The sequence below is a fragment of the Streptomyces sp. NPDC107562 genome (genome assembly GCF_055657325.1).
The window spans coordinates 1-112,360 of the sequence record NZ_JBVKBE010000017.1 but is presented as its reverse complement, the minus strand read 5'-3'; the positions used below and the strand labels follow the sequence as shown (position 1 = coordinate 112,360).

The following is a 112,360-nucleotide window of genomic DNA, read 5'->3' as shown; positions in this document are numbered from 1 at the left end:
CGTGAGCGTGCCGAAGTCCGTACCGGAGCCGAGGAGCAGCCCGGCGCCCAGCAGCAGCATGGTCGCCGGGACCATGAACGTCGTGATCATCATCGTGGCCTTCGGCACCGCCCGCGCTGCCTTGCGCCGGGCGTTCTGCGCATCCGTGCGCCGCATGTCCTTGGCCAGCGACACCAGCGTGTCCACGATCGGCGCGCCCAGCTCCTCGCCCTGCTGCAACGCCGTCACGAACATCGCGACCTGCTCCGAGTCGTTGCGTCGCCGCAGTTCCGCGAAGGCCTGGCGGCGGCTCATGCCGAGGTCCATCTGGTGCAGCGTGATGCGGAGCTCGTCGGCCCAGGGGCCCTCGTAGCGCGAGGCGACCCGGTCGAGGGCCTGGCGGAAGCCGAGGCCGGCGCTGACCACGACGGCGAGGACGTCGAGGAAGTCGGGCAGGGTCCGGTCGATCACGTCCTTGCGGACCCGGATCGCCGACCAGATGCCCACCTCCGTCCAGAACGCGCCGAAGGCGAGCAGCAGCACGGTCATCAGCACGTTGCCCTGGAGCAGGAACACCAGTCCGCCGACGCCGCCGAGGAAGCCGTAGACCGCGCGGCGCGCGGCGTAGCGGTCGATGGTGAGGCCGCCGGGGTTGCCCGCCAGGTCGATCCTCCTGCGGTACCGGGCGACCCGCGCCGGGCCCATCAGGCGCAGGACGGCGGGCGCGTACCGCATGCCCATCCGGTCGACCAGCGAGTCCACCGCGCCCGTGCGGGTCGAGCCCACCTCCAGGGCGAGGACGAGGTCGGCGGGGAGCTTCGCCTCCGCGCGGTACATCCGGATCCCGGCGAAGACGCCCCACACGCTCAGACCCATGACGAGTGCCAGTACCAGTGCCATGCCGATCCCCTCCCTTCCTCAGACGTCGATACGGGACAGCCGGCGGATCATGACGAAGCCGACGGCGTACAGCGCGAACGCGATGACCACGCAGGCCTGGCCGACCGGGGAGCCCGTCATCCGGTCCAGGGCGCCGTCCTTGACGCCGTTCATCAGGAACAGCGAGCCCACGCCCATCACCGGGACCGCGTACGACGTCATGCTGACCTGCGAGAGCTGGGTGCGGATCTCACGGCGGGTCTCCTTGCGCTCCTCCAGCGTCTCGGTGAGGTTGCGAAGCGCGCTGACCAGCTGGCCGCCCGCCCGGTTGGACAGCACCAGGGTGGTCACCAGGACCACCAGCTCACGGGACGGCAGCCGTTCGGCCATCTCCCCCAGGGCCTCGTCCATCGACGCGCCCACCGCGAGCTGGTTGGCCACCTTGGCGAGTTCCTCCCCCGCCGGGGCCTCCAGCTCCTCCGCCGCCATGCCGATCGCGGTGCGCAGGGCGAGGCCGGCCTGGGTGGCGTTGGCCAGGATGCGGGCGAGTTCGGGGAGTTGGTTGATGAACTTCTCGATGCGTTTCTGCCGTTGCCAGTTGAGGAACTGCACGGCCGCCCAGACGCCCAGCAGTCCGGCGATCGGGCCGAAGAAGGGGGCGAGGGCGGCCTGCCCGATCAGCCACAGTCCGGCGACGGCGGCGAGCAGCGCGACGAAGAACTCCCCGGGGGACACGTCCAGGCCCGTCGCCGCCAGCCGCAGCTCCAGTCGCCGGCCCGGCCGGGTGCGGCGCAGCCGGCGGTCCAGGTCGCGGAACCGGCGCCGGCGGCCGGTGACCTGGACCTGGCCGGTGGACGACAGGCGCTCCACGAGGGCCTGTCGCTGGGCCCTGCCCATGGCGTAGGCGTGCAGTCCGGCAACGGCGAGGACGCAGGTCAGCAGGGCGACGCCGGTGGTGAGGGAGACGAGGGTCGTCAGTTCCATGGTCGGCTCCTGCCTACCGGGCTTCTCGGGTGGCGAGCTGGTCTGCGGACTGGGCGACGCCGAAGGCCTGCGGGATCGGCTGGCTCGCCATGTAGAGGCGGTCGGCGGTGCGGCGGGTGAGCGGGAAGTACTGGAAGCCGCCGTGGATACGGCCGTCCGCGGTCATGGGCCGGGCGTTGAAGCGGGCGATCGTGGCCAGCCGGTACGGCTCCCCGCCGTGGCTGTCGAGCAACGCGACCTCGGTGACCCGGCGCAGCCCGTCGGCGAACCGGGTGAGCTGCACGATGACGTCGACCGCGCTGTTGATCTGGTCGTGCAGCGCGGCGAAGGGGACCTCGACGTCGGACATGGAGGCCAGGGTCTGCAGCCGCATCAGCGCGTCCTCGGCGCTGTTGGCGTGGACGGTGGCGAGCGACCCGTCGTGGCCGGTCGACATCGCCTGGAGCATGTCCAGCGACTCGCCGCCACGGACCTCGCCGACGACGATCCGGTCGGGCCGCATGCGAAGCGAGTTGCGGACCAGGTCGCGGATGGTGACCTGGCCCTGGCCCTCGACGTTCGGCGGCCGGGACTCCAGGCGGACCACGTGCTGCTGCTGGAGCTGGAGTTCCGCGGAGTCCTCGATGGTGATGATCCGCTCGCTCTCGGGGATCAGTCCCGACAGCGCGTTCAGCAGGGTCGTCTTGCCGGTGCCCGTCGCGCCCGACACGATGATGTTGAACCGCGCCTGCACCAGCCCCGCCAGCAGGTACACCATCGGCTCCTCCAGCGAGCCGAACTGGACCAGTTCCGGGAGCGTGAAGGAGCGTGGGAAGCGGCGGATGGTGAGCGTGGCGCCGGTCAGGGACAGCGGCGGGATGATGACGTTGACGCGCTCGCCGGACGGCAGGCGGGCGTCGACCATCGGGTTCGACTCGTCCACGCGGCGGTTGACGGTCGACACGATCCGTTCGATGGTCTGCATGAGCTGGTCGTTCGAGGCGAACCGCAGCGGCAGCTGCTCCACCCGGCCGGCCCGCTCGACGAAGATCGCGTCGGGGCCGTTCACCATGATCTCGGTGATCGAGGCGTCCTCCAGCAGCGGCTCCAGGATGCCGAGGCCGAGCGCCTCGTCGACCACCCGCCGGATCAGCTGCGAGCGTTCGACCGTCGACAGGACGGGGCCTTCGCGGCTGATGATGTGCCCGAGCACCCGCTCCAGCCGTGCCCTGCGCTCGGCCGTCGCGAGCGCGCTCATCTCCGCGAGATCGATCTCCTCCAGGAGCTTGGCCCGGTACGTGGCGACCAGGTGTCCGTCCTCGCCCCGGCTGCCGTTCTCCTCGGGGGAGTTGATCCGTGCCCGCAGACTCATCGCCGTACTCCCCGCTCAGTGGTCCATCGGCATGGTGGCGGTCTTGGTGGCCGGGCCGAAGTCCCAGCCGGGCACGATCGACGGGATGTCGATCGTGGCGGTGACCTCGACCTCCTCGCCCAGGTACGAGGCCGCGCAGCCGGCGTCCAGCCAGGAGCTGACCGCGTTCTGGCAGTCCTGCGCGTACGGACCGTCGAGGGAGGCGCTGCGCGCGCCGGTGCGGGCGGCCGTGCCGGCCTGCTGCGCGGTGTAGGCGATCAGGCCGATCTGCACGGCGGCCATCGCCACGAGGATCAGGACCGGGAGGAACCCCAGATACTCCAGGGCCACCTGGCCCCGGTCGCGGACGCGCTCGCTGTGCCGGTACGTCATCTCAGTCCGTCTCCTCCACCACGGCACCCGCGTGGCCGGCGACGCCGGGGAAGGGGAAGCCGATCGAGCCGGGGAAGAGGACGGGTACGTCGAGCCGCACGTCGGCCGTGACGAGGCCACCGCTCTCGCCGCAGGACACCTCGGCGCCCCCCTCCCACGCGGACGGCAGATGCCGGAGGCCCGCCTCCTGACAGGCCGCTTGGCGGTCCTCGGCCGCCGTGCCCGCCCGTGCGGCCTCGTCGGCAGCGTTCCCCGCGAGCGAGTAGGTGTACCCCACGAGCACGAACTGCCACAGCAGCACCAGTGTCAGGACGATCAGCGGGGTCATGCCGAGGAACTCGACGGTGACCTGCCCCCGGTCGCCGCCCCGGCGGCCGGGATTCATCCGTCCCTCCGCCGTCGGAAGCCCGCCGATCCGCGGTCCGCCCGCGACCGGCCGCCCTTCCGTTCGCCCGCGGGCGCCTTGACCAGCCCCAGTTCGCCCGCGAGCGCCCACAGTGCCTGTTTGACGGTGCTCCTGCTGTCCAGTTCGTGGACGCGGCCGGCGTCCACGACGCCCTGGAGTTCCTTGAAGTGGGCGGGCACGGCCGTCGCGGCGACCGCCGTGCCGGTGATCCGCTGGATGAGGGCGGGCTGGATCTCCGTACCGCGGGTGTGCCGGTTGACGACGACCGTGGTCTCCTCCGCCTTGCGGATCTGCAGCCGGTCCCACATCCGTACCGTCCGCTTGGCGCCCCGGACGGCGACCACGTCCGGCGTGGTCACCAGCAGGGCGGTGTCGGCCATCTCGACCGCGGCCGCGCCGGCGCCGCTCAACTGGGCGCCGCAGTCGATGACGACGGCCTCGTAGCGGGAACGCAGGGCGCTGACGATCTGCCGGGCGGCGCGGTCGGTGACCTCCTCGCCGCGTTCGCCCTCGCCGGGGGCGAGCAGCAGGGCGAGTCCGGTGTCGTGCCGGAAGACGGCGTCGGCGAGGACCCGCGGGGAGATGTCGTTGATCGCGGCGAGGTCGGCGACGCTGCGCCGGAACTGGACGTCCAGGTAGGACGCGACGTCCCCGGTCTGGAGGTCCATGTCGACCAGCACGGTGGAGCGGCCCGACGCCTGGGAGGCGAGCGCCAGCTGGATGGCGGCCAGTGTCGCCCCGACGCCGCCCTTGGCGCCGCTGACCGTGACGACGGTGCCGCCGACGCCGGTGAAGACGTCACCGCCGTGACCGAGGTGCCGGCGTACGCCCACCGACCACTGGGCGACCGCCTGCACGCGGTTGGCCAGTTCCTCGTACGACAGCGGCAGGGCGACCAGGCCGCGGGCGCCGGAGTCCATGGCGGCCTGGAAGAGGGCGGGGCCGGCGTCGGAGGTGACGAGGATGACGCCGACGGCGGGGAAGCGGAGCGCCACCTCGCGGATGAGTTCCAGGGCCGGGACGGGCCCGATGCGCTCGTGTACGACGACGACCTCGGGCAGTTCGTCCACGGACTCGGCGGCCAGCCGGGCGAGGGTGTCGATGAGCTGGGTGGAGTCGACGACCGGGGTGACGGGCTCGGCGTCCGGGAGCTGGCTGAGCAGGGTCGTGACGGAGCGGATCGCGTCCGCGTCGCCGACGGCCGGCAGGATCCTCGTGGGCATCCGGGCCTCACTTGTCCTTCGCGAGTTCGTAGGTGCGGTCCGCGTCGGGGACGGTGGTGCCGCCGCCGGGCGCCACCAGGGCCAGCCGGACGCGCTCGGCGAACGACTCGGCGTAGGTGAGGCGCTGGGCGTCGAGGGTGGACAGCGCGAAGGTGATGGGCACGGCGTCGGTGGAGCGCCGGGTGCGGTCGTCGCTGTCGGGCTCCAGCGAGGTGAGCTTGCCGACGTCGATCACCTGGGCGTTGGTGACGATGATCTTCGATTGGGCGGGGGCGCCCTCCCGCTCACCGGCGAAGGTGGCGTACACGTTGACCTTGGATCCCGGCGTGATCTTGCCGGCCACCCCGGTCGCCGCGTCGATCATGATGGCGACCTCCTGCTGTCCCGGCCGCAGCGCGGGCTGGTCGACGATCATGTCGCTCTGCAGCAGGGAGCCCTCGCGCAGGGTGGTGACGGCGATCTTGCCCCGGACCTGCCGCAGATCGGTCACCGCGTTCTCCGACAACCAGCGCTCGGGCATCTCGATCCGCTCGAACCGGTCGGCGGTCAGGGCGGTGTAGGGCGCGACGTCCTCCTTGAGCCGGTACGCCGCGGCCTCGGGGCCGACCTTGGACTGCACGTCGTCGATGACGGAGAGCACGCCCGCGAACGCGCCGAGGGCGCAGAGTACGGACAGGAGCAGGAGTATCACGCCGCGGCGCTGACGGGAGTTCATGAAGCGTGCAACCTCGTTGGGGGTGGGGTCGAACGGGTCGGGGGTCTCGTCGGGCGGCGGGTCACCCCGCCGGGAGCTGGAGCTGGGTGTCGTACGCCGGTGCCGTCGCGGAGCAGAACACGCACCGGTCGCCGATGACGTCGATGCCGCACCAGTGGCAGCTGTTGCGGCGCACCGAGCCGACCAGCTGGTAGAGCACGGACAGGTCGGGCAGATAGGTGCAGAACTCGATCAGCTTGCCGGTCCCCCACCACGCGGCGGACTCGGCGGGCAGCCGGGTCTCGCGCAGGCCCTGCACACGCCAGGACGGGGCGAGCGTGGCGTTGATCCAGTCGGACTGGAGCTGTCCCCGGGCCAGCAGCATCCAGGTGCCGAACTCCGGTCCCGCGAGCCGCGCTTCGGGGACGATCCGCACGAGCTGCGGCTCGGGGTGGGCGAGGACGCCGAACTGGCTGCCCGGCACCCAGGACTTGGCGTGCGACGTGAGTCCGACGGGGACGCGGTCGAGCCGGGCCACGGTGGCGAGCACCGCTCCGGCGTGGATGTAGTGGGTGAGCAGCCGGCCCGCCGAGGCGAGGACGCCCGGGCCGAGGTCGCAGGAGGCCAGCTGCCTCAACTGCCGGGCCAGGACGGCGAGTCCCAACGGGGGCAGTTCGGGCCGGAAGAGGGCGATCCGGTCGCTCTCCAGGAGGGACCGGACGGTGTGCAGCCGCCGCGCCACCGCCGCCGGAACGGCCTGCGAGCACACCACGATCACATGGCCGTGCGCCTCGACCAGGGCCTGCATCTCGGCCAGAGCGTGGTCCAGCGGGCGTTTGTCCAGGTCGCGCAGGACGACGGCGGGCAGGGTCCGCTCGTCCTGCGCCGGCAGCGCCATGTCGGCGCTGGTCACGGCAATGACTGTTGGCACGCGCAGCTCCCCGTCTCCCACCCAAGTCCGGCCCGCCGGCGCAACTCTCGTGCACCTGGTCGACTTCATTGCGTGACTACCTCAGCACTGTATCCACGCCTCCGTGACCGGAGAACAGCGTTTCCGTAGCCGAGCGGCAACTCCTCTTGCACAAGGGGCGCCAAATCGGGACAGGGGGAGCATCCCGACCGAACCCCCAGGAGTGGCCGGGCACTTACCCCTTGACAGCGGAATTGGTCTGGACCAACTTGTAGCTCCAACGGTGGCCACCGTTCGTTCCCTCGCGCTCCTCCTTCGTCGTTCCCCCGTCATGGAAGTCCCCACTCCCCCACCGGAGGCCCCAGTGGACCGCGCACGCAGACGTACCCGCATGTGGTCGGGAGCGGTGGTCGCCGCCCTGGCCCTGACCGTGCCCGCGATCGGCCAGGCATCCGCCGCGGACATCAACAACGCCAAGAACGCCGGCTTCGAGTCGGGCCTGACCAACTGGACCTGCTCGGCGGGCAGCGGTACGACGGTCTCCTCGCCGGTGCACGGCGGCTCGTCCGCGCTGAAGGCGACACCGGCCGGCCAGGACAACGCCCGCTGCACGCAGACGGTCGCGGTCCAGCCCAACTCCCGGTACACGCTGAGCGCGTGGGTGCAGGGCGGATACGCCTACCTGGGCGCCACCGGCACGGGCACCACGGACGTGTCCACGTGGACCCCCGACTCGTCCTCCTGGAAGCAGCTGTCGACCACCTTCACCACGGGTTCCTCGACCCGCTCGGTGACGATCTACACGCACGGCTGGTACGGCCAGGCCGCCTACCACGCGGACGACGTCTCGGTGTTCGGCCCCGACGGCGGCGGGGGCGGCGACCCGACCCCGACGATCCCGGGCGCCCCCGCGGGCGTGACCGTCTCCGGCACGACCTCGTCCTCCGTCTCCCTGTCCTGGAACGCGGTCTCGGGCGCGACGGGCTACACCATCTACCGCAACGGCACCCGGGTCACGGCCGTGACCGGCACGTCGGCGACGGTGACCGGCCTCGCGGCGTCGACGTCGTACAGCTTCCAGGTCACGGCGACCAACGCCGCCGGCGAGTCGCCGAGGTCGGCGACCGTGACGGGCACGACGGCACCCACGGGCGGCGGCCCCGGCGTCCCCCGGCACGCGGTGACCGGCTACTGGCAGAACTTCAACAACGGCGCGGCCGTGCAGCGGCTGTCGGACGTGCCGTCCCACTACGACATCATCGCGGTGGCGTTCGCGGACGCGACGGCGACGCCGGGGGCCGTGACCTTCAACCTGGACTCGGCGGGGCTCGGCGGCTACACGGTCGACCAGTTCAAGGCCGACCTCCGGGCGAAGCAGGCCGCCGGGAAGAAGGTCATCATCTCGGTGGGCGGTGAGCTCGGCCGGGTCGCGGTCAACGACGCGGCGTCGGCGGCGAACTTCGCGAACTCGGTCCACTCGCTGATGCAGACGTACGGCTTCGACGGCGTGGACATCGACCTGGAGAACGGTCTCAACGCGACGTACATGTCGCAGGCCCTGCGCTCGCTGTCGGCCAAGGCGGGGCCGTCGATGGTGCTCACGATGGCGCCGCAGACGATCGACATGCAGTCCACGTCGAACTCGTACTTCCAGACGGCGCTGAACGTGAAGGACATCCTCACGGTCGTCAACATGCAGTACTACAACAGCGGTTCGATGCTCGGCTGCGACGGCAAGGTGTACAGCCAGGGCTCGGTCGACTTCCTCACGGCTCTGGCCTGCATCCAGTTGGAGAACGGCCTGTCCCCGTCCCAGGTGGGCCTCGGTGTCCCGGCCTCGACCCGGGCGGCGGGCAGCGGCTACGTCGCCCCGTCGGTCGTGATCAACGCGCTCAGCTGCCTGACCCGCGCGACGAACTGCGGCACCTTCAAGCCGCCGCGGACCTATCCCGACCTGCGCGGCGCGATGACCTGGTCGACGAACTGGGACGCGACGAGCGGCAACGCCTGGTCCAACGCGGTGGGCCCCCACATGGACGCCCTGCCGTAACCCCGCCCCGACAGGCGCCGGCCACGTCACATCCGACGCGGCCGGCGCCGCCTCGTGGGTCAGTACGCCGGCCGGTAGTGGCCCAGCACCCAGGCCAGTTGGGTGAACCACTCGTTCAGGCGGGGCCTCGGCCTCGCCTGCACCAGCGCCTCGTAGACCCTGCCGTCGAGGTGGACGACGGCCACCATGAGCGCCTTGCCGTCGGGGCTCGCCTTGTAGTGGACACCGCGGATCTCGGGCCAGTCGAACTCGACCGACGTGCCGTACATCTCCAGCGCCACGCCCGAGGCGTCGACGACGACCGAGTTCTGCTTGTCGATCGCCAGGAACTCCGGTCCGGGCGGCGCGGTTCCGTACTGCGGCGGCGGCGCGGTGCCGTACTGCGGTGCCGGGGCGGTGCCGTACTGCGGTGGCGGGCCGAAGCCGGGAGGCGGTGGGCCGAAGCCGGGGGGCGGTGGGCCGAAGCCGGGAGGCGGTGGCTGCTGGGTCATCCGGTGGTACCTCATGCGTCGCGGGGCTGACGGAGACGCCGCACATTCTTTCGCCCCCCGCGGCACCTTGTCCCCGCCCGCTCCCGGCGTCAGGGCCGGGAGGCCCCGTCCCCCGCCGTCAGCACCGCAGGTGTCGCGGTCCGGCGGGGACCGGCCGTCATCAGGGGGACCAGGGAGATCGCTGCTGCGCCGAGGACCGCTGTCAGGGCGAACGTCGTGAAGCCCAGGCCCGCGTTGCCGCCCGCGAGGACCACTCCGCCGACCGTGGGACCGACCACCGCGCCGGTGCGGCCGATGCCGGTGACCCAGCCGAGGCCGGTGGCGCGCTCGCTCGGGGCGTAGACGCGGGACGTGGCGGCGTAGACCATGACCTGCGCGCTGAACAGGAAGATGCCGGTGAGGAAGACGACCGTGTAGGCCGCGCCGAGCGGCATCTCCGTCCTCAGCAGGAACGTGCCGCAGGCCGTCAGGACGAACCACAGCGCCGAGACCTTCACCGGCCCGAACCGGTCCGCGGTGCGCCCCGCGATCAGCATGCCGACGACGCCGCCCGCGTTGATGACCATCAGGAAGGTGACCGAGGAGGAGAGCGAGTAGCCCGAGGCCCGCATCAGTTCGGGGAGCCAGGTCGAGACGCCGTAGACCAGGAGCAGTCCCGCGAAGGAGGCCACCCACAGCAGCGGGGTCGCCCAGCGGGTGCCGGGCGCGAACAGGGCCCGTATCGCGGAGAGTCGGCCCTTCGCGCCGGCCTCCGGCGCCTCCGTCACCCCGGGGCGGCTCAGGCCGTGCCGGTCGGCGACGGCGTACGCCTCCTGCGTGCGCCCCTTCGCGAACAGCACTCCCGGTGACTCCGGCAGCCACTTGAGGACCAGCGGCACCGCGATCACCGCGGGCAGCACCCCCGCCCAGAAGACCCAGCGCCAGCCGTGCTCGGGTGCCACGGCGAGGCCGATGCCCGTGGCCGCCATGCCGCCCGCGTGGTACGAGGTCATCATCAGGCCCGTCGCCAGGGCCGCCCGGCGCGGCGGCGCGAACTCCGCGACGATCGCCAGGCCGATCGGCATCAGGCCGCCGAGGCCGAGGCCGGAGACGAAGCGGCCCGCGCCGAAGACCGCCGCGCCCGGCGCGACCGCGCACACTGCCGAACCCAGCGAGAAGAGCACCACGCTCGCCGTGACCAGCGGCTTGCGGCCCAGCCAGTCGGTCAGGGTGCCCGCCGCCAGCGCGCCGATCAGCATGCCGAACGTGGTCCAGCTGCCGATCGTCCCGGCGAGCGCGGTGCTGAAGCCGAGGCTCTCGTCGGCGAGCAGGTGCGGCATGGTGGCGCCGTAGATGTTGACGTCCATGCCGTCGAAGAAGACGGCGAGCCAGCACAGGGCGATGACCACACCGACGGACCGGAAGGAGCGTTCGGGAGGGGACGGGGTCGATGCCACGGGTCACTCACTTTCTGCCACGGCGGTGTGGGAGAGCACGTCGCGTGCGCGCTTGTTCGCCTGGTGAAAAGTGCTTCACTTGCGGGTCCGTGAGAGTGTGCTCGTGCGCCCAGGCCGTGTCAACGGTTCCGGCGCGCTCCCGGCGACCCGTCGCGAGAACGCCGTGAAACATTTCCCCCTGCCCACCGCATCAATGAGGTGACGGCACCGACGACGGGGGAGCGCACATGCAGGTCCGCGGGGACGAGTACGCGGAGTTCGCCGCCGCGCGCGCGGGGCACCTCTACCGGGCCGCCTGCCTGCTCACCGCCGGCGACACGCATCTCGCCGAGGACCTGGTGCAGGAGACCCTCGGGCGGCTCTACCTGAGATGGGGGCGGGTCTCCCGCGCCGAGAACCCCGCCGCCTACGCACAGACCGTCCTGACCCGCACCTTCCTCGCGCAGCGGCGCCGGCGCAGCAGTACCGAGCGCGCCACCGACGTCCTCCCGGAGACGGCGGGCCCCGACGGCGACACCACCTTGCGGCTGACCCTGCTGGAGGCGCTCGCGCGGCTGCCCGCCAAGGACCGGGCCGTCGTCGTGCTGCGCTACTGGGAGGACCGCAGCGTGCAGGAGACCGCCGACGCCATGCACACCAGCTCCGCCGCCGTACGGACCCGCTGCTCCCGCGCCCTCGCCCGGCTGCGGGAACTGCTCGGCGAGGACCTCGCCGAGTACGCGGCCACCTGACCGCAGCCCCACCCCGCCCGACGTCACCTCACCACCCCTTCGAGAGACGGTGATTCGCCATGTCCACGGACCGCACGGACCGCAACGAACACGACGACCCCTTCGAGGACCGGCTCGGCGCCGCGCTGCGGCAGACCGGGGACACCTTCGACACCGACCGCCCCGTCCTGATCGCCGCGGGCCGGGCCCGCGGACGCGGGCTGCGGCTGCGCCGCCGTGCCGCGGTCGCCGGGGGCGCGGCGGGCATCGCTCTCGTGGGTGTCGCGGGAGCACTGACCCTGCCGGGGACCGGCGACGGCACGGGCACCGGTGAGCGGCGCTCCGTCGGCGCCGGGCCCGTGACGCCGCCGCCCGCCACCTCGCTCGCGCCGGGGACCGCCACGGCGTCCGTCTCGGCCGAGGAGATGATCGCCACGCTGCGGGAGTTGCTCCCGGAGGGCGAGATCCGTGACGCGCAGGCCGAGGGCGGCGGCGAGCGGCGGATGCCGTCCGTACGGCTCGTCCACGACGACGGCGGGGGCGGCGGTGCCGTCGGCGTCGGCCTGTACCGGGTCGAGCCCGGCAGTCAGGCCGCCCGCGACGCCGTCACCTGCCCGGACAAGGCCTTCGTCCCGCACGACAGTTGCCACCGCAGCTGGCTGTCCGACGGGTCGGTGCTGATGCTCTTCCAGGGGTACGAGTATCCGGACCGCCGCGTGGACACCAAACTGTGGCGCGCCGAACTGGTCACCCCTGAGGGCGAGCAGGTCAGCGTGAGTGAGTGGAACGCCGAGGCCGAGAAGGACGCGCCGATCACCCGCCCGGAACCACCGCTTACTCTCGCGCAGTTGAAGGCGGTGGCCACGTCCTCACGGTGGCTGCCCCTCGTCCCCGCCGCCCCGGAGGGCTCGGGGCAGCCGGGGCACGACGCCGGGCCCGTCGACCCGCCGGCGACGCTCACCGGCTCGGCGGCGGACACGCTCGTCACGCTGCTCCCCGAGGGCGCGAAGGTGGTGGACAAGGGCGGCGAGGGCGACTTCGGCTACGTCGTCGTCGACGACGGCAAGGGGCGCAGCCTCGTCCAGATCAACGTGCAGCCGGGCATGGGCGACGTCGTGGGCGACCTCTTCGGCGGGGCCGAGATCCTGCCGGACGGCACGCTGGTGGCGCAGCGGCAGGGGCCCGGCGAGAAGGGCGGCGAGGGCGTCGTGATGTGGACCGCCGACACCCTGCGCGAGGACGGCCTGCGTGTGGTGATCAGTGCCTTCAACTCCGGCGCCCAGCACACCCCGGCGACCCGCGAGACCCCCGCCCTCACCGCCCGGCAGCTCCGTGAGATCGCCCTCGACCCGACGTGGCCCGCACTGCTGCGGTGAGCGCGCCCGCTAGAAGAACTCCGCCCACGGCTGGTCGGAGATCTGCTTCACGCACAGCACCAGGAACAGCAGGCCCGCGATCACCAGCATCCCGTTGCTGACCCAGCCGTTGCGCCACTCGCGCGGCGTGCGGTCGGTGTTGAGCAGCCAGAGCAGGGTGCCGGCGAGGAACGGCAGGAACGCCGCGCCCAGCACGCCGTAGAGGATGACCAGCCGGAACGGCTGGCCCTCGAAGAGCAGGACCATGGGCGGGAAGGTCAGCCACAGCAGGTAGGCGCGGAACGGCCAGGACCGTTCCCGCTCGCCGGAGGCGATCTCCTCGCCCTTGGTCTGCGCCCGCTTGCGGTAGCGCGCCACGAAGTCGGCGAACATCAGACTCACGCCGTGCCAGACGCCGATCAGGGAGGTGAAGGAGGTGGCGAAGAAGCCGATCAGGAAGAACTTCGCCGTCGCCGTGCCGTACTCGGCCTCCAGGATGCCGGTCAGCTGGATCAGGCCCTTGTCGCCGCTCTCGATGGCGACGTTGCGGGTGTGCAGGAGTTCGGCGCCGACGAAGAGCATCGCGATGACGAAGATGCCGGTGGTGGCGTAGGCGACCCGGTTGTCGAGGCGCATGACCTTCATCCAGCCGGTGTTGGTCCAGCCCTTGGCGTTGACCCAGTAGCCGTACGCGGCCAGCGTGATGGTGCCGCCGACGCCGCCGATCAGACCGAGGGTGTTGAGGACGGAGTCCTTCTCGTCGGGCAGTACGGGCAGCAGGCCGGCGAAGGCGTCCGGGATGTTCGGGGTGACCCGGATCGCCAGGTACACGGTCACCACGAACATGACGCCGACGAGGACCGTCATGACCTTCTCGAAGACGGCGTACTTGTTGAACCAGACGAAGACGAGGCCGACCAGACCGCAGGCGATCCCCCACCACTTCAGGTCCATGACGTCGGGGAAGAGCGCCTGCAGCGGCAGCGCGCTCGACGACATCGCCGCCGCCCCGTACACGAAGCCCCAGACGACGACGTAGACGACGAAGAAGTACGTCGTCCAGCGGCCGAGGCTCGCCCAGCCGTCGAACAGGGTGCGGCCGGTGGACAGATGCCAGCGGCCGGCCGCCTCCGCGAGGGAGATCTTCACCAGACAGCCGATGACGGCGGCCCACAGCAGGGTGTAGCCGAAGTTGCTGCCCGCGATCAGCGTCGCCACCAGGTCGCCGGCCCCGACGCCGGTCGCGGCGACCACGATTCCGGGGCCGATGTACTTCCAACTGGACTTGCGCGGGGTCGGTTCGGAGTTCGGGCCGGGTGCCGCCCCGGTGTCACTGGTGTTTCCCGTGGTGTCCGCCATGCACGTCAAGAAAGCCGATGGACGGTCCCGGGACAAGAGGTCGTGCCGGATCTTCACCCGATGTGTGCGCCGGTTCGAGGAGCGCCCGTGGACGGGGACGGGCCCCGGCGGCCGGGAGTGCCGCCGAGGCCCGTCGCGGGCGCGTCACGGCTGTCGCCGACCGCAGCCGTCGCACGCGCAGGTGCCGAGTTCGAACCAGACGGTCTTGCCCGGGCCGTCCTGGTGGCAGCCCCAGCGCCGGGCGAGCGCCTCCACCAGGAACATCCCCCGGCCGCTCTCCGAGGCGCCCGGGTCGAGCAGTTGGGGGACCCGCCGGCCGCCGTCGGCGACCTCGCAGCGCAGGACGCCGTGGGCGGCGGTCAGGGTGAGCCGGAAGCGGCTCGCGGCATGCAGCAGGGCGTTGGTGGCCAGCTCGCTGACCAGCAGCTCGGCCGTCTCCACGAGCTCGGTGCCATGGCCGTCCCCGTCGGCGAGCCCCCAGCGCTCCAGCTGCCGCCGCACCTCCGCCCGGGCCTCCCGCACGGCGGAAGGGCGCGGGGGGAGCTCGACGCTCAGGTGGCCCGCTCCTATGGGCGGTTGAGGATAGGCGCCGTAACGGGGTTCAGGATCCGGGCGGCCGGTCCCGGAGAGGTGCAGCATGCCTTCAGGGTGAGGTGTGCCGGGTCTGAGGCGCACGGGGAGGACTACCCGCTTCCCTACCTGCCTGGGGGTGCGCATACGGCCCGGGCTACGCGTACTGCAGGCGCACGACCGCGCCCGCCTCGTCGTCGCGCACGTCGACGTACGCGCACACCTGCCGCGCGAACCACAGTCCCTGCCCGGGTGCCGGACCGGCCGTGGGCGGGGGCACGAAGCCGGCCAAGGGGTCGTCGACGCGGTGCGGTGAGCGCAGCTCGCAGACGCAGCCGGGCGCCTCGCCCCACAGCAGGACCTGGCTGACCGGGCCGAGGGGGTCCGCCGCCTCGCAGACGGCCGCGGCGAACAACTCCGCGTCGGCGGCGGGCAGTCCGCGTCCGGCGGCCCAGGTGCGCACGGCGTGCGGTTCGGGCGCGGGCAGCGGGCGCGCGTCGTGCGGGACGGGCGAGAGCGGTACGGCGTCCAGCTCGGCGGCGATACGCAGCGGGTCCTCGTAGACGCCGGTGCCGGGGTGGGCACGGCGGGCGGCGGCCACCACCGCCGGCCCCGCGGTGCGGGTGTCGTACGCGCACAGGACGGTGGTCGCGAGCGGGGCGAAGAGGAGGTTGGCGAAGGCCTCGTAGCGGATCCACTCGGTGCTCTCGCGGACGGAGCGTCCGGCACGGCCGCCCCAGTCGGGCTCCATCAGCAGGTGGACACGGCCCCGGGGGCCGGCGTGCTCGGCGAGGTAACCGGCGCCCTGCGCCACGGCGTTGGCGGCGGATCCGCTGTACCACTCGGTGTGGGGCACGAAACCGACGCGCCCCGCGTCCCCGCCGAGGGCGTCCCGCAGCAGGTCGAGCTTGTCGGGGGCGGCGATGGCGACGGGCGGGGGCTCGTCGGCGGCGGCGAGCCCCTCGGCGAGGAAGGGCAGCGCGGCGGCGACGAACTCCTCGCCGGAGGAGAAGACGGCCATGCGGTGGTCGAAGGTGCCTTGGGCATGTGCTGAGGGGGTGGGCATGGAGTTCCTGTCGGTCGGTGGGCTGGTGGCGGGTCGCTCGGTGCTGGGTGTGCTGGATGTGGTGCGTGCGGTGCGGACGTCCTGGTGGCCGGCGGGCGGGTGAACGCCGTGGGCCGGGTGGGGCGGCGGTGCGTCGACCGGGTCGGCCGGTGGTGCCTGTGTGCCTGTGCTGTCTGTGTGCCTGTGCTGTCTGTGGTGCGGGCGGGGGCGGTCAGCGTCGGGCGGTGACCCAGGACGCGATCTGGCTGCGGTTGCTGAATCCGAGCTTGCTGAGGATGCGTTCGACATGGCCCTCCGCGGTGCGGCGGGCGATCACGAGGCGGTCGGCGATCTGCTGGTTGGCGAGACCCTCGGCGACCAGTTCGGCGACCTGCGTCTCGCGGCGGGTGAGCCGGACCCCGGGATGGCCGCGTCCGGCGGTGGGGTGCTGTCCGGAGCCCCGCGGCTCGCGGCGCCGCTCGTCCAGCGCGTAGCCCACGATGCCGGTGAGGCCGAGGGCGGCGCCCTGCGCGTAGGACCGCTCGTAGGCGGCCGTGTCGAGGGCCTCCCGGCAGCGGGTCTCGGTGCCCCGCCGGGTGGTGCCGAGGGCGGCGGAACCCCACCGGTCCCGGTCGACGTCGGCCCAGACCCGGTCCGCGCCGCCCAGCAGCACGGCCGCGCGCTCGTGGGCGCCGCCCCGGCCCGCGATCTGGGCCAGCAGGTCGAGGGTCAGGCCGATGCCGGTGACGTCGTGGACGGCGAGCTTGAGGCGCAGGGCCTCGCGGGCGTGCCGTTCGGCCCGGCGGTGGTCCTTCTTCACGGTGTGGGCGAGGGCGAGCATGCGGTGCACGTACGAGAGCACCCACTCCTCGCCGTGCCGCTCGCACAGCCGTCGGGTCTCCTCGCTGATCGCGATGGCCTGGTCGGCCTCGCCCAGGAAGCCCAGCGCGCAGGCGAGTTCGACGCGGTCGAGCCCGGCGAGGCTGAGATGCTGGCCGGGCAGGCGGCCGCGTGCGACACCGGCGCGGAAATGGGCGAGGGCGGCCCGCAGGTCGTCGCTGAACAGCAGGATGACACCGAGCACGTACTCGGCGTGCGCCGCCTCGGCCTCGTCCCCGAGGCGCAGGGCCAGCGTCCGCGCCTCCTCCGCGCGCCGGCGGCCCCGGGTGAGGTCCTCGGGGCAGCCGGCGAGCAGTCCGGCGACCCACAGGGCACGGGCCCGTTCTGGCGTGGGCTCGGGGGCGGCGTCGAGCGCCCGGTCGAGCCAGTACCGGCCCTCCCGAGGCGCGCCGCAGGCGTGCCAGTAGAACCAGAGGGTGCCCGCCAGCCGCAGGGCGGCGAGGGCGTCGTCGGGGGTGGTGGGCTCGTCCAGGCCGAAGGCCAGGGCGGCGCGCAGATTGTCCTGGTCGGCGTGGAGCCGGGCCACGATCTCGCGCTGGCCCGGCCCGAACCAGGCCTCCTCGCAGTCCGTGGCCCGCCGCTGCATCCAGTCCCGCTGCCGCCGCCGGGTGACGGGCTCGTCGCCGGGCAGTTCCGTCAGCCGCTCCCTGCCGTAGTGGCGCAGGGTGTCCAGAAGGCGGTAGCGCACGCCGTCGGGGCCGGGTTCACGGCACAGCACGGACTTGTCGACCAGGCCGGCCACGGCCTCCATGACGTCGTACGACCGGATCCGCTCGCCGTCCGCGCACACCGCCTCCGCCGTCTCCAGGTCGAAGCTCCCGGCGAGCACCGACAGCCGTGCCCACACCAGCTGTTCGGGACCGGTGCACAGGTCGTGGCTCCAGTCCACGGCGGCGCGCAGTGTCCGGTGCCGGGGCAGGACGGCGGGGCTGCCCGCGGACAGCAGCCGGTAGCGGTCGTCGAGGCGTTCGAGGAGCTGCTCGACGGAGAGGACCCGCATCCGGACGGCGGCCAGCTCGATGGCGAGCGGCAGACCGTCCAGGCGCCGGCACAGACGCGCCACGGCGGACCGGTTGGCGGGCGTGAGGCGGAAGCCGGGGACGACGGCGGCGGCCCGGTCGGCGAACAGGGCGAGCGCCGGGCCGGGTCCGGCGCCGGACGGGTCGCCGTCCGGGTCCGGCACGGGCAGCGGCCGGACCTCCAGGAGGTGTTCCTCGGTGAGCCCGAGCCGGTGCCTGCTGGTGGCGAGCACCCGGACGCCGGCGGTGCCGCGCAGCAGCGCCGCCGCCAGGTCGGCGCAGGCGCCGAGCAGATGCTCGCAGTTGTCGACGACGAGCAGCAGCCGGCGGTCCCGTACCTGTGCCACCAGCGCGTCCAGCGGGGGCTGCGCGGAATGGTCGTGCAGGCCGAGGGCGTCCGCGGCGGCGACCGGAACGAGTGCCGGGTCGTGCAGCCCGCAGAGGTGCACGACGTGCACGCCGTCGGGGAAGGCGCGGGCCACGCGGGCCGCGATGCGTCCGGCGAGCCGGGTCTTGCCGACGCCGCCGGGTCCGGTGAGCGTGACCAGACGGGCCCTGGCCAGCAGTTCGCGGCCTTCGGCCAGTTCGGCCCGGCGGTCGACGAAGCTGGTCGTCTCCACCGGTGGCCGGCCGTCCCGTCGAGGCGCTGATCCGCCCATGATCAGCCAGTCCTTGGATGGTGGGTGGGGTCGTGTGCGCGCCCCTCACTCTTCCGCCGTGTGTACATATATGCACGCGCTCCTCACACCGGCGGGTGGAATTTGCCGGGGACCCATTCCGCCGTGGCCGGTCCGCGTACACTGCGCGGCCCGCCGCCGGGCGCGGCCGTTTTCCGCCGGTTTCCGGGCGCCACTTCAGGGGCTGCTCTTGACCTGGTCATGCCATGACCGCACGATGAGCGCCACACGCGCACCAGCACCCCGTACGTCGCACCGAAGAACCACCCCCACAGCTCCACTCCCCCACTTCCGGAGAACCCGGAATCCCTGGAGATCCAAGGAGACTTCATGCGACTTCGCATCCGCGGCTCAGGCGTCCGCGGCGGCAGACGCGCCGCCGCGCTCGCCACCCTGCTCGCCCTCGCCCTCGCGGCCCCGCTCTCGGCGACGGTCACCGACGCCACCGCCGACAGCGCGGGCCGGGCTGCGGTCTCGGCGGACGACGTCCGCCAGTACGAGATCCACACGCACTCGACCGCCGAGGACCGCACCGCGATCCAGCGCACGGGGGTCACCGTGGACGAGGCCGACGACCACACCGTCGTCGTCTCCGGCCGCGCGGACCAGATCAGGAAACTGCGCGCGCTCGGCTACGAGATCACTCCGCTCGGCGCGGTCCCCGACCGGTCCGCCGGCGAGGGCGACGTCCGGCTCTTCGACTTCCCGTCCGCCGACTCCCGCTACCACAACTACGCGGAGATGACGAGCGCGATCAACTCCGCCGTCGCGGCGAACCCCGGCATCGTGAGTCAGCGGGTGATCGGGACGTCGTACCAGGGCCGGAACATCGTCGCCGTCAAGATCAGCGACAACGTCGGCACGGACGAGGCCGAGCCCGAGGTGCTGTTCACCCACCACCAGCACGCCCGCGAGCACCTCACCGTCGAGATGGCGCTGTACCTGCTGCGCGAGCTGACGTCCGACTACGGCACGGACTCCCGGGTGACGAACCTCGTGAACAACCGCGAGATCTGGATCGTCCCCGACCTCAACCCGGACGGCGGCGAGTACGACATCGCCTCCGGTTCGTACCGCTCGTGGCGCAAGAACCGGCAGCCCAACTCCGGCTCGTCGGCGATCGGTACGGACCTGAACCGGAACTGGAACTACCGGTGGGGCTGCTGCGGCGGCTCGTCCGGCTCGCCGTCCTCCGAGACGTACCGCGGCCCGGCGGCCGAGTCGGCGCCCGAGGTGAAGGTCGTCGCCAACTTCGTGCGCAGCCGTGTGGTCGGCGGCACGCAGCAGATCCGAGCGGGGATCGACTTCCACACGTACAGCGAGCTGGTGCTCTGGCCGTTCGGGTACACCTACTCCGACACGACCACGGGCATGACGGCGGACGACCGGAACGCCTTCGCCGCGGTGGGGCAGAAGATGGCCGCGAGCAACGGCTACACCCCGGAGCAGTCCAGCGACCTGTACATCACGGACGGGTCGATCGACGACTGGCTGTGGGGCTCTCAGAAGATCTTCGGGTACACCTTCGAGATGTATCCGCGGGGCGCCTCCGGAGGAGGGTTCTACCCGCCCGACGAGGTGATCGAGCGGGAGACCTCACGCAACCGGGACGCGGTGCTGCAACTGCTGGAGAACGCGGACTGCATGTACCGGTCGATCGGCAAGGAAGCCCAGTACTGCTAGTCCCGGTCCTGCTGGTCGGCGTCCTCGGCGTCCGCGACGACCTCGGCGTCCTCGGCGTCCGCCTCGAAGTAGGCGTCGAGGACGGCGTCCAGCTCCTCGTCCCACTGCTGGTGCTGGGACTTCGCCCTGGCCTCGATCTCGATCGGGTACCAGCGGCGCTCCGGCGTGTGCACGGTCACCGTGAACCGCTTGCCGAAGCGCGGGGACTCCGTCTCGATCGCGGCGATCTCGTCCCAGCGGAACTCGCAGCTCTCGTCGTCGAGGCTGAGGCGTACGCCCTTGGCGTCGGCGACGACACGGGCGCGACGGTCGGCGGCCTCGAACACGGGGCCGTCGGTCACCGCGGTGTCGTCGGTGTCGTCGGCGTCTCCGGCGGCATCGTCGTCGGAGGCGTCCTCGTCGGCTTCCTCGTCGACGGCGTCGTCGACCGCGGCGGCGGCCTCGGGCTCGTCCGGCTCCGCGGAGGCGGAGGCGTCCTCGACCGGCGCCGCGTCCTCGGGCTCGGCGGCCTTCTCCGGGCCGGTGAGCCCGGGGATGTGGGCCGGGTTGATCCCGGCGTCCAGGGGCTGACTGCTCGTACCTATGCGCTGCTCCACAGCGGGCAGTATGGCGGACATCGCTGTGCTGTGGGGCGCCGGGGGCGGATGAGGGTCACTCGTCCATGAAGACGATCCTGCGGGACGGAGTGGCCGCGCCCGCCGCCGCGGTCGTCACCGCGCGGCCGGCCGGCACCGCCCGCTCCCGGCCCCACGCGCGGATCTCCTCGATCTGCTCGGGGTTGACCCGGCTCAGCGGCACCGTGTTGGCGAAGGTGTCCAGCACGAACGACGGCTTCAGCCGGTCGGGCCCGCCCAGGCGGTACGCCTCCTCCCCCACGTCGTGCAGGGTGGACTCGATGTCGGAGCCCGCGAAGCCCTCGGAGAGGTCGACCAGCCGGTCCACCTGCTCGGGCTCGGGATCGACCCGCAGATAGCGGCGGTAGTACATGTCGATGATCTCCCGCCGGTCCTGGCTGTCCGGCAGATCCACGAAGAAGAGCTCGTCGAACCGGCCCTTGCGCAGCAGCTCGGGCGGCAGGCTGCGGATGTCGTTGGCCGTGGCCACGACGAAGGCACGCGAGCGCGACTCCTGGAGCCAGAACAGGAACTGACCGATGATGCGCTGCGGGACGCCGGACATGTCGTCCTTGCCCGCGAGGCCCTTCTCGATCTCGTCGATCCACAGGACGCAGGGCGCCACCCGGTCCGCCATCGCCAGCGCCTCCCGGAACCGGCCCTCCGACTCGCCCAGGTACTTGCCGTGGATGCTGGCCATGTCGAGCCGGTACAACGGCAGTTGCCACTCGTGGGCGATGGCCTTGGCGGACAGCGACTTGCCACAGCCGGGTACGCCGACGAGCAGTACGCCCCGGGGCGGGCGCAGCGCGGAGTCGCGCAGGTCGGCGTGGAGCATGTCGTGCTTGCGCCGGAGCCACTCCCGCAGGCTGCTCAGGCCACCGACGGTGTAGTTGCCCTCCTTGAGCTGGACGCGTTCCAGGCCGGTGAGATTGCTGAAGATGCGGTCCTTGGCCTGGGCGAGACCGAGGACGTCGCCTTTGAGGATCGAACCCTTGGCGGCGATGGTCGCCATCAGGTTGATGCACTCGGCCTCGGTGACACCGCTGAGGAACTCGGCGGCGCGCCGGGTGTCGTCCTCGTCCCACTCGATCGGGATATGACCCCGGTGGTCGCCGAGGAACCCGGCGAGGGTGCCGTACATCTCGTCGGCGTCCGGCAGGTCCAGGTGCAGGCTCATGCCGAGGCGCTGGAGGCCGCTCCATATGGGGGCGTCCGTGATCAGGACGATGCTGCCCATGTTGTTGTCGGCGAGCCGGGCCAGTTCGGCGATGTGCCGGGTGACAGGGGTGTCGGACTCCAGGTGGTCGGGGTCGACGAGGACGATCGTGGCGTTTGCCCGGCTGCTGAACTGGGCGGCGGCGAAGTCCATGGCGCCGGTGAGGGAGCGGTCGTCCTGGACGGCGGCGTTGGTGCGCAGGTCGCGCAGGCCGGTGGCCCGGGTGTAGATCCAGAACGGCATGCTGCTGCGGCGGGGCTGGAGGGCGGCGTCCCGCAGGAGGCGAAGGGCGCGTTGCTGTTCGATGGTCCGCATGCCGATCACCGGGACACGGGCGGAGATGTAGCTGTCGAGGTGGTGGAGGCTTTCGGTGTAGTTCGACATGGGGGCCTTCGGATCGTGGGCGGCTGCGGGTCCGTCGGGGGCGTGCGCGCTTTTCCCCGCGCCCCTGAAGCGGGGACGGTCGCGTACGTCTAGTCCGTGACGACTCTTCGGCGCGGGCGGTCGGACGTGTGCGCCTGTGCCCAGGGATCCGTCGTGGGGGTGGCCGGACGTGCCGTCAGGGCGTTGTCCCGGACGGTGCGCCGGCGCCCCTCGATCCAGCGCGGGTCCGAGCCGTTGGTCGCCGCGAGGTGGTCGAGGTTGCGCTCGATCTGGTGCTGGAGGTCGGTGATCTGGGACTCGACGAGTTCCGTGAACCTCGTACGCAGCGTCTCGGGCAGGCCGGGGTGGCCCGCGACCGCGCGTACCTCCGTCAGGCCCACCCGCGCCTGGGCCAGGGCGCGGCCCGCCGAGAACTCGTCGCCGGCCGCGAGCAGCGCCCGGGCGAGACGCTCGCCCCAGTACTTCAGGCGTCCGTCGAGGGCGTCGCCGAGATGGCGGGCGAAGCGCTCCCAGGTCTCGCCGGGGTAGTCGTCCTGGGACAGCGGGGGCAGGGCCGCGGGGTCGGCGGGCTCGGCGGCCGCCCAGCGGCGCAGGAAGTCCACCCACGTCTCGTAGGGGCCGCCGTGGCCCCAGTAGGAGTGCGTGTTCACAGGGTGCCGCCAGGCCTGCGCACGACGGTCTCGCCGGGTGGCAGCGGCTCCCAGTCGGGCAGGCCCTCGGCGATCTTGCGGACCCGGCTGGTGGCGCGCTCCCCGGCGGGCCTGCGGCTGGCTCCCCAGGGGGACGTGCCGGGCGCGGCGTACTGGGGGTCGGCGGCGGGCCTGCGGGGCGGGGGCGGGGCCGCCGGGACGTCGTCGGGCGCGGTGCTCATGACGCGGTGTCCTCCTTGGCTACGGTGCGGCCCTCGAAGGGGGAGCCGCCACGGGTCGCGGTCGCGAGGGAGGTGATGAACTCCCGGCACTGCGGCTCGACGGCGTCCGCTGCGCGGAACTTGGCGTTCCAGTCGGTGAGTTCGGCGGAGGCGGCACGCAGGTGGTGCACGGACTCCTGCTGGGCATGCCGCAGGATCTGCCGGGCGTTCTCCTGAAGGCGGGTCGCGGCCTGGGCGCCGTTGTACAGGACGAGTCCCCAGACGCCGCCGACGACCAGCGCGATCACCAGGGCGGCCGGGAAGGAGAAGGAGCCGACGATCACCAGGATGCCGAACAGGACGAGTGCGAGCGGCGTCGCCTTCCTGCCCCACGGGTAGGCGTAGGCCGCGATGAACGGCTCCATGTGCTGGTCCCAGTGCGCGGACAGCGAGGCCTCCAGCTCGGGCAGCGGCCGGGTGAACGAGCCCTGCCAGGGCGGCAGCTGGAAGGACTGGGAGGCCACGGTGTACGCGGTGCCGAACCGCGCCTGGACGTCCTGCGGCACGGCGGAGCGGTAGTCGCGGGTGAAGCCGGCGTGTGCCTGGAGGAACCACTCCTGGCAGGCGGCCACCGAGAGCCGCTGGGTGGCGGGCGAGGCGCCGATCGCCGTCGGGTTGAGCGCGGCGGTGGTCTGCACCGTCAGATAGTCGAGCGTCTCGTCGTACGAGGCCGAGTCGGCGTCGGCGGCCTGCCGGGCGGCGTCGAGGTCGCCGCCGTGGTCGATCACCGCGTTGTTGAAGGCGAGGTCGCGGCGGAGCGGCAGCTCCTCGTCGTCGTACTCGGAGACCAGCCGGTCGAGGATGTCGTCGACGGCGTCCTCCAGCCGTTCGGACGGCCGGTACTCGCGGTCCATGACGGCCCGGTACCTGTCGAGCACGACCTGGTGGGCGCGGGCCCGGCCGAGCACCGCGTCGAGCTGGGGCCACTGCGGGGCGACCTGGGCCAGACGCGGGAACTCCGCCGCCGCGGAGGGCTGGGCGAGGGCGTCGATCTCCTGGCGCCAGCGGTCGATCTGGCGCTGCTGGCCCTCGGCGCTGTCCATGAGCTGTTCGCGCCAGGCGGCCAGGGTGGTGTGCAGCAGCTCGCGTCCGGCGAGCCCGAAGGCGCCCTGGGCGATGGACTCCAGGATGACGGCGAACTCCCGGCCGAGCGCCGCCGGGTCCTGCGCGAGCAGGTAGTGCCGCAGCCAGCGGACGGCCGCCTCCTTGCGGTCCTGACGGCGCAGCACCAGCGCGAAGAACAGGGAGGTGCGGTCCGGTGAGCGGCGGAAGGCCTCCTCGACGGCCCGTTCGCACAGTGCCCGGTCGTCGGCGGACCAGGAGGCGAGGGCCACCAGGGCGGGCGCCAGCCAGTAGCGGGGCGTCTGGATCATCAGCTGGTCGCCGACCGCGCGGACGTTCTCCTCGGAGACGAGGCCGAGGTCGAAGGCCTGGAGCATGCCGACGGCGGTGCGCCGCACCGTCTTGTGGTGCCCGAACTCGTGGTCGACCTGGTCCTGGATCACGCCGACCCGCGTCTCGGCGCGCTGCACGTTCGCGGTCAGCTGGGCTGTCTTGACGAAGGCGAGGAACTCGTCGCGCAGCTGCTGGAGTTCGGTGCGGGTCTGTTGCTGCCCCGCCTCGACGGCCGAGACCTGGCCGGACACGGAGCCGACCTGTTCGCTGAGCCGGACCACGAGGTTGCTGACCTGCTGCACCTTCTGGTGCAGGGCGAAGTCCACCTCGGACATGCGGTTCTCCGATCACATGGTTCTGGCACGTGGATCTGGTACGGGGACGTGCTGCTCCGGTACGGGGACGTGCTGCGCGCCGGGCTTCAGGGACGGACGACGGTGCCGTCGTCGAGGACCGGCAGGAGCAGTCCGCCGGAGTAGACCTCGACGAAGGCGTAGCCGCCGGAGCGCACCAGCATCCGGGCGCCCGCGAACGGCTCGGGCACCGGGTCGGACGGGGCGAAGTGGCGGATGATCACCTGAAAGAGGTTGAGCTGATGGTCCACATAGGGCGGGCCCAGGTGGCAGCGGGCGAAGAAGCCGAGCGGGACCTCTCCGTAACTGGCCCGGTACTCCTCGCCGATCCACTCGGCGAGTTGCCGGCGGGCGTTCTCGTCGAGGCCCGCGTCGAGGCGTCCGACGGCGTCGCGCAGGCCCTGCGGGCGGGCGGCGAGGCGCTCACGGCGCAGCGGCGCGGCCGGACCGGGCGCGCCGACGGTGCGCCGGGCGCCGGTGGCCGGGCCCTGGTCCGTGCGGCGCAGGGCGTCCGACGAGGTGGACGGCGGTGTCCCGGCACCGCCCGGTTGCACGATGCGTCGTGGCCGCTCCAAGTGGCCCATGTGTCCCCCGAGCTGATCTGCATGAGCGATGGCAAGAGACGAAGCGTAGTGACGTCCCGTCAATAGTGCGACCTCATCGGACACTTGGCATTCGGAAAACCAGCTCCTGCCCCGAACTCGCCCCGTTGCCGCCCAGTTCACACACGTCACGGCCCGGGGTGGGCTGACAGACTGCCCGGCATGGGGTCGATCCACACGTTCATGGCGGGCATCAACGACTATCCGGCCGCGATCGCGGCGCCGCTCAAAGGCTGTCTCAACGACGTCGCCGAGGCGCACCGGCTGCTGACCGCCCGCACGGGGGGCGGCGCCCGGGTGCGGACCGTGCTGGACGGCGCGGCGACGGTGGCCGCGGTCGAGGACGGCATCAGCGGGTTCCTGGGAGCGGCAGGGCCCGGGGACACCGCCCTGTTCTGGTTCTCCGGGCACGGCACGTCGCTGCCCGCCACCGGCGCGGACCTGCTGACCGAGTCCACCGGTTTCAGCCAGGCGCTGGTGTGCGCGGACGGCCCGCTGCCCGACAAGCGGCTCGGCGCGCTGCTCGACGCGGTCGCCGCGCGCGGCGCGCACGTGGTCGCGGTGCTGGACTGCTGTTACTCCGGCGGGGCCACCCGGTACGACCTGCCCGAGGGCCTGACCCCGCGGTACGCGCCACCGCGCCCGGAGTGGGAGTGGGCGCCGCCGGCCACCCGCGAGGTCGTGCTGCCGCAGGATCCCGCCCGGCATGTGCTGCTCGCGGCCTGCCGGCTCGACCAGCTGTCGTACGAGGGGGACTACGGCGGCAGACGGCACGGCGCGTTCACGTACGCCCTGCTGGGGGCGGTGCGCACGGCGGGCCCCGACACCACCTACCGGCACCTGCTGTCCGCGGCCCACGCGCGCGTGCGGCGCTCCGGCGGGCTGCAGCGGCCGGTGCTGTATCCCGAGACGCCGGGCGGTAGCGCCGATCTGCCGTTCCTCGGGGGTGCGGTCGCGCGGACGGCCGGAGAGCATCTGCTGCGCAACGCGGCGGAGGGGTGGGAGGTCGACTGCGGCAGCGGTCACGGGCTGGCGGACGGGAAGGGCGCCGAGGGCACGGAGTTCTCGGTGGCGGGGCCGAGGGGCGCGCTGCTGGGCGCGGTCGTGCGGGCCCGCTCGGTGCGGCCCGACCGGACACTGGTGGATCCGGTCGGCTGGGCGCCCGATCCGGATCAGGTGTACCCGGTGAACCTGACCGCGCTGGCCACGCCGCCCGCCACGGTGAGCGCGCCCGAGGGGGCCGCCGGCGACCTGCTGCGCGCGACGGTCGCGACGCACGGTCCCGGGGGCGGCCCGGCCCCCCTGCTCAGCCTCGCCGACGAGCCACGGGAGTTCGCGGATCTGCACTTCCGGGTCGTGGTCGACGGGGGCCGCGCGCGCGTGCTCGGGCGGGACGGGACGGACTTCGTGGACCCGCTGCCCTTCACCGCGCAGGACGACGCCTGGCGCGTGGTGGACTGCCTGACCCATTTGACCCGCTGGCACCAGCTGCGCGACCTCACCTCCCGGCCCGGTGTGCTGGACAACCTCGTGCAGGTGGAGGTCGTCCCGTGGGACGCGCCCGGCAGCGGGCCCCTGCTGCCGGACGGTAGCGGCGACCTCGTCTGCGCCTACGCCCCGGAGGCCGCGGACGGTCGGCGCGAGCCGTGGGTCTCGATCCGGTTGCACAACCGCTCCCCGCACCGTTCGCTGTGGTGCGTCCTGCTCGACCTCACCGACCACGACTACTCCGCCGACCCGGCGCTCGTTCCGGGCCAGTTCATCGGCCCCGGTTGTACCGCGTACGCCCTGGGGGGCGAACCCGTCGAGCTGTCGCTGCCCGCCGGACGGCCCGTCGTACCGGGCGCGGAATGCCGGGACTGGCTGAAACTGATCGTCGCGGAGGACGAGTTGCGCACGACCTCGTTCCGGCTGCCGGGCTGGGACCCGGAGAGGGTCGTCTCCCGCCGCCCCGGTCCCGGGGCCTGGGGAGTGCTGCGGTTCGAGGGGCACCGGGACCGGAAGGCGGGCCCGGTCAGGGGAGACGCGGCCGTGCGCTGGGCGACCCGGACGGTTCCCCTGCGCACGGTCGTACCGGCTACCGGCCGAGGTGTGTGAACCCGGCCCAGGCACTCAGGTCGTCCGGGTCGACGCGTGCGGCCCGTTCGGCGAGCAGGGCGGGCAGGCCGGCGAGCGGCTCGCGGTCCGGGTCCAGCATCCACAACTGGGCCCGGCGCAGCGCCCTGGCGGGCGGTTCGCCCTCGGCGCGCAGGAAGTGGTGGGTCAGGAACATCAGCACCGAGGTCGCCTCGTCCGGCACCGGCCACAGCGAGCCGACCACCGAGCGGGCACCGGCCACCAGGAACGCCGTCGCCAGGCTGAACGCCTCGTTGTGGCCGCGCCCCGACACATGGCTGCGGCAGGCGGCCAGCACCACCAGACCGAGCCTGCCGCGGCCCGACGAGGCGACCGCCTCGGTGAGTTCCTCGGCCGCCAGCTCCCCGTCGTGCAGGGAGAGGTGGGCGGTCCGGCGGGCGGTGCGGGCGATGGAGGCGTGGCAGGCGAGGTGCAGCACGGCGCCCTCCTCGTCGGGGCCCTCCGCGTCGTTCAGCCAGGACAGCACCTCCTGCCGGGTGCCGGGCCCTTCCGCACCGCCGTGCGCACGCCACCCGAGGAAACGGCCGCGCGGGTAGAACGCCTGCTGCACCGCGTCCGCCTCCTCTCCGGCCCAGCGCAGGTCCCCGGTGGGGTTGCCGACGACGAGCGCCGCGCCCGAGTGGACGGCCTCGGGGCGCGCGGCCACATCGCACAGGAGACGGGCCGAGGCGGCGTACGAGATCTCCGCGTCCTCCAGGGCGTGGCGGCGCCGCCCGTCCGCGCCCTGCGCCCAGGCCGCGTGCCACGGGACCAGACCCAGCGTGCCCATCGGCACGAACACCAGCCGCGGTGCCCGCCCGGTGCGGGTGGCGAAGACGTCGAGGAGCGGGCGCATCGCGGCGTACCAGGCCCAGCCGCACAGCCGGTCGAGCCGCTCCCGCAGCGAGGGCAGGGCCGGCCTGGTGCCGGACCAGCCGGGCGCCGGCTTCATGACGCGGGCCTCGTCCGGGTCCGTCCCGAACGGTGACACGTCCCGCGCGTCCTCGGCGAGCCGTACCGCGTCGGCGTGCGGCGCGCGGGCGTACTCGCGCAGCGGGCCCGCGTTCTCCGTGAGCGTCGGCAGCGGGACGGAGTGGACGGCGCCGCCGGAGGTGACGACGACGGCGCTGCCGGGGGTGTCCTCACCGGCGGGGACCAGATAGACGAGGGCGTCCTTGCGCAGGGTGCGCAGTGCGGTGGCGATCTCGTCCGTGGCCGGCGGGTCGAGGAGGCGGTCCTGGGTGGTGTCCGTACCGGTGAGGGCGGCCAGGACGCGGCGGCGCAGGGCGCTCGGGACGCTCACGGGTGTCCGGAGCGCGGTGAGCGGGTCGGCGGACTCGGGGGCGAGGCCCGCGGCGCGCCATTCCTCGGCCAGGGCGTCATGGCCCGCCGCGGCCAGGCGCTCGGGCACCGTGCGCGAGGTGGTGGCGGCGTGCAGCAGCAGGCCGCGGCAGGCGTCGAGGGCCTGCACCGCCTCGTCGAGGGCGTGGTCGCGCAGACACCAGCCGGCGACCTCCAGCGCGGTCGTGGTCGCCATGGCCACGGCCTGCGCGGCGTGCTCGGTACCGGACTGGAGCAGCGCCGCCCAGGCGTGACCGCGCAGTGCGTCCAGGCCGGTGCGGCGGCCCAGGCCCTTGTCGTCCCGGCGGAGTTCGCCGCGGGTGCGGTAGGCGCGGCCGAGGGCGAGTCCGGCGCCCGCGTAGAGCCGGTGCTCGGGGCCGCCGGCGATGGCGAAGGCTGCCTCCAGCAGCGCGATGCCCTGGGCGAGATGGCGGGCGCGGGCCGTGGGCAGGCGCTGGGCCTCGGCCAGTCCGCAGTGGCCGACGCCCAGGCAGTAGCCGTAGCGCAGCTTGCTGTCGCTGCCCTCGTCGACCAGGTCGTACGCCTCCTGGATCAGCTCCATCGCCTCGGTGACGGCGACCGGGTCGCCGGAGCGTCCGGCGCGCATGAAGTGGTTGATGCCGTTGTCGCCGAGCACCCAGGCCCGCTGGTCGCGCGGCAGGCCACGGGCCCCGCGGCGCAGCTCGGCCGGGGAGGGGCGGCCGGGCAGCGGGGGCGCGGGCGGGGCGCCGAGGTCCTGGGCGAGGCGGTCGCGGGCCGAGCGGGCGTTCTCCAGCAGCGTCCACAGTTCGAGGCGTGTGCTGTCGTCCGGGTCGAGTTCGCCGTGCACGGTGAGCAGTTCGGTCAGGTGGGCGTCGGTCGCCGCGAGGTCGCCGCGCAGGGCGGCGGCGTGCGCCTCGAACCCGGCCTGCTGGGCGCCGATCACACGGCGCAGGTACGGCGAGAGGGCGGGGTTGTCGCGCAGCCGCTGCCACATCTCGCCGGCGGCCTCCACGTCGTCGCCGGCCCCGCCGGTCTGCCCCCGGTGGCTCATGGCGGCGAACCGGGCGATGTCGATGCCCTGTCCGAGCCGGTCCTCGACTCCGCCGACCGGTGGGGCACCGGCGCCCGTGCCGTGCGGCGGACCCGCGCCCCCGTCGCCGGACACCGCGCCCGCGCCCGCCGCGTCGGCCTGTGCCAGATGGTCGAGGACGGCGTCCATGCCGCGTCCTGAGCCGCTGAGTTCGTCCCGCAGCCGCGCCTGGGCGACCACGGCGTGCGCCCTGCGCTGCCACGCGGGGTCGTCCGGGCGGTGTGCCAGGACGGTGTCGATCAGTTCCGTCTTCTGCGCCTCGGTGACGTGGGTGCCGTGCGGGTCGAGGAGCATGCCCTGCGACAGCAGGTTGAGGGCGAGGAAGGCGCGGCCCGACGCGTCCCGCTGGGCGGCGAAGGAGGCGTACCCCTGGTCGAAGGCCTCGGTGAGCGCGCCGCTGCCGCCCAGGCCCTTGAAGATGCCGGGGAAGTCGTCGTCGGAGTCGCCGAAGTTCAGCGAGCCGATGCCGCCGCCGTCGAGGTCGTCGAGCATGCCGAGGTAGGCGTCGCGGGCGCCTTCGAGGCGCATCGCCTCCGGGACGTCGTCCGGCGAGGCGGGTGTGATGCCGTGCGTCTCCTCCAGGGTGGTCCAGGCCCACAGGCCCATCATCTGGGCGACCTTGCGCAGCTCGGGCGAGAAGGCCTCGTCGGCGAGGACCCGCGCACAGCTCTCGGTGACGTCGTGCAGCCGCCCCGGGTCGGGGTCGTCCCGGTAGCGGCTCTGCTGGAACATCCCGAGGAAGAGCGCGGTCACGGTGACCTGCCCGTCCCGTGCGGGCTCCCACATGTCGACCGCCCGCCGGATCAGCCCGATCGCCCGGTCCCTGCCGGGTCCGTCACCGCGCACGCTCGCCCGCTCGTACAGCAGCCGCCCGAAGCTGTCGAGGAACACCGGGGTGAGCCGCGCGACGTCGTCGGGGTCGGCGAGCAGCCCGTTCAGCTCGACCTCGGCCGCGGCGGCCTGCGCGTGGTCCTTCCAGTGCGCCCAGAGCAGGAAGCGAACCAGGGCGCTGCGGATCCCGGCCTCCCACGCCCAGGACGGCTCACGGCCGAGCCGCTGCCGTGCCTCCAGCAGCGCGGTGCCGAACTCCTCGCGGGCCTGCTCCAGTTCGTCCCGATCGGTGGTCACCCGGCCGTGCACCATCAGGGCGAGGCCCAGGCTGTAGCGGACCAGCGGCAGATCGCTGGTGGGCAGCGCGGCGTCGAGCACCGACCGGTAGTGGGCGGCGGCGGCCTCGGCGTCCGCCGGCACCCGGTCCAGCTCGCAGCGCTCCAGACGCAAAAATCCCTGCGCCTCGGCCAGCTCCACGGCGTCCTGGCTGCCCGGCACCTGTGTCGCCGCGGCAGCCGCGTGCCGGCGCAGCGCCTCGTCGAGCAGTTCGAGGCGCCGCGCGGCGGGTCCGTCGCACTCCTGGTAGCGCTGTTTGGCGCAGGCCGCCAGGAGTTGCGCTCCCAGCTCGCGCGCGAAGGTGTACTCGGGGTCGTCACGGGGCAGCGCGGCGGTGCCCTCGGTGAGCAGTTCCCAGACGGTGCCGAGGAGTCCGGGGCGGGGGTCGAGGTCGTACTGCAGGGCCCTCACATGGCCGAACACGATGCGCCAGGCCGCCCAGTCCGCATGGTCGCCGGGCGTCCTGAAGGCCAGCGCGAACGCCTCGGCCGCCCGCTCCAGGTCCTCCGGGTCGCCCGCCAGGAGGTGCAGCCGGTAACCGAGTTCCCCGGCGAGCGCGCACAGCGTGGGGGCGTCCGGGTCGTCGGAGGCGGTCGCGGCGAGGGTGTCGAGGACCTCCTCGCGCTGGGCGCGGAGGTCCTCGACGAGGTCTCGGTCGTCGTCAGCGGTCACAGGCCGGGCTTTCCAGGGCGTCGTGGGCGGGCTGTCTCGGCATGGCCCCTCAGGGGGCAAGTCGGACGTGGTACGGCAGCAGCACGGAGTTCAGCCATTCCCGGCCCTCGGCGGTGCCGAAGTCCACGGTCCCGTCGTCCTCGCAGCGCAGCACGCCGTCCGGGCAGCGGTCGCCGAACAGCACCACGGTCCGGTCCGCCGGCTCCCGCTTGGACGCCCACACCATGCCCTGCGCCCACGGCTGGGTGTGCCGGCGGATCCAGTGGGCCCAGTCCCGGGTGTACGGGTACTCGTGCGCCTCGGTGTGCACCAGCCAGGTGTCCTGGTGCACGGCGGCGAGGTCCTGCGCGCTCATCAGCGGCAGCACGCAGAGGTCGGCGGTGAGCCGCAACGTGCTGAGCCGGCGCCCCTCGACGGCCCGGTGCGGAAGCAGGCGGGGGCCGCCCGCCGGGTCGAACGGCAGGGAGCGCAGCAGCGTCTCGCACACGGCGGCGGCCGCGCCGAGACCGGCGTACAGGTAGCCGTACCGGTCGCAGGAGGTGGCGTCGAAGCGGCCACCCCCGTAGAGACAGTGGGAGGGCCGGGGGTTGAACCCGGCGGCGTCGCGGTGCGAGCCGTGGATGCGGTGGAGCAGGGTGCCACGGGCCAGTGTCACCTTGCCGGGGGTGCCGGTGAGCGCGTCGGGCGGGCGGTAGTTGGGCATGCCGGTCACCCACCCTCGCTGTCCATCAGGAACCGCGCGGTCTCGACGAGCTGCCGGTCCCGCCCGGTGCCCAGCAGCCGGACGGGGCTGGTGCCGAGCCAGGCGTTGGCACTGAGCCACCAGTCGGCGGCGCCCCAGGGGTCGTGCCCGGCGTCCAGCAGCGCGTTGACCTCCAGGACCACCAGCCAGGGCAGGGTCTCCTCGGAGAACTGGAACCTCGGCAGCCGCGGCCGCCCGCCGGCGCCGCGCAGCCGGATCAGGTCCGGCGCGTACGGCTCGCCGCCCGCGCGCCGCACGGTCTCGGCGTCCAGCGCGGGCTCCGCGAGCAGCCGTTCGCGCACCGGCCCGAGCACCGGTCCCACCATGCGGTGCCCGTCGATCAGCAGCACGGCCAGGTCCTCGGTCCCGAACCCCTGCACGGTCGGCGGGCCGTCCTGCGCGGTGTGCACGCCGGCCAGCCGTGCCTGCGCGGCGGCGCCGAACTCGTCGGGCAGCCGCTGCCGCAACAGCCCCGCGGCCTGCACGGCGCAGGAGTGCCGGCCGGGGGCGTCGGCGTGGCGGACGACGGTGAGCAACTCGGCCAGCCGGGCCCGGGTGTCCGCACCGAGCCGCGCGGCCACCCGGTCCCAGTGGGCGGCCGCGGCGGCGAGGGTGAGGTACGGGTCGGCCGGTTCGGACGGGGGATGCCCCATCACTCCTCCCCCACGGCCGTGAGCAGCCGTTCCAGCAGGTCGGCACGGGCATGGCGGCGTACCACGAAGTGGATGTCCCAGTCGGCGCCCCGGGCGAGCTCGGCCTCGACGGCCGCCCACAGCGCGCCGAAGCTCTCCAGCGGGGTCAGTCCGCCGCGCCCCGCGCCGAGCAGCGGCAGGCAGACCGACCGCGGCGGTGGGTCGCACCGGCGGGCCTCCTCGGCGAGCAGGGCGAAGACGCGGGTCACGCCCCGGGTGATGTCGGCGGGCTGGACGTCGTAGTCGTTGGTCTCGGGGCGGGGCACGGCGACGGCCACGTGGTAGATGCGCCGGATGCCCTGACCGGCCAGCGCGCCCGCGGAGGTGACGGCGACCGTGCCCGGCAGGGCCGCCCGGCCGGGAGCCCCGTGCCGGGCGGCCCACGCCCCCAGCTCGTCGTGGACGCGGTCCTCGACGAGTCCCCCGGTGGGGTCCCTGCGCGCCCCCGCCCGGCGCAGGGTCGCGGCGACGGACGACTTGTAGGGCGCGGGCAGTGCGAAGTACGTGTTCGACGGGGAGACCACGACGTCGATGTCGCGCAGCAGGTCCACCGAGTGGACGTGCACGGTGACGGGCACGGTACGGCGCTGCACCCGGACGCGCAGCGCCCGGTGCGCGGCGGGGACGCGGTCACGCGGCGCCCTCGCGGGGCCGGGTCCGGCGGCCGGGACGGCGGCGGCGCGGTCGTGGCCGGCGCCCTGGTGCCGGTCGGCGCCCCTGTGGTGATCGGCGGCCCTGTGGTGATCGGCGGCCCTGTGGTCGGCACCCTGCACGATCTGTTCCGCGACCTGGCCGAGGACCATGAACTCGTGGTGCTTGCGGAACCGTTCGACGCTCACCCCGTACACCTGGGCGGCCCGTCGGCGCCGGTCGGCGGCCGGCCAGTCCCGGGTGCCCTGGGCGAGGCCGAGGCTGTACTCGGCGGCGGTCTGGAGGGTGCCGCCGCCCATCCGGGAGACGGCGAGCCGTAACACCTTCTCCACCGGCCCCCCAGGTAACTCGCCGTCTCCCCGCGGAAGTTCACGGGCGGCCTCGACGAGCGCCGGCAGGGCGAGTTCCCGCAGTCTGACGACCCCGGCTCGTCGCACCTTGCGCACCTCCGCGAGGACCACTTCGTGATCGAGCGGGTGAGGCGGCGGCGGCGGCATGACGATCAGCATCGCACCGCCCCGTGCCCCTCACAAGCCCGTTCCGCCCTTCCATTGCAGCGCACGGCCCGGTCGCGAACGGGTCGGAAACGGGGCGCGTCCAGGGCCGGGTACGGACCTGGACGCGCCCCTCGCGGCGCCGCCTACACGAAGAGGCTGAGCACCGCCGCCGCCGCGAATCCGGCGACCGACAGCACCGACTCCAGCACCGTCCACGTCTTCAGCGTGTCCCGCTCGCTGATGCCGAAGTACTTGGCGACGATCCAGAAGCCGCCGTCGTTGACGTGCGAGGCGAAGATGGAGCCCGCGGAGATGGCCATGATGACCAGGGCCACGAACGCCTGGGAGTGGTCGCCCTCCGTCAGCAGCGGGGCCACGATGCCGGCCGTCGTCACGATCGCCACCGTCGCCGAGCCCTGGGCGACCCGCAGGACGAGCGAGATCAGGTAGGAGAGGACGAGCACCGGCAGGCCGACGTCGTTGAAGGTGTCCGACAGTGCCTGGGCCACACCGCTCGCCTTGAGGACGGCGCCGAAGACACCGCCCGCGCCGACCACGAGCAGGATGTTGCCGACGGGCTTGAGGGACGAGGTGGACACCGTCTCCAGGGACTTGCGCGACCATCCGCGGCGGATGCCGAGGAGGTAGTACGCCAGCAGCAGCGCGAGGGTGAGGGCCACGAACGGGTGGCCGAAGAACTCGACCACCGAGCGCAGGGTGGAGGGGTCCAGGGCGATGGAGGAGAAGGTCGCCGCGAGGATCAGGATCAGCGGCGTGCCGATGATGGCGAGGACGGTGCCGAGCCCGACCGGCGCCTCACGGGGCTCCACGCCGCCCGCCCGCTGCTCGTCGAGCACGGCGCGCTTGGCCTCCTCGGCCGCCTCGGCCATGTCCTGCGGGACCGGCACAAAGATCCGGCGGCCGATCCACGCCGAGTACGCCCAGGCGGCCAGCACGGCGGGGATGCCGCAGACGACGCCCATGAGGATGACCCAGCCGAGGTCGACGTGGAGCAGACCGGCGGCGGCGACGGGGCCGGGGTGCGGGGGCAGGAAGGCGTGGGTCATCGACAGGCCGGCCAGCAGTGGCAGGCAGTAGAGCAGCACCGACTTGCCGGAGCGCTTGGCGGCGGCGTACACGAGCGGCGCGAGGACGAAGATGCCGACGTCGAAGAAGACCGGGATGCCGAAGATCAGGCCGGTCAGGCCCATGGCGAGGGGCGCGCGCTTCTCGCCGAACAGGCCGAGCAGCCGGGAGGCCAGCACCTCGGCGCCACCGCTGACTTCGAGGATCGCGCCGAGCATGGTGCCGAGGCCGATGATGATCGCGACATGGCCGAGGATGCCGCCCATGCCGGACTCGATGGTGGAGACGGCGTCGGACTTCTGGACGGTGCCGAAGAGTTCGGTGACCGACAGGCCGGCCATCAGGCCGACGGTGATGGAGACCGCGAGGAGGGCGACGAACGGCTGGAGGCGGACCTTGATGATCAGGAAGAGCAGCAGTGCGATACCGATCGCGGCGACGGTCAGGAGGCCTGCCGTCCCGTCGACGAGGAGCAGCAGCCCGCCGGTGTGGGGTGGGGTCTCCGGGGACGGCGCGGCGGATATGTAGGACATGCGGGGGTCCTCTGCGTCAACACATGGTGCTTTCGGGCATGGGGGATCACGGCACGGCGGCCAAGGGGAGAGGGCGCCGTGCCGTGACGGCAATCGGGGTGCGGAAGGTGAGGGGGCGCTCAGCCGAGAACGGCGAGGGCGTCGATCTCGATCAGGAGACCGGCGGGCAGGCCGACGTACACGGTGGTCCGCGCGGCCGGCGGCTGGGTGAGGCCCTGCTCCTCGAAGTACGCGTTGTAGAGCGCGTTCATCTCGGCGAAGTGGTCCACGTCCGTGAGGTAGACGCGGATCATCATCACGTCGTCCCAGGAGGCGCCGCCCTCCTGGAGGATCGCCTTGACGTTGGCGAGCGTCTGGAGGGTCTGCTCCCGCAGGCCCGGGCCGGCCGGCGTCGGGGGCTGCCCCTCGACGGCGGGCAGGAAGCCGACCTGGCCGGCGACCTGGAGGATGTTGCCCTTCCGCACGCCGTGGGAGAACTTCGCGGGCGGGGTGGTGTGGGTCGTGGGGGTGAGGGCGGTCTTCTCGGTCATGCCAGCTCTTTCGTCGGGGTCCTGCCGGAGTACTCGCCGCTGATGGCGTCCGCGGTGCGGCGGACCAGCGGGAGCAGGGTGAGGAGTTCGTCGCCGGTGACGACGACGTTGGGCGCCGAGACCGACATCGCGGCGACGACCCGGCCGTCCGCGCCGCGGATCGGTGCGGCGACGCAGTTGATGGACTCCTCGTGGCCACCGAGGTCGGTGGCCCAGCCCTGTTCGCGCACCTTGGCCAGCTCCCGGAGGAAGGCCTCGGGGTTCGGCGTCGAACGAGCCGTGTACAGGGGGTAGTCGAGCTTCTCCGCGAGGGCGCGGCGCTCGTGCTCGGGAAGGTCGGCGAGCAGCAGCTTGGCGACGGCGGCGACCGTGATGGCGACGGGTTTGCCGATCCGCGAGTACATCCGCACCGGGTAGCGGCTCTCCACCTTGTCGATGTAGAGGACCTCGTTCTCCTCGTACACCGCGAGGTGCACGGTGTGCCCGCACTGCTCGTTCAGCCGTACGAGGTGGGGGTGCCCGATCTCGCGGATGTCGAGGTTCTCCATCGCCTCCTGGGCGAGTGCGAAGAGCCGGGCGCCGAGGCGGTAGCGCTGGTCGGACTGGCGGTAGACGAAACCGTGCTCGTGGAGGGTGCGCAGCAGGCGCAGCGCGGTGGACTTGTGCACGCCGAGCCGGTCGGCGACCTGCCCGAGGTCGGCGGGGCCCTCCGCGAGCAGCGGCAGGATGCTCAGCGCGCGGTCGACGGTCTGACTCATGGCGTACGTACCTCCTTCGGGGCCCGATCAACGGCGTGCGTCCAGCCGGGGCCGAGTCGAAGTGTCCCCCACGCGTCGTCGTCCAGGGCGGCGAGCCGGTCGGCGTGCCGGCGCGTCGCGGGGGTGGCGAGGTCGCCGGGGACGGTCAGGGCGGCGGCGGCCATGAGGTGTCCGTGCCGCAGACGGTCCCGGGCGGGCAGGCCGCGCAGGGTGGCGGAGAGGAACCCGGCGGCGAAGGCGTCTCCGGCGCCGACGGAGGCGACGACGTCGACGCGCGGAGCGGGTTCGCTGACCCGGCCGGGCCCGACCGCCCCACCGTCGCCCACGGGGTCGGCATCGGCGCCGGGGGCGGCGTCGGCGCCGGCGTCGGCGCCGGCAGGGGCGTCGGCGTCGGCGTCGGCGTCGGCATGTACGTCTGCGCCGGCATGGGCGTCGGCGTCGGCGCGGCCCTCGCGCTCCGGCCCCCGCTCGAACACCGTGGCTCCGGCGGCGCCCTGCTTCACCACCAGCGTCCGCGGCTCGGGCAGCAGTTCCCGGATCGCCTGCGGACCCCCGGTCGCCCCCCAGGCATCCTCGGCCTCGTCCTCCCCCACGAACACGAGGTCCGCGCGCCGCGCGAGTTCCAGCAGGAGCCGGGCGCCGGCTGCGTCCCGCCACAGACCGGGCCGGTGGTTGACGTCGAAGGAGATCAGCGGGCGCCCGGCCACGGGGGCGGTCAGTTCGCGCAGCAGACCCAGGCAGTCCGCCGACAGCGCGGCCGTGATGCCGGAGAGGTGCAGGACGCGGGCGGCGCGCACCGCCGCCATGTCGACGTTCCGCGCGCTCATCGCGGACGCCGCCGACCCGGCCCGGTAGTAGGCCACCTCGTGGCCGTCGCCCGCCCGGTCCCCCGCGGTGCGGAAGTACACGCCGGTCGGGCGCGCCGGGTCCCGCCGGACCGCCGACACGTCGACGCCGTACGCTCCGACCGCCTCGACCAGGTGGTCGCCGAAGCCGTCCGCACCGACCCTGCTCACCCACCGCGTGGTGTGCCCGGCTGCCGCCAGCACGCAGGCCACGTTGGACTCGGCGCCGCCGATGCCCCGATCGAAGGAGGGAACATCGGCGAGGCGGCCGGGCCGGGAGGGCAGGAACGTGACCATGGACTCGCCGAGCGCGACGACGTCCACGACGTCGGGGGCGGTGCAAGGGCCGTTGGCGGTCACGATGGTCAGGACTCCTCGTCGACGTCGCGGGTCGTGGCGGCTCCGTTGACCCCGCGTTGGCCGAGATGTTAGACAGCAGTAAGCGACATACGCAATGGACGTTGCACACTTCGCAACGCACCAGATCAGGGAGGCTCCATGGCCCTCGACCCCGGCACCACCACCGCCGCCGAAGCGCTCGCCGCCCTCACGGAGGAGCGCGTCGACCACCGCTTCAAGGGCCTCCCGCCCGACGCCCACGGGCTGACCGTGGCGGATCTCGCCGCCCAGCGCCGGAACCTGTTCACCGGCGGCTTCACCACCCCGGTCCTCGCGCTCTCCGCCGAGCACCTGGAGCACAACCTGCGGCTCATGGCGACGTACGCCGACCGCCACGGTCTGGCGTTCGCCCCGCACGGCAAGACCACCATGGCCCCGCAGCTCTTCCAGCGGCAGATCGACAACGGTGCCTGGGGCATCACGCTCGCCGTGCCGCACCAGGTGCGGGTGGCGCGGGCGTTCGGCGTCCGACGGGTCTTCCTGGCCAACGAGCTGGTGGACGCGGCGGCCCTGCGGTGGATCGCCGGCGAGCTCGCCGAGGACCCCTCCTTCACGTTCGTCTGCTACGTCGACTCCGTGCGCGGCGTCGAGCTGATGGACGCCGCACTGCGCGGCACCGAGCGCCCGGTGGACGTCGTCGTCGAGCTGGCCGCCGGTGACGGCGCCCGCACCGGCGTGCGCACCGAGGCGGAGTGCGCCGAGATCGCCGACGCGGTGGCCGCCGCACCGGCGCTGCGCCTGGTCGGCGTCGCGGGCTACGAGGGCGAGGTACCCGGCGCGAACCCCGAGCGCGTGCACGCGTGGCTGCGCCGGCTGGTGGCACTGGCGACGGACTTCGACAAGGCGGGCCGTTTCCAGGGGCTGGACGAGATCGTGGTCAGCGCGGGCGGCAGCGCCTGGTTCGACGCGGTGGCCGACGTGTTCGCCGAGATCCCCGAACTGAGCCTGCCGGTGCTGAAGCTGCTGCGCTCGGGCGCGTACGTCTCGCACGACGACGGGCACTACCGCAAGCTGACGCCCTTCAACCGGGTCGCCGAGGAGGGCGCGCTGGAGCCCGCGTTCCGCCTGTGGGCGCAGGTGGTGTCGCGGCCGTCGGCGGAGCAGGCCTTCGTCAACGCCGGCAAGCGGGACGCCGCCTACGACCTGGACCTGCCCTTCGCGCAGGTCGTCCGCCGGGACGGCGCCGAGCGCCCGGCGACCGGCGTGGAGGTCACCGCGCTGTCCGACCAGCACGCCTGGCTGCGCACCGCCCCTCAGGCGGATCTCCAGGTCGGTGACTGGCTCGGCATGGGCCTGTCCCACCCGTGCACGTCGTTCGACAAGTGGCAGCTGATCCCGGTGGCCGAGGCGGACGGCACGGTCGTCGAGTACATCCGCACGTTCTTCTAGGAGGCCCGGCATGGCAGACCTCGTCATCCGTGACGCGGACGTCGTCGACGGCACCGGTGCCCCCGCGTACCGCGCCGACGTGGTGGTGGACGGCGGCCGGATCGTCTCGATCGTCAAGGAAGCGGCGGCGGCGGGCTGCCAGCGCCCCACCGCCACCAGGGAGCTGGACGCGGAGGGCCTCGTCCTGTCGCCCGGCTTCATCGACATGCACGCCCACAGCGACCTCGCCCTGCTGCGCGACCCCGACCACAGCGCGAAGGCCGCCCAGGGCGTGACGCTGGAGGTGCTGGGCCAGGACGGGCTGTCGTACGCCCCCGTCGACGACCGCACGCTCGCCGAGGTGCGCCGCGCCATCACCGGATGGAACGGCCACGGCGACGACATCGACTTCGACTGGCGTTCGGTCGGCGAGTACCTGGACCGGCTGGACCGGGGCGTCGCGGTCAACGCGGCCTATCTGATCCCCCAGGGAACGGTCCGCGCGCTGGCCGTCGGCTGGGAGGACCGCGAGGCCACCCCGCAGGAGCTGGACCGGATGCGCCGGCTCGTCGCGGAGGGCCTGGAGCAGGGCGCGGTCGGGATGTCGTCCGGGCTGACCTACACGCCCGGCATGTACGCCGAGGACGGCGAACTGACCGAGCTGTGCCGGGTGGTGGCGCGGTACGGCGGCTACTACTGCCCCCACCACCGCTCGTACGGCGCCGGGGCCCTGCAGGCGTACGAGGAGATGGTCGCCCTGACGCGGGAGGCCGGCTGCCCGCTGCACCTGGCACACGCCACCATGAACTTCGGCGTCAACAAGGGCCGAGCGCCCGAACTGCTGGCCCTGCTGGACGACGCCCTCGCCGCCGGGGCCGACATCAGCCTGGACACCTACCCCTACACCCCGGGCTGCACGACGCTGGTGGCGCTGCTGCCGAGCTGGGCGAGCGAGGGCGGCCCGGAGGCGATCCTGCGGCGGCTCGCGGACGACGCGACGGCCGAGCGGATCCGGCACGACCTGGAGGTCGTCGGGGCGGACGGTTGTCACGGCGTACCGGTCGAGTGGGAGACGATCGAGATCTCCGGAGTGAGCGACCCGGCCCTGGAGGCGTACGTGGGCCGTACGGTCGAGGACTCGGCGGCCCTGCGCGGCGAGGACCCCTGGGTCACCGCCCGCCGGCTGCTGGTGGAGGACCGCCTCGGCCCGACGATCCTCCAGCACGTCGGGCACGAGGAGAACGTCCGGGCGATCATGCGGCACCGGGTCCACACGGGCGGCTCGGACGGCATCCTCCAGGGCGCCAAGCCGCATCCGCGCGCGTACGGCACGTTCCCGCACTACCTCGGCAGGTACGTGCGGGAGCTGGGGGTGCTGTCGCTGGAGGAGTGCGTGGCCCGGCTGACCGGACGCCCGGCGGCCCGGCTGCGGCTGCCCGACCGGGGCGTGGTCCGCGAGGGTTACCGGGCCGACCTGGTGCTCTTCGACGCGGCCACGGTCGCGGCGGGCTCCACCTTCGCGCATCCGCGCACGCTCCCGACGGGCATCCCGCACGTGCTGATCGACGGCCGGTTCGTCATCGAGGACGGCCGCCGCACGGACGTCCTGGCGGGCCGCTCGGTGCGCCGAACGCCCCGGTGACCGGTCACTTGGGCCCCTTGGTGCCGCCGCGTCCGTGCCCCGGATTGCCGTTGGCGTTGCCCGGTCCGTCGACCGAGGAGCTCTCGGTGGCGCCGGGGGTCGTGGCGGACGCGGTGGGGCCGGCCCCGGAGGGGGTGGGCGAGGCGCTGACGTCACCCGCGCTCCGCGACGGGTCCGGGGCCGGCGCGGACGCCGAGGGGTTCGCGCCGTCCCGCGCCGGCACGGCGGAGGCGTCCTCGTCCGCCCCGGGGGAGGACGAGGGCTCAGCACCGCCGGAGGCGTCCGGGGTCGACCGCGTCCGGTCCTGACCGCCCTGCGTGCCGCCGCCGGAGCCCGACCCGGCGAAGCCGGCGATCAGCGCCGCGGCGCCCACCGCGCCCACCGCGCCGGCCGCCACCGCCACCCGCCGGCGGCGCCAGGGACCGGGCTTGCGGCGGGAGCCACGCGGCACCGGGACCGTCACCGCGGGCAGCTCGCGCGTCTCGTCGTAGGCGTTCTGCCAGCCGTGCGCGGCGGCCGGGTCGGTGTACTCCTCGTAGGCGGGCGGACGTACCGGCTCCTGCTGCACGTACACGTTCGGCGGACCCTGGGGGTCACCCGTTCCGGTGGGCTCTGACATGCCGCCGCATTCTAGGGATACGCCGTGGCCGCGGGGGCGTCGAGGGTGCACAGCCCCTGTCGCGGGGTGTCTCACGTGGTGGAAGACACGACGCCGGGGGCGGCGGGCGGCCGTAAGCTCCCAGACATGCAGGTGATCCAGTCGACGAAGCTCGCCAACGTCTGTTACGAGATCCGGGGCCCGGTACTCGAAGAGGCGATGCGCCTGGAAGCGGCCGGCCACCGCATCCTGAAGCTGAACACCGGCAACCCGGCCGCCTTCGGCTTCGAATGCCCGCCGGAGATCCTGGAGGACATCCTCCGCAACGTCTCGACGGCCCACGGCTACGGCGACGCGAAGGGTCTGCTGGCCGCCCGCCGCGCGGTCGTCATGCACAACCAGACCCTCGGCATCGAGACGGACGTCGAGCACGTCTTCATCGGCAACGGCGTCTCCGAGCTGATCACCATGGCCATGCAGGGCCTCCTGGACGACGGCGACGAGGTCCTCGTACCGGCGCCGGACTACCCGCTGTGGACGGCCGCCGTGTCGCTGTCCGGCGGTACGGCCGTGCACTACCGCTGCGACGAGCAGTCCGACTGGATGCCGGACCTCGCCGACGTCGAGCGCAAGGTCACCGACCGCACCAAGGCGATCGTGATCATCAACCCGAACAACCCGACCGGCGCGGTCTACGACGAGGCGGTGCTCAAGGGCCTGACCGACATCGCCCGCCGCCACAACCTGCTGGTCTGCTCGGACGAGATCTACGACAAGATCCTCTACGACGACGCCGTGCACGTCCCGACGGCCCGGGTCGCCCCCGACCTGCTGACCCTCACCTTCAACGGCATGTCGAAGGCCTACCGCGTGGCCGGCTACCGGGTCGGCTGGATGTCGATCTCCGGCCCCCGCGCGCACGCGGACTCCTACATCGAGGGCCTGACGATCCTCGCCAACATGCGCCTGTGCGCGAACATGCCGGGCCAGCACGGCGTGGTCGCCGCGCTCAGCGGACGCCAGTCGATCAACGACCTGGTGCTGCCGGGCGGCCGCCTGCGGGAGCAGATGGAGGTCGCCCACGAGATGCTGACGCAGATCCCGGGCGTGACCTGTGTGCGCCCGAAGGGCGCCCTGTATCTCTTCCCCCGCCTCGACCCCAAGATCTTCAAGGTGAAGGACGACCGCCGGCTGGTGCTCGACCTGCTCCGGCGCGAGAAGATCATGGTCGTGCACGGCACCGGCTTCAACTGGCCCGAGCCCGATCACTTCCGGGTCGTGACCCTGCCCTCGGTCGTGGATCTGCGGGACGCGATCGACCGGATCGCCCGGTTCCTGGACGGTTACAGCCAGCCCTGAGGCTCACGCTGCGGATACGCGGATCCCTGATGGGTGACCGGCTCAACTTTAGACGAAATCTAAGGTAGGATGGCTTCTGCCGAGCACAGGAGGCCATCCCATGTACGAACCGATCCGCGACAAGTCGGTCCACACGATGGCCGGCACCCCCTCCGACTTCCCCCACCGCTCCCGTGAGGAAGAGCTGGACATCCAGCTCGCGGGACACCTCGCCGCGCTGCTCGCCGTCACCGACGAGCTGCGCGCGCTGGCCCCGTCGACCGACCTGGACACCGCGGCGGTCCGGCTCGCCGAGCAGGTGGCCCGGCTGCGGGGAGGCCGTACGCCGGCCCGCACCTCGGCGACGGCGGCCGCCGCGCCGCACCTCGCCGCGCTGCACCGGCGCGCCCACGCCCTCGCCGGCCGGACGCTGGTGGTCGCCGCGTCCCGGGCGGACACGGCGGTGGCGATCCTCGCGGCCGAGCGGATGGACGCGCACGCGGCCGCTCTCGGCCCCCGAGAGCTCGCCGCCCACTGAGCCCGTCAGGGCCTCTCGTGCGGCCCCGGTCCGCGTGCACCCGCAGCGACGCGCGGACCGGGTGCCACAAGTGCGCCCGCCGTAGCGGGCGTTGCGTACCGGGACCTTCAAGTCACCCGTCGTTCACCCCGGAAGCCGGGGAACGTTGGGTTCCGGGAGCACGCTCCCCGGCGTGAGACGAATCGCAGGGATTGTCCTCGCGGTGTTGCTGATCGGCGGCGTGGTGGCGGCCGTCGTGGCGGGCCGGGACAACGGGGACCAGGGCACGGCAACGAAGACCGTGCGTGGCGTGGTCGGGTCGGAGAAGACGGAGTTCTTCGCCGACCCCCAGGTGGTGGACGCCCTTGCCGCCAAGGGCTACACCGTGCAGGCGGAGCCGTCCGGCTCGTGGGCCATGGAGGAACTGGACCTGGCGGGCTACGACTTCGCCTTCCCCTCCAGCAAGGCGCCCGCCGACGCGCTCGCCGCCAAGTACAAGGCGCAGCAGCCGCTGCCGCGCCCCTTCTACTCGCCCCTCGTCGCCGTGGCCCACCGGGGCGCCGCCGAGGTGCTTCAGGCAAACGGACTGGCCACCCTGGACGAAGCCCACCGCGGCGTCCTGCGGATGAACGCCTATCTCGACGCCGCCCGGAAGGATCGCACCTGGCAGCAGCTCAAGGGGTCCAAGAAGTACGGCGAGTTGCGCGGCACGCTCTACATCGCGAGCACCGATCCCGTCACCTCCAACTCCGGCGCCCTCTACCTCGCCGCCGCCTCCTACGTCGACAACGGCGGCAAGGTGGTCGCGAGCGACGCCGACATCGGGCGCACCGCGCCGCTGCTGCGCAAGCTGACCACCGTGCAGGGTGCCCAGCAGTCCAGCTCGGACGGCGCCTTCCGGGACTTCGTCAGCGGCGCCGGCAATCCGCTCGTCCTCGTCTACGAGTCCCAGGTCGCCTCGCTGCTGGGCCAGGGCCAGGGCATCGACGACCTCGTCGTCCTCTACCTGGACACCACCGCCACCAGCGACCACACCGTCGTACCGCTGACCCACGAGGGCCGCGCCCTCGGCCAGCTCCTCTCCACCGACCCCGTGCTGCGCAAGCTGGCCGCCCGTCACGGCTTCCGCCCGCAGGACGCCGCCGCCGAGTTCACCGCGGCCACCGCCGACCACACCGACTACCTCATGCCGAAGCTGAACGTGCGACAGGTGCCCGTGCCCACCTCCGAGGTGCTGCACGAGATGGCGCGCCGGGCGCGCGGATAGGGGGATCAGCCAGATGAGCGACTACGACCTCGGCCACAGCGCCAGTCAGAACACCAGCGCCAGCCGCGACGACTCCTTCACCCTCACGCCGCCCGAGCCGGTCTCCCCGGTTCCGCGCGAGAAGGCCGGCGGACTCGTCCCCGTCGACGACGGGGTGCGCGGCGACATGGCCCGCAAGGCCGCCGACTACATCGCGGGGCTCGCCGCGCTGGACGCCCGCTCCCCCGAGTTCGCCGGCAAGGTCGGGGAGATCACGGCACTCGGCGCGGGCGAGATGCGCACCGCGGCCGCGCAGTCCAACCGCATGCTGGAGCGGACCGTGCGCAGCCTGCCCAGCAAGGGCGGGGACGCGCAGACGAAGGTCGCCGGGTCGCTGGTGGAGCTGCGGCGGGTCGTCGAGGACCTCGACCCGCGCGACCTGCCCACCGGCAAGGGCCGCAAGTTCCTCTCCCGGCTGCCCGGCGGCAACAAGCTGCGCGACCACGTCGCCAAGTACGCCTCCGCGCAGGGCACCCTGAACAAGATCGTGGGGTCGCTGCGCGGCGGACAGGACGAACTGCGCCGTGACAGCGCCGCGTTGCAGACCGAGCGGGTCCGGCTGTGGGAGACCATGGGCAAGCTCCAGGAGTACGTGGTGCTGACCGAGGCCCTGGACAGCGCCGTCGAGGAGCACATCGCGAGGGTCGCCGACCCCCAGCAGGCCGACACGCTGCGCGCCGACGTCCTCTTCCCCGTCCGCCAGAAGCACCAGGACCTGCTCACCCAGCTCGCCGTGTGCGCGCAGGGCTACCTCGCCATGGACGTCGTACGCCGCAACAACGACGAGCTGATCAAGGGCGTCGACCGGGCCGCGACGACCACCGTCTCGGCGCTGCGGATCTCCGTGATGCTGGCGTCCGCCCTCGACAACCAGAAGAAGGTCGTCGACCAGGTCAACGCCCTGCGCGGCACCACCGAGGAACTCATCCGCGGCAACGCCGAGATGCTTGCCACGCAGTCCGGTGAGATCCAGCGGATCGCCGCGGACCCGGCGGTCGGCGCGGAGACCCTGCGGAGCGCCTTCCAGCAGATCTACCGCACCCTCGACGCCATCGACACCTACAAGGTGCAGGCCACCGAGGCGATGGCGGCCACCGTCGAGTCGCTGACGAGCGAACTCCAGAGCGCCGGCGCCCATCTGGAGCGCAGCCGCGCCCAGGGCGCCCTCGAAGGAGGCCACCGATGAGACACCGGATCGCGGCCCTCACCCTCGCCGCCCTGACCCTCCTGACCGCGTGCACCACCGGGCAGGACACCCCCGACGACGACCCCACGGCCGCCGCACCCGGCACCCTGCGCGTCCTCGCCTCCAGCGAACTCAGCGACATGGCCCCCGTCCTGGACCAGGTCCGCGAGCGGACCGGGATCACCGTGCGGCCCACGTACATGGGCACCCTCGACGCCGTGGACCTGCTGGCGCGGGGCAAGGCGGACCAGGCCTACGACGCGGTGTGGCTCGCCTCCAACGACTATCTGCGCCTGCGCCCTGAGGCGCGCGGCAAGGTGGTGTCGGAGACGCCGATCATGTCGAGCCCCGTCGCGATCGGCGTGAAGCCGGCCACCGTGCGCGGCCTCGGCTGGTCCCCCGAGGACGTCACCTGGTCACAGGTCGAGCAGGCCGTCGCGGACGGCGAGCTGACCTACGGCATGACCGACCCGGCCCGCTCCAACTCCGGCTTCGCCACCCTGGTCTCCGTCGCCTCCGCGCTCTCCGGGGCCCAGTCCGCGCTGACCGACGCCGATGTGCGCAAGGCGACGCCGCGGCTGCGGGAGTTCTTCAAGGGGCAGAAGCTGACGTCGGGTTCCTCGGGCTGGCTGGCCGGCGCGTACACCCGGCGCGGCACCGTGGACGCGCTGCTCAACTACGAGTCGGTCCTCAAGGGCATCCCGGACCTGACGGTGATCCGCCCCAAGGACGGTGTGGTCACCGCCGACTACCCGCTCTCCTCCCTGGCCGGCGCCGGACCCGAGGCCCGCGAGAACGTGCGCCGGCTCGCCGAGAGCCTGCGCAGCCCCGAGACCCAGCGCGCGATCACCGACCGCACCCACCGCCGCCCCGTCGTGGCCTCCGTCCCCCCGGCCTCGGGCCTGGACGCCACCAGGCGGCGCGAACTGCCCTTCCCGGGCAGCCGTTCCGTCGCCGACGGGCTGCTCGACTCGTACGAGAACGAGCTGCGCCGCCCCTCGCGCACGGTGTACGTGCTGGACACCTCCGGCTCCATGCTGGGCGAGCGGCTGACCCGGCTGAAGGCGGCGCTGACGGGGCTGACCGCGGACTTCCGGGACCGTGAGGAGGTGACGCTGATGCCGTTCGGATCTGAGGTCAAGAGCGTGCGCACCCATGTCGTGGACCCGGCGGACCCGCAGCGCGGCCTCGACGGGATCCGCCGCGACACCCGGGCGCTGCAGGCGCAGGGCGACACGGCGATCTACACCTCGCTGGAGAAGGCGTACGAGCATCTGGGCGCCGACGACGAGGCGTTCACATCGATCGTGCTGATGACCGACGGGGAGAACACGGCCGGCGAGACGGCCGCGGACTTCGAGACGTTCCACGGCTCGCTCACCGGCGAGCAGCGCGACATCCCCGTCTTCCCGATCCTGTTCGGCGACTCCGACCGCGCCGAGCTGGAGCGTATCGCCGAGCTGACCGGCGGCCGTCTCTTCGACGCCCAGCAGGGCTCGCTGGACGGCGCCTTCGAGGAGATCCGTGGCTACCAGTAAGGCACTGACGTACCTGGAGTCCCGCAAGAACCTCACCGGATGCGCCTGCGGGCTGCTGGGCCTGGTGCTCACCTTCACGGGTGTGGCCGGTCCCTACTGGCCCGTCGTGGTCGCCGGCCTGTACGGCGCGGGTGCGCTGATCGCGCCGCCGGAGCGGCCGGCGCTGCCCGACTTCCCGGATCCGTCGGCCCAGCTGGACGAGGTGCGCGGGGACTTCGAACGGCTGGGCGCCTACCTGGCGGACGTGGAGCTGCCGCCGGCCGCGGCGGCGCGGCTCGACGACCTGACCGGGCTGCTGCGGGCACTGCTGGAACCCGGCTGGGTCGCCGAGGTGCTGGCCCAGGACCCCGAGGGCGTGCACACGCTGTCCCGGGCCGTCCGGCAGGACGTGCCCGAGGCCGTCGACGCCTTCGTGCGCACCCGCTGGTGGCACCGGATGACCCCGGGGCAGGAGCCACCGGAACAGCATCTGGAACGCCAGCTCGCCCTGCTCCACGAGGAGGCGGAACGCCTGGCCACCACCCTGCGAGAAACAGAGTCCCGCCGCCAGGAATCCCACACCCGCTACTTGGAAGACCGCTCCCAGTAACACCCCGAAGGACACCCGCCACGCGAGCCCTTCACCCGCGACAGCAGGGCGCCTACCAGGGGCGCGAGGAACTGCGCGACCAGCCACACCCCACCCGCACCCGCCACGCGAGCCCTTCACCCGCGACAGCACGGCGCCTACCAGGGGCGCGAGGAACTGCGCGACCAGCCACGACGCACCCGCGGCCGCCGACGCACCGCCCCCCCGAGCGACAGGGCGCCCCACCCCACCCACGGAGTGAACCGCGGCCGGCCGTGACGATGTTGCTGGTCAGGGCACTGTCGGCTGGACCGGCCGCGGGGTCTTCCAGGCGGGTCGTCAGCCCAGACGCCGCACCAGGGCGTGGTACTCGTCCCACAGCTCCTTCGGCGTGTGCTCGCCGAAGGTGTTGAGGTGGTCGGGCACGAGCCCGGCCTCCTCGCGCCACACTTCCTTGTCCACGCTGAGCAGGAACTCCAGGTCTTCCTCGGCCATGTCCAGGCCGTCGGTGTCCAGGGCGTCCCGCGTCGGCAGCACGCCGATCGGCGTCTCGACGCCCTCGGCCCTGCCCTCCAGACGCTCCACGACCCACTTCAGGACGCGGCTGTTCTCACCGAAGCCGGGCCAGACGAACGCGCCCTCGTCGTTCTTGCGGAACCAGTTGACGTAGTAGATCTTCGGGAGCTTCGCCTGGTCCTTGCCCTTGGCGACGTCCACCCAGTGGCCCATGTAGTCGCCCATGTTGTAGCCGCAGAACGGCAGCATCGCGAACGGGTCGCGGCGCAGCTCGCCGACCTTGCCCTCGGCGGCGGCGGTCTTCTCGCTGGCCACGTTGGCGCCCAGGAAGACGCCGTGGTTCCAGTCGAAGGACTCCGTGACCAGCGGCACGGCGGTGGCGCGGCGCCCGCCGAACAGGATCGCGGAGATCGGCACGCCCTTGGGGTCCTCCCACTCGGGCGCGATGATCGGGCACTGCGCGGCCGGGACGGTGAAGCGGGCGTTGGGGTGCGCCGCCGGGGTCCCCGACTCCGGCGTCCAGTCGTTGCCCTTCCAGTCGGTGAGGTGGGCGGGCGTCTCCTCCGTCATGCCCTCCCACCAGATGTCGTTGTCGTCGGTGAGGGCGACGTTGGTGAAGACGGAGTTGCCCCACAGCGTCTTCATCGCGTTGGCGTTGGTGTGCTCACCGGTGCCGGGCGCGACGCCGAAGAACCCTGCCTCGGGGTTGATCGCGTAGAGGCGGCCGTCCTCGCCGAAGCGCATCCAGGCGATGTCGTCGCCGATCGTCTCGACCGTCCACCCGGAGATCGTCGGCTCCAGCATGGCGAGGTTGGTCTTGCCGCAGGCGGACGGGAAGGCGGCGGCGACGTACTTGGGCTCGCCCTGCGGCGGGGTGAGCTTGAGGACCAGCATGTGCTCGGCCAGCCAGCCCTCGTCGCGTGCCATCACGGAGGCGATGCGCAGGGCGTAGCACTTCTTGCCGAGCAGCGCGTTGCCGCCGTAGCCGGAGCCGTAGGACCAGATCTCGCGGGTCTCCGGGAAGTGGGAGATGTACTTGGTGCTGTTGCACGGCCAGGGCACGTCCTGCTCGCCCGCCTCCAGCGGCGCTCCGAGCGTGTGCACGGCACGCACGAAGAAGCCGTCGGAGCCGAGCTCGTCCAGGACGGGCTGTCCCATGCGGGTCATGGTGCGCATCGAGACGGCCACGTAGGCGGAGTCGGTGATCTCGACGCCGATCGCGGACAGGTCGGAGCCCAGCGGGCCCATGCAGAACGGGACGACGTACATCGTCCGGCCGCGCATCGAGCCGCGGAAGACGCCCTTGTCACCGGCGAAGATCTCCCGCATCTCGGCGGGGTCCTTCCAGTGGTTGGTCGGGCCGGCGTCCTGCTCCTTCTCGGAGCAGATGAAGGTCCGGTCCTCGACGCGGGCGACGTCCGTCGGGTCGGAGGCCGCGTAGTAGGAGTGGGGGCGCTTGATCGGGTCGAGTTGCCGGAAGGTGCCCTTCTCGACGAGCTCCCCGCACAGGCGCTCGTACTCGGCCTCGGATCCGTCACACCAGACCACGCTGTCCGGCTGCGTCAGTTCGGCGATCTCGTTCACCCAGGAGATCAGTTCCTGGTGGTTGGTCGGGATGACGGGGGGAGCCGCGATGTCGCGCGCCACGATCGCTCCTAAATGAGGGATTTTTTCTCTGTCTGCCCCGTGGGGGCCGCGACCCGGATGCTTCGCTTACTCCCTTTGGCGCTCATCCGGTGCCGACCGCACTCATTTGATCATCCGAGGTGACTGCGCATTTGTCCAGAGGGCCGCCCACCTGAGCGGCGTGAGGAACGCCACCACCTCCATGTTCCTCCGAGTTTCTTTACGTGCACGTTGAGTTCGGATGACCGACTCTTGAGGGGTGCGGAATCCAACTGCCGTGAGATGATGGCCACTCCCCTGGGTTGCCGGATTCGTAACCTACGGTTCCGTAGGTACGATGCGGGTCATGACTGCGTCCGCCTCCGACACGCCCTCGGACAAGCCTGTCGCCGACCGGATCTCCGACGCGCTCTCACTGCCAGACCCGATCAAGCCCAAGCTCCGCGGCTGGTTGCACCTCGGCATGTTCCCGGCGGTGCTGGTCGCGGGCCTCGTACTGACCGCCCTCGCGGACTCACCGCGCGGACGCGTCGCGTGCGGGATCTACGCCCTGACGGCCTGCCTGCTGTTCGGCGTGAGCGCGCTCTACCACCGGGGCACCTGGAGCCCGCGGATGGACGGCGTGCTGCGCCGCCTGGACCACTCCAACATCTTCCTGATCATCGCCGGCACCTACACGCCGCTGACCCTGCTGCTCCTGCCGAGCAGCAAGGGCCGCTGGCTGCTGTGGGGCATCTGGGCCGCGGCGCTGGCGGGCATCGTCTTCCGCGTCTTCTGGGTCGGCGCCCCGCGCTGGCTCTACACGCCCTGCTACATCGCGATGGGCTGGGCCGCGGTCTTCTTCCTGCCCGACTTCATGCGCACCGGCGGTATAGCCGTCCTGGTCCTGGTCGTGGTCGGCGGCCTGCTCTACAGCGCGGGCGGGGTCGTCTACGGCATCAAGCGGCCGAACCCCTCACCCCGCTGGTTCGGCTTCCACGAGGTGTTCCACTCGTTCACGCTGGCGGCGTTCGTCGTGCACTACGTGGGGATCTCACTGGTGGCCTACCAGCACTCGTAGCGGACCGGCGGGCACCGTTTGACAGCGGGTGTCAACTGAGAGTTACTGTCACTTCATGTCCGCAGCCCGCCCCTCCCCCGCCGACCGCACCCGCCCGGGCCTGCGCGAACGCAAGAAGCTCCAGACCCGCGACGCGATCCGGCGGGCCGCCCACGCCCTCGTCGAGGAGCAGGGGTACGACGCCACCACCGTCGAGCAGATCGCCGACCGCGCCGAGGTCTCGCCGTCGACCGTCTTCCGCTACTTCCCGGCCAAGGAGGACCTCGTCCTGTGCGAGGACCTCGGGCCGGCGCTGGTGACCCGCTTCCGTGCCCGGCCCGTGGACGAGCCCTGGCCGCGGGCCCTGCGGCACGTCCTGCGCGAGGCGATCGGTGACGCCCTGCGCGAGGGGCCCGAGGTCACCCGAATGCGCTGCCGGCTGATGGCGGAGATCCCCGCGGTGCGCTCCCGCGGCACCCAGCACGCGACCGCCGCCGGCCGCCTGCTCGCCGAGGCCCTCGGCGAGCGCACCGGGCGCGCCCCGGAGAGCCTGGAGGTGCGGGTCCTGGCCATGTCCCTCGTCGGCGGGCTGACGGAGGTCTGCCAGTACTGGGCGCGGACCGGCTTCCGCGACGACCCGGCCGACCTGGTCGATCGCGCCCTGACCGTCTACGACCGCGACCTCGGCCGCGCCCCGCACCGCGGCCCGGAAAACCCCAGAGGCCCGCGCCGTCGCCCGTGCGATGCTGATCAGGTGAGCCGACCCGAGATCCACGTCGAATTCGCCGCCGAACTGCGCCTGTTCGTGCCGAACGGCCGGCGCCGCGGCGCCACCCCGGTCAGCACGGACGGGGTCTCGACGCTCGGCCATGTCGTCGAGTCGCTCGGTGTCCCGCTCACCGAGGTGGGCGCGCTCGTCGTGGACGGCAGCCCGGTGCCGCCGGCCCATGTGCCCAGCGACGGCGAGACGGTCACCGTCCGCGCGGTCCGCCGCCCGCAGCAGGTCACCGGCGCCCCGCTGCGGTTCCTCCTCGACGTCCACCTCGGCACCCTCGCCCGCCGGCTGCGCCTGCTCGGCGTCGACACGGCCTACGAGTCCACGGACATCGGCGACCCGGCGCTCGCCGCCCGCTCGGCCGCCGAGCGCCGGGTCATGCTCAGCCGCGACCGCGGCCTGCTGCGCCGCCGCGAGCTGTGGGCCGGCGCCTACGTGTACAGCACCAGCCCCGAGGACCAACTCCGCGACGTCCTCGACCGGTTCGCCCCCGAGCTGCGCCCCTGGACGCGGTGCACCGCCTGCAACGGCCTGCTGCGCGAGGCCACCAAGGAGGAGGTTGCCGAGCAGCTCAAGGGCGGCACGCAGCGGTCGTACGACGTCTTCGCGCAGTGCCGCGCGTGCGGGCGGGCGTACTGGAAGGGCGCGCACCACGAGCAGCTGGTGGCCATCGTGGAGCGCGCCCTCACCGAGCTCCCCGGCCGGGGCTAGGCCCGGCGTACATCACCCTTTCCGCAGGCCACGCCGTCCCGGTTCGGGTCGAGGCGCAGCGGGTCGTCCTTGCCGTTGACCTTCAGCCGGCCGTAGTCGTGGCTCTTCAGCCAGGTGCAGCGGGCCGCCGTCGTCTTCTTCACGTCCTTCGGGAAGGCCGTCGGGACGCAGACGTTGGCCGAGCCGTAGTGGCGGTCGCAGCCGGCGATGGTGGTGGGGACCTTCTGCGAGTTCCGCTTCTTGCCGGGCCCCGCGACCTTGCCGGACAGGTCGTCGGCGAAGGAGTGGACGTGCGCGGAGGCGTCCGTCGCCCGCAGGGCCTGCGGGCCCGACAGGTGCACCCACTTGGCCACCGACGGCACGCCGTTCGCGTCGACCGCGAAGAGCATGTACCAGCCGGGCGGGGCCATGTTGGGGTTGCTCGTGACGTTGAGGTCGATGTTGTTGCCGTCGACGCTCAGCGGCAGGTCCACGAACCGCTGGTTCGGGTCGGAGGAGTGCGTCACCGCCGCCGGGCGGATCAGCTCCGCCTTGGCGATGGGCCGGTCGACCGTGATGCGCTGGGTGTCGCCGTAGTTCCACTGGGTGTCGATCACCGAGGTGATCGCCGGACGCTCGCCCTTGAGCAGGTACGGCGGGGTGTAGATCGACACGTTGTGGTTCCAGGTGCCGTTGCCCGGGTTGTCACCGGTGGTCATGACCCGGCCGTCGGGCAGCAGGAACGCCGAGGAGTGGTATCCGCGGGCCTCGGGGTCGGCGGCCACCGGGTCGAAGGTGTTCGTCTGCGGGTCGTAGAGCGACGACTCGAAGACCGGGTTGGCGCGGTTGTGCAGCGCGCCGCCGGTCTCCAGGACCTTGCCGTCCGGCAGCAGCACGGCGGAGACGTACATCTTGCCCTGGGCGCCGGTCTGCGGGACGGGCCCGTTGCCGAGGTCGACGGTGCCCTGCGGGATGGGCGGGCCGGCGACGTACGACGGGTTGGGCTGCTTCAGGTCGATGACGTCGGTCAGGCGGTTCGCCACCGGGTTGGACTCGATGTTGCCGCCGCCCAGGGTGAGCACCTTCTGGTCCTGCGCCGGGGGCAGCAGCACGCTCGCCGACTGGTCCCGCTCGTCCTTGTTCTGCAGGCCGGGCACCTGGGTGACGGTGTTGGCGCCGTAGTCGTAGATCGCGGAGCCGGTGCCGGGGATGTTGTTGCCGAAGACATGGCTGCCCGAGTAGAACAGGCGGCCGTCCTGCATCAGGATCATCGACGGGTACAGGCCCCAGTACGACCAGGTCTGGTTGACCTTCCACAGCGGCTGCCACTGCTGCTCGTCCTCGGACCACAGCTCCGCGGTCACCGAACCGGTGGAGTCCTCCTTCAGCCCGCCGAAGGAGATGACGTCACCGTTGCCGAGGATCGTCGCCGACGGGTACCAGTGCCCGTCGTTCATGTCGTTCGTCTTGATGTACGACTCGGTCGCGGGGTCGAAGATGTACGAGTCCTTGTACCCCTGGTAGCCGATCGTGCCGTCCGCCGACGGATAGCCCTTGTTGCCGCTCATGATCAGCACCCGGCCGTCGGACAGCTGCACATGGCCGGCGCAGAACATGTCGTCCGGCGTGGGGATGACCTCGTAGTCGCCGGTCTGCGGGTCGTACACCGCGGAGGTGAACGTGCCGGCCTCGAACATGTCCGTGTTGTTGCCGGAGCCCGCGATCAGCAGCACCTTGCCGTTGTGCAGCACCACGGAGTGCATCGAGCGCACCGGGTTCTGCACGGGCAGCACGTCCCACCGGCCGTTGGCGCACTCCTGCGGCGTGCCCGTGCAGTCCGGCTCCGGGACCGGTTCGGCGACCTGGTCCATCGTGTAGTCGTCGGTGGTCACGGAGCCGGTGCCGTAGACGGAGACCCCCCAGGAGATCCGGTCGGTGCCCGCCGGGACCTCCGGCGTGCGCACCGTGGCCTCCGTCCAGGAGCCCGCCATCTGCAGGGTCTTCAGGTCGGTCCAGTACTGCCAGCCGGCGGTCGCGTCGTGCCGGAACAGCGTGATGTTGGCGTCCGGCGTCGTCGACTTGTACCAGAGGCCCAGGTCGTACTGCTTGCCCGGCGTGACGACCGGCGCGCAGGTGGCGGACTCGGTGATCAGCGCCTTGCGGTCGCCCTCCAGGCGTCGCGTCAGCGTGACCTTCATGGCCTTGGTGCCCGTGTGGGCGTCGGCCACCGTCTCGAAGGTGAAGTCGTTGTCGCCCCAGCCGGACTTCGACCAGCAGTACGGCATGTCGCCGGTGCCCGCCGTCTCGAAGCCGGGGTTCTTGATGAGGTTGGCGGCGGACGCGGGCTGGGGTGCGGTCAGGAGAAGCCCGCCGGTGAGTCCGGCGACGGCCAGCAGTGCGGTTCTGCGTCGTGATCTCATGTGGTGCTCCTTGCTGTGCGGCTCCGTTTTCCGTGGCGGCCTGGACGGCGCGGGAGGTACACCAGCGCTTCGGTCCCCACGAAGCGCAGGACGAAGGTGATGACGAGCGCCAGCGCGGTGGCCGGGAGCGCGCCGATCCCGAACGTGGAGACCAGCAGCGCGATCAGCGGGATGCGCACCAGCAGGTCGGCGTTGGCGAGCAGCGCGAACCGCGCGGTGCGGTCGGCCCAGTGCCGGAACTGCCGCCGTTCACGGAACAGCAGCTTCTCGATGAGCAGGAAGTTCCAGGCCACACCGAGCTGGTTGGCGAGGATCTCGGCCGGCAGGTAGTGCATCCCGGCCGCGGTCAGCGCCCAGAGCCCGGCGAGGTTCGGCACGAAACCGGTCAGCCCGATCAGCCCGAAGACGATCATCCGGGCCAGCGGGGAGGCGGTGCGCAGCCCGACGAGGTGCCGCAGGAAGCGCATCCCCTCCTGCGCGGTCGACTTGGACTCGCCGGCGAAGCGGTCCTGGAAGACGAACGGGACCTCGGTGACCTCGCGGGGGCGGCTGCGCACCGCGAGTTCGAGGAGGATCTTGTAGCCGAGCGGCTGGAGGACCTCGGCGGTGACCGCGCTGCGGCGGATGGCGAAGAAGCCGCTCATCGGGTCGCTGATGCCGTGCAGCCTGCGCGGGAAGAGCGACTTGGTCAGCCAGGTCGCCACCCGGGACACGGCCACGCGGTAGCTGCCGGCGAGTCCGGCGCGGCTGCCGCCCTTGATGTAGCGGGAGGCGACGACCAGTCCGGCGTTCGCCCGCTCCCCCGTCCCCACCAGCTCCGGCACCAGGGAGGGCGGATGCTGGCAGTCGCCGTCCATGACGACGATCCAGTCGGACCCGGCCGCCTTGATGCCCTCGACCACCGCGCCGCCGAGCCCGCCCACGGGCTCCTCGCGGTGCAGCACGGTCACCGGAAAGGGACAGTCCTGGGCGGCCTTCTGGATCACCTCCGGGGTGTCGTCCGTGGAGTCGTCGACGAAGACGACCTCGCAGGGCAGCCGGGACGGCACCGACTCGGTGATCTGATGCAGCAGTTCACGGATGTTGGCGGACTCGTTGAAGGTCGGTACGACGATGGTCACGGCGCCCGGCTCGGGCACCTCGGCGGCGTACGCCGCCGGATCCCCCAGCTCGCCGGGGACCACGGACTCCTGGCTCATCGGACGCCTCCCGTCCCGGCGCTCTGGATCCGCCGGATCTCGATCCGGTCCTCACCGGCGCCGAACACGGCGACCGGCGTCGAGTGCTCCATCGCGGCCTTGACGTTCGGCAGGTCGACCGCGTCACGTCGTACCGTCGGCGAGGCGACCACGTAGTCGAGGTCGCGCCAGCCGTTCGGCATGGTCTTGGTGACGGCCGGGTCGAGGTCGGCCTTGTAGAACCAGATGACGCCGAGCCCGGGCCGGTACCCCTGGTGCACGAGGTCCAGCCAGAGGGCGTCGTCGACCAGGACGCGGGTGTCCCGGGGGTCGTCGACCTCGGTGGACAGCCACTTCGAGGCCGCCTGGTACGGGGCGTTCGCGTCGGCGGTCATCGCGGTGCGATCGCCTTCGTACCAGCGCGGCACGACGTACGCGCCCGCGGCGAGCGCGAGGACGACGGCGAGCCCGTACCGGCCTCCCGTCAGGTACTTCGCCTCGCCCACCCGGCGCCTTCGCCGCAGCACGGCGTGGGCGACGGAGGCCGTCGCCCCGGCGAGCACCAGGGCGAGGAACGGCAGCGCCTGGATGATGTACATCGCGGGCAGGTAGCCCGGCCGCAGTGCCATCCCGGCGAGGATCGCCACCGCCAGCGCGGGGCCGGCGAGCGCCCGCGCGGTCACCGACCAGCGCCAGGTGACCAGGAGCAGCAGCGCGCCGGCCAGCCCGCCGAGGGGCAGTACCCGGTCGTAGTACAGCCAGGACTGGAGCACCCCGTAGGAGCCGGTACCGGCTTCGAGGATGAATCCGGAGCCGGGGCGGCTCATCTGGTAGACGATGCCGTCCCACAGCGAGACATGCCCGCTGCCCGGCAGCAACTCGCCCTTCAGCAGCGCGAACAGAGGGTACGAGACGCCCAGCAGCACACACGCGGTGATCGCGCCGGTGATGGCGAACTTGCGGGTGTCGCGATGACTGTGCCGCCACATGGTGAGCAGCACGGCCGGCAGCACCAGCAGCATCGTCTCCTTGGTGAGGACCGCGGCCGCGGCCGCCATGCCCGCCCCGAAGTGGTGCCACAGGTGACGGCTCGGGGAGGCGGCGAGGGTGAACGCGAGCAGCGTCCACATCACCGCGATGTTGTCCAGGAAGATCTCCCGCTGCAGGACCACCGACAGCGGGGAGAGCCCGAACAGGGCCATCGCGAGCCCGGCCGCCCAGCGGGGCAGCGACAGGCGGCGCGCCAGGACGTACACGAGGACCGCGCTGATCGCGCTGATCACCAGCATCATGACGCGCATCGAGCCGACGGTCATCGACTCCGGCGCGAAGTACGCGGGAATCCAGGTCAGTACGGCGATCTGGATCCAGCCGAACGGCGGGTGGTCGTACCAGTAGGTGTAGTGGGCCAGGCCCCGGCCCTCCTGCACGGCCCAGGCCTGCGCGAGGTAGGTGCCCTCGTCGTCGCTGAGGGTCGGGTAGTCGGCGATGTTCCAGCCCTGCACGACGAGGATCGCCACGAGCAGCAGCCCGCACAGGAGCAGGTCGGGCCGGGAGGAACGTAGCCTCTTGGGTGGATCTGCCCGGTGTGTCGGACCGGTTCTGGGCACAGCTGTCCGCTGCGCGGGGACCTTGACTCCGGTCGCCGCGGGAAGTGTGGAGGTCACGCAGGAACGTCCTCTCGGTTCACGTGCGCGAGATGTGCGCCGACGTGGCTGGTCAACTCCCAGTCGTTACGGCCGCGTTGCTCACGCCACACTGCGCGGACAGCGGCTCCGGCGAGCAGCACCTGGTAGAAGGGCCCGCCGATGATGAGCTTGAGGTAGTGCACGAGACGTACCCGGAGCCCGTACTGCTTGCCGAAGTCGTGCAGCCCGACGAGCTCGAAGACGAAGGTCACGAGCGCGGTGACGGCCGGCAGGAAGGTGATGAAGGCGACGCCGACCGGCACGTCGAGGAAGAGGGCGATGGCCACGTTCAGCGGGATGATCACGCCGGAGATCGCCTGGAGGTACGGCGTCATCAGGGTGTAGCGGGCGAGCAGCCGCTGACGGAAGCCCGGCAGCTGCTTCCAGTCCTTCTTCCGGTAGACCTGGAGGAAGCCCTGGTTCCAGCGGGTGCGCTGCTTGAGCAGGGACATCAGACTGCCCGGGGTCTCCTCGCGGGTGACCATGTCGGAGTCGTAGGCGACGACCACCTTCTTGCCGACGCTGGACAGCCGCACCCCCAGGTCGCAGTCCTCCGCCAGGCAGTTGGGGTCCCAGCCGTCGGCCTCGCGCAGCACGTCCGTGCGGACGAAGACCGTGTTGCCGCCGAGCGGGATGAACCCCTTCTGGGCGTGCAGATGGAGCCGGGAGCGGAACCAGAAGAAGTACTCCAGGCAGTTGCGCAGGCTGTACCAGCTGGAATGGAAATTGATCAGCTGCACGCCGCCCTGGACCACGTCCGCGCCGGTGGACCGGAACGCGTGGTCGACATGGGCGAGCAGTTCGGGGTGCACCTGGTCCTCGGCGTCGAAGACCCCGACGACGTCGCCGCGGCAGTGCGGCAGCGCCGTGTTCATGGCCTTCGGCTTGTTCTTCTTCTCGTGGGTGTCGACGACGACCCGCACGCGCGGGTCACGGGCCTCCGCCCGCCGGGCCACCTCGGTGGTCTCCGGGTCGTCGTGCCCGACGATGACGATGATCTCGAAGTCGGTGTGCGTGGACTCCAGCAGGCGCTGGATGGTGTGGTCCAGTACGGCCTGCTCGTGCCGGGCCGGAAGCAGCAACGAGAACGACACGTGCTCGGCGCCGTCCGGCCGGCTGAAACGTGTGGAGGCGAGCACCTCGGGCGTACGCCACGCGTGCATCTGCCACCACAGGGTGAAGGCCGCCATCCAGAACAGGGCAAGCGAAACGGCGGCAATGAAGACAGACGTCAGCAAAAGATCCCCCCAGATCTTCAAAATCCCCCCAGGCGCGGCGGAGCAGTTCGTCCGCCGCGGCACTGTGGAGAGAGTAGGGGGGAACTGTGAAGCGCGGTAGCTGTTCCGATAAATAGCTTGTTTCGGAACGGTCCGGCGCCTAGGGGGACGTGTCCGAACACGTGCCCAATTGCGCAGCCTTGACCGGCCTCTGATCAGGCTTTCAGCGCCGCACCCAGCCGCTCCGGATCCGTCGTCGGCGCGTCACACGTGAAATTACGACACACGTACGCAGTCGGTTCACCGCCCACCAGCGGACGGTCGGCGAGCAGCGGGAACTCCTCGCTCCCCGGCACGCCGTACGCGACCACCGCACCCGGCGCCGTACCCAGAAGTGCCGTGCGGTGCAAGGACTTTGTCGCCTCGTCATCGAGCGCGGGACCCACGACGGCGACCTCGCGCGGCCCGTCCAGCCATGCCTCCGCGACCGCAAGACCCCAGCCGATGAACCTCGGCACCCGCGGCCCCAGCGCCTTCACCACGCCCAACGCCCGTTCCGCGGCGAGGCGATGCGGCTCGGCGCCGGTCTGCGCGGCATAGCTCAGCAGCGCGCCCGCCGCCGCGGTCCAGCCCGACGGGGTCGCGTTGTCGGTCGGATCCTGCGGACGGCGGATCAGCTTCTCGGCGTCGGCCGCGGTGTCGAACAGGCCACCCGTCTTCTCGTCCGCGAAACGCGCGAGCACGTGATCCAGCAGCAAGCCGGCGAATTCCAGCCACACGCCCTCACCGGTGACGGCCGCCAGCGCGAGGAAGCCCTCGGCCACGTCGGCGTAGTCCTCCAGCACGCCCGCGTTGCCGCCGACCCGGCCGTCCTTGCTGGTCCGGGCCAGCCTGGCCTGGTCGTCGAGATGGACACGGACGAGCAGATCGGCGGCGGCCACAGCGGCCTCCACCAGGTCGGGACGGTCGAAGTAGGCACCGGTCTCGGCCAGCGCCGCGATCGCCAGACCGTTCCAGGCGGCGACGACCTTGTCGTCCCGCCCCGGCGCCGGACGCCCGGCACGCGCCGCCCGCAGCCGCTCCTTGACCGACTCGACCCGCTCCGCGTCGAACACCCCGTCGGACTGCGGAAGCTGCAGAACCGAGGCGCCCTCCTCGAACGTGCCCTCCTCGGTCACCCCGAAGTGCCGGACCGCGAGTTCGGCGTCGTCGTCCCCGAGGACCTCACGCAACTGCGCGGGCGTCCAGACGTAGTACGCCCCCTCGACGTGCCGCCCCGTCCCGTCGTCGCTGTCCGCGTCCAGCGCGGAGGCGAAACCGCCCTGCTCCGTGCGGAGTTCGGCCACCAAGAAGTCCGCGGTCTCCAACGCCACCCGCCGGGCCAGCCCGGAGCCGGTGGCACGCCACAGGTGGGCGTACACCCGGCACAGCAAAGCGTTGTCGTACAGCATCTTCTCGAAGTGCGGCACCACCCAGTCCCGGTCCACCGAATAGCGCGCGAACCCACCCGCGAGCTGGTCGTAGATCCCGCCCCGTGCCATCCGCTCACAGGTGTCCTGCGCCATCTGCAACGCGCCCTCGGCACCCGTGCGGGCGTGATGACGCAGCAGGAACTCCACGACCATGGACGGCGGGAACTTCGGCGCCCCGCCGAAGCCGCCGCGCTGCGCGTCGTACTCCCGGGTCAGCCCGAGCAGCGCCTGCGCCTGCTCCTCCTGCCCGGGCGCCTCGGAGCCGCCGAACCCGATCTCCCGCTCGGCGAGATCCCGCGCGATCTTCCCGGCCACGTCGGTGACCTCGTCACGCCGGTCCCGCCACGCGGAACCGACCCCCTCCAGCACCTGCCGGAAGGAAGGCATCCCGTGCCGGGGCGCCGGCGGGAAGTACGTCCCGAAGTAGAACGGCTCCCCCTCCGCCGTGAGGAACACGGTCATCGGCCACCCACCCTGCCCGGTGGCCGCCTGCACGGCCTCCATGTACACCGCGTCGACATCGGGCCGCTCCTCCCGATCGACCTTGATGTTGACGAAGTGCTCGTTGAGGTAGTCGGCGGTGGCCTGGTCCTCGAACGACTCATCAGCCATGACATGACACCAGTGGCAACTGCTGTACCCGACGCTGAGCAGGACCGGTTTGTCGCTCCTGCGCGCCTCCTCGAACGCCTCGTCCGACCAGGGCCACCAGTCGACCGGGTTGTCGGCGTGCTGCAGCAGGTACGGGGACGTCTCGTGCGCCAGTCGGTTCGGCATAGGTCCAGTCTTGCGCACGGGAGGCCGATAGTGCATGCAGCTGATCACCGAGCCTGCCCAGGTCGCGCGATACGACCCCCGCAGCCGCCGCCCTCGCTACGCTCACCGCCAGCACGCATGTACATCCATGAGTACAAGGTGGTGGGGGATGAAGATTCGCCTCTTGGGTGAGGGTGACGAGGAAGGGCTCGTTGATCTCCAGTCATGGCTGACCCGTGATCCAGGTACCGCCCGGCTGACGGTCGACGCCGTCCCCGGAACCGGCGCGACGATGGGCGTGCTGGACTCACTGGATGTCGTCTTAGGCAACGCAGTGGAGATCGCAAACTTCGCCCTGGCATACGTGACCTGGCGTTCCGTGCAACGGGACGAGCAGGAGGGATCCGGCTCCCGAATCTCGGACGGTCAGACTCTGGTCCATGGAGGCACCACGGTGGAGATCGGTCATCTGTCCGCAGAGGAACTGGCGGATCTCCTGCGCCGTCTCAACGACGCCAGAACTACGGGAGCCGACGAGTGACCTCGGACGGCAGGCGGTCACGTGCCGTCCTTTTCGGCGTCCACGAGTTCCGTGAGCTGACCTGCCTCGACGGCGTCCGGCACAACATCCCGGTCCTGCGCGAGTTGCTCACCAGCGAGGACGTGGGCGGACTGACCGAGGAGGACTGCACGGTCGTAGCGCACGACGGCACGCAGCAGCAACTGCTGGACGCCTTGCACAGCGCCGCGCGGGAGGCCACCGATCTACTCCTCGTGTACTACGCGGGTCATGGGCACTTCGGTGGCCGGGACCGTTCCTTCCTCCTCGCCACGCGGGAGTCGAGTGGGCAACGCCCCTATCACTCGGTGAAGTACGACGACATCCGCGAGCTGGTGTCCGGGTCGGCAGCGCATCGGAAGGTGGTCGTCATCGACTGCTGTTTCAGCGGCCGGGCACTTTCCATGGCAGAGGAACAGACACCGACGCAGTTGGACATGGAGATCACCGGGGCCTGCGTCCTCACGTCGGCGTCCGAGACGGAGCGCTCCCTGTGCCTGCCGGAGGGCAGCGTCTTCACCGTCGAACTGACCGGGCTGTTACGCGACGGCCTCAGCGGCGAACTCGCCGGCGGACGCCGCGGCGAGCATCTTGCCGACCTGACCATGACCGACGTCTACAACGCTTTGCACTCCAGATTGCAGGGCAAAGTCATCGAGGGCTTGAGAGTGCCGCAGCCCAGGATGAGCACCCGAGATCTCGGCCACCAGATCGTACTCGCACGCAATCGGGCTTACACCGGACCGCCGGGAGGCACCGCTGCGTGCGGCGCTACCCCGCCGGCGGAGGAGCCCGAGTGGGTGACGGCAGCCCGTGACCACCCCTTGTGGAACTACGTCACCGACGAGCGAGGGTCATCCCTCCTGCGTGACACGGCCACCGCACTTGCCGCCCAGGCCGCGGCAGCAGTACATCAAAGGGAGATGCCGACCGGTCCGTGGCGCTCCCAGTCCTTCACGGACCGGTTGGCCGAGTGGACCGACGGCCTGCTGCTCGACAGCAGTCTGCGCCCGGATGACCTGGGGCTCTCTGCGGCCGAGGTGTTCCTGCTCGTCACACACCCCTATCTGCACGCCGCGTTCTGGCAACACAACGAGAGGCAGTTCAGCGCGATCGGGCCGACGACCCTCACCGAGGCGCAGAGCACGTCCAAGGCAAGGCGGAGCTACGAGACCTTCCTGCAAGGCCGCCCCCGATTGGTACGTCGGGCCGTGCGGAGCGCGGATCCGGAGGCATCCGACGCCATCGGTTGGTGGCTTTTCCACCGCTGGCTCGCACGACAGGCAAGGCTCTATCACCCGACCGCTGTGGAGGCCCTTCTGGACCGTCTCGCGGTACCCCTGGGGAAGCCGTCGCCGAGGGAGAAGCGGCTAGTCGACGATGTGCTGGAGCCCTCCCTGGTGGCCCAGCTCTTGCGCGCTCCGCAGCTCCCTGGCCTGCCCGAAGATGCCGCCGCGAGGCCACGGAGCGTGGGAGCGGCGGAGACCGCTCAACGAGTCAGGGCGCACCAGCTCGCGGAGCTCCTGCGCATCGCCCACCTCTTCGCTGTCGATCCCATAGCCCTGCCCGACGTGCTGGTCGACCATATTGGGATCGGCTACGCCGTGGACCTTCCGGATGTGCACCGCACACTGGCCGGACTCAGGTGGGAGCCAAATGGACGGACCCGTACTCTGAAGGCCGTCTGCCACCACCTCGCCGTCGACCTCGGCCTGCGCCAGCACGCCGCCGCCCTCGACACCGTCCTGGCTCGCATCGACATCAGCAGCGGGGAAGAACAGCGGCCGGCCCTGCTGCGAAACCTGCCCGTACACGTCACCGCTGAACAGGTGACCGCTGCCGAAGACCACGGCCGTGCTGCGTACGAGTCGACCGAACTGCGCTTCCGACTGGCCGACGACCGAATTCAAGAGCTGTTGATGGGTGAGGAACTGTACGGCGACCCCGCCCTCGCCATCCGCGAGCTTTACCAGAACGCGCTCGACGCGTGCCGTTACCGAGAGGCACGAACCAATTACCTGCGCGCCACGGGCACCCAGATGACACCGTATCGCGGGAGTATCATATTCACCCAGGGAACCGATGAGAGAGGCCCATACCTGGAATGCCGTGACAACGGAATCGGCATGGGGGAGGTGGAACTCAGAGACGTCTTCTCTCATGCGGGAATGAGATTCTCAGATCTGTCAGAGTATCTGGAAGAGAAGGCGAAATGGCAGGACAAGAACATTTGCATGTACCCCAACAGCCAGTTCGGCGTGGGGGTGCTCAGCTATTTCATGCTGGCCGACGACGTCACCGTAACGACCTGTCGGCTCACGCCTGAGGGGCTGCCGGGTCAGCAATTACGAGTGGAGATCGCCGGACCGGGATCCTTGTTTCGCATCCAACGATTGGAACAATGCCCGGACGCCTACACCAGTGTCCGTCTCCACCTCCGCTCCCCGGACACCGTGTCCTGCGTCGACGTACTCCGCCGCTTCCTGTGGCTGACCGACTTCGACGTCAAGGCAAGCGACGAGCACGGGGAGACGCAGACCTGGCAGCCCAAAGTCCTTTCGGACGTGGCTCCCCTGGGCGCCAGCGATCCCCACGAGCCCAGGGCTCTTCGTGGAGAGGGGGCGGTCGTCGTACCGAGCTCCACGCCCGCCGTGTGGTGGTGCAGTATGCATGGAGCTGTATTGGCCGACGGCCTGTGGGCGGGAGTCCGCCTGTTCGGCGCCGTTGTCAACCTCACCGGGCCGAGCACCCCGCGGCTCACGGTCGACCGACGAAGGATCATCGATCCCGACAGGACCGAGATCGAGCGGCTGCTGCGTCTGGAGATACCGAGCCTGCTCGCCGCAAAGGACGCCGTGTTGACCCATCGCTGGCTGGAGAGCTTCCTGCATGAGAGCCCGGAGACGGCCGATCTGGTCTTCTCCGAGGCAGTGGCAGCAAATTTCCGGCCGTGGAGGATCGCTCGTCGAGACGCCAACATCACTCAGTCAGGATTCTTCATCGGGGACGAATCCCTGGCAGCCCACTACGTAACCGGCGGCTTCGACGGCCCGCCGCCGTCGAGCATGTTGCCAGCGGAGTCTTTCAGACTGCGTCCACTGATCCGGGCGGGCGTGTTCCCTGATTTCTCCACGAAAACATCGGAAGCGGCTACCAAACCCATGCCTTCCGACACCCTCTTGCTCCTCCCCGGCTGGTCTCCCGGACTCACCCTGCCGAATTGGGACGATTCGGCCTGGGCGAACGAAACTCTGGTCGGCATCAGTATTGTCCTGCGGGGTGCTCTGAGGTCTGGGCGCCCCACCGAAGACGTGATCGCCCGACTGAACGAACTCGGCTTCCGGACGCCTGCCGGTTCCGTCCCGGAGCCCAGGCCGGGAGACCTTTCTCTCCTCAGTCTGAACAACACGGGGCAAGCTCCCTGGCTCAACCACGATTCCGCCGTCAGTCCCGGCCACATCCTGCGAGTGGCGAATGGCGTCGAGCGGTCTTTCGTCGACATCGCTGATCGCCTACGTGAACTCGGCTACCGCGTCCCAGACCTCTCCGTGCCCGTCACATTCGACGACCTGCCCATCCTCAATCAGCAGTCCACAGGGCGGACCTGGCTCGACCCCGAAGCCGCCGTACACCCCGCTCATATCCTCCAGACCTCCCTCACAACGGGACGTTCCGTCCAGGACATCACCACCCGACTGAACCAACTCGGGCATCGCACTCCGCCCCCTCCCGAACCCCTCACATCCGACGACTTGCTGATCCTCAAGCAGGAGTTCGCCCCACAGCCGTGGCTCGACCCCGAAGCCGCCGTACACCCCGCTCACGTCTTAAGGACGTCCCATACGACCGGACGCTCGCTCCAGGACATCACCGCCCGCCTCGAACAACTCGGCTACCGAACCACCGCCACTCCCCACCTCGAACCCGACGACCTCCGCATCCTCAGTCGAGATCTGGATGAGCAGGCCCCCTGGCTCAGCTTGGACAGCACCGTGCACCCTGCTCACGTTCTGAGGGCATCCCATACCACTGGCCGCTCAGCCCAGGACGTCACCGCCCGCCTCGAACAACTCGGCTACCGAACCACCGCTACTCCCCACCTCGAACCCGACGACCTCCGCATCCTCAGCCACGACCTGGATCAACGGCCTCCCTGGCTCGAAGCTGAACGTCCCGTCAGCCCCGCCCATATTCTGCGCGCCGCGAGCCAGACCCAGCGCTCTCCCCGGGACATCGTCGGCCGTCTGCATCAACTCGGTTTCTCACTACCCGATTTCGTCGTTGTGCAGGGCACTCAGCCTGCTTCCGGGAAATCCCGCCAGGCAGCCCTCGCGGACGTCCACCACGTCTCCCCACCCGCATCCACCCGTTGATCGCCGCCCTCTCGCCATCCCGGGTCCGCGCAAGGACACTCGTAGGGGTAGCAGTTGGCGCCGGAGGGGGACGGGACATGCGGGACGGTCATCGGGTGGAGGCCGAGCGGCTGCTCATACGGGCGGTGGAGGAGGAGGTACGGCGCTCCGGTGGCCGTGGTGACGGCAACGTCCTGCTGGCGCGGGCGCGCGGTGAGCTGGACGCGATGGCGCGTACGGCCGCCGAGGAGTACGAGGCGTACACGCGGGCCCTGGACGAGACGGAGGCCGGGCGGCTGACGTTCGGGCAGCGCTACGCGCGTGACGGTGCGGGGACGCCGTTGGTCGTGGCGGGTGTGGCCGCCGTGGCGGCGGTGGTGGCCGATCTGGCGCTCGGCACGGGGACGTCGACGGCGCTCGGCGCGGGCGTGACGGTCGGGGTGGTGGGTGCGGCGACGACGGTGGTGAAGGTGGCCGGTTCGCATCTGCCGGCCGCGCACCACCGGGCCGGTGCGGTGGGGCAGCCGGGCGGTCCTGAACAGCTGCGGTTGCAGTGGCTGACGGCGCTGGAGGTGCGCGGCATCCGCCCGTTCCTCGACCAGCAGCGGGTGCGCGCCGCGTCGACCGGGCCGAAGAAGGCCGGTCCGAAGCTGCTGGGCGCGGACAAGAGCGGGGCGGCGCGCGGGCGGAGTGTGCTCCAGCAGTCGTTCGGACAACTCCCGGAACCGGTGGGCCCGTTCGCGGGCCGCCGGCAGGAGATGGCGCGGATCCGGCAGTGGGTGCAGGCGGCGCGCGCGAGTACGCAGACCCGGCCCACCGTGGTCGTGCTGTACGGGGCGCCGGGCAGCGGCCGCAGCACCCTCGCGGTGCGCGCCACCCATGATCTGAAGGACCAGTTCCGTGGTGCGTGCGTGGTCGATCTGCGCGGCGACAGCCGGGACGAGGCGCCGCTGTCCACCCGTGAGGCCTTGCTGCATCTGCTGAACCGGCTGGGCGCGCCGCGCGAGCAACTACTTTTCCGGGAGCGTTCGTCGGCGGATCAGCAGGTCAAACGGTTGAGCGAGCTCTACCACCACCATCTGACGGGCGTACCGGTCACCGTCGTGCTCGACGACGCCTCCGATCCCGACCAGGTGCGCGCGCTGATCCCCGAGCGGTCCGACAGTCTGGTCCTGGTCACGGCGCGGGCGCCGCTCGACCTGCCCGGCGACCTGCCGGCGTGGGTGCACCAGCTGGCGGTCGAGCCGCTCGACGCGGCCGGCGCGGAGGAGCTGACGGGCGCGGCGGCGCAGGGTGAGACGGGGCCGTACGACGCCGAGTCCACCGACCGTATCCGGCAGTTGTGCGGCGGTCTTCCGTTGGCGCTGCGCATCGCGGGGTCCTCGCTGGGCCCGCGCTCACCGCGGGCGCTGGCGTCGGACCTCGGCGCGTACGGTCCCGTGGACCCGGTCGAACGCGCCCTGTGGCTGCGCTACACCGACCAGAGCGAACCGGCCCGGCGGCTGCTGCGGCGCCTCGCCCTCGTCGGCCGGGCCTCGCTCGGCGTCGCGGCGGCGGCGTCGCTGCTCGCCACGGACCAGGCCGAGGCGAGCCGGCATCTCGTCGCGCTGTCCCGCGCGGGCCTCATCGACCATGTCCGCGGCAGCCGCTACCGCCTGCACGACCTCGTCCGGGCCTTCGCGCACGCCCGGCTGGTGGACGAGGAGGAGGCGAGCGAGCGGGTGGCCGCGCAGGAGCGGCTGATCGTGAACTACGCGGACCTCGCCGACTCCGTGCTGCGGCTGGTCGACGGCAACATGTCGACGCGCTCCGACCGCTTCGGCCCGCACGGCTTCACCTCGCTGGACGAGGCGCTGCGCTGGCTGGACGACGAGTCCAGCTTCATCACGGCCGCGCTGCGGCACGCGGAGGGCATCGACCAGGGCGCCGTGCTGAACCTGCTGGGCGCGCTGTGCGACTACTGCCTGCTGCGCGGCGACCTCTACCGCCTCGGCGAGATCAGTGAGCTCGCCCAGGCCGTCGACCAGGGCCTGCTGCTCCGATCGGTCCAGTGGCGCACCGGTATCGCGGCCCGCCAGCTGGGCGAGCTGGACAAGGCGCGCACGACGCTGACGTCGGTGGTCGACCTGTACCGGGAGGCGCACCACGACGCGGGCGCGGCCCGTGCCCTGTGCTCCCTCGGCATCACCCTGCACCACCAGGGCAACCTCACCGAGGCGGCGGCCCGGCTCCGGGAGGCCCTCGACATGCAGGCCGCGCCGTCGCTGGCCACGGACCGGGCCTGGACGATGCACGCGCTGGCCGCGGTGGAACGCGATCGCGCGCACCTCGCCGAGGCGTTCGACCTGCTCAACCGTTCCCTGGAGCTGCACCGGGCCGGCGAGTCCCTGCACGGCGAGGCCTGGGCGCACTTCCAGCTCGGCCAGCTGTACCTGCGTCTCGGTGACGTACCGCACGCGGAGACGGAGCTGCGCCGGGCCCTGGAGCTGTACGGGCGTACGCGCGACGCCCGTGGCCAGGCGTGGGCCCTGACCCAGCTGGCGCGGGCCCGGCTGGTGGCGGGAGACGCGTTCCCCGCGGTGGAGGAGCTGCGCCGGGCGGCGGCCCGGCACCGGGACAACGAGGACGCGCGCGGCGAGGCGTGGACCCTCTACTACCTGGGGCAGTCGCTGGAGGAGTCGGGCGACCTCGACCAGGCGGTCCGCGAGCTGGAGCGTTCCCGCACGATGTTCTCGCGGATGCGGGACGTCTACGGCCTGGCCTGCGCCCGTCATCACTCGGCTCGCGCGACGCGCGACCAGCGCGCCGCCCAGACGGGTTCGCTGCGCAACTCGGGCTTCGCCCGTCAGCTCCTGGTCGACGCCCGCGCGGACTTCCACCGCATCGGCGTCGCCCACGGCGAGGCGTGGACCTGTCTGGAGCTCGCGGTCGTCGACGCGGGCAACGCGCGCACGGCGTCGGCGCTGGCGCTGTGCGACGAGGCGGTCGGCCTGTTCGCCTCGTACGGCGACCGCCGCGGCGAGGACTGGGCCCGCTTCCTGCGCTGCACGCTGCTGCCGTACGCCGCTCCGGGTGGTGTGGAGGTCGGTACGGCGGTGGCGCAGGAGGAGCTGGCGCAGTTGTCCCGGGCGGGTCATCCGGCACGGGACGAGAAGCTCGACGACTACGTGGAGGCGTATCAGCTGCTGCTGGAACGGGGCGTGGAGCTGGAGGCCGGCTGGCAGGGCTGGCGTCTGGGAATGACCCCCAGCCGCCACGCCCGCGAGGTGATGGGCGTGCCGGTCCCCACAACCCGCTGACCGTCGCCGGCCACGGAGTGCGGCGCCCTGAGCCTGCGGGCGCCTACGCTCCACGGCCCGGCGGAACCCCATGCCGCGCCATGCCCGACGACGCCCAGGGCGCACCCTGCCCGGCGGTGATCCCCCGCAGCACGCTCCCCGGCGGCAACCTGACACCGGGGAACCCACGGCACGCCCTGACCAGCGCCGGCCAACGGAATGCCCTGACCGGGCGGCGGCCCCCGACAGGGCGTTGCCCGGCAGACCTACCCAGCGCCCAGTCATGCGGAGCCCACGCCACGCCCTGACCGGGCGGCGACCCCCGACAGGGCGTTGCCCTGCAGACCCCCTCAGCGCCGGGACACGCGGAACCCACGGCACGCACTGACCGGCGGCTCCGTACAGGGCCGCCGGCCGACGGCGCCCACGGCGTGCCTGTGCCGGCCAGGAAGGAGACGTCGCTCAGGGCCTCGCACCGCTGGGGTGCGAGACGGCTCAGCTCCGGGACGACGGCTGCCCCTGGGCACCCGGACCCATGCTCCCCTTGCCGACCGCCCCCGCCGGGTCCTCGGGAACCTCCTTGAAGTCGACCCGGCCCATGTGCCGGTTCATCGACTTCATCAGGCCCCAGACGGCCAGGGCCATCACCGCGAAGACGATGAAGCCGAGGACGCCGGGGGTCACCTTGTCCTCGTCGACCTCCTTGGCGAGGGTGACGAGGTGGGTCATTGCCATGCTCGCGCTTGCGCTCATGTCAGGCATTGTCGCGGACGCCCGCGAAGAGGTCGTCCTCGGGGAGGGAGGTGGCGACGAGGGACTTCGCGAGCTCGTACTCCTCGGTGGGCCAGACCTCCTTCTGGAGCTCCAGCGGCACCCGGAACCAGCCCCCGTCGGGGTCGATCTGCGTGGCGTGCGCGATCAGCGCCTTGTCGCGGATCTCGAAGTAGTCGGCGCACGGCACGTGGGTGGTCAGCGTGCGGTCCTTGTGGCCGGAGTCGTCCCAGCGCTTGAGCCACTCGCCGTAGGGGGACTCCATGTCGCGGTCCACCAGCGCCTTGTGCAGCGCCTCGGTGCGCGGGCGGTTGAAGCCCTGGTTGTAGTACACCTTCAGCGGCTGGTACGCGGGCCCGTACTCGGACTCCGGGTACTTCTCGGTGTCCGCGGCGCCCTCGAAGGCCACCATCGAGATCTTGTGGGTCATGATGTGGTCGGGGTGCGGGTAGCCGCCGTTCTCGTCGTAGGTGGTGATCACCTGCGGACGGAAGGAGCGGATCTTCTTCACCAGCTCGCCGGCCGCCTTGTCGACGTCCTCCAGGGCGAAGCAGCCCTCCGGCAGCGGCGGCAGGGGGTCGCCCTCGGGCAGGCCGGAGTCGACGAAGCCGAGCCACTCCTGCTTGACCCCGAGGATCTCGCGCGCCTCGTCCATCTCCTTCTTGCGTACCTCGTGGATGTGCTCCTCGATGTACTTGTCGCCCTGCAGCTTGGGATTGAGGATGGACCCGCGCTCCCCGCCCGTGCAGGTCACGACCAGCACGTCCACCCCCTCGGACACGTACTTCGCCATGGTGGCCGCGCCCTTGCTCGACTCGTCGTCGGGGTGCGCGTGGACGGCCATCAGTCGCAGCTGGTCAGTCAAGACTCAATCCTCGTTTGGTCGGCGCCCGGTGTGACCGGGTGCGAACGGCGGCTTCTATAGTGACCGAATCGGGGGGCGATTAATTCCGGGGTACGACCCGGAAGCACCCTTCGGGACATGGATCCCGCCCCGGCCGAGAGGACGATCATGAGCACGGCGAGCACGGGACTGCCCGAGGGCCGTTACGGCCGTTCCTCGGACGAGCGCGCCGACCGCACTCTCAAGGTCGTCGGTGTGGCCCTCGGTGCGCTGCTCATCGCGGTGATCGGTTATTTCGCCTACCACTACATCGGGCAGAACAAGATCAGCGCCGAAGTGATCAGCTTCGATCTCTCGGACGAAGCGGTGAAGGTCGAGCTGGCGGTGGAGAAGGACGCGGGCGCCTCCGGCTACTGCACGGTCCGCTCCCAGTCGGCCGACGGCGCCGAGGTCGGCCGGGCCGACTTCCGCTTCGGCGGGGACGCCGAGCGCCTCACGGAGGTGGTCACGCTGCGCACGACCGCACCGGGGACCACGGCGGAGCTGCTGGGCTGCCACGCCGACTGACGTCACCCCTTATCCACGGGCCCTGACCTGCATTGACGTGATTTTGGGCACGAATGTCCTACCCCTTCCGTCCCTGAATTGTTAGGCTCGTGGTTTCGCCCACTCATGGAGGAACATTCTTCTGGGTAGGGCGATGCTTTGTATCCCCAGTACCGACGAGGAGCACCTGTGACCCAGACCAGCGAGAACGTCACCTGGCTGACCCAGGAGGCGTACAACAAGCTCAAGGACGAGCTTGAGTACCTTACTGGTCCTGCGCGCACGGAGATCGCCGCCAAGATCGCGGCTGCGCGCGAGGAGGGCGACCTGCGCGAGAACGGCGGGTACCACGCGGCCAAGGAGGAGCAGGGCAAGCAGGAGCTTCGTGTGCGCCAGCTGACCCAGCTCCTCGACAACGCCCAGGTCGGCGAGGCGCCGACCTCGACGGACGGCGCCGTGGCGCCCGGCATGGTCGTGACGATCGCCTTCGACGGTGACGAGGACGACACGCTGACGTTCCTGCTCGCTTCGCGCGAGTACGCGAGCGCCGAGATCGAGACCTATTCGCCGCAGTCCCCGCTGGGGGCCGGCGTGATCGGAAACAAGGTCGGCGAGGACGCGGAGTACGAGCTGCCGAACGGCAAGAAGGCCTCCGTGAAGATCCTGAAGGCCGAGCCGTACAGCGGCTGAGCCCGCGGGCGCGGCGGCGGACCGCTGCCGCGCCGGCCTCGGTCGATCCCTGCCCCGAAGCCCCCGGCGTCCGCTCGACGCCGGGGGCTTCACCATGCTCAGGTCAGCCGTGGCACACCGGCCGGCCGCGGCGAACGGCCGACCGGGCTTGGGCACGGACACGGACTCGGCTGCCTCAGGCCGTGGCCGAGCGGTACTTCCGCACCGCGAGGGTCCTGAAGATGACGACGATCAGGACCGAGTAGATCAGCGAGGCCAGGACCGGGTGCTGCATGGGCCAGGCGTCGGACGGGGAGACCCCGGGGTTGCCGAACAGCTCGCGGCAGGCCTGCACCGTGGCGCTGAACGGGTTCCACTCGGCGATGTGCCGCAGCCAGGGCGTCATCTGGCTGGAGTCCACGAAGGCGTTCGACACGAAGGTGACGGGGAAGAGCCAGACCAGCCCGCCGGAGGTGGCCGCCTCCGGCGTCCGCACGGAGAGGCCGATCAGCGCGCCGATCCAGGTGAACGCGTATCCCATCAGAAGCAGCAGCCCGAACGCGCCGAGCACCTCGCCCACATTGGTGTGGGTGCGCCAGCCGACCAGCAGGGCGACGATCGCGAGCACCAGCAGGGTGAGTGCCGTCTGCACCAGGTCGGCCAGGGTGCGGCCGGTCAGCACCGCCCCGCGTGCCATGGGCAGCGAGCGGAACCGGTCGACCAGGCCCTTGTGCATGTCCTCGGCGATGCCCGCACCCGCGCCGGCCGTGGCGAAGGTCACGGTCTGGGCGAAGATGCCCGCCATCAGGAACTCGCGGTAGACGCCGGGCTCGGTGCTGCCGCCGATGTTCATGGAGCCGCCGAACACGTAGCTGAACAGCACCACGAACATGATCGGCTGGAACAGGCCGAAGATGATCATCTCGGGGATCCGGGACATCCGGATCAGGTTGCGCTTGGCGACGATCAGGGAGTCCCTGACGGACTGGCCGAGCGGATGCGGGCGCGCGGCCCGCTGCGGGGTGGCGTCGGTGACGGCACTCACTTGACGGACTCCTTCTTGCGCTTGCGGCCCTTGGCCTCGGCGGACGCGTCGCCCGCCTCGCCCTGCTCCTCGTCCTTGACCTCGGCCGCGTGTCCCGTCAGGGACAGGAACACGTCGTCGAGGGTCGGGCGGCGCAGGCCGATGTCGTCGATCTCCATGCCGCGGACGTCCAGCTCGCGGATGACCTCGGCGAGCAGCTTGGCGCCTCCGGTGACGGGCACCGTCAGCTTGCGGGTGTGCTCCTCGACGGTGGTCTCGCCCTTGCCGAAGCCGGCCAGCACCTCGGCGGCGGCGGCGATGTGCTCCCGGTCGTGCACCACGACCTCGACGCGCTCGCCGCCGGTGCGGGCCTTGAGCTGGTCGGAGGTGCCACGGGCGATCACGCGGCCCTGGTCGACCACCGCGATGTCGTGCGCGAGGTGGTCGGCCTCCTCCAGGTACTGCGTGGTCAGCAGCAGCGTCGTACCGCCGGAGACCAGCTGCTTGATGACCTCCCACAGCTGCTGGCGGTTGCGCGGGTCGAGGCCGGTCGTCGGCTCGTCCATGAACATCACGGGCGGCGAGACGACGAGCGCCGCGGCCAGGTCGAGCCGGCGGCGCATACCGCCCGAGTAGGTCTTGGCGGGCCGGTCGGCGGCGTCCGCGAGGTTGAACTGGTCGAGCAGCTCGCCCGCGCGGACCTTCGCGGCCTTGGCGCTCATCTGGTAGAGCTGGCCGACCATCTGGAGGTTCTCCCGGCCGGTCAGGTATTCGTCCACGGCCGCGAACTGGCCGGACAGGCCGATGGAGCGCCGCACGTCGTCGGGGCGGGCGAGTACGTCGATGCCCGCGACGACGGCTCGGCCGCTGTCGGGGCGCAGCAGGGTCGTCAGACAGCGGACCGTCGTCGTCTTGCCGGCGCCGTTCGGCCCGAGCAGGCCGAGGACGGTGCCCTCGGGGACATCGAGGTCGACGCCGTCCAGTGCCCTTACGTCACCGAAGGTCTTGACCAGACCTTCGGCGTAGATGGCGCCTGGCATATGAGTCTCCACGTCGGTTGGGGTGCTGCTGGAGCACTGGATCTGCGGGATTCGTCCCGACTGATGGGCGGGGCCACGAGACACACCATAACGCGATGTATCGCGTCTCTCAACGACACTTGCCCGAACGAGGGACGAAGAGTTGGCGATCTTGACCCGATTCCGGCCCGACCTCGGCCTTCGAGAACAGTCCGCCGCCCGGCGGCGGCTCAGTCGATGACGGTGTAGCCCGCCTCGCGCAGGGCCTCCCCGACCTCGACGCAGTGCGCCGGGCCCTTCGTCTCCAGGTGCAGTTCGACCTCCGCCTCCGTGAACCCGAGCCGAGGATCGGTCCGTACATGGCTCACGTCGAGGACGTTAGCGTCCACCACTGACAACGCCCCGAGAAGCGTCGCGAGGGCACCCGGCCGGTCCGTCAGCCGCAGGCGTACGGCCAGGTAGCGGCCCTGCGCCGCCATCCCGTGCCGCAGCACGCGCTGCATCAGGACCGGATCCACGTTGCCGCCCGAGAGCACCGCCACGACCGGGCCCTCGAAGGCACCCGGATCGCTCAGCAGCGCCGCCACCGGACTCGCCCCGGCGGGCTCCACGACCAGCTTCGCCCGCTCGAGACAGAGCAGCAGCGCGGTGGACAGCTCATCCTCGCTGACCGTCCGGACCTCGTCCACCAGATTTCCGACGAGCGCGAACGGCACGTCGCCGGGCCTGCCGACCCGGATGCCGTCGGCCATCGTCGCCGCATTCTCGATCGCCACCGGGCGCCCGGCCGCCAGCGAGGGCGGATACGCCGCCGAGCCCGCCGCCTGCACGCCGACGATCCGCACGTCGGGCCGCAAGGCCTTCACCGCGACCGCGACACCGGCCGCCAGCCCGCCGCCGCCGATGCCGACGACGATCGTGCGCACCTCGGGGCACTGCTCCAGGATCTCCAGGCCGACGGTGCCCTGCCCCGCGATGACGTCCGGGTGGTCGAAGGGGTGGATGAACACGGCGCCGGTCTCGGCGGCGTACTCCTGTGCGGCGGCCAGGGTCTCGTCGACCACCTGTCCGTGCAGACGCACCTCCGCCCCGTACTCCCGGGTCGCGCTGATCTTGGGCAGCGGGGCGCCCCTCGGCATGAACACCGTGGCGTGGACCCCGAGCAGCGAGGACGCCAGGGCGACGCCCTGCGCGTGGTTGCCCGCGCTCGCCGCGACCACCCCCGCGGCACGCTCCTCGGGCAACAGACCGGCGATCCTGACGTAGGCGCCGCGCAGCTTGAACGAGCCCGTCCGCTGGAGGTTCTCGCACTTGAGGAGGACCGGCGCGTCCACCAGCTGGGTCAGATACCTGCTGCCCTCCATGGCGGTGACCCGTGCGACGCCGCTCAGCATCTTCTGCGCACCGCGCACGTCGTCCAGGGTGACCGAGGGCAAGGAGGGGGCCTTGCGGTAGTTCATGACTCAAGTCTCCCAGTTCACACCCCGCTGAACGCGCTGTGACCAACGTCCGAGACGGGTTTGCGCAGCGCCGGTACGGCCCGCCGCCCGGCCGCGTACCCTGTCCCCCAACCCAGCACCCAGCATGAAGTGAGCCCCCGGCCATGCCCACAACACCTGAAATGTCGATGGACATGACGACCGTCGGTGACACCGGCCTTCTCGACGCGCTGCAGCACGAGGTCGCCGTGTTCGCACGACGTGCCGAGCAGACCCGGCTCGGCGGGGTCGGGCAGGTCCGCAACTCCATGGACCGCGCCGCGTACCTGCTCCTGAACCGGCTCGACAAGGAGGGGCCGATGGGCGTCAAGGCGCTCGCCGCGAGCATGGGCATCGACTCCTCGACCGTCACCCGGCAGGTGGCTCCGCTCGTCGACACGGGTCTGGTCAAGCGCACCTCGCACCCCGAGGACGGGCGCGCCGTGGTGCTCCAGCTCTCCCCGCGCGGTTCGGCGCGGCTCGAGGAGGTGCGGTCGTCCAGGCGCCAGCTGATGGCCGAGCTCACGCAGGAATGGGAACCGGAGGAGCGCGAGGCCTTCTGCACCCTCCTCACCCGCTTCAACCACGCCCTCTCGGCGCGGATGGCCGTCCCGGGCGTGCCGGGGGCGGAAGCCCCGTCGGCTTCCTGAGGACCGCGGCCCGCGGGGCACCGGGCCGGCCGGGAGCCGTCGCCCCGCACACCGCTTCCGCGATCGGCATCCCACCGTGCGCGGCTCTTGACCGAAAGGGCGCGCCTGCCCTCATATGAGACCGGGTCCCCGCGGTCGTACGCGGGTGCGCGTCCGGGGTACCGGACGCGCCGGGTACGCCGGCGGGATCCCCTTCCTCAGGTCGGCCTCAGGCGGGAGGCACGGTGCGAGAACGGCAAGTGGTGCAAGGTGCCCGCCGGGCCCAGGAGTTCGAGGCGTTCGTCGCGGGCGCGGCGGGACGGCTGCTGCACACCGCCACGCTCCTGACCGCCGAGGCCCCCGACGCCAACCCGCGCGCGCGGCGCCTGCTCACGCTGGCCCTCGCCAGAACGTACGCCTCCTGGGACCGGCTGCGCGGCGAGGACCCCTACGACCGCACGCGCGCGTGCCTCGCCGTCCGCTTCGCGCACCGCGCCTGGCACCAGTACGGCGCGCTCGGCCGGGCCCGCCCGCACCCCGGCAGCGCGCTCGCCGAACTCACCCCGCAGGAACGCCTCGTGGTGGTCCTGCGGCTGTACGAGGGGGTCGCCGAGGAACAGACGGCGGCCCTGCTCGGGCTGCCCGCGGAACGCGTCCACGCCCTGTGCGACCGGGCGACCGCGACCCTGCTGCACCCGGCCCGGCCGGCGGCGTCCACGGTGACCGGCGCGCGGATGGCGGCGTCATGACCGGGAGGTCGCGGTGAGCCGGGCCGATCGCGAGTCCGCCGCGCGCCGGATCATGGAGCGGACGTCACCCCGGGTGCCACCGGACCTCGGCGCCGACGCCGTACGCCTCGGTGAGCGCCTGCTGCGGCGCCGGGCCCTCGCCCTGCGGCTGGCCTGGCTGCTGCTGTTCGCGGTGACCGTGGCCTTCACCGTGTGGGCGCTGACCGAGCGCCCCTGGGTGGAGCCGCCGTCGCAGACGACTCCACCGCTCACCGGCTGGTAGGGCCCGTCGCGTCCACGGCGCGATCCACCCGACAGGCCCTGACCGTCAGGACCGGCCGATCGCCTGCTGCAGGTCCTCCAGCAGGTCATCGACGTTCTCGATGCCCACCGACAGGCGCACCAGGGCGCCCGGGACCTCCAGGGCCGACCCGGCCACCGAGGCGTGCGTCATACGACCCGGGTGCTCGATCAGCGACTCGACGCCGCCGAGGGACTCGCCGAGAGTGAACACCTGGGCGCGGTTGCAGACCTCGACCGCCGCCTCCTCGCCGCCCTCGACCAGGAAGGAGACCATGCCGCCGAACGACCGCATCTGCTTGGCGGCGATCTCGTGGCCGGGGTGGTCGGGCAGCCCCGGGTAGAGCACGCGCGTCACGCGCGGGTGCCGGGTGAGCATGTCGGCGACCTTGGCGGCGTTCTCGCTGTGCCGGTCCATGCGCACGGAGAGGGTCTTGGTGCCGCGCAGCACCAGCCACGAGTCGAAGGGCCCGGCGACCGCGCCCATCGCGTTCTGGTGGAACGCCAGCTCCTCGCCGAGCGCCGCGTCACCGACGATCAGCGCGCCGCCCACCACGTCCGAGTGGCCGCCCATGTACTTGGTCAGGGAGTGCACGACGACGTCCGCGCCGAGCGCCAGCGGCTGCTGGAGGTACGGCGTGGCGAAGGTGTTGTCGACGACGAGGCGGGCGCCGGCGTCCCGGGCGATCTGGGCGACGACCGCGATGTCGGTGATGCCGAGCAGCGGGTTCGAGGGGGTCTCCACCCACACGACCTTGGTCTTCGGTGTGAGGGCGGCCCGCACGGAGGCGGGGTCGCTGGTGTCGGCGACCGACCACTCCACGCCCCAGCGGGCGACGACCTTCGCGAACAGCCGGAACGTGCCGCCGTAGGCGTCGTCGGGGATCACCACGTGGTCGCCGGGGCTCAGGAGCGTACGCAACAGGCAGTCCTCGGCCGCCAGCCCGGACGCGAACGCGAGCCCGCGGCGGCCGCCCTCCAGGGCGGCGAGGTTCTCCTCCAGGGCGGTCCTGGTCGGGTTGGCGCTGCGGCTGTACTCGTAGCCGCCGCGCAGGCCGCCCACCCCGTCCTGTTTGTAGGTGGACACCTGGTAGATCGGCGGGACGACCGCGCCGGTGGCGGGGTCCGCCGTGTTGCCCGCGTGGATGGCGAGCGTTTCGAAGTGCTGACTGATGTGCCTGTCGCTCATGGGAACCGAGCGTAGGCGCTCGACAGGGGGTGGCGCATGGCGCGCCCGCCTCTTTCCGTGCCGCGCGAGTCGCCCGGGGCCGCTCGACCGCTGTTCCCCTGCCCGTCCGAGGCCCGCCCGGAAGTTTTCCACAGGCTGCCGAGGGGGTTGGCCAATTGTCGGCGGCGTCTGGTTCGCTTGAGACATGGAAATTCTCTGGGTCCTGTTCGCCCTGCTCATGATCGGCTTCGTGCTGGGTCCCGTCATGCTGCGCAGGCGCAGGGGGATAGAGCTGGTCAAGCCGGGCCACCCGGACGCGGCGGACCCCGCGAACTACGGGTTCGTCCTCCAGGAGGAGCTCGACATCCGCATGCCCGGCCCCGACCAGGACCTGGTGGACGTGCTGGACCTGGTGCAGCGCACGCAGGACCACCGGGCCGCCGCGCAGCTCCTCGCCGGGACGGAGGCGCGGGGCGAGCTGCGCTGGCAGCGCGTGCAGGCCTTCGCGGGTGCCGCCTCGCTGGAGCTCCAGCAGCGACCGGGCGGCGTCAGCGAGTCGCCGGGCGGCCAGTGGCTGCGCGTGTGGCGGGCGGAAGCACCCAAGGACGCGGGCGGCGCCGCCGTGCACGCCGAGTTCCTGGTCCAGCAGGCCTGGCGGACGGCGACGCCGGGCACGGACGACTTCCGGATCATCATGGAGGAGGCGAAGGCGGCATGCGGCGACGCGGCCCTGCTCGCCCCCGGTGACCCGATTCCCTACATCATCGAGCTGTCGGTGGCCCGTGGCCTCGGCTACCCGCGCGCGGAGTTCGAGCAGCTCTGGCTGAAGATCCTGGACCGCGCACCCCACCACATGGGCGCGCACCTGGCCGCGCTGCACTACTGGTGCGAGAAGTGGCACGGGTCCCGGGAGCTGGCCACCCAGTTCGCGGAGGCCGCGGCCGCCCGTGCCCCGCAGGGCTCGCTGCTCGCGGCGATGCCGCTGTTCTCGGTGTTCGAGCACCTCCCCGAGGTCAACCTGGTCGCCGGGTTCTACCAGAGCGAGGTCGTGACCAAGGCGATCCACGGCGCCCTTCACGCGGTCCACTCGGCCCACGCCGACGACCCGATGCTGGCGCACGTGCGGCATCTGCTGGTCTTCTTCCTGGTCCGCTCGGAGCGCTGGGCGGAGGCCATGAGCCAGCTGATACACATCGACGGCCACGTCGGCGCCCTGCCGTGGACGCTGTCGTCCGACCCGGCCGCCGAGTTCGCGGTGTACCGGGCGCTGGCGGTCGCTGGCTACGAGGCGAACGGCGGCAGCCCGGCGACGCTGCTGCGCTGATCGGCGACGCCGGGCGGGCGACGGGCAGGGGCGGCGGCACCCCGGCGGAATGCGGGGCGGTGTTCGAACGTTCAACAAAACACCGCCCCGTCCCGACGCCTGATGGCGCCGGCGAGGCGTGCCCCTACGCACCCCGGCAGAAGGAGCCCCCATGCTGTTCCGCCGTACGCCCGCCCTGCCCACCCCCGAGCAGGCACTGCAGGGCCGCGCGGAGCCCGCTTTCACCGTCCCCGAGCGCCACACCGTCCTCGGCAACCCGCTGCGCGGCCCCTACCCCGAGGGCCTGGAGATCGCCGACTTCGGTCTCGGCTGTTTCTGGGGCGCCGAGCGCAAGTTCTGGCAGCTGCCTGCGGGGGTCTGGACGACCCTCGTCGGCTACCAGGGCGGCCACACCGAGAACCCCACGTACGAAGAGGTCTGCTCCGGCCTGACCGGCCACACGGAGGCCGTCCGCGTGGTCTACGACCCGGACGTGATCTCGTACGACCGTCTCCTGAAGACCTTCTGGGAGGCGCACGACCCGACGCAGGGCTTCCGCCAGGGCAACGACGTCGGCACGCAGTACCGCTCGGCGATCTACACCCACACCCCCGAGCAGGCCGCGACCGCGCAGGCGTCCCGCGAGGCGTACCAGAAGGTCCTGACCGGCTCGGGCTACGACCGCATCACCACGGAAATCCTCCCGGCCGACACCCGCACCTTCTATCCGGCCGAGGGTTATCACCAGCAGTACCTCGACAAGAACCCCGCGGGCTACTGCGGAATCGGCGGGACCGGCGTCAAGCTGAGCACCCCGTTCGAGACCAACTGGGGCGCGTCCTGCCCGACGGGTGTCGCTCCGGCGCCGGAGGCCACGGGCAAGTAGCCGGTGTGCGCCCAGGTGTTCCGAGGAGGGCGACCGTGGCACCGACAAGCGCGGTGCTGCGGCGCGCCCGCCTTCCCAGCAAACAACTGAACGGCGCCCGAAAATCAGTGGCCGCCCGATCCGGCCGACCCCACGCTGTACGCCATGGAAGAACCGCAACGCGGGATCCGTGCGGCCTATGCCGAGTCCACGATCACCGTCTACCAGGCCTACTCCCCGGAGATCGGCCTGCCCGCCGTCCGCGAGGGCCGTTTCCCCTCCGCGTGGAAGCGGGACACGATGACCTGGGTCATCAGCCGCGCCCACAGACCTCTGCCGCCATGTGACCCGTGGGTGGTGCCGACGGTTGTGCCCGGACTGCCGGTCAGACACACAGGTGAGCCAGGAGTTCTGCACTGGCGGGGTATTCCTGCTCCTGGGGGAGCAGTCGGGCAGCCGAGTCCAGTTCGCCGTCCCTGACGAGTGCGTGGATCTCTTTGGCGAGCGGGGTCACGTCACTGATGGACAGGATCCACTCGTCCGCGTAACGCGCGGATGCCTCTCCCGAGAGCCCCAGTTGCAGCGAGCGGTGCGGCAGGGGACGCAGGTGCAGATCGCGTTCGGGGTCCCACTGGACGCGGGTCGGTGCGCGCTTTAGGTCACTCTGCCAGGTGGCGCGATCGGGGTGCAGTCCGCGGACGTAATGCGACAGGCAGGCACGGCGCAGCGCCCAGTCGAAGCCGTCGCGAGTGATCTCGATGGCGAGGACGGTCTCCTGACCCTCCTTCATGCCCCAGCCGGAGCGGTACATCATCCACATGAAACTGGGCTTGATCCACGTCATACGGTCAGGCTTCCACGCGGCCGAAAAGCGGCCGTCTCGGACGGCAAGCAGTCCGATCTCAGGGGAGTACGCCTGGTAGACGGTGATCGTGGAGGCCGTGTGGATCGCACGGATTCTGCGGAGCGGTTCTTCCATGGCGCACAGCGTGGACTCGGCCGGCTTAGGCGACCACCGATTTTTTTGTCCTGGGTGGCAGTGCCCAGACGATCGGCGTCCGCAGTGTCGATTGCATGGGGTGGAACCGTCTCGGAGCTGTGAGCACCACTCAACAACGTCGAGCAGCGTTCCCAGACCGCTGAGCGTCGGCCGGAGGCGGGAGTCACTGCGGTTCTCAGAGGCCGGCCGGGTGGCTCGAAAGCCAGTCTGCATGTCGGTCACGTATACGGTCACGCTCTGCGGGGGTGGCAAGGATGACGTCTGCGCCGCCGTCGTAGGGATGGTGGATATGGCGCAGTTCCGTGTCGGCGATGAAGACTTCGACGAGCGCTTCGTCCGCGACTGCTCGCAACAGCCCGTCGATGCAGCCGCGATTCCACCGGCGGTGGTCCGCGTACAGACGCGTGTGGGTGTGGAACTCCGGGTCGGGGTCATCCTGGTCCGACTCGATCCACCAGCGGATGCTGTCCGGGTGCAGTGTCGGTCGTGGCGTCGGGTAGCCCGGGGGCCCGGTCGGTGTGTCCGACCAGTCCATCGTCACCACGAACACATCAGTGTCCGCGAACAGCTCGTCGAGCATCGTGTTGTACCGGTCCAGCACGATCGCGTACTCGTCCCCGGACTTCGGGTAGCGCTTCGAACCGGGGAGGCTGTGGAAGCGAACCCAGCGATCCGCGTACCTGGTGCGAAACGTGTGAGCGACGGGAGGACCCGACGGATGCCGTTCCCTCCACAGAGCCGCCAGGAGATCAGGGTCGATGACGAAACTCCCCCGTGGCCGGAGCCACATCGATGGGACAGGAGACGCGGTCCTGTCGTGGCCGTTGATGTTCCGGTCAAGATAGTGCTGGTGGTAGCCCGCCCGCCGTGCAGAAGAGTGCAGGCGATCACCCCGACCACGGCGGATAGGTCTGTGAACGAGGCTTGACCTGGATCAAGCCGTCGTTCCTGTGGATGATGTACCGCTGCGGCTGGGGCGCCAAGGAAGGGCAGGAGACCGTGCTCGCCGTCGACATCGACCGTGACGGCTTCGAGTGGGCCCTGCGCCACGCGTGTCTTTCGAGCTATGTGCGCGGAGTGCACCCCGACCGAGCGACCTGGCAGCGTCAGTTGAAGCGCGCGCCCGCCCGCGTGCAGTGGGACCCGGAGCGGGACCTGCACCTCCAGCCGCTGCCGTACCGGTCCCTGCAACTCGGCCTCTCCGGTGAGGCCGTACGACGCTACGCGGACGAATGGACGGTCACCGTCCGCGACGTGACCCCACTCGCCCACGAGATACACGCCCACGTCCGCCGTGGTGACCTGGACTCCGCCACCCGCCTGCTGCCCCAGGAACGCACGTATCCCGCCGAGGCCGAGCTTCTGGCCCACCTGCGGGGATGACGGCGGAACCCACCCAGGACCGCGTGACTGGACAGGCTCGCCGGGACAGGCGGGTCCGGCCCGCTCGGTGTGGCGGGGGCTGGGGGATGAGCAGCGCCTTCGACCGGGACCACCCTGTCCGCGCCATGGCAGAAACCCCGCCGGCCTCTGAAACGGCGATCCGGGAGCGACCGTAAGACGCGTCGCGGTAGCCGCCGGGCCGTCGTGATGCCGGGTCGGGTTCCGCGTGGAGGGGGCCGGGGGGTATTCCCCCGGGAGGTTTCGGGAGGTGGCTGGATGTGACGCTCCGTCACTGTCCGTCAGGCTGCTGTGCATGAAGCAGATCACGAAGAGTGTCGCCCTGATCGCCGCCGCCTCCGGAGTCGTCTTCGGGCTCGTCACCCCGCTCACTGCGTCCGCCACCGGCGCGCCCGCCCCCGCGCCGCTGAAGTGGACCGAGTGCGAGGGGGCGGGACTCGACCCGCGCCAGGAGTGCGCGACCGTGTCCGTGCCGATGGACCATGCCGACCCCGGCGGCCCGAAGATCGACATCGCCGTCTCCCGGATCCGCAGCCAGAGCCCGGCCCGCCGGGGTGTGCTGCTCATGATCCCCGGCGGGCCGGGCGGGGACAGCCTCGCCCATCCTTCCGACAAGGGAGAACTGATGCCGCGGGAGGTGCGGGACGCCTACGACCTGGTCGGGTTCGCGCCGCGCGGCAACGCGCCTTCCACGCCGGTCAGTTGTGAGGTCGAAAACGGCGACCTGTCCGTGACGAGCATGCTGCCCTGGCCCGCCCCCGACGGCTCCGTCACCGGGAACATGGCCATGGGCCGGCGGCTGGGGGACGCCTGCGCCCGCAACGGCGGTGACCTGATGCGGCACATCACCACCCTCAACAACGCGCGGGACGTCGACAGCATCCGGGCCGCCCTCGGCGAGCGCAAGCTGTCCGTCTGGGGCGTCTCCTACGGCACCTACGTCGGCGCCGCCTACACCGAGCTGTTCCCGCGGCGCACCGACCGGATCGTGCTGGACAGCAGTGACAACCCCGACCCCGTGCACGCCGAGCGCGCCTGGCTGCGCGCGTTCGAGGTGGGTGTCGAGGACAACTTCCCCGAGTTCGCCAAGTGGGCCTCGCGACCCGGCAATCCGGACCGCGTCGCGGGCACCCCGGCCCGGGTGCGCTCCCGCTTCCTCGCCCTCGCCGCCCGGCTGGACCGCGAGCCGATCCCCTGGCCCGGTGCCAACCCGGCGGAGCTGAACGGCAACGTGCTGCGCCAGGCCATGCTGAACAGCCTCTACGACCCGGACGACTACCCGGTGCTGGCGAAGCTGATGCTGGCCGCCGAGCGCGGCACGCTGCCGGCCGCCGCGCCGAGGCCGCCGGAGCCGGCGCTCCAGAACTACCTGGCGGTCGGTGCGGCGACGATCTGCAACGACGCCGCCTGGCCCAGGTCGGCGTCGGTGTACGCGAACGGTGTCGCCGAGAGCCGGGCGAAGTATCCGCTCACCGCGGGCATGCCGCGCAACGCCCTGCCGTGCACCGCGTGGCCGTGGCAGCCGCGGGAGGCGCCGCTGCGGGTGACGGACCAGGGGCCGTCCAACGTTCTGATGATCCAGAACGAGCGGGACGTGGCCACGCCGTTGAGCGGTGCGCTGAAGCTGCGCGAGGCCTACGGGCGGCGGGCCGTGCTGGTGACGATGGACTCGACCGGGCATGACGCGTACCTGGGGAACGGCAACGCGTGCGGGGACGCGGTCGTGTCCCGGTATCTCGCGACCGGGAAGCGGCCGGTGAAGGACCTGTACTGCGAGTGAGCCGGCCGGCTGCCTGGAAGCCCGGGCGGCCGTGCCGCGGCACGGCCCGTGGTCACCGCACCGCTCCGCCCGCCGCACTCCCCGTCACGGCGTGCCACCTAGACCCGGTGCCCTTCCGGGGCCTCGATGGACAGGACGCGGTCGCGCAGGACGGGGAGTTCGGCGCGGATGCGGCTGACCTCGGTCATGTCGCAGTCGACCGTCACCGTCTCCGCGTCGGGTCCCGCCTCGCGCAGAACCGTTCCCCACGGGTCGGCGACGACGCTGTGTCCGGCCTGCCGCATCCCGCCGTGCGTGCCCGTCGCACAGCAGGCCAGCAGGAACACCTGCTCCTCCAACGCCCTGGTGCGGGTCAGGAGCCGCCAGTGGCCGAGCCGGGCGGCGGGCCATGCGGCAGGTACGACGATCAGCTCGGCGCCCGCGTCGAGCAGTCCCCGGAAGAGTTCGGGGAAGCGCAGGTCGTAGCAGACGGCGAGCCCGACGACCCCGAAGTCGGTGGGCACGGTGACGATGTCGTGGCCCCCTCCCATCAGGGTCGCCTCGCCGGTGTCGAAGCCGTACCGGTGGATCTTGCGGTAGTGGCCGCGCAGGTCACCGGCCGGGTCGAAGAGGAGCGCGGTGTTGTACAGCGTCCCGTCCCGGTCCCGCTCGACGAGCGACCCCGCGTGGAGCCACACCCCCGCCCCGCGGGCGGCGGCGGACATGGCCTCGGCCGTCGGCCCGTCGAGCGCCTCGGCGTCGCGGTCCCAGCCGTCGTACGACCAGGCCCCGGCCGCCCAGAGCTCCGGCAGGACCACGAGATCGTCTCCCGCTCTGTCCCGGACCAGCGAGGCCGCTCTGCGGCGGCGCTCGTCGGCCGGGTCCGACGCGTCGACGGACAGCTGTATCAGCGAGGCACGCATGGCAGTCACTTCCCGACGTGGACCGAGCCCCTGCTTCCATGGTGGCCCCGGCCCGCCGCGTCGGCCGGTCAGGCGGCCCGACGACGGCCGCGCACCGGCGGTGCGCGGGAGCCCGCCGCTGCCTTACGATCACCTCGCATGCGCCGGCCGCCACCTCGGGGACCCGCGGCGACCGCCCGGAGAATCGGCGGGCTGACGGGACGAGGATCCGGCGCGCGTCACCTGGGAGGGGAAAACCGCATATGCAGAACCGTTTCAAGCGGGGCGTGGCCACACTCGTGGGCCTCACGCTCGCCGGCGCCGGCCTGGCCGCCGTGAACGCCGCTCCGGCGGCCGCCGACTCGTACGACTGCCCGACGGGCTACTTCTGCGGGTGGACCGGCCAGAGCACCACGGGCACGATGTGGAAGACGAACAAGAACGTCGCCGACCTGGGCAGCTGGGACAACAAGATCCACTCGTACGTCAACCGCACGACGTCGATCGCCTGCGTCTACGAGGACAAGGACTACTCGCCGTGGGGCGGCTACTGGGCGCAGGAGCCGGACACGCCGGGTGAGTGGAGCAGCGGCCCGACCGCGACCACCAGCTCGATCAAGTTCGTCCGCACCGAGCGGGAGTGCAGCCAGACCGCCTACCCGCGCTGGTACTCCGAGACCTCCCCCAAGGCTCTGGGCTTCGGGGACATGAACGGCGACCGCAAGGCCGACGTGATCGCCCGCGACGAGGCCGGACGGCTGTGGTTCACGCCGGGCAACGGCACCGGCAGGCTCATCGGAGCGGGCGGCTGGAACAGCATGAACGCCCTGACCCGGCACGGCGACTTCAGCGGTGACGGCAGGGAGGACGTCCTCGCGCGGGAGGCGTCCACCGGCAAGCTGTGGCTCTACCCGGGCACCGGCACCGGCTCGCTCGGCGCCCGCAAGCTGCTCGGCTCGGGTGGCTGGAACTCCATGACCCGCGTCACCGCCTTCGGCGACCTGACCGGCGACAAGCGCTCCGACCTGGTCGCGGTCGAGAAGGCCACGGGCAAGCTGTGGCTCTACCCGGGCACCTCGACGGCCCGCCTCGGTGCCCGCAAGCTCATCGGCTCCGGCGGCTGGAACAGCATGAACGCCCTGGTCGGCATGGGGGACGTGACCGGTGACGGCCGTCCGGACCTGTACGCGCGGGAGGCGTCCACGGGCAAGCTGTGGCTCTACCCGGGCACCTCCACCGCCCGCCTCGGCGCCCGCAAGCTCATCGGCTCCGGCGGCTGGAACGCCATGGCGAACCTCTTCTCGGTGGGCGACTTCTCCGGCGACGGCCGGCCCGACCTCGCCACGGTGACCAACGAGAAGTACGTGATCGACGGCTACCCGGGCCACCTGGGCTGGCTGGTCACCTACCGGGGCCGGGACACCGGCGGCCTGCTGTCCGGCCAGCGGACCGACGGCGAGTGGTGGGGCCTGAACGGCATCTACTAGGGCTCGGGATTCACCTGTCCGGTCCGCCCGCTCCGCGCCTGCCTTGCGCAGGCGCGGAGCGGGCGGACGTCCTCGGACGAAGTCGACCGAAGCCGACCGGCGTCACGACTGGAAGAATTCCAGCATGTCCCTGTTGAGGATTTCGGCTTCGGTCGAAATCATGCCGTGCGGGAAACCCTCATATGTCATGAGGGTGCCCTTTTCCAAAAGCTTGACCGACAGGGGCGCGGCGTCCGCGTAGGGTACGACCTGGTCGTCCGTGCCGTGCATGACCAGGACCGGTACGTCGATTTTCTGGAGGTCCTCGGTGAAGTCCGTCTCGGAGAAGACCCTGATGCACTCGTAGTGCGCGTTCGCTCCGCCCATCATTCCCTGCCGGAACCAGTTCTGGATGAGTCCCTGCGACACCTTGGCGCCACTCCGGTTGAATCCGTAGAACGGGCCGGATGCGACGTCCATGTAGAACTGTGCCCGGTTCGCCGCCAGTCCGGCGCGCAACGCGTCGAAGGTCTCGACGGGCGAGCCGTCGGGGTTGGACGCGGACTTGATCATGACCGGTGGAATGGCCGAGGCGATCACCGCTTTCGCCACGCGACCGGGCTTGGCACGTGCCACGTAGCGTGTGACCTCGCCACCGCCCGTGGAGTGCCCGACATGGAAGGCGCCGCGAAGGTCCAACGCGTCGGTCAGCGCCGCCACATCCGCGGCGTAGGTGTCCATGTCGTTACCGGTCCACGTCTGGCTCGACCGACCGTGGCCGCGCCGGTCGTGCGCGATGACCCGGTACCCCTTCGACAGGAAGAACAGCATCTGGGTGTCCCAGTCGTCCGCGCTGAGGGGCCAGCCGTGATGGAACACGATCGGCTGGGCGGACTCCGGACCCCAGTCCTTGTAGAAGATGGTCGCTCCGTCACTTGTCTTCACGGTTCCCATGGTTGCCTCCCGTGTCGATCAGCGTTCTTTTCGCTCGTGCAGCAGACGCAGACTTGAGCCTGTCAGCCGGGAGGGCGTCCCACACCCCCGCTACCCCTACTCCTGAGTGCGGCGGGCGTGACTGCTCAGCGATCGCTGAACGCGTCGCGGTGGCGGTCGAGCCATTGCGCGAAGGACTGAAGTCGGGGGTTGAGGGCGCGCACCCGGCTCAGGTCCCGGTCGCCGACGAATTCGGCTTCGGCGAGCTGGTAGAAGCGGAACATGTGGGCGAACTCGTGGCTGGTGGGTTCCCCCAGGTTCCCGAATTGCTCGATGGTCATCGGACGGTAGTGCACCGTCTTTCCGAGCACCCGGGTGAATGCTTCGGCATATTGCTGCCCGGTCAGGTGCTCGCCGGCGATGCTCACCGTCTCGCCGATCGTCTCCGTGCCCCGCTGAAAGATGCCGTAGGCGGTGCGGCCGATGTCCTCGGAGGCGATACCCGCCAGTCTCTTCTGCCCCATGGGCAGGGTGAGTTCCAGCGTGCCGTCGTCGGCGCGGCGCGGACCGAGGCCGTCGAGGAACGCTTCCCAGTAGAACGTGGAACGCAGGAACGTCGTCGGGACCTGGAGGTCGCGGAAGTACTCGTCGGCGTCGTTCTTGGCATCGAAGTGCGGCACGGTGTAGTCACCCTGCAGCGCCGGCACCCCGGTGTCCGCCAAGGCCCGGCGTGTGTCCTCCAGCGTCGACCAGATGACGTGCGCCACGTCGGCGACCTCGGCCGCTTGTGCCGCGGTCGCCGCCTGGGCCTTCTCGACCTCCGCCGACATGGACTCGAAGAAGTTGGTCACCACATAGGCGCCGTACGCCCCCGCGAAGGCCGCGCGGAGCGCCTGGGGATCGTCCACCGTCGCTTGCACGACCTCAGCGCCTCGACCAGCGAGGTCCCGCGCGCCACGGGAGTCCGGGCGACGAGTGATCGCCCGGACCGCGAACGGCCCGTCCGGATCGTCCAGGACCGCCCTGACCAGGCCGCCCCCCTGTCGACCGGTTGCTCCGAGGACCGCGATGATCTTCTTGTCGCTCATGGGGGGGTTCTCCGATTCGGTCCGACCGGTCCCGGCTCGCTCCACCGGTCCCGGCTCGGTCTACGGTCTCGGCTCAGTTCGACGACGTCGACGACCCCGTCCCGGCCCGGGTCGCGTCCCTGCCCCAGCTGGCGAGGAGGCGCAGGCCCTCCGCGGCCGGGGAGCCCGGCTCCGCGTGGTAGGTGATCAAGGACTGCTCGCCGTCGTCGACCAGGCGGAAGGTCTCGAAGGACAGCGCCAGCTCACCGACGAGCGGGTGGCGGAGCCGCTTGATCCCGTGGCTCTTCTCCTTGACGTCGTGGGTGGCCCACAGCCGGCGGAATTCCGAGCTCTTGACGGAGAGCTCGCCCACCAGGGCCGACAGCCGCGGGTCGTCCGGGTGGCAGCCGGCGTCCATGCGCAGGAAGGCGACCATGTCGAAGGCCTTCTGGTCCCAGTCGACGAACAGCTCGCGGTACTCCGGCCTCAGGAACACGAGCCGCGCCCAGTTCCGCTCCTGCGCCGGCATCTCCGCCCAGTCGCCGAAGACGGCGGCCGCCATCCGGTTCCAGACCAGGATGTCCGAGCGGCGCCCGACGATGTAGGCCGGGATGCTGTCGAACGTGTCCAGCAGCTGCCACAGCGCGCCCCGCACATGCTGCGTACGCGCCGCCGGCTTCTTCTTGTGCTGCTTCGGCCTGGCCAGGTGGGTGAGGTGGGCGTGCTCGGCGTCGGTCAGCCGCAGGGCCCGGGCGATCGCGTCGAGCACCTCCCCCGACACGTTCCGCCCGTTGCCCTGCTCCAGCCGCGTGTAGTACGCCACGGACACACCGGCCAGCTGCGCCAGCTCCTCGCGGCGCAGCCCGGGGACCCTGCGGTGGCGCCCGTAGTCCGGCATCCCGACGTCCTCCGGCTTCAGCCAGGCCCGCCGGCTGCGCAGGAACTCGCTGAGCTCGGCACGCCGGTCCAGGCCGCCGCCGGGTTCGTCCACGTGCGCGGGCTGTTCTTCCATACATCCAGTATTCACGGTCGTACGCAGATGAACCTGCCCTCGTCAGTGGTAGGCACGGCGGACGTACGCAAAGCCGTGGCCTGGGTGGATGTGCCCCGGAGCGGCAGCCTGGACGAGTGCCCGGCAGAAAGCGGCCGGGCGGATCACTTCCCTAGGAGACCCCTCGGTATGACCACTGTCCCCGCGTACGCCGCCCCCACCGCCAAGGCTCCGCTGGAGCGCACCACGATCGAGCGCCGGGAGGTCGGTGAGTTCGATGTCCTGATCGACATCAAGTACGCCGGAATTTGTCACTCGGACATCCACCAGGCCCGTGAGGGCTGGGGCGAGGCCATCTTCCCGATGGTCCCCGGCCACGAGATCGCCGGCGTCGTCGCCGAGGTCGGCACCGGCGTGACCAGGTTCGCCGTCGGTGACCGGGTGGGTGTCGGCTGCATGGTCGACTCCTGCCGCGAGTGCGACAACTGCAAGGCCGGCCTGGAGCAGTACTGCGCCAAGGGCGCCGTGATGACGTACAACGGCGTCGGCAAGGACGGGCAGCCCACCTACGGCGGCTACTCGCAGAAGATCGTCGTCGACGAGAACTACGTCGTCGGCATCCCGCAGGGCATCGGCCTCGACGAGGCCGCGCCGCTGCTGTGCGCCGGCATCACCACCTACTCCCCGCTCAGGCACTGGAACGCGGGCCCCGGCAAGAAGGTCGCCGTCCTCGGCATGGGCGGCCTCGGTCACATGGCCGTCAAGCTCGCCCACGCACTCGGTGCGGAGGTGACGGTCCTCTCGCAGTCGCTGCGCAAGAGGGAGGACGGTCTGAAGATGGGCGCCGACCACTACTACGCTACCGGTGACCCGAGGACCTTCGAGGAGCTGGCGGGCACCTTCGACCTGATCGTGTCGACGGTCTCGGCCCCGCTCGACTTCGGCGCGTACCTCGCGCTGCTGCGGACCGACGGCGCGCTGGTGAACGTGGGCGCCCCCGAGGAGCCCGTCTCGCTCAACCTGTTCTCGCTGCTCAGCGGCCGCAAGACCCTCGCCGGGTCGGGCATCGGCGGCATCCAGGAGACCCAGGAGATGCTGGACTTCTGCGCCGAGCACGGTCTCGGTGCCGAGATCGAGGTGATCAGCGCCGACCAGATCAACGAGGCGTACGAGCGGGTGCTGGCGAGCGACGTCCGGTACCGGTTCGTGATCGACACCGCGACGATCTGATCGTCGCGTCCCTTCGTCGGCGGCCCGGTGGCACAGCGCTTCCGGGCCGCCGACGGCTGGGGGCCCGGCCCGGGCCTCCCGCGCGGAAGAGTCCGGCCCGGCGTGGGCGTTACAGGAGCAGACGGGACGAGTGCGCGAGCCCCGCAGGAGACCCGAGGAGGCCACCGATGACCGTGCAGCTGAACCACACCATCGTCGCCGCCCACGACAAGGAGTCCTCGGCCCGTTTCCTGGCCGACCTGCTCGGCCTGGAGGTGAGCCCGCGGTACGGGCCCTTCATGCCGGTCGAGATCCCGAACGGCGTCACCCTGGACTACATGGACACGCCGGGTGACATCGCGCCCCAGCACTACGCGTTCCTCGTCTCGGAGTCCGACTTCGACACGATCTTCGCCCGCATCGAGGAACACGGTCTGACCCACTGCGCGGACCCGCACCACTCCCGCCCCGGCACGATCAACCACAACGACGGCGGCCGCGGTACGTACTTCGAGGACCCGAACGGCCACAACATGGAGATCCTCACCCGCCCGTACGGCAGCGGCGGCTGAGGGCGGGGCGCGTCTCACGCCCGACGGGGCGGCGCCATCCCCCACCCCCACCGGGGCACCGGCTGCTCCCCCGGCGCGGTCGCCGTCGCGGACGAGAAGTGGACCGCCAGCCTGGTGCCCCACTCCACGTAGGCGAGGAACGCCGAGCGGAACTCCGCGTCCGTCGGCAGGCCCGCCTCGTCCGCGGCGTCCTGGACGAGGTCGACCCAGCGGCGGCGCTGGGTTTCGGTGAAGCCGCGGCCCATGTGCTTGGCGACCATGTGGCCGTGGCCGCCCTGGGTCCCGGAGTAGGCGGGCGGGCCCCCGAAGACCTCGGCGAACCACAGCGCGACGTGTTCGGCGTGCTCGGGCGGCAGGTCCGCGAAGACGGGGGCGAGGACGTCGTCCTCGACGACCTTGGCGTAGAACGCCTCGGTGAGCCGGGAGAAGGCCTCCGCGCCGCCGGCCCACTCGTAGAGGGTGGGCAGCGCGGACCCGGCGCCGCGGACGGTCGTCGGCGTGTAGTGGCGCATCTCGTCGATGGCACCGATGTAGGGGCGGATCTCGGCGAGGAAGTCGGGGAAGCTCTCCGAGGTGCGAAAGCCCTCCAGGTGGTCCTCAGTGGAGGTCCACACGATGCGCACGACGTAGTGCTCGAAGTCCTCCTCGCAGCGGGCCAGCTCGTAGTCGACGCACTGCGGGGCCTCGGCCAGGTGGACGGCGGCGCGGGTCCAGGCGGCCAGGAACTCCGCGGACCGCTGCTCGGAGATGCGGTACCTGATGTATTCGACCGTATGGGCAGTCATGTGCTCACCGAAGCACGAAAGCCCGCCGGAAGCAGGACTTCCGGCGGGCGCTCGCCGACGGCTCCGGGAGCCGCTACGGGTGGGTGTTCTCCCGCACCGTGTTCTCCCCCACCGTGTTCTCCCGCACCGTGATCCGGCCCTTCCTGATCGTGGCCACCCGCGGGGCCTTGCGCGCGAGGGCGGAGTCGTGGGTGACCATGACGAAGGTCAGCCCCAGCTCCTTCCACGTCCGTTCCAGCACGTCCATGATCTCGTCGCGCGTCGACTCGTCGAGGTTGCCGGTCGGTTCGTCGGCCAGCAGCACCTTCGGCCGCTTCACCAGCGCCCGCGCGATGGCCACACGCTGCTGCTGACCGCCGGACAGCTCCCCCGGCAGATGCCCGAGCCGCTCACCGAGCCCCACCGACTCCAGTGCCTCGGCGGCACGTTCGCGCCGCTCCCTGGCCTTGATGCCGAGAGGCACGAGGGCGGTCTCGACGTTCTCCTGGGCGCTGAGGGTGGGGATGAGGTTGAAGGTCTGGAAGACGAAGCCGATGCTCTCGCTGCGCACCCGGGTGAGCCGGGCCTCGGGCAGCCGGGCCAGGTCGGTGCCGTCGAGGGCGACCTCACCGGAGGTGGGCCGGTCCAGTCCGCCGAGCATCTGCAGCAGCGTCGACTTGCCGCCGCCGGTGGGGCCCTGGATGACCAGCCGGTCGCCGTCGGCTACGACGAGGTCCACGCCGTCCAGCGCGCGCACGGTGTCCTTGCCCCGGCTGTAGTGCTTGGTGACGCCTTTGAGTTCGTACATGGTGGTGCAACTCCTGGGATGCGTTGGGGTGGTGGCCGGTGGGCGCGGCGGCCGGGCGGCGCTCGGCGCGCCGAGGGGTGCCGGGGGGCGGCTACTCCACGCGCCGCAGGGCGTCCGCCGGGCGCAGGCGCGAGGCGCGCCACCCGCCGAACGCGCCGGCGACGAGCCCGCCGGTCACGGCCAGCCCGACGGCGAGGGCGATGGTCGCGACGCTGACGGGGGCCGTGAGGACGACGTCGAGGGTGCGGGCCGCGGCCTGCCGCGCCGGGCCACCGCCGAACCCGCCGCCGGGGCCGGCCGGTCCGCCCCCGCTGCCGCCGAGTTCGGCCCGCAGGGTCGGGCTGACCGCGGTGACGACGTACGCCCCCACGAAGCCGAGCGCGATCCCGAGCGCACCACCGACCAGACCGGTGACGACGGCCTCGCCGACCACCTGCCGGGTCACCCGCCCCGACCGCCAGCCCAGCGCCTTCAGCGTGCCGAACTCGCGCACCCGCCGGGACACCGCGGAGGACGTCAGCAGCCCGGCCACCAGGAACGCGGCCGCCAGCACCACGATCGAGAGCCACTTGCCGACGCTGCCGGCGAGGTCGGAGGCGGTGGACAGGGAGCCGGAGACGGTGTCCGCGAGGTCGGCGGAGGTCGTCACGGTCGTCCCCGGGATGTTCTTGCGGATCTCCGCCTTGACGGCGTCGATCCGCTGGGAGTCGGTCGCCTCGACGTAGATCGTGGTGACCTTGTCCGCCGCGTCGGCGAGGGTCTGGGCCTGCTGGAGGGGGATGTAGAGGTTGGCCGCCGCCTCGCCGCTGTCCGGGGTGGCGATGCCGATGACCTCGTACGTGACGCCCTTGACGGTGACCGTGTCGCCGACGGCCAGTTTCTTCTCCTTGGCGTAGGAGGCGTCGGCGACGGCGACCTCGGCGTCGGTCTCGGCGGCCTTGAAGGACCGGCCATTGGTGATCTTCGAGGAGGTCAGCGGGCCGAGCGCGGGTTCGGTGACGTCGGTGCCGAAGACGGTGTAGCTGTTGACGCCGAAGTCGGCGCCGCCGCCCTGGACCCGGCCCTCGCCGGGCTGGCCGGAGGGCCCGCCGCCGGCACCGCCGCCGCCCTGCTCGATCCGGCCCCGGGTGAATTCGCCGCTGACCTTGAGGACCTGCAGGCTCAGGCCGCCGACCGCGTGCGAGACGCCGTCCTGCGAGCCGACCTTCGCGACGGTGGTGCTCGCGAGCGTCTCGAAGCCCTGGACCATGACCCGGTCGCTGCTCTGCTCCTCGCCGGAGTCGCTCTCCCGCGCGTCGAACCGGAACCGCGGCCCCTGCGCCTGCCCCTCCTCGGCGGGGTCCGCCGCCTTGGTGACGGTCATGTCGGTGCCGAGGCCGTACAGCGACTGCAGGATCTTGTCCTGTGCCTGTCCCATGCCGGACGACACGGAGGTGACGACGATGACCAGCGCGATGCCCAGCGCGAGTCCGGAGGCGACGACGAGGGCCGCCCTTCTGCGGCGGCGCAGTTCGCGCCTCAGGTAGGTGAAGAACATGCGCCGCAAGTTAGGGACGCACCGTGATGGTCGAATAAGGCAGCGATAAAAGAAGGATGAGAAGCGGCGGGGACGTCGCCGGGAAAGGCCGAAGGCCGCCCGGGGCGGGCGGCCTTCGTCGTACGGGGGTGTCGCGGAGCGGGCTCAGACGGCGGAGCCGGCCTTCCACTGCTCCCAGCTCATGTTCCAGCCGTTGAGGCCGTTGTCCGGCGCGATCGTCTTGTCGCCCGTGTTCTGGACGACCACGACGTCACCGACGATCGAGTTGTCGTAGAACCACGCGCCCTCGGTCTTCGGGTCGTTCGCGCCCTTGCTGTCGTTCAGGCCGACGCAGCCGTGGCTGGTGTTGACGTTGCCGAAGATGGAGTCGTCGCCCCAGTAGTTGCCGTGGATGAAGGTGCCGGAGCTCGACAGCCGCATGGCGTGCGGGACGTCCTTGATGTCGTACTCGCCCTTGCCGTCGTCGTCGGTGAAGCCGACCGTCGCACCGTTCATCCGGGTCTCCTTGAACTTCTCGGAGATCACCATCTGGCCCTCGTACGTCGTGTTCTCGGGCGAACCGGCGGAGATCGGGATGGTCTTGACGACCTTGCCGTCCTGCGTGACCTTCATCTGCTTGGTCTGCGCGTCGACGTAGGAGACCTGGTTGCGGCCGATGGTGAAGGAGACGGACTTCTGCTGGACGCCGTAGACACCCTCGGCGCCCTCGACGCCGTCGAGCGCCAGCTTCAGCGTGACCGTCGAGCCCTCCTGCCAGTAGTCCTCGGGGCGGCAGTCCATGCGGTTGGCGTTGAACCAGTGGCAGGCGACCTCCTGGCCGCCGCTGGTGGTGACGGTGATGCCCTTCTGGACGTCCGCCTTGTTGGTGATCGCCTTGTCGAAGTTGATCGAGACCGGCATGCCGACGCCGACGGTGGTGCCGTCGTCCGGCGTGAAGGAGCCTATGAAGCTGTTGTCCGGGGAGACCGTGGTGAAGGAGGCGTTCTCGTGGGCCTCCAGGCCCTCGGCGTCCTCCGCGGTCACGGCGATCTTGTAGCGCGTGGAGCGCTCCAGCTGGGCGCTGGGCTTCCAGCTGGTCTTGTCGGCCGAGATCTCACCCTCGACGGCGCCGCCGTCGGCGGTCGTCATCGTCACCTCGGTGAGCGTTCCCTTGCTCACCGTGACGGCGGCCGAGTTGTTGATGGAGGCGTTGGCCGAACCGTCCTTGGGTGTGATCTTGATCTGGGCCTCCGAGGTCTTCTGCGCCGCCGCCTCGTCGACCTTGGACTGCGAGCTCTCGGTGCCGCCGTCGCTGCCGGCGGCCTCTTCGCCGCTGGAACACGCCGAGAGCACCAGCACGCCACCGAGCAGTACGGACGCGGCCGACAGGCCCCTGCGCCGCTTACTGTTCGTCATCACACGCTTCTCCATCGTTGCCGAATCCCCAGAACCCCGAGAGTCCCCGTCCAGAGTCCCCATCAACCCATACCCACGCTACGACCGGTTCGTCCCGTTCCACATGCCTTCGATGTGTGGGCCACACCACGTCCGCGGGGCCTGTGGCCCCTGGTGCGGATGTCGAAGCGTGCGCCCCTTGAGACGAACGAACCCCGGGCGGTGGTTGCCGCCCGGGGTCACGATTTCCCCAAGCCGCGTCAGCCGACCCGCTGTTCTTCTTCGTCGTCGTCCACATCATCCTCGTCGAGGTCCCAGTCCGGCGAATCAGGGTCGTAGTCCACCTGTTCGCTGCTCCAGGAGGCCTGTTGGAGCTCGATCCCGGGCACCTCGCTGACCAGGTCGAACGGGTCCACGAGATACGCCAGTGCCTCCGCGGTGTCTTCCGTCACAGCGCTCTCGGCGTGTACCCGCTCCTCGGCCGGCATATCGGCGTCCTCGGAGATCCGACGCCGCGCCGCGCGGGTCACGGCCTCCGCGTCGTCGATCTGGAGGACGAGTTCCACCCGAAGCCGTACATAACCTGCTGTCTCTGGAGTGCTCATGCCCGGAGCGTACGGCCAGGGGGCCCCGCGACTTTCCCACGACCCGCGCCTTTCACTAGCATCGGCCCACACGGCCAATTCGCCAGCGTCACAAGGGGGATCGATATTCCGTGTCATCCGCTCGCCGTCCGTTGCTGACCGCCACCGCCGCGGGCACCCTGCTGGGGGCCCTGTGGTTCGTCCCCTCCGCCAACGCGACATCGGACGGCCCGCTGAGAGAGCAGGCCGTGGCGGTGATGACGCAGGCCAGGGCCACGACCACGGACACCTCCACGACCACGGACCCGGGCTCGGCCGCCGACGCGGACACCGCCACCGGGTCGCGGACGGAGACGGGGACCGAGAGCGGGGCCGAGTCCGCGATATCCGTGGACGGCGGGACCCGGCTCGCCGACACCGGCAGCTTCGACAGCACCCCGTACGTCCTCGGCGGCGCGCTCTGCCTCGCGCTGGGCGCCGGATTCGTCGCGTACTCGGTGCGCCGCGAGCGTCTCGGGTTCTGACGGGGCGCCGCGTCGGAGGCGCCGCGCGTCAAAAGCGCGAAAAGTTCGCTTGACGCGCTCTTGACCTGCGTCGCATAGTCCGATCATGAACAGAACATCGGGTGCGCGGTGGTGCGCCACGGTCGCCGTGGGAGCGCTCTCGCTCGCCCTCCTCACGGGTTGCGCCGACAGCGGTTCAGACGACTCGAAGGACTCCAAGGGCTCCAAGGGCTCGGACTCCTCGTCCTCGGCCGCCCCGGCCCAGAAGGCCCTCGGCACCGCCGAGTTGCAGAAGCTGCTGATCGCCCAGGGCGACGTCGACGGGTACGAGGTCAAGCCACCGGACGCCCAGCTCCCCGCCTCCAAGAGCGAGGTGAAGGTCGACAAGGCGGAGTGCGAGCCGCTCGCCTACGCGATGAGCGGTCTCGCGCCGGGCGAATCGGCCGGGGACGCCCGCATCATGGCGACCCAGAAGAAGTCGCCCACCGACACGGCCTCCCAGTCCATGCAGGACATGACGGAGGGCGAGTTCGAGGACGCGTTCTCGGACGCCCTGAGCATCGACATGACGGCCGTCGGACTCTCCTCCTACGAGGGTGACGGCACCGCGGCGACCTTCACGTCCGTCTCGGACGCGATCACCGCCTGCGCGGGCGGCTTCACCCTCACCACCAAGGGCACCGCCCAGAAGGTGGTCGAGGTCGCCACGGAGAAGGGCTCCGGCACCGGTGACGAGTCGGTGGCGTTCTCGGCGTCCGTCGAGATGGAGGGCCAGGACGCGCCCGGCACGGTGCACGCCGAGGTGGTACGTCACGGCGGCACGCTCACGACGTACTACACGATCAACATGGGCGCGCTGCTGACCGGCAAGGCGTACGAGATCCCCGCCCCGGTGGTCCAGGCCCAGGCCGCCAAGCTCACGTAACGAACCGCGGGGCCCCGGCGGACGTGCGCCGGGGCCCCGCCGTCTCCCCAGGGCTACCGCAGCGGCCCGGTGACCGTCTGCACCGCCTCGACGAGCCGCCCGTCCCGCACGAACGCCTCGGCCGCCGCCAGGTCGGGGGCGAGGAAACGATCCGGCCCGGGGCCGGTCACACCGGCGGCCCGCGCGGCGTCGATGACGGCCCGGGTGGCCGGCGCCGGGGTCAGGCCCTCGCGCAGCTCGACGGCGCGGGTGGCGGCGTAGAGCTCCACCGCGACGACCCGGGCCAGATTGCCGACGGCCGTACGCAGCTTGCGCGCCGCCGACCAGCCCATCGACACATGGTCCTCCTGCATCGCGGAGGACGGGATCGAGTCCGCGGACGCCGGTACGGCGAGCCGCTTCATCTCGCTCACCAGCGCGGCCTGCGTGTACTGGGCGATCATCAGCCCGCTGTCCACCCCGGCGTCGTCGGCGAGGAACGGCGGGAGCCCGTGACTGCGGTTCTTGTCCAGCAGCCGGTCGGTGCGCCGCTCGGCGATGGACGCGAGGTCGGCGGCGGCGATGGCGAGGAAGTCCAGCACGTAGGCGACCGGGGCGCCGTGGAAGTTGCCGTTGGACTCCACCCGCCCGTCGGGGAGCACGACGGGATTGTCGACGGCGGCGGCGAGTTCGCGGTCGGCGACGAGGCGGGCGTGGGCGAGGGTGTCGCGTCCGGCACCGGCGACCTGGGGCGCGCAGCGCACGGAGTAGGCGTCCTGGACGCGGGGCGCGTCGTCCTGGTGATGGCCCGTCAGTCCGGAACCCTTCAGCACGGCCAGCATGTTGGCGGCGCTGTCGGCCTGACCGGGGTGCGGGCGGATCGCGTGCAGTTCGGGGGCGAGGACCTTGGCGGTGCCGAGCAGGGCCTCCATGGACAGGGCCGCGGTGACGTCGGCGGACTTGTAGAGGGTGTCGAGGTCGGCGAGGGCCATGAGCAGCATGCCCAGCATGCCGTCGGTGCCGTTGAGGAGGGCGAGGCCCTCCTTCTCGCGCAGTTCGACGGGCGCGATGCCGTGCGCGGCCAGCAGCTCGCCGGCGGGCCGTACGACGCCGTCGGGGCCCTCGGCGTCCCCTTCGCCCATCAGGGTGAGGGCGCAGTGCGACAGGGGCGCGAGGTCGCCGGAGCAGCCGAGGGAGCCGTACTCGTGCACGACGGGGGTGATGCCGGCGTTCAGCACGTCGGCCATGGTCTGCGCGACCTCGGGGCGCACACCGGTGTGCCCGGAGCAGACGGTCTTCAGCCGCAGGAACATCAGCGCCCGGACGACCTCCCGCTCGACGGCCGGGCCCATGCCGGCCGCGTGCGAGCGGACGATGTTGCGCTGGAGCTGGGTGCGCAGCTCCTGGCCGATGTGCCGGGTCGCCAGGGCGCCGAAGCCGGTGGAGACGCCGTAGACCGGGTCGGGCTTGGCCGCGAGCGCGTCCACGATCTCGCGGGCCGCGGTGAGGGCGGCCACCGCCTCGCCGGAGAGTTCGACGCGGGCGCCGGCGCGCGCCACGGCGAGGACGTCGGACGCGGTGACACCGGACGTCCCCACCACCACAGTGTGCATATCCATATTCAGGAGCGTACGCAGTGAATTCGGCGATGTCACGAGTGGGGGCGGGATGTGACCCTTACCGCCCGATGCGTGTGGCTCCGTTCCGGACGCCGTCGCAGCGGCGGTGACTCACTCGCGGCCACGGAAGCGGCGGCGCTCTCCGGCGGGACCCTCGGGGGGCGCGTCCGCGAGGCGCACGACGGGGTCGTCGGGGCCCTCACGGCCGGCCACCACCGCCCTGGCGGCGCGGACTCCCTTGGCCCGGTACTGGGCGGCGTCCGCGAGCCGGAAGAGCCGGCGGGCCGAGCGGACCGGGCCGATCGGATCCGCGGTGGACGCGACACCGCAGGCCACGCCGTCGCCCAGCTCCATCTCCGCGGCCCGGCGGCACAACTCGTCGGCGACCTTGACGACGTCGTCGGCGGACGGGCCGACGGCGAGCAGGCAGAACTCGTCGCCCCCGAGGCGGGCGGCGAGGGTGCCGGGCAGCATGGCGCCGCACAGGGAGAGCACGGAGCCGAAGCGTTCGAGGAGCCGGTCGCCGACGGCGTGCCCGCGGGTGTCGTTGACGCGCTTGAGGCCGTTCAGATCGCAGACGACGAGGCTCACCACCACCCCGTCCCCGCGGTGCCGCTCGACGGCCTCCTCCAGGCGCATGTCCACGGCACGGCGGTTGGCGAGGCCGGTGAGGGAGTCGGTGAAGGCGAGCCGCCGGGCCTCCTCCAGGCGCTCGGTCTGCGCGATGCCGGCCGCGACGACGGCGGCCAGTACGGTCGCGAAGTCGGCGTCGCCGCGGTCGAAGACCGGGACGCCGAGGGGCCGGGCGACGTACAGCTCGCCCCAGGCGCGGCCGTGCAGGACGACGGGGGCGACGACACAGCAGCCCCGGCCCCTGCGCCGCAGGGCGGCGACCCGCTGATGGCAGAAGCCGGCGCTGCCCGTGGTGGGGCCCTCGGCGGTCTCCACCCAGGCGTCGGGCTCACCGCCGCCCGCCCACCGCTCGTGCAGGAACTCGGTGATCTCGGCGAACTGGTGCACCGGGTAGGTCTCGTCCTCCGGGAACTCCTCCTCGTCCTCCACCCGCTCGCCCACGTTGACCAGCACCCGCAGCTGCCCGAGGTCCCGCTCCCACACCGAGAGCGCGGCGAAACTCCCGTCCAGCGCCCGGCACGCCCCGAGCGCGGCGGCAGCCCACGACTCGCGCACCGACTGCGCCGCAGCCATCCCCTGCGCCAACGCCACCACAGCCGCGAGCCGGCTCTCCACACCCATCTCCCCAGGCTAGGGAGATTCGTGAGAAATGGGGATGTTTGCGGTGCGGCGGGGTGAGAGGACACGGGGGGAGGTTTACGGGGCCGCGAGCGGCGCGGGGCGCGGACCGGGCGGCGGGCGCTGGGCGCAGGCTCGGGCGCGGGCGGCGGGCGCGGGCCGGCGGCAGGCGCTGGGCGCGGGCCCGGGCGACGAGGGGCCGGCGGCGGGCTCGGGCGGCGGGCGACCGGCGGCGGGCGCGGGCTCGGGCGACGGGCGAACGGCGGCGGGCGCGGGCCCGGGCCTGGGCGGCGGGCGGTCGAGTTGCGGGAGCCGCACCGGGCATGGCGCCGGGCTCCCGGGCACGGCGGGGCGTTGATCTTCCAACACCTCCGGACACGGCACCACGCCGAGGACCCGAGCCCCACGGGGCACCGAGCGGCGCCGCGTCGACCTTCCGAGCGCCGTCGGGACTCGCAGCACGCCGGGCTATGTGGGCGCCGCGCCCGGCGAGCACCACCTGGGGCCGGCACGACGTGGGGCTTACTCGCCCGGCCACTGGGGCTTGCGCTTTTCGTTGAAGGCGGCGACGCCCTCCGCGCGGTCCCCCGAGAACGCCACCGAGCGCCATGCCGCGTCCTCGACCTCCAGGCCTGCCGGCAGGTCCAGTCCGTGGCCGAGGCGCAGGGCCCGCTTGGCCGCGCGCAGGCCCACCGGGGAGTTCGCGGCGATACGGGAGGCCAGCGCCAGCGCCTCCTCCCGGTCCCGGCCCTCCTCCACGAGCACGTCCACCAGCCCCAGCTCACGCGCCTCGGCCGCCTCGACCCGCCGCGCGGAGAAGATCAGCTCGGCGGCCCTCGCCGCCCCCACCCGCCGCGGCAGCAACTGCGTACCGCCGCCCCCGGGAATCACGCCCACCGACACCTCCGGCAGCCCCACCACCGCCGTACCGTCCGCCACGATCACGTCGCACGACAGCGCCAGCTCGAAGCCACCGCCGAGCGCGAAACCGTGCACCGCCGCCACCGTCGGGACCGGCAGTTCCAGCACGCCGGTGTACGCCCCCCGCGCCACCGGCCGCTGCCGTACCAGCTCGGCGTCGCTCAGCGAGTTCCGCTCCTTCAGGTCGGCCCCCACACAGAACGCCCGTTCGTGCGTGGACGTCACCACGACCACCCGCACCTCCCGGTCCGCGCCCAGCGACGCGCAGGCCCCGCCGATCGACCTGGCCATCTCGGTGGACACCGCGTTCATCGCCTTGGGCCGGTCGAGTGCCAGCTCCGCGACGTGCCCGTCGTCGTGCCGCCGTACCAGCACGAACTCCCCGAACCGCTCCTCGCTCATGACACCCTCCCGGTTAACGCGGGTTAACAAGACTCGTCCCGATCATTCCAGCCCCGCCCCTCCGGGGGAAGGCCGGGCCCGACGCGCGCCCGGTTCCCGGATCACCCTCCGACACCCCGTTCGAGTGACATGACGCCCGACTCGCTCCCCTGCCCCCGGGGGAACGCATAGCGTGCGAGCGCCATGGCGCGCGGGGGGCGCCGGCGCGCATCGGGGAGGGACCGGCATGAGGACCGACACGCCGACGGGCATCCCGTCGAGGAAAGGCCGAGCGAACGGCCAGAGAAGCACCGCCCAGGAACGCGGTGAGGGGGGCACCCCGAAAGACGGCCAGGGCAGTGCCTCGAAGAGCGCCCAGGGCAGCACCCCGAAGGCCGGACCAGGAGACAGCCGGAAGGCCGACCCGCCCGGTCCGCGGAAGAACGAGCAGGCGAACCCCGCGAAGGAGCCCCAGGGGAACAGCCCCGCAGAGGCTCTGCGCACGCGCCTGAAGGCCACCCCACCGAGCCCTCGGCCCACCGCACCCGCCCCACCCGCACCCCCACCCGCACCCGCACCCGCACCCGCCAAACCGACCGGCCCACCCACCGGTCCGGCACCGGAACCGCAGAACGCCGGACCCACCAGCCCCACGACCGCGCCCCACAACGCCGGACCCACCAGCCCCGCCAGCCCGGCGAACGTCCGACCCACCGGCCGCCCCGACAACCCACCCACCGGCCCCACCGCGATCCCACGCCCCACCCGGCCCACCCTGCTCGTCAAGACCGCAGCCGACCCAAGCAGCACCCGGCCCACCAAGCCCATCGCCGCCCCCAAACCCGCGCGGCAGAACAGTCAGGGCAGTGACGCGACGCAGCGTGCCCCCCGTGAGTCGCCGGACGCGCCGCCCCGCGCGGGCGCCGTCGGGGGCGGCGAGGACAAGGTGTCCGCGGCCGCACCGCCGGGTGCCTGGAGCGCCGGCACGCGGGGCCGGCACCGCAGGCCCCGTGCCCGCAAGGTGCTTCTCCTGGCCGCCGCCGCTCTCGTCCTGGCCGCCGGTCTTCTGAGCGTCGTGCGCCTGGCACCGGACTCCGGACACGGCGGACCCGGAACTGCGGCGGCCGGACCCACCCCGGACGCGGCGGTCAGCAGCGGGCAGCCGGCCGACACCTCGGGCGGTGCGTCCAGGGGCGACCGCACGACGGACCCCGCCACCCCCGGCTCCCTGAGCCGGCCCGGCACGCCTCACGCGTACGGCACGACGCCCACCGCGCCGGCCTCCCCGCATGGCTCCTCGCGCCCCCAGGGCGACACTCCGGGCCTGGCTCCGGACACCGCCACGACCCTTCCGGATGCCCCGGACACCCCGCAGACGCCCGTCTCCCCCGCCCCCGGAGGAACCGGCGGCACCGGCCACACCCCACCGTCACCGCGCCCGCCGACCACCGGCCCGGCCCCCGCGCCGACACCCGCCCCGAGCGCCCCGGCCCCGCAGCCCGACCGGCCCGGTCTCTGCGTGCCGATCCTCGACCTGTGCCTGGGCCCGCTCCTCGGACGGTGAGGCGGGGTCCCGCTACGGCGCCCCGTCCCGCCGGGTGAGCAGCCACGGCTCGACCACGCCGAGGCCACGCACCGGCCGCTGCCACATCGGCTGGAGCCCGAAGCGGTACGTCGGCGGCTCCTCGCCCTCCTTCTCCGCGGCAGCCGCGGCCTCGGCCGCCTCCGCCTCGGAGGCCGGCGCCTCACCGCTGCGGATCAGCTCCTCGGCGAACGCGCTGTCGACCAGGACCGCGTCCCGCGGCGCTATGGACGTCAATCGCGAGGCCAGGTTCACCGTCGTTCCGAAGACATCACCCATACGGGTCGTCACCGTGCCGAAGGCGATGCCGACCCGCAGCTCGGGCATCGTCTCGTCGTTCGCCAGGGTCTCGATGAGCCGCAGCGCGATCTCCGCGGCGACACCCGAGTCGTCCGCGGCGTACAGCACCTCGTCGCCCAGCGTCTTGATCAGCCGGCCGCCCCGCGCCGCCACCAGGTCGGCCGCCGTGGTCTCGAAGGCCTCGACCAGCTCGCCGAGTTCCTCCTCCTCCAGACGGCGGGTCAGCCGGGTGAATCCGACCAGGTCGGCGAAGCCGACGGCCAGCCGCCGGTCCACCATCTCCTCGTCGTCCCCGGCCTGCACGACCCGCCCGGTCGCCGCGGCGAGCTGCCGTCGCCAGACGTAGACGAGGAACTCCTCCAGTTCCGGCAGGAGCAGCTCGACCAGGGGATAGGTGACCTCGGTGCGGGTCATGCCGGGTTCGGGCGGCTCGGTCAGGCCCTCCAGGAAGGAGTCGATCTGCCATTCCGCGAGGCGGGCCGTGGTCTGTCCGGTGGAGCGGGCGACCTGCACGGCCATCGCCTCGCTGAGCAGTCCCGCCTCGACCAGACCGGCCAGACGCCGCAGCGCCAGTACGTCCGCCTCGGTGAGCGCCTTGGCCTGCCCTATGTCGGCGAAGCCCATGGCGCGCCAGAAGCGGGAGGCCAGTTCCATGGACACACCCGCGCTGCGAGCCGCCTGGAACGGTGTGTAGCGCCGCTCGGCGCCCAGGATGAGCCCTTCGAGCCGCAGGGCGAGCGGGTCCTCGCCGGAGTCGGCGCCCTGCGGGTCCGTGCCGGAGCCCGTGTCGTCGACGGTCACGCCTGCTGCCCTTCCGATCTGCCGCGGTCAGGTATCGACCGGGCCCAACTTTACGTCAGCTGTGCCCCAGGTCACTCCCTCCGGCACTGCGGTCAAACCCCCCTCAAGTGCACGATGTCACCGGCGCCGACCGGCTCCTGCACGCCCTCCGGTGTCGCCAGCACCAGCCTTCCGTCCCCGTCCACCGCGACCGCCTCTCCGACGATCGACCGGTCTCCCGGCAGTTCTGCGCGGACCACCCTCCCCAGCGTCGCGCACCCGGCGGCATACGTCTCCTGCAAGCCGCTGGAGACCGGATCGCCGCCGGCGGTCCGCCACCGCCGGTACCACTCCTCCAGCGAGCGCAGCACGGCCCTCAGCAGCGGGTCCCGGTCGGTGTTCACCGCTTCGGCCAGGGCCAGCGAGCCCGCCGTGGGCACCGGCAGCTCCTTCTCGCGCAGCGTGACGTTCAGGCCGACGCCGATGACCACGCCGTCGTCCACCGCCCGCTCGGCGAGGATGCCGCCGGCCTTGCGCTCCTCGCCGTCGACCGTCACCAGCAGGTCGTTGGGCCACTTGAGTGCCGTGTCGACGCCGGCCGCTCGCGACAGGCCCGTGGCCACGGCCACGCCGGTGAGCAGCGGCAGCCAGCCCCAGCGGGCCACCGGGATCTCCGTCGGGCGCAGCAGCACGGAGAAGAACAGTCCGGAGCGCGGCGGAGCCGTCCACCGGCGGTCCAGCCGGCCCCGCCCCGCGGTCTGCTCCTCGGCGATCAGCACCGCCCCCTCCGCCGCCCTGCCCTCGGCGGCCCGGGCCACCAGGTCGGAGTTGGTGGAGCCGGTCCGCTGCACGACGTGCACCTCGGACCACAGGCCGTCCTCGCGCACGAGCGCCTTGCGCAGGGCCGTGGCGTTCAGCGGCGGCCGGTCCAGGTCGGTCCAGCGGTTGCTCGGGTCTGAGGCATCTCGGGGCGTCATGCAAGCCACCCTAGGTGTGGTAAACGCCGCACTGCCGATCGATAGGCACCCCACTACGCTACGGATGAGTAACCGTCCCCCCTTTTGAGCAGGCAGGGAGCCGCATCCCGATGTCCGAGCCGGAAGAGCTTCAAGAGCGTCACGAGATCGACATCCACACGACCGCGGGGAAGCTCGCGGATCTCCAGCGCCGTATCGAGGAAGCGACGCACGCCGGCTCCGCTCGCGCCGTCGAGAAGCAGCATGCGAAGGGCAAGTTGACGGCGCGTGAGCGGATCGCGCTGCTGCTCGACGAGGATTCCTTCGTGGAGTTGGACGAGTTCGCCCGGCACCGCTCCAGCAACTTCGGCCTGGAGCAGAACCGCCCCTACGGCGACGGCGTGGTGACCGGGTACGGCACCGTCGACGGCCGTCCCGTCGCGGTCTTCTCGCAGGACTTCACGGTTTTCGGCGGGGCGCTCGGCGAGGTCTACGGGCAGAAGATCGTCAAGGTGATGGACTTCGCGCTGAAGACCGGCTGTCCGGTCATCGGCATCAACGACTCCGGTGGCGCCCGGATCCAGGAGGGCGTGGCCTCGCTGGGGGCGTACGGCGAGATCTTCCGCCGCAACACCCATGCCTCGGGTGTGATTCCGCAGATCAGCCTGGTCGTCGGGCCGTGCGCGGGCGGCGCGGTGTACTCGCCCGCCATCACCGACTTCACGATCATGGTCGACCAGACCTCGCACATGTTCATCACCGGCCCGGACGTCATCAAGACCGTCACCGGTGAGGACGTCGGCTTCGAGGAGCTGGGCGGCGCCCGCACCCACAACACCGCCTCCGGCGTGGCCCATCACATGGCCGGGGACGAGAAGGACGCCATCGAGTACGTCAAGCAGCTGCTGTCGTACCTGCCGTCCAACAACCTGAGCGATCCCCCGGCGTTCCCGGAGGAGGCGGACCTCGCGCTCACCGACGAGGACCGCGAGCTGGACAAGCTGGTCCCGGACAGCGCGAACCAGCCTTACGACATGCACACGGTGCTCGAACACGTCCTGGACGACGGCGAGTTCTTCGAGACGCAGCCGCTGTTCGCGCCGAACATCATCACCGGCTTCGGCCGCGTGGAGGGCCGTCCGGTCGGTCTGGTCGCCAACCAGCCGATGCAGTTCGCGGGGTGCCTCGACATCGCCGCCAGCGAGAAGGCGGCGCGGTTCGTGCGGACCTGCGACGCGTTCAACGTCCCGGTGATCACCTTCGTCGACGTGCCCGGCTTCCTGCCCGGCGTCGACCAGGAGCACGACGGCATCATCCGCCGCGGCGCCAAGCTGATCTTCGCCTACGCGGAGGCCACGGTCCCGCTGATCACCGTCATCACACGCAAGGCCTTCGGCGGCGCGTACGACGTCATGGGCTCCAAGCACCTGGGCGCCGACCTCAACCTGGCCTGGCCGACCGCCCAGATCGCCGTGATGGGCGCCCAGGGCGCCGTGAACATCCTGCACCGGCGCACCATCGCCGAGGCGGACGACGTCGAGGGCACCCGGGCGCGGCTCATCCAGGAGTACGAGGACGCGCTCCTCAACCCCTACGTCGCGGCCGAGCGGGGTTACGTCGACGCGGTGGTCATGCCCTCGGACACCCGCAGCCACATCGTGCGCGGTCTGCGTCAACTGCGCACCAAGCGGGAATCCCTGCCTCCGAAGAAGCACGGCAACATCCCCCTGTAGACGACCCCGAGCTGCTGGAGCAGAAATGACGATCAAGGTCGTACGGGGCAATCCGACCCCGGAGGAGCTGGCCGCCGCCCTGGCGGTGGTCCGCGCCCGCGCCGCGGCGGCGTCGGCCCTGCCGCCCGGCGCGCCCCGCCCGCGGGACTCCTGGTCCGACCCGGCCCGCCTCGCCGCCCAGCACGCGCCGCACGTGGGCCCGACGGCCTGGGCGCGGACCTACTGGCCGGCCTGAAGCACCTCGGCGACGGCTTCGGCCATCACCGCGTACCCCGCGTCGTTCGGGTGCAGGTGATCGCCGAAGTCGTACGCCGGGTGCAGCCGGTCCGGGTCCGCCGGGCCGGCCAGGGCGCGGCGCAGGTCCACCACCGCGTCGTACTCCCCCGAGCTTCTGATCCACTCGTCGATCTCTCGGCTCACCCCGGCCGCGCGCCGGCCCCAGTGGTCGGAGCCCGCGAAGGGTGCCAGGGTCGCGCCGACCACCCGTAGCCCCGCCCCTCTCGCCTGGCGTATCAGCTCCCGGTGCCCGGCGACGAGGTCCGCGGCCCCCAGCACGGGAGCGGGCCGGTACGTCGGCTGCTCGTCCGTCTCGCTGAAGCCGATGTCGTTCACTCCCAGCAGCACGACCAGCGTGTCCACGCCCGGCTGGTCGAGGACGTCCCGCCGCAGCCGCCGTACGCCCTTCTCGCCGTACCAGGCGGAGTCGTTGAGCAGCAGGTTCCCGCCGATCCCCGCGTTGATCACCGGCCGTCCGGTGCGTCGGGCGAGGGCGTCGGACCAGCGGCGGTCGGCGCCCGGGGTGGAGCCGAAGCCGTCGGTCAGGGAGTCGCCGAAGAGGGCGATCCCGTCGGTGCGCCCGGCGTCGACCTCGACGGCGGTGAGGAAGTACCAGGACTCGCTCACCGCGTCGAAACCCGCCCCCGTGACGTCGGAGAGGAGGTCGCCGGGGCCCCGGTGACCGGCGGTGAAGGCCTGGGCGTGGAAGGTCGCGGGTCCCGTCACCGCGTCGAAGTACAGCGTCACTGCGACCGCCTCGCGCGCGTCCACCGCCAGTTCCACGGCGTCGCTCAGCAGCTGCCCGCGCGCCGGTATCACGGCGTCGTGGGCGCCCGCGAAGGTGAGCCGGCGGATCGAGCCCGGCGCGACGGCGGCACCGCCGGCCGTACGCGCCACCGTCGCGCCCGCGACCCGCACGCAGGAGGTGCCGTAGGCGTGGGACAGCCGCACGCGCAGCCGGCCGCCCCGGGCCGTGAGCCGGACCACCTGGCGCAGCGACTGACGCCAGAAGCCCTCGCGGGACCAGTTGGGGGTGAAGCCTTCGCTGGGGACCTGGGGCGAGGCGGTCCAGGCGGTGGTGAACATGGCACGACCCTTCAAACGGGACTGGAATTCCTTTAGCTTAACGGAATCCCAGAACCGTTTATTCACACTTGAGTACGCGTACTCAGGCGCGGCCGGGCGTCGCGGACCGACGATCGAAGGCATGCTGTGGTCCGACCCGGAGAACGAACCGCCGAAAGAACTGCGCGACATGCAGGTGATGTTGCGACGGCTGGGCGTTCTCATGGCGCTGGCCATGGTCCTCGCGATGATCGTCATCGGCCTGGGATGAGCCGTTCGGGTCACGCCGATACGCTGACCGCATGACAGATCAGCCGCGCCGCCGACTCGTGCTCGCCTCCCAGTCCCCCGCCCGGCTCGGGCTGCTGCGGCAGGCCGGGCTCGCCCCCGAGGTGATCGTGAGCGGGGTCGACGAGGACGCCGTGACCGCGCCCACGCCCGCCGAGCTGGCGCTCGCCCTGGCCGAGGCGAAGGCCTCCGTCGTGGCCGCCCGGCCCGACGTCAAGGGCGCCCTGGTGATCGGCTGCGACTCGGTGCTCGACCTGGACGGCCAGGCGCTCGGCAAGCCCGCCGACGCCGAGGAGGCCACCGCGCGCTGGAAGGCGATGCGCGGCCGGGCCGGGACGCTCCAGACCGGCCATTGCGTCTACGACACGCTGAGCGGGCGATACGCGTCCGCCACCGCCTCCACCGTCGTCCGTTTCGGTGAACCCACGGACGCGGAGGTCGCCGCGTACGTCGCCTCCGGCGAGCCCCTCCATGTCGCCGGGGCCTTCACCCTGGACGGCCGTTCGGCGCCGTTCATCGACGGCATCGACGGCGACCACGGCAACGTGATCGGGATCAGCCTGCCCCTCGTGCGCCGCCTGCTGGCGGAACTGGGGGTCGGAATCACGGAGTTGTGGGCGACGGCGGAGGGCTGACCGGAGCCTCGTCGGCGCGGCCGGCGTCGTCCCCGGCCTTCGGGGCCTCCCCCGGGACGGGCCGCTCCTGGGCGTCGTACGTCATCAGGAGCAGCACGATCAGGCCCATCACGACCATCATGAACAGGAACGCGTTCTCGCCCACCAGGCCCCAGGAGACCGCGCCCAGCACGCCGTGCACCACGGCCGCGCTGATCAGCAGGACACGCCCGAGGCCGGCCGGGGCACGGTCGCGTACGGCGACCAGCAGGGCGATCACGCCGCACAGGGCGAAGTAGAGCCCGAAGAGCACGCCGCCGATCTTCGAGGACAGGGACATCACGTCCGGGTCGAGGCCCGCCAGGGACATGTCCTGGTTGTCGACCATCATGCCCATGATCCACTGCAGCGCCGCGACGCCGAATCCCTCGACGACGAGCAGCAACGCCACGATCCACGCCACCGGCCTGCGCACCACCGGTCCCCACCCACTTTCGACCGCCGTACCGCCACAGGGGGCCGTTACCCCGAGTACGTTCGAGTACATCGCGCACGCTACTAACGGGTAAACCGCGGGACAAGGGTTCCGCCGCGGGCAAAGAATCATTGGGCCATTCGTAGGGACTCCACAAAGAAACGGAGTGGGGCGCGGCACGCTCTCACAGAGACCTTGACCACATGGTAGGGCTAGGGTTTTCCGCAGGAGTCCCGCGTAACGCGCCGCGACAAGGGATTTCGCGGGTCGAGCAAGCCTCGCATCACGCTCCGTGTGGGCAAGCTCACCATTGGGGACGGGTCGAAGTGCCGTGTCGGCAGTCCCTAAACTCGGCTTGTTTCAAGGAGGGAGCCTCAATCGTGCGCAAGGTGCTCATCGCCAACCGTGGCGAAATCGCTGTCCGCGTAGCCCGGGCCTGCCGGGACGCCGGTATCGCGAGCGTGGCCGTATACGCCGACCCGGATCGGGACGCTCTGCATGTCCGCGCCGCGGATGAGGCGTTCGCCCTGGGTGGTGACACCCCCGCCACCAGCTACCTCGACATCGAGAAGGTCCTGAACGCCGCCCGCGAGTCCGGCGCCGACGCCATCCATCCGGGCTACGGGTTCCTGTCGGAGAACGCGGAGTTCGCGCAGGCGGTGCTGGACGCGGGGCTGGTCTGGATCGGGCCGCCGCCGCAGGCC

At 71.7% G+C, this 112,360-nt stretch carries 97 protein-coding genes and 2 pseudogenes (1 of these 99 cut by a window edge); 40 read left to right on the top strand and 59 right to left on the bottom strand.

The window, feature by feature from the left end; all coding sequences use genetic code 11:
- The 8 genes from ACZ7LV_RS33765 to ACZ7LV_RS33730 form a co-directional block, all read right to left on the bottom strand.
- Nucleotides 1-879, bottom strand: the 5' portion of a protein-coding gene (locus ACZ7LV_RS33765; protein WP_471945088.1) for a DUF5936 domain-containing protein. It extends 9 nt beyond the left edge of the window; only the first 879 of its 888 coding nucleotides appear in the window; the start codon lies at nucleotides 877-879; the stop codon falls past the left edge of the window.
- Between the two features lie 18 nt (nucleotides 880-897).
- Complete coding sequence (locus tag ACZ7LV_RS33760) at nucleotides 898-1,842, bottom strand: type II secretion system F family protein (RefSeq protein ID WP_471945086.1); 945 nt, start codon at nucleotides 1,840-1,842, stop codon at nucleotides 898-900.
- Between the two features lie 13 nt (nucleotides 1,843-1,855).
- Nucleotides 1,856-3,193, bottom strand: coding sequence for a CpaF family protein (locus ACZ7LV_RS33755; protein ID WP_471945084.1), 1,338 nt, complete (start codon nucleotides 3,191-3,193; stop codon nucleotides 1,856-1,858).
- A gap of 15 nt (nucleotides 3,194-3,208) precedes the next feature.
- Nucleotides 3,209-3,565: a TadE/TadG family type IV pilus assembly protein gene (locus tag ACZ7LV_RS33750; protein WP_471945083.1), complete on the bottom strand. Its 357-nt coding sequence runs from the start codon at nucleotides 3,563-3,565 to the stop codon at nucleotides 3,209-3,211.
- Between the two features lies 1 nt (nucleotide 3,566).
- Nucleotides 3,567-3,950 (bottom strand): TadE/TadG family type IV pilus assembly protein, encoded by a 384-nt coding sequence (locus tag ACZ7LV_RS33745; RefSeq protein WP_471945081.1) that lies wholly within the window; start codon nucleotides 3,948-3,950, stop codon nucleotides 3,567-3,569.
- Nucleotides 3,947-5,194 carry an AAA family ATPase gene (locus ACZ7LV_RS33740; RefSeq protein WP_471945079.1) on the bottom strand — a complete coding sequence of 416 codons (1,248 nt, stop codon included), beginning with the start codon at nucleotides 5,192-5,194 and terminating at the stop codon, nucleotides 3,947-3,949. The genes ACZ7LV_RS33745 and ACZ7LV_RS33740 overlap by 4 nt, the downstream gene beginning before the upstream one ends.
- Nucleotides 5,195-5,201: 7 nt before the next feature.
- Nucleotides 5,202-5,909, bottom strand: coding sequence for a Flp pilus assembly protein CpaB (cpaB, locus tag ACZ7LV_RS33735; protein WP_471945077.1), 708 nt, complete (start codon nucleotides 5,907-5,909; stop codon nucleotides 5,202-5,204).
- A 61-nt stretch (nucleotides 5,910-5,970) separates the two neighbouring features.
- Nucleotides 5,971-6,801 carry a hypothetical protein gene (locus tag ACZ7LV_RS33730; protein ID WP_471945075.1) on the bottom strand — a complete coding sequence of 277 codons (831 nt, stop codon included), beginning with the start codon at nucleotides 6,799-6,801 and terminating at the stop codon, nucleotides 5,971-5,973.
- A gap of 388 nt (nucleotides 6,802-7,189) precedes the next feature.
- Here ACZ7LV_RS33730 and ACZ7LV_RS33725 point away from each other — a divergent pair, with 388 nt between their 5' ends.
- The gene (locus ACZ7LV_RS33725; RefSeq protein ID WP_471945073.1) at nucleotides 7,190-8,848 is read left to right on the top strand and encodes a chitinase; all 1,659 of its coding nucleotides are present in this window, start codon (nucleotides 7,190-7,192) and stop codon (nucleotides 8,846-8,848) included.
- 59 nt (nucleotides 8,849-8,907) lie between these two features.
- On the opposite strand, the gene ACZ7LV_RS33720 is transcribed toward ACZ7LV_RS33725, so the two are convergent.
- Nucleotides 8,908-9,339 carry a hypothetical protein gene (locus ACZ7LV_RS33720; protein WP_471945071.1) on the bottom strand — a complete coding sequence of 144 codons (432 nt, stop codon included), beginning with the start codon at nucleotides 9,337-9,339 and terminating at the stop codon, nucleotides 8,908-8,910.
- A gap of 89 nt (nucleotides 9,340-9,428) precedes the next feature.
- Nucleotides 9,429-10,775: an MFS transporter gene (locus ACZ7LV_RS33715; RefSeq protein ID WP_471945069.1), complete on the bottom strand. Its 1,347-nt coding sequence runs from the start codon at nucleotides 10,773-10,775 to the stop codon at nucleotides 9,429-9,431.
- A gap of 227 nt (nucleotides 10,776-11,002) precedes the next feature.
- Between ACZ7LV_RS33715 and ACZ7LV_RS33710 the strand changes: the two genes are divergently transcribed.
- Together ACZ7LV_RS33710 and ACZ7LV_RS33705 are read left to right on the top strand one after the other, a co-directional pair.
- The gene (locus tag ACZ7LV_RS33710; protein WP_471945067.1) at nucleotides 11,003-11,506 is read left to right on the top strand and encodes a SigE family RNA polymerase sigma factor; all 504 of its coding nucleotides are present in this window, start codon (nucleotides 11,003-11,005) and stop codon (nucleotides 11,504-11,506) included.
- Nucleotides 11,507-11,565: 59 nt separating this feature from the next.
- Nucleotides 11,566-12,861 (top strand): hypothetical protein, encoded by a 1,296-nt coding sequence (locus ACZ7LV_RS33705; RefSeq protein WP_471945064.1) that lies wholly within the window; start codon nucleotides 11,566-11,568, stop codon nucleotides 12,859-12,861.
- A gap of 9 nt (nucleotides 12,862-12,870) precedes the next feature.
- On the opposite strand, the gene ACZ7LV_RS33700 is transcribed toward ACZ7LV_RS33705, so the two are convergent.
- From ACZ7LV_RS33700 to ACZ7LV_RS33685, 4 genes are all read right to left on the bottom strand, one after another.
- Nucleotides 12,871-14,199: an Nramp family divalent metal transporter gene (locus ACZ7LV_RS33700; protein ID WP_471945061.1), complete on the bottom strand. Its 1,329-nt coding sequence runs from the start codon at nucleotides 14,197-14,199 to the stop codon at nucleotides 12,871-12,873.
- 144 nt (nucleotides 14,200-14,343) lie between these two features.
- On the bottom strand, nucleotides 14,344-14,838 hold the full coding sequence (locus ACZ7LV_RS33695) for an ATP-binding protein (RefSeq protein WP_471945059.1): 495 nt from the start codon (nucleotides 14,836-14,838) through the stop codon (nucleotides 14,344-14,346).
- A gap of 88 nt (nucleotides 14,839-14,926) precedes the next feature.
- A complete protein-coding gene (locus ACZ7LV_RS33690; RefSeq protein ID WP_471945058.1) occupies nucleotides 14,927-15,835 on the bottom strand; it encodes an anti-sigma factor RsbA family regulatory protein in 909 nt (302 codons plus the stop codon).
- Nucleotides 15,836-16,046: 211 nt separating this feature from the next.
- Nucleotides 16,047-18,392: an ATP-binding protein gene (locus ACZ7LV_RS33685; RefSeq protein WP_471945056.1), complete on the bottom strand. Its 2,346-nt coding sequence runs from the start codon at nucleotides 18,390-18,392 to the stop codon at nucleotides 16,047-16,049.
- 348 nt (nucleotides 18,393-18,740) lie between these two features.
- Here ACZ7LV_RS33685 and ACZ7LV_RS33680 point away from each other — a divergent pair, with 348 nt between their 5' ends.
- Nucleotides 18,741-20,093, top strand: coding sequence for a M14 family metallopeptidase (locus ACZ7LV_RS33680; RefSeq protein WP_471945054.1), 1,353 nt, complete (start codon nucleotides 18,741-18,743; stop codon nucleotides 20,091-20,093).
- Here ACZ7LV_RS33680 and ACZ7LV_RS33675 read toward each other — a convergent pair.
- The 6 genes from ACZ7LV_RS33675 to ACZ7LV_RS33650 all read right to left on the bottom strand — a co-directional run bounded on the left by ACZ7LV_RS33675 (nucleotide 20,090) and on the right by ACZ7LV_RS33650 (nucleotide 25,552).
- On the bottom strand, nucleotides 20,090-20,710 hold the full coding sequence (locus ACZ7LV_RS33675; RefSeq protein ID WP_471945053.1) for a hypothetical protein: 621 nt from the start codon (nucleotides 20,708-20,710) through the stop codon (nucleotides 20,090-20,092). The two genes, ACZ7LV_RS33680 and ACZ7LV_RS33675, sit on opposite strands and share 4 nt — an antisense overlap.
- 34 nt (nucleotides 20,711-20,744) lie before the next feature.
- Nucleotides 20,745-22,310: an AAA family ATPase gene (locus tag ACZ7LV_RS33670; protein ID WP_471945051.1), complete on the bottom strand. Its 1,566-nt coding sequence runs from the start codon at nucleotides 22,308-22,310 to the stop codon at nucleotides 20,745-20,747.
- An 89-nt stretch (nucleotides 22,311-22,399) separates the two neighbouring features.
- On the bottom strand, nucleotides 22,400-22,960 hold the full coding sequence (locus tag ACZ7LV_RS33665; protein ID WP_471945049.1) for a hypothetical protein: 561 nt from the start codon (nucleotides 22,958-22,960) through the stop codon (nucleotides 22,400-22,402).
- Nucleotides 22,957-23,181, bottom strand: coding sequence for a hypothetical protein (locus ACZ7LV_RS33660; protein WP_471945048.1), 225 nt, complete (start codon nucleotides 23,179-23,181; stop codon nucleotides 22,957-22,959). The genes ACZ7LV_RS33665 and ACZ7LV_RS33660 overlap by 4 nt, the downstream gene beginning before the upstream one ends.
- Complete coding sequence (locus ACZ7LV_RS33655) at nucleotides 23,178-24,950, bottom strand: hypothetical protein (RefSeq protein ID WP_471945046.1); 1,773 nt, start codon at nucleotides 24,948-24,950, stop codon at nucleotides 23,178-23,180. Before ACZ7LV_RS33655 ends, ACZ7LV_RS33660 begins: the two co-directional genes overlap by 4 nt.
- An 86-nt stretch (nucleotides 24,951-25,036) precedes the next feature.
- A complete protein-coding gene (locus ACZ7LV_RS33650) occupies nucleotides 25,037-25,552 on the bottom strand; it encodes a hypothetical protein (RefSeq protein WP_471945044.1) in 516 nt (171 codons plus the stop codon).
- A gap of 180 nt (nucleotides 25,553-25,732) precedes the next feature.
- On the opposite strand from ACZ7LV_RS33650, the gene ACZ7LV_RS33645 reads away from it, so the two are divergent.
- Nucleotides 25,733-27,667, top strand: a complete 1,935-nt coding sequence (locus ACZ7LV_RS33645; protein ID WP_471945042.1) for a caspase family protein — start codon at nucleotides 25,733-25,735, stop codon at nucleotides 27,665-27,667.
- Here ACZ7LV_RS33645 and ACZ7LV_RS33640 read toward each other — a convergent pair.
- The 8 genes from ACZ7LV_RS33640 to ACZ7LV_RS33605 all read right to left on the bottom strand — a co-directional run bounded on the left by ACZ7LV_RS33640 (nucleotide 27,648) and on the right by ACZ7LV_RS33605 (nucleotide 38,631).
- Nucleotides 27,648-31,937 carry a CHAT domain-containing protein gene (locus ACZ7LV_RS33640; RefSeq protein WP_471945040.1) on the bottom strand — a complete coding sequence of 1,430 codons (4,290 nt, stop codon included), beginning with the start codon at nucleotides 31,935-31,937 and terminating at the stop codon, nucleotides 27,648-27,650. The two genes, ACZ7LV_RS33645 and ACZ7LV_RS33640, sit on opposite strands and share 20 nt — an antisense overlap.
- Before the next feature lie 49 nt (nucleotides 31,938-31,986).
- Complete coding sequence (locus tag ACZ7LV_RS33635; RefSeq protein ID WP_471945039.1) at nucleotides 31,987-32,640, bottom strand: RES family NAD+ phosphorylase; 654 nt, start codon at nucleotides 32,638-32,640, stop codon at nucleotides 31,987-31,989.
- A 5-nt stretch (nucleotides 32,641-32,645) separates the two neighbouring features.
- On the bottom strand, nucleotides 32,646-33,332 hold the full coding sequence (locus ACZ7LV_RS33630) for a hypothetical protein (protein ID WP_471945038.1): 687 nt from the start codon (nucleotides 33,330-33,332) through the stop codon (nucleotides 32,646-32,648).
- The gene (locus ACZ7LV_RS33625; protein WP_471945037.1) at nucleotides 33,332-34,531 is read right to left on the bottom strand and encodes a macro domain-containing protein; all 1,200 of its coding nucleotides are present in this window, start codon (nucleotides 34,529-34,531) and stop codon (nucleotides 33,332-33,334) included. Before ACZ7LV_RS33625 ends, ACZ7LV_RS33630 begins: the two co-directional genes overlap by 1 nt.
- 131 nt (nucleotides 34,532-34,662) lie before the next feature.
- Nucleotides 34,663-36,138, bottom strand: a complete 1,476-nt coding sequence (locus ACZ7LV_RS33620; RefSeq protein ID WP_471945035.1) for a GntP family permease — start codon at nucleotides 36,136-36,138, stop codon at nucleotides 34,663-34,665.
- A gap of 119 nt (nucleotides 36,139-36,257) precedes the next feature.
- Nucleotides 36,258-36,668 (bottom strand): RidA family protein, encoded by a 411-nt coding sequence (locus ACZ7LV_RS33615; RefSeq protein WP_401672651.1) that lies wholly within the window; start codon nucleotides 36,666-36,668, stop codon nucleotides 36,258-36,260.
- Nucleotides 36,665-37,426, bottom strand: a complete 762-nt coding sequence (locus ACZ7LV_RS33610) for an IclR family transcriptional regulator (protein ID WP_385387117.1) — start codon at nucleotides 37,424-37,426, stop codon at nucleotides 36,665-36,667. Before ACZ7LV_RS33610 ends, ACZ7LV_RS33615 begins: the two co-directional genes overlap by 4 nt.
- Nucleotides 37,423-38,631, bottom strand: coding sequence for a sugar kinase (locus tag ACZ7LV_RS33605; protein ID WP_471945033.1), 1,209 nt, complete (start codon nucleotides 38,629-38,631; stop codon nucleotides 37,423-37,425). The genes ACZ7LV_RS33610 and ACZ7LV_RS33605 overlap by 4 nt, the downstream gene beginning before the upstream one ends.
- Nucleotides 38,632-38,769: 138 nt before the next feature.
- On the opposite strand from ACZ7LV_RS33605, the gene ACZ7LV_RS33600 reads away from it, so the two are divergent.
- Both ACZ7LV_RS33600 and ACZ7LV_RS33595 read left to right on the top strand, forming a co-directional pair.
- On the top strand, nucleotides 38,770-40,059 hold the full coding sequence (locus ACZ7LV_RS33600; RefSeq protein ID WP_471945031.1) for an amino acid deaminase: 1,290 nt from the start codon (nucleotides 38,770-38,772) through the stop codon (nucleotides 40,057-40,059).
- A 10-nt stretch (nucleotides 40,060-40,069) separates the two neighbouring features.
- A complete protein-coding gene (locus ACZ7LV_RS33595; protein ID WP_471945029.1) occupies nucleotides 40,070-41,680 on the top strand; it encodes an N-acyl-D-amino-acid deacylase family protein in 1,611 nt (536 codons plus the stop codon).
- A gap of 4 nt (nucleotides 41,681-41,684) precedes the next feature.
- Here the strand turns inward: ACZ7LV_RS33595 and ACZ7LV_RS33590 are convergent, their stop codons facing one another.
- Nucleotides 41,685-42,299 (bottom strand): hypothetical protein, encoded by a 615-nt coding sequence (locus tag ACZ7LV_RS33590; protein WP_471945027.1) that lies wholly within the window; start codon nucleotides 42,297-42,299, stop codon nucleotides 41,685-41,687.
- 126 nt (nucleotides 42,300-42,425) lie between these two features.
- On the opposite strand from ACZ7LV_RS33590, the gene ACZ7LV_RS33585 reads away from it, so the two are divergent.
- The 6 genes from ACZ7LV_RS33585 to ACZ7LV_RS33560 all read left to right on the top strand — a co-directional run bounded on the left by ACZ7LV_RS33585 (nucleotide 42,426) and on the right by ACZ7LV_RS33560 (nucleotide 48,752).
- Complete coding sequence (locus ACZ7LV_RS33585) at nucleotides 42,426-43,637, top strand: pyridoxal phosphate-dependent aminotransferase (RefSeq protein WP_471945025.1); 1,212 nt, start codon at nucleotides 42,426-42,428, stop codon at nucleotides 43,635-43,637.
- A 100-nt stretch (nucleotides 43,638-43,737) separates the two neighbouring features.
- Entirely contained in the window at nucleotides 43,738-44,154 is a 417-nt protein-coding gene (locus ACZ7LV_RS33580; protein ID WP_471945023.1) for an SCO4983 family protein, read from the top strand.
- 172 nt (nucleotides 44,155-44,326) lie between these two features.
- Nucleotides 44,327-45,400, top strand: coding sequence for a hypothetical protein (locus ACZ7LV_RS33575; protein WP_471945021.1), 1,074 nt, complete (start codon nucleotides 44,327-44,329; stop codon nucleotides 45,398-45,400).
- Between the two features lie 13 nt (nucleotides 45,401-45,413).
- Complete coding sequence (locus ACZ7LV_RS33570) at nucleotides 45,414-46,625, top strand: toxic anion resistance protein (protein WP_471945019.1); 1,212 nt, start codon at nucleotides 45,414-45,416, stop codon at nucleotides 46,623-46,625.
- A complete protein-coding gene (locus tag ACZ7LV_RS33565; protein WP_471945017.1) occupies nucleotides 46,622-48,163 on the top strand; it encodes a substrate-binding and vWA domain-containing protein in 1,542 nt (513 codons plus the stop codon). Before ACZ7LV_RS33570 ends, ACZ7LV_RS33565 begins: the two co-directional genes overlap by 4 nt.
- Nucleotides 48,150-48,752 (top strand): hypothetical protein, encoded by a 603-nt coding sequence (locus ACZ7LV_RS33560; RefSeq protein ID WP_471945015.1) that lies wholly within the window; start codon nucleotides 48,150-48,152, stop codon nucleotides 48,750-48,752. Before ACZ7LV_RS33565 ends, ACZ7LV_RS33560 begins: the two co-directional genes overlap by 14 nt.
- Before the next feature lie 318 nt (nucleotides 48,753-49,070).
- On the opposite strand, the gene ACZ7LV_RS33555 is transcribed toward ACZ7LV_RS33560, so the two are convergent.
- A complete protein-coding gene (locus ACZ7LV_RS33555; RefSeq protein WP_471945013.1) occupies nucleotides 49,071-50,894 on the bottom strand; it encodes a phosphoenolpyruvate carboxykinase (GTP) in 1,824 nt (607 codons plus the stop codon).
- A 325-nt stretch (nucleotides 50,895-51,219) separates the two neighbouring features.
- On the opposite strand from ACZ7LV_RS33555, the gene trhA reads away from it, so the two are divergent.
- The 3 genes and pseudogenes from trhA to ACZ7LV_RS33540 all read left to right on the top strand — a co-directional run bounded on the left by trhA (nucleotide 51,220) and on the right by ACZ7LV_RS33540 (nucleotide 53,398).
- Entirely contained in the window at nucleotides 51,220-51,933 is a 714-nt protein-coding gene (gene trhA / locus ACZ7LV_RS33550) for a PAQR family membrane homeostasis protein TrhA (RefSeq protein ID WP_471945011.1), read from the top strand.
- Nucleotides 51,934-51,988: 55 nt separating this feature from the next.
- Nucleotides 51,989-52,567, top strand: a pseudogene (locus ACZ7LV_RS33545) (TetR/AcrR family transcriptional regulator); the annotation flags it as partial.
- Nucleotides 52,568-52,666: 99 nt separating this feature from the next.
- On the top strand, nucleotides 52,667-53,398 hold the full coding sequence (locus ACZ7LV_RS33540) for a Mut7-C RNAse domain-containing protein (RefSeq protein ID WP_471945199.1): 732 nt from the start codon (nucleotides 52,667-52,669) through the stop codon (nucleotides 53,396-53,398).
- Here the strand turns inward: ACZ7LV_RS33540 and ACZ7LV_RS33535 are convergent.
- The 5 genes from ACZ7LV_RS33535 to ACZ7LV_RS33515 form a co-directional block, all read right to left on the bottom strand.
- Entirely contained in the window at nucleotides 53,395-55,797 is a 2,403-nt protein-coding gene (locus ACZ7LV_RS33535; RefSeq protein WP_471945009.1) for a galactose oxidase-like domain-containing protein, read from the bottom strand. The two genes, ACZ7LV_RS33540 and ACZ7LV_RS33535, sit on opposite strands and share 4 nt — an antisense overlap.
- Nucleotides 55,794-56,996, bottom strand: coding sequence for a glycosyltransferase (locus ACZ7LV_RS33530; protein WP_471945007.1), 1,203 nt, complete (start codon nucleotides 56,994-56,996; stop codon nucleotides 55,794-55,796). Before ACZ7LV_RS33530 ends, ACZ7LV_RS33535 begins: the two co-directional genes overlap by 4 nt.
- Entirely contained in the window at nucleotides 56,993-58,642 is a 1,650-nt protein-coding gene (locus ACZ7LV_RS33525) for an ArnT family glycosyltransferase (protein WP_471945005.1), read from the bottom strand. Before ACZ7LV_RS33525 ends, ACZ7LV_RS33530 begins: the two co-directional genes overlap by 4 nt.
- Complete coding sequence (locus tag ACZ7LV_RS33520) at nucleotides 58,639-59,901, bottom strand: glycosyltransferase (RefSeq protein WP_401672602.1); 1,263 nt, start codon at nucleotides 59,899-59,901, stop codon at nucleotides 58,639-58,641. Before ACZ7LV_RS33520 ends, ACZ7LV_RS33525 begins: the two co-directional genes overlap by 4 nt.
- 194 nt (nucleotides 59,902-60,095) lie before the next feature.
- Complete coding sequence (locus ACZ7LV_RS33515; protein WP_471945003.1) at nucleotides 60,096-62,129, bottom strand: thioredoxin domain-containing protein; 2,034 nt, start codon at nucleotides 62,127-62,129, stop codon at nucleotides 60,096-60,098.
- A 148-nt stretch (nucleotides 62,130-62,277) separates the two neighbouring features.
- Here ACZ7LV_RS33515 and ACZ7LV_RS33510 point away from each other — a divergent pair, with 148 nt between their 5' ends.
- From ACZ7LV_RS33510 to ACZ7LV_RS33500, 3 genes are all read left to right on the top strand, one after another.
- The gene (locus tag ACZ7LV_RS33510; RefSeq protein WP_471945001.1) at nucleotides 62,278-62,649 is read left to right on the top strand and encodes an effector-associated constant component EACC1; all 372 of its coding nucleotides are present in this window, start codon (nucleotides 62,278-62,280) and stop codon (nucleotides 62,647-62,649) included.
- Complete coding sequence (locus ACZ7LV_RS33505; RefSeq protein WP_471944999.1) at nucleotides 62,646-67,040, top strand: caspase, EACC1-associated type; 4,395 nt, start codon at nucleotides 62,646-62,648, stop codon at nucleotides 67,038-67,040. The genes ACZ7LV_RS33510 and ACZ7LV_RS33505 overlap by 4 nt, the downstream gene beginning before the upstream one ends.
- A 77-nt stretch (nucleotides 67,041-67,117) precedes the next feature.
- Entirely contained in the window at nucleotides 67,118-70,318 is a 3,201-nt protein-coding gene (locus tag ACZ7LV_RS33500; RefSeq protein WP_471944997.1) for a tetratricopeptide repeat protein, read from the top strand.
- 474 nt (nucleotides 70,319-70,792) lie between these two features.
- On the opposite strand, the gene ACZ7LV_RS33495 is transcribed toward ACZ7LV_RS33500, so the two are convergent.
- Nucleotides 70,793-71,059, bottom strand: coding sequence for a hypothetical protein (locus ACZ7LV_RS33495; protein ID WP_471944995.1), 267 nt, complete (start codon nucleotides 71,057-71,059; stop codon nucleotides 70,793-70,795).
- Nucleotides 71,052-71,912: a mycothiol conjugate amidase Mca gene (gene mca, locus ACZ7LV_RS33490; RefSeq protein WP_471945198.1), complete on the bottom strand. Its 861-nt coding sequence runs from the start codon at nucleotides 71,910-71,912 to the stop codon at nucleotides 71,052-71,054. The genes ACZ7LV_RS33495 and mca overlap by 8 nt, the downstream gene beginning before the upstream one ends.
- Before the next feature lie 168 nt (nucleotides 71,913-72,080).
- Between mca and ACZ7LV_RS33485 the strand changes: the two genes are divergently transcribed.
- Nucleotides 72,081-72,479 (top strand): DUF4307 domain-containing protein, encoded by a 399-nt coding sequence (locus ACZ7LV_RS33485; protein ID WP_471945196.1) that lies wholly within the window; start codon nucleotides 72,081-72,083, stop codon nucleotides 72,477-72,479.
- Between the two features lie 168 nt (nucleotides 72,480-72,647).
- Nucleotides 72,648-73,148, top strand: coding sequence for a transcription elongation factor GreA (gene greA, locus ACZ7LV_RS33480; protein WP_471944993.1), 501 nt, complete (start codon nucleotides 72,648-72,650; stop codon nucleotides 73,146-73,148).
- 175 nt (nucleotides 73,149-73,323) lie between these two features.
- On the opposite strand, the gene ACZ7LV_RS33475 is transcribed toward greA, so the two are convergent.
- The 3 genes from ACZ7LV_RS33475 to ilvA all read right to left on the bottom strand — a co-directional run bounded on the left by ACZ7LV_RS33475 (nucleotide 73,324) and on the right by ilvA (nucleotide 76,630).
- Entirely contained in the window at nucleotides 73,324-74,172 is an 849-nt protein-coding gene (locus ACZ7LV_RS33475) for an ABC transporter permease (protein WP_471944991.1), read from the bottom strand.
- The gene (locus ACZ7LV_RS33470; RefSeq protein WP_401672581.1) at nucleotides 74,169-75,191 is read right to left on the bottom strand and encodes an ATP-binding cassette domain-containing protein; all 1,023 of its coding nucleotides are present in this window, start codon (nucleotides 75,189-75,191) and stop codon (nucleotides 74,169-74,171) included. Before ACZ7LV_RS33470 ends, ACZ7LV_RS33475 begins: the two co-directional genes overlap by 4 nt.
- Nucleotides 75,192-75,400: 209 nt before the next feature.
- Entirely contained in the window at nucleotides 75,401-76,630 is a 1,230-nt protein-coding gene (gene ilvA, locus ACZ7LV_RS33465; RefSeq protein ID WP_471944989.1) for a threonine ammonia-lyase, read from the bottom strand.
- A gap of 161 nt (nucleotides 76,631-76,791) precedes the next feature.
- On the opposite strand from ilvA, the gene ACZ7LV_RS33460 reads away from it, so the two are divergent.
- The 3 genes from ACZ7LV_RS33460 (at nucleotide 76,792) to ACZ7LV_RS33450 (ending at nucleotide 78,288) form a co-directional block, all read left to right on the top strand.
- A complete protein-coding gene (locus ACZ7LV_RS33460) occupies nucleotides 76,792-77,298 on the top strand; it encodes a MarR family winged helix-turn-helix transcriptional regulator (protein ID WP_471944987.1) in 507 nt (168 codons plus the stop codon).
- Between the two features lie 224 nt (nucleotides 77,299-77,522).
- On the top strand, nucleotides 77,523-78,026 hold the full coding sequence (locus ACZ7LV_RS33455) for a sigma factor-like helix-turn-helix DNA-binding protein (protein WP_471944986.1): 504 nt from the start codon (nucleotides 77,523-77,525) through the stop codon (nucleotides 78,024-78,026).
- A gap of 13 nt (nucleotides 78,027-78,039) precedes the next feature.
- Nucleotides 78,040-78,288: a hypothetical protein gene (locus ACZ7LV_RS33450; protein ID WP_471944984.1), complete on the top strand. Its 249-nt coding sequence runs from the start codon at nucleotides 78,040-78,042 to the stop codon at nucleotides 78,286-78,288.
- 45 nt (nucleotides 78,289-78,333) lie between these two features.
- Here ACZ7LV_RS33450 and ACZ7LV_RS33445 read toward each other — a convergent pair whose 3' ends face one another.
- A complete protein-coding gene (locus ACZ7LV_RS33445; protein WP_471944982.1) occupies nucleotides 78,334-79,494 on the bottom strand; it encodes a cystathionine gamma-synthase in 1,161 nt (386 codons plus the stop codon).
- A 184-nt stretch (nucleotides 79,495-79,678) separates the two neighbouring features.
- On the opposite strand from ACZ7LV_RS33445, the gene ACZ7LV_RS33440 reads away from it, so the two are divergent.
- The 3 genes and pseudogenes from ACZ7LV_RS33440 to ACZ7LV_RS33430 form a co-directional block, all read left to right on the top strand.
- Nucleotides 79,679-80,797 carry a hypothetical protein gene (locus ACZ7LV_RS33440; RefSeq protein ID WP_471944980.1) on the top strand — a complete coding sequence of 373 codons (1,119 nt, stop codon included), beginning with the start codon at nucleotides 79,679-79,681 and terminating at the stop codon, nucleotides 80,795-80,797.
- Nucleotides 80,798-80,948: 151 nt separating this feature from the next.
- Entirely contained in the window at nucleotides 80,949-81,662 is a 714-nt protein-coding gene (gene msrA / locus ACZ7LV_RS33435; RefSeq protein WP_471944979.1) for a peptide-methionine (S)-S-oxide reductase MsrA, read from the top strand.
- A gap of 144 nt (nucleotides 81,663-81,806) precedes the next feature.
- Nucleotides 81,807-81,953 (top strand): annotated as a pseudogene (locus ACZ7LV_RS33430) (DUF4291 family protein); the annotation flags it as partial.
- Between the two features lie 73 nt (nucleotides 81,954-82,026).
- Here the strand turns inward: ACZ7LV_RS33430 and ACZ7LV_RS33425 are convergent.
- Nucleotides 82,027-82,620 (bottom strand): DUF4291 domain-containing protein, encoded by a 594-nt coding sequence (locus tag ACZ7LV_RS33425; RefSeq protein WP_471944978.1) that lies wholly within the window; start codon nucleotides 82,618-82,620, stop codon nucleotides 82,027-82,029.
- 196 nt (nucleotides 82,621-82,816) lie between these two features.
- Nucleotides 82,817-83,431, bottom strand: a complete 615-nt coding sequence (locus ACZ7LV_RS33420) for a DUF3885 domain-containing protein (protein ID WP_471944976.1) — start codon at nucleotides 83,429-83,431, stop codon at nucleotides 82,817-82,819.
- A gap of 134 nt (nucleotides 83,432-83,565) precedes the next feature.
- Between ACZ7LV_RS33420 and ACZ7LV_RS33415 the strand changes: the two genes are divergently transcribed.
- Both ACZ7LV_RS33415 and ACZ7LV_RS33410 read left to right on the top strand, forming a co-directional pair.
- A complete protein-coding gene (locus ACZ7LV_RS33415; protein ID WP_471944974.1) occupies nucleotides 83,566-84,024 on the top strand; it encodes a DUF4291 domain-containing protein in 459 nt (152 codons plus the stop codon).
- Between the two features lie 313 nt (nucleotides 84,025-84,337).
- Nucleotides 84,338-85,822: an alpha/beta hydrolase gene (locus tag ACZ7LV_RS33410; RefSeq protein WP_471944972.1), complete on the top strand. Its 1,485-nt coding sequence runs from the start codon at nucleotides 84,338-84,340 to the stop codon at nucleotides 85,820-85,822.
- A gap of 98 nt (nucleotides 85,823-85,920) precedes the next feature.
- On the opposite strand, the gene ACZ7LV_RS33405 is transcribed toward ACZ7LV_RS33410, so the two are convergent.
- Nucleotides 85,921-86,724 (bottom strand): carbon-nitrogen family hydrolase, encoded by an 804-nt coding sequence (locus ACZ7LV_RS33405; protein ID WP_471944970.1) that lies wholly within the window; start codon nucleotides 86,722-86,724, stop codon nucleotides 85,921-85,923.
- Nucleotides 86,725-86,966: 242 nt separating this feature from the next.
- On the opposite strand from ACZ7LV_RS33405, the gene ACZ7LV_RS33400 reads away from it, so the two are divergent.
- Nucleotides 86,967-88,190: an FG-GAP-like repeat-containing protein gene (locus ACZ7LV_RS33400; protein WP_471944968.1), complete on the top strand. Its 1,224-nt coding sequence runs from the start codon at nucleotides 86,967-86,969 to the stop codon at nucleotides 88,188-88,190.
- A 102-nt stretch (nucleotides 88,191-88,292) separates the two neighbouring features.
- On the opposite strand, the gene ACZ7LV_RS33395 is transcribed toward ACZ7LV_RS33400, so the two are convergent.
- The 3 genes from ACZ7LV_RS33395 to ACZ7LV_RS33385 form a co-directional block, all read right to left on the bottom strand.
- Nucleotides 88,293-89,123 carry an alpha/beta fold hydrolase gene (locus ACZ7LV_RS33395; protein ID WP_471944967.1) on the bottom strand — a complete coding sequence of 277 codons (831 nt, stop codon included), beginning with the start codon at nucleotides 89,121-89,123 and terminating at the stop codon, nucleotides 88,293-88,295.
- Nucleotides 89,124-89,248: 125 nt separating this feature from the next.
- Nucleotides 89,249-90,190, bottom strand: coding sequence for an NmrA/HSCARG family protein (locus ACZ7LV_RS33390; protein ID WP_471944965.1), 942 nt, complete (start codon nucleotides 90,188-90,190; stop codon nucleotides 89,249-89,251).
- Nucleotides 90,191-90,263: 73 nt separating this feature from the next.
- Nucleotides 90,264-91,181, bottom strand: coding sequence for a helix-turn-helix domain-containing protein (locus ACZ7LV_RS33385; protein ID WP_471944963.1), 918 nt, complete (start codon nucleotides 91,179-91,181; stop codon nucleotides 90,264-90,266).
- A 168-nt stretch (nucleotides 91,182-91,349) separates the two neighbouring features.
- Between ACZ7LV_RS33385 and ACZ7LV_RS33380 the strand changes: the two genes are divergently transcribed.
- Both ACZ7LV_RS33380 and ACZ7LV_RS33375 read left to right on the top strand, forming a co-directional pair.
- Nucleotides 91,350-92,390 (top strand): NAD(P)-dependent alcohol dehydrogenase, encoded by a 1,041-nt coding sequence (locus ACZ7LV_RS33380; RefSeq protein WP_471944961.1) that lies wholly within the window; start codon nucleotides 91,350-91,352, stop codon nucleotides 92,388-92,390.
- Nucleotides 92,391-92,557: 167 nt separating this feature from the next.
- Nucleotides 92,558-92,941, top strand: a complete 384-nt coding sequence (locus ACZ7LV_RS33375; protein ID WP_471944960.1) for a VOC family protein — start codon at nucleotides 92,558-92,560, stop codon at nucleotides 92,939-92,941.
- 14 nt (nucleotides 92,942-92,955) lie between these two features.
- Here ACZ7LV_RS33375 and ACZ7LV_RS33370 read toward each other — a convergent pair whose 3' ends face one another.
- The 5 genes from ACZ7LV_RS33370 to ACZ7LV_RS33350 form a co-directional block, all read right to left on the bottom strand.
- Nucleotides 92,956-93,726: a globin domain-containing protein gene (locus ACZ7LV_RS33370; protein ID WP_471944958.1), complete on the bottom strand. Its 771-nt coding sequence runs from the start codon at nucleotides 93,724-93,726 to the stop codon at nucleotides 92,956-92,958.
- A 73-nt stretch (nucleotides 93,727-93,799) separates the two neighbouring features.
- The gene (locus tag ACZ7LV_RS33365) at nucleotides 93,800-94,513 is read right to left on the bottom strand and encodes an ABC transporter ATP-binding protein (RefSeq protein ID WP_471944956.1); all 714 of its coding nucleotides are present in this window, start codon (nucleotides 94,511-94,513) and stop codon (nucleotides 93,800-93,802) included.
- Between the two features lie 91 nt (nucleotides 94,514-94,604).
- On the bottom strand, nucleotides 94,605-96,050 hold the full coding sequence (locus ACZ7LV_RS33360) for an ABC transporter permease (protein ID WP_471944954.1): 1,446 nt from the start codon (nucleotides 96,048-96,050) through the stop codon (nucleotides 94,605-94,607).
- Between the two features lie 144 nt (nucleotides 96,051-96,194).
- On the bottom strand, nucleotides 96,195-97,445 hold the full coding sequence (locus ACZ7LV_RS33355) for a L,D-transpeptidase (protein WP_471944953.1): 1,251 nt from the start codon (nucleotides 97,443-97,445) through the stop codon (nucleotides 96,195-96,197).
- Nucleotides 97,446-97,684: 239 nt separating this feature from the next.
- Nucleotides 97,685-98,029 (bottom strand): hypothetical protein, encoded by a 345-nt coding sequence (locus tag ACZ7LV_RS33350; protein WP_401672529.1) that lies wholly within the window; start codon nucleotides 98,027-98,029, stop codon nucleotides 97,685-97,687.
- Between the two features lie 110 nt (nucleotides 98,030-98,139).
- Here ACZ7LV_RS33350 and ACZ7LV_RS33345 point away from each other — a divergent pair, with 110 nt between their 5' ends.
- Together ACZ7LV_RS33345 and ACZ7LV_RS33340 are read left to right on the top strand one after the other, a co-directional pair.
- Complete coding sequence (locus ACZ7LV_RS33345; protein ID WP_471944951.1) at nucleotides 98,140-98,532, top strand: LPXTG cell wall anchor domain-containing protein; 393 nt, start codon at nucleotides 98,140-98,142, stop codon at nucleotides 98,530-98,532.
- An 85-nt stretch (nucleotides 98,533-98,617) separates the two neighbouring features.
- Entirely contained in the window at nucleotides 98,618-99,436 is an 819-nt protein-coding gene (locus tag ACZ7LV_RS33340; protein ID WP_471944949.1) for a hypothetical protein, read from the top strand.
- Nucleotides 99,437-99,489: 53 nt separating this feature from the next.
- Here ACZ7LV_RS33340 and hutH read toward each other — a convergent pair whose 3' ends face one another.
- The 3 genes from hutH to ACZ7LV_RS33325 all read right to left on the bottom strand — a co-directional run bounded on the left by hutH (nucleotide 99,490) and on the right by ACZ7LV_RS33325 (nucleotide 103,608).
- Nucleotides 99,490-101,028 carry a histidine ammonia-lyase gene (gene hutH / locus ACZ7LV_RS33335; protein WP_471945194.1) on the bottom strand — a complete coding sequence of 513 codons (1,539 nt, stop codon included), beginning with the start codon at nucleotides 101,026-101,028 and terminating at the stop codon, nucleotides 99,490-99,492.
- Nucleotides 101,029-101,145: 117 nt separating this feature from the next.
- The gene (locus tag ACZ7LV_RS33330; protein WP_471944948.1) at nucleotides 101,146-102,288 is read right to left on the bottom strand and encodes a GGDEF domain-containing protein; all 1,143 of its coding nucleotides are present in this window, start codon (nucleotides 102,286-102,288) and stop codon (nucleotides 101,146-101,148) included.
- Between the two features lie 519 nt (nucleotides 102,289-102,807).
- Complete coding sequence (locus tag ACZ7LV_RS33325; protein WP_471944946.1) at nucleotides 102,808-103,608, bottom strand: enoyl-CoA hydratase/isomerase family protein; 801 nt, start codon at nucleotides 103,606-103,608, stop codon at nucleotides 102,808-102,810.
- Between the two features lie 226 nt (nucleotides 103,609-103,834).
- On the opposite strand from ACZ7LV_RS33325, the gene ACZ7LV_RS33320 reads away from it, so the two are divergent.
- Entirely contained in the window at nucleotides 103,835-105,151 is a 1,317-nt protein-coding gene (locus tag ACZ7LV_RS33320) for a hypothetical protein (protein WP_471944945.1), read from the top strand.
- A gap of 12 nt (nucleotides 105,152-105,163) precedes the next feature.
- Here ACZ7LV_RS33320 and ACZ7LV_RS33315 read toward each other — a convergent pair whose 3' ends face one another.
- Nucleotides 105,164-106,270 carry an adenylate/guanylate cyclase domain-containing protein gene (locus tag ACZ7LV_RS33315; protein ID WP_471944944.1) on the bottom strand — a complete coding sequence of 369 codons (1,107 nt, stop codon included), beginning with the start codon at nucleotides 106,268-106,270 and terminating at the stop codon, nucleotides 105,164-105,166.
- A gap of 92 nt (nucleotides 106,271-106,362) precedes the next feature.
- Nucleotides 106,363-107,226: a biotin--[acetyl-CoA-carboxylase] ligase gene (locus ACZ7LV_RS33310; RefSeq protein WP_401672512.1), complete on the bottom strand. Its 864-nt coding sequence runs from the start codon at nucleotides 107,224-107,226 to the stop codon at nucleotides 106,363-106,365.
- 110 nt (nucleotides 107,227-107,336) lie between these two features.
- On the opposite strand from ACZ7LV_RS33310, the gene ACZ7LV_RS33305 reads away from it, so the two are divergent.
- Together ACZ7LV_RS33305 and ACZ7LV_RS33300 are read left to right on the top strand one after the other, a co-directional pair.
- Nucleotides 107,337-108,938, top strand: a complete 1,602-nt coding sequence (locus ACZ7LV_RS33305; protein WP_471944942.1) for an acyl-CoA carboxylase subunit beta — start codon at nucleotides 107,337-107,339, stop codon at nucleotides 108,936-108,938.
- A 25-nt stretch (nucleotides 108,939-108,963) separates the two neighbouring features.
- A complete protein-coding gene (locus ACZ7LV_RS33300; RefSeq protein WP_471944940.1) occupies nucleotides 108,964-109,173 on the top strand; it encodes an acyl-CoA carboxylase epsilon subunit in 210 nt (69 codons plus the stop codon).
- On the opposite strand, the gene ACZ7LV_RS33295 is transcribed toward ACZ7LV_RS33300, so the two are convergent.
- Nucleotides 109,158-110,300: an SGNH/GDSL hydrolase family protein gene (locus ACZ7LV_RS33295; protein WP_471944938.1), complete on the bottom strand. Its 1,143-nt coding sequence runs from the start codon at nucleotides 110,298-110,300 to the stop codon at nucleotides 109,158-109,160. The two genes, ACZ7LV_RS33300 and ACZ7LV_RS33295, sit on opposite strands and share 16 nt — an antisense overlap.
- Before the next feature lie 121 nt (nucleotides 110,301-110,421).
- Here ACZ7LV_RS33295 and mmpB point away from each other — a divergent pair, with 121 nt between their 5' ends.
- A complete protein-coding gene (mmpB, locus tag ACZ7LV_RS33290) occupies nucleotides 110,422-110,550 on the top strand; it encodes a morphogenic membrane protein MmpB (RefSeq protein ID WP_471945192.1) in 129 nt (42 codons plus the stop codon).
- Between the two features lie 31 nt (nucleotides 110,551-110,581).
- Nucleotides 110,582-111,202, top strand: a complete 621-nt coding sequence (locus ACZ7LV_RS33285; RefSeq protein WP_401672498.1) for a Maf family protein — start codon at nucleotides 110,582-110,584, stop codon at nucleotides 111,200-111,202.
- Here the strand turns inward: ACZ7LV_RS33285 and ACZ7LV_RS33280 are convergent.
- Complete coding sequence (locus ACZ7LV_RS33280; RefSeq protein ID WP_471944936.1) at nucleotides 111,171-111,659, bottom strand: hypothetical protein; 489 nt, start codon at nucleotides 111,657-111,659, stop codon at nucleotides 111,171-111,173. The two genes, ACZ7LV_RS33285 and ACZ7LV_RS33280, sit on opposite strands and share 32 nt — an antisense overlap.
- Nucleotides 111,660-112,036: 377 nt before the next feature.
- Here ACZ7LV_RS33280 and ACZ7LV_RS33275 point away from each other — a divergent pair.
- On the top strand, nucleotides 112,037-112,360 hold a 324-nt coding region (locus ACZ7LV_RS33275), incomplete at its 3' end, for a biotin carboxylase N-terminal domain-containing protein (RefSeq protein ID WP_471944934.1).

Bases quoted from the DNA above. Each gene is read 5' to 3' on its own strand.
- ACZ7LV_RS33760 (WP_471945086.1), bottom strand. From the start codon at position 1,842: ATGGAACTGACGACCCTCGTCTCCCTCACCACCGGCGTCGCCCTGCTG.
- ACZ7LV_RS33755 (WP_471945084.1), bottom strand. From the start codon at position 3,193: ATGAGTCTGCGGGCACGGATCAACTCCCCCGAGGAGAACGGCAGCCGG.
- ACZ7LV_RS33750 (WP_471945083.1), bottom strand. From the start codon at position 3,565: ATGACGTACCGGCACAGCGAGCGCGTCCGCGACCGGGGCCAGGTGGCC.
- ACZ7LV_RS33745 (WP_471945081.1), bottom strand. From the start codon at position 3,950: ATGAATCCCGGCCGCCGGGGCGGCGACCGGGGGCAGGTCACCGTCGAG.
- ACZ7LV_RS33740 (WP_471945079.1), bottom strand. From the start codon at position 5,194: ATGCCCACGAGGATCCTGCCGGCCGTCGGCGACGCGGACGCGATCCGC.
- cpaB (WP_471945077.1), bottom strand. From the start codon at position 5,909: ATGAACTCCCGTCAGCGCCGCGGCGTGATACTCCTGCTCCTGTCCGTA.
- ACZ7LV_RS33725 (WP_471945073.1), top strand. From the start codon at position 7,190: ATGTGGTCGGGAGCGGTGGTCGCCGCCCTGGCCCTGACCGTGCCCGCG.
- ACZ7LV_RS33720 (WP_471945071.1), bottom strand. From the start codon at position 9,339: ATGACCCAGCAGCCACCGCCTCCCGGCTTCGGCCCACCGCCCCCCGGC.
- ACZ7LV_RS33710 (WP_471945067.1), top strand. From the start codon at position 11,003: ATGCAGGTCCGCGGGGACGAGTACGCGGAGTTCGCCGCCGCGCGCGCG.
- ACZ7LV_RS33705 (WP_471945064.1), top strand. From the start codon at position 11,566: ATGTCCACGGACCGCACGGACCGCAACGAACACGACGACCCCTTCGAG.
- ACZ7LV_RS33700 (WP_471945061.1), bottom strand. From the start codon at position 14,199: ATGGCGGACACCACGGGAAACACCAGTGACACCGGGGCGGCACCCGGC.
- ACZ7LV_RS33695 (WP_471945059.1), bottom strand. From the start codon at position 14,838: ATGCTGCACCTCTCCGGGACCGGCCGCCCGGATCCTGAACCCCGTTAC.
- ACZ7LV_RS33690 (WP_471945058.1), bottom strand. From the start codon at position 15,835: ATGCCCACCCCCTCAGCACATGCCCAAGGCACCTTCGACCACCGCATG.
- ACZ7LV_RS33685 (WP_471945056.1), bottom strand. From the start codon at position 18,392: ATGGGCGGATCAGCGCCTCGACGGGACGGCCGGCCACCGGTGGAGACG.
- ACZ7LV_RS33680 (WP_471945054.1), top strand. From the start codon at position 18,741: ATGCGACTTCGCATCCGCGGCTCAGGCGTCCGCGGCGGCAGACGCGCC.
- ACZ7LV_RS33675 (WP_471945053.1), bottom strand. From the start codon at position 20,710: ATGTCCGCCATACTGCCCGCTGTGGAGCAGCGCATAGGTACGAGCAGT.
- ACZ7LV_RS33670 (WP_471945051.1), bottom strand. From the start codon at position 22,310: ATGTCGAACTACACCGAAAGCCTCCACCACCTCGACAGCTACATCTCC.
- ACZ7LV_RS33660 (WP_471945048.1), bottom strand. From the start codon at position 23,181: ATGAGCACCGCGCCCGACGACGTCCCGGCGGCCCCGCCCCCGCCCCGC.
- ACZ7LV_RS33655 (WP_471945046.1), bottom strand. From the start codon at position 24,950: ATGTCCGAGGTGGACTTCGCCCTGCACCAGAAGGTGCAGCAGGTCAGC.
- ACZ7LV_RS33650 (WP_471945044.1), bottom strand. From the start codon at position 25,552: ATGGGCCACTTGGAGCGGCCACGACGCATCGTGCAACCGGGCGGTGCC.
- ACZ7LV_RS33645 (WP_471945042.1), top strand. From the start codon at position 25,733: ATGGGGTCGATCCACACGTTCATGGCGGGCATCAACGACTATCCGGCC.
- ACZ7LV_RS33635 (WP_471945039.1), bottom strand. From the start codon at position 32,640: ATGCCCAACTACCGCCCGCCCGACGCGCTCACCGGCACCCCCGGCAAG.
- ACZ7LV_RS33630 (WP_471945038.1), bottom strand. From the start codon at position 33,332: ATGGGGCATCCCCCGTCCGAACCGGCCGACCCGTACCTCACCCTCGCC.
- ACZ7LV_RS33625 (WP_471945037.1), bottom strand. From the start codon at position 34,531: ATGCTGATCGTCATGCCGCCGCCGCCGCCTCACCCGCTCGATCACGAA.
- ACZ7LV_RS33620 (WP_471945035.1), bottom strand. From the start codon at position 36,138: ATGTCCTACATATCCGCCGCGCCGTCCCCGGAGACCCCACCCCACACC.
- ACZ7LV_RS33615 (WP_401672651.1), bottom strand. From the start codon at position 36,668: ATGACCGAGAAGACCGCCCTCACCCCCACGACCCACACCACCCCGCCC.
- ACZ7LV_RS33610 (WP_385387117.1), bottom strand. From the start codon at position 37,426: ATGAGTCAGACCGTCGACCGCGCGCTGAGCATCCTGCCGCTGCTCGCG.
- ACZ7LV_RS33600 (WP_471945031.1), top strand. From the start codon at position 38,770: ATGGCCCTCGACCCCGGCACCACCACCGCCGCCGAAGCGCTCGCCGCC.
- ACZ7LV_RS33595 (WP_471945029.1), top strand. From the start codon at position 40,070: ATGGCAGACCTCGTCATCCGTGACGCGGACGTCGTCGACGGCACCGGT.
- ACZ7LV_RS33590 (WP_471945027.1), bottom strand. From the start codon at position 42,299: ATGTCAGAGCCCACCGGAACGGGTGACCCCCAGGGTCCGCCGAACGTG.
- ACZ7LV_RS33585 (WP_471945025.1), top strand. From the start codon at position 42,426: ATGCAGGTGATCCAGTCGACGAAGCTCGCCAACGTCTGTTACGAGATC.
- ACZ7LV_RS33580 (WP_471945023.1), top strand. From the start codon at position 43,738: ATGTACGAACCGATCCGCGACAAGTCGGTCCACACGATGGCCGGCACC.
- ACZ7LV_RS33570 (WP_471945019.1), top strand. From the start codon at position 45,414: ATGAGCGACTACGACCTCGGCCACAGCGCCAGTCAGAACACCAGCGCC.
- ACZ7LV_RS33565 (WP_471945017.1), top strand. From the start codon at position 46,622: ATGAGACACCGGATCGCGGCCCTCACCCTCGCCGCCCTGACCCTCCTG.
- trhA (WP_471945011.1), top strand. From the start codon at position 51,220: ATGACTGCGTCCGCCTCCGACACGCCCTCGGACAAGCCTGTCGCCGAC.
- ACZ7LV_RS33535 (WP_471945009.1), bottom strand. From the start codon at position 55,797: ATGAGATCACGACGCAGAACCGCACTGCTGGCCGTCGCCGGACTCACC.
- ACZ7LV_RS33530 (WP_471945007.1), bottom strand. From the start codon at position 56,996: ATGAGCCAGGAGTCCGTGGTCCCCGGCGAGCTGGGGGATCCGGCGGCG.
- ACZ7LV_RS33515 (WP_471945003.1), bottom strand. From the start codon at position 62,129: ATGCCGAACCGACTGGCGCACGAGACGTCCCCGTACCTGCTGCAGCAC.
- ACZ7LV_RS33510 (WP_471945001.1), top strand. From the start codon at position 62,278: ATGAAGATTCGCCTCTTGGGTGAGGGTGACGAGGAAGGGCTCGTTGAT.
- ACZ7LV_RS33500 (WP_471944997.1), top strand. From the start codon at position 67,118: ATGCGGGACGGTCATCGGGTGGAGGCCGAGCGGCTGCTCATACGGGCG.
- ACZ7LV_RS33495 (WP_471944995.1), bottom strand. From the start codon at position 71,059: ATGCCTGACATGAGCGCAAGCGCGAGCATGGCAATGACCCACCTCGTC.
- mca (WP_471945198.1), bottom strand. From the start codon at position 71,912: ATGGCCGTCCACGCGCACCCCGACGACGAGTCGAGCAAGGGCGCGGCC.
- ACZ7LV_RS33485 (WP_471945196.1), top strand. From the start codon at position 72,081: ATGAGCACGGCGAGCACGGGACTGCCCGAGGGCCGTTACGGCCGTTCC.
- ACZ7LV_RS33470 (WP_401672581.1), bottom strand. From the start codon at position 75,191: ATGCCAGGCGCCATCTACGCCGAAGGTCTGGTCAAGACCTTCGGTGAC.
- ilvA (WP_471944989.1), bottom strand. From the start codon at position 76,630: ATGAACTACCGCAAGGCCCCCTCCTTGCCCTCGGTCACCCTGGACGAC.
- ACZ7LV_RS33460 (WP_471944987.1), top strand. From the start codon at position 76,792: ATGTCGATGGACATGACGACCGTCGGTGACACCGGCCTTCTCGACGCG.
- ACZ7LV_RS33445 (WP_471944982.1), bottom strand. From the start codon at position 79,494: ATGAGCGACAGGCACATCAGTCAGCACTTCGAAACGCTCGCCATCCAC.
- ACZ7LV_RS33440 (WP_471944980.1), top strand. From the start codon at position 79,679: ATGGAAATTCTCTGGGTCCTGTTCGCCCTGCTCATGATCGGCTTCGTG.
- msrA (WP_471944979.1), top strand. From the start codon at position 80,949: ATGCTGTTCCGCCGTACGCCCGCCCTGCCCACCCCCGAGCAGGCACTG.
- ACZ7LV_RS33425 (WP_471944978.1), bottom strand. From the start codon at position 82,620: ATGGAAGAACCGCTCCGCAGAATCCGTGCGATCCACACGGCCTCCACG.
- ACZ7LV_RS33420 (WP_471944976.1), bottom strand. From the start codon at position 83,431: ATGTGGCTCCGGCCACGGGGGAGTTTCGTCATCGACCCTGATCTCCTG.
- ACZ7LV_RS33410 (WP_471944972.1), top strand. From the start codon at position 84,338: ATGAAGCAGATCACGAAGAGTGTCGCCCTGATCGCCGCCGCCTCCGGA.
- ACZ7LV_RS33405 (WP_471944970.1), bottom strand. From the start codon at position 86,724: ATGCGTGCCTCGCTGATACAGCTGTCCGTCGACGCGTCGGACCCGGCC.
- ACZ7LV_RS33400 (WP_471944968.1), top strand. From the start codon at position 86,967: ATGCAGAACCGTTTCAAGCGGGGCGTGGCCACACTCGTGGGCCTCACG.
- ACZ7LV_RS33395 (WP_471944967.1), bottom strand. From the start codon at position 89,123: ATGGGAACCGTGAAGACAAGTGACGGAGCGACCATCTTCTACAAGGAC.
- ACZ7LV_RS33390 (WP_471944965.1), bottom strand. From the start codon at position 90,190: ATGAGCGACAAGAAGATCATCGCGGTCCTCGGAGCAACCGGTCGACAG.
- ACZ7LV_RS33385 (WP_471944963.1), bottom strand. From the start codon at position 91,181: ATGGAAGAACAGCCCGCGCACGTGGACGAACCCGGCGGCGGCCTGGAC.
- ACZ7LV_RS33380 (WP_471944961.1), top strand. From the start codon at position 91,350: ATGACCACTGTCCCCGCGTACGCCGCCCCCACCGCCAAGGCTCCGCTG.
- ACZ7LV_RS33375 (WP_471944960.1), top strand. From the start codon at position 92,558: ATGACCGTGCAGCTGAACCACACCATCGTCGCCGCCCACGACAAGGAG.
- ACZ7LV_RS33370 (WP_471944958.1), bottom strand. From the start codon at position 93,726: ATGACTGCCCATACGGTCGAATACATCAGGTACCGCATCTCCGAGCAG.
- ACZ7LV_RS33365 (WP_471944956.1), bottom strand. From the start codon at position 94,513: ATGTACGAACTCAAAGGCGTCACCAAGCACTACAGCCGGGGCAAGGAC.
- ACZ7LV_RS33360 (WP_471944954.1), bottom strand. From the start codon at position 96,050: ATGTTCTTCACCTACCTGAGGCGCGAACTGCGCCGCCGCAGAAGGGCG.
- ACZ7LV_RS33355 (WP_471944953.1), bottom strand. From the start codon at position 97,445: ATGACGAACAGTAAGCGGCGCAGGGGCCTGTCGGCCGCGTCCGTACTG.
- ACZ7LV_RS33350 (WP_401672529.1), bottom strand. From the start codon at position 98,029: ATGAGCACTCCAGAGACAGCAGGTTATGTACGGCTTCGGGTGGAACTC.
- ACZ7LV_RS33340 (WP_471944949.1), top strand. From the start codon at position 98,618: ATGAACAGAACATCGGGTGCGCGGTGGTGCGCCACGGTCGCCGTGGGA.
- hutH (WP_471945194.1), bottom strand. From the start codon at position 101,028: ATGCACACTGTGGTGGTGGGGACGTCCGGTGTCACCGCGTCCGACGTC.
- ACZ7LV_RS33330 (WP_471944948.1), bottom strand. From the start codon at position 102,288: ATGGGTGTGGAGAGCCGGCTCGCGGCTGTGGTGGCGTTGGCGCAGGGG.
- ACZ7LV_RS33325 (WP_471944946.1), bottom strand. From the start codon at position 103,608: ATGAGCGAGGAGCGGTTCGGGGAGTTCGTGCTGGTACGGCGGCACGAC.
- ACZ7LV_RS33320 (WP_471944945.1), top strand. From the start codon at position 103,835: ATGAGGACCGACACGCCGACGGGCATCCCGTCGAGGAAAGGCCGAGCG.
- ACZ7LV_RS33310 (WP_401672512.1), bottom strand. From the start codon at position 107,226: ATGACGCCCCGAGATGCCTCAGACCCGAGCAACCGCTGGACCGACCTG.
- ACZ7LV_RS33305 (WP_471944942.1), top strand. From the start codon at position 107,337: ATGTCCGAGCCGGAAGAGCTTCAAGAGCGTCACGAGATCGACATCCAC.
- ACZ7LV_RS33300 (WP_471944940.1), top strand. From the start codon at position 108,964: ATGACGATCAAGGTCGTACGGGGCAATCCGACCCCGGAGGAGCTGGCC.
- ACZ7LV_RS33295 (WP_471944938.1), bottom strand. From the start codon at position 110,300: ATGTTCACCACCGCCTGGACCGCCTCGCCCCAGGTCCCCAGCGAAGGC.
- mmpB (WP_471945192.1), top strand. From the start codon at position 110,422: ATGCTGTGGTCCGACCCGGAGAACGAACCGCCGAAAGAACTGCGCGAC.
- ACZ7LV_RS33285 (WP_401672498.1), top strand. From the start codon at position 110,582: ATGACAGATCAGCCGCGCCGCCGACTCGTGCTCGCCTCCCAGTCCCCC.